Annotated in this window: 101 protein-coding genes and 2 tRNA genes (2 of these 103 running past the window's edge); 50 read left to right on the top strand and 53 right to left on the bottom strand. The window is 53.6% G+C overall.

The window, feature by feature from the left end:
• Together IPJ96_05775 and IPJ96_05770 are read left to right on the top strand one after the other, a co-directional pair.
• Positions 1 to 1,221 carry the 3' portion of an O-antigen ligase family protein gene (locus IPJ96_05775; GenBank protein MBK7909858.1) on the top strand. Its footprint begins 249 nt before the window's first position, so 1,221 of the gene's 1,470 nt are visible here — the last part of the coding sequence; its start codon lies beyond the left edge, outside the window; the stop codon is at positions 1,219 to 1,221.
• Between the two features lie 37 nt (positions 1,222 to 1,258).
• Complete coding sequence (locus tag IPJ96_05770; GenBank protein ID MBK7909857.1) at positions 1,259 to 2,038, top strand: hypothetical protein; 780 nt, start codon at positions 1,259 to 1,261, stop codon at positions 2,036 to 2,038.
• 111 nt (positions 2,039 to 2,149) lie between these two features.
• On the opposite strand, the gene IPJ96_05765 is transcribed toward IPJ96_05770, so the two are convergent.
• On the bottom strand, positions 2,150 to 3,400 hold the full coding sequence (locus tag IPJ96_05765; GenBank protein MBK7909856.1) for a PP2C family protein-serine/threonine phosphatase: 1,251 nt from the start codon (positions 3,398 to 3,400) through the stop codon (positions 2,150 to 2,152).
• Positions 3,401 to 3,402: 2 nt separating this feature from the next.
• Positions 3,403 to 4,338, bottom strand: a complete 936-nt coding sequence (locus IPJ96_05760) for a UDP-3-O-(3-hydroxymyristoyl)glucosamine N-acyltransferase (GenBank protein MBK7909855.1) — start codon at positions 4,336 to 4,338, stop codon at positions 3,403 to 3,405.
• A gap of 106 nt (positions 4,339 to 4,444) precedes the next feature.
• On the opposite strand from IPJ96_05760, the gene IPJ96_05755 reads away from it, so the two are divergent.
• The 5 genes from IPJ96_05755 (at position 4,445) to IPJ96_05735 (ending at position 12,729) form a co-directional block, all read left to right on the top strand.
• Complete coding sequence (locus IPJ96_05755) at positions 4,445 to 5,599, top strand: glycosyltransferase family 4 protein (protein MBK7909854.1); 1,155 nt, start codon at positions 4,445 to 4,447, stop codon at positions 5,597 to 5,599.
• On the top strand, positions 5,592 to 6,212 hold the full coding sequence (locus IPJ96_05750) for a ribonuclease HII (GenBank protein ID MBK7909853.1): 621 nt from the start codon (positions 5,592 to 5,594) through the stop codon (positions 6,210 to 6,212). Before IPJ96_05755 ends, IPJ96_05750 begins: the two co-directional genes overlap by 8 nt.
• Positions 6,213 to 6,276: 64 nt before the next feature.
• The gene (locus tag IPJ96_05745; protein ID MBK7909852.1) at positions 6,277 to 8,940 is read left to right on the top strand and encodes a hypothetical protein; all 2,664 of its coding nucleotides are present in this window, start codon (positions 6,277 to 6,279) and stop codon (positions 8,938 to 8,940) included.
• A 19-nt stretch (positions 8,941 to 8,959) separates the two neighbouring features.
• Positions 8,960 to 10,555, top strand: a complete 1,596-nt coding sequence (locus IPJ96_05740; protein MBK7909851.1) for a hypothetical protein — start codon at positions 8,960 to 8,962, stop codon at positions 10,553 to 10,555.
• A complete protein-coding gene (locus tag IPJ96_05735) occupies positions 10,552 to 12,729 on the top strand; it encodes an OmpA family protein (protein MBK7909850.1) in 2,178 nt (725 codons plus the stop codon). The genes IPJ96_05740 and IPJ96_05735 overlap by 4 nt, the downstream gene beginning before the upstream one ends.
• A gap of 2 nt (positions 12,730 to 12,731) precedes the next feature.
• Here the strand turns inward: IPJ96_05735 and IPJ96_05730 are convergent, their stop codons facing one another.
• The 7 genes from IPJ96_05730 to IPJ96_05700 all read right to left on the bottom strand — a co-directional run bounded on the left by IPJ96_05730 (position 12,732) and on the right by IPJ96_05700 (position 19,116).
• Complete coding sequence (locus IPJ96_05730) at positions 12,732 to 13,499, bottom strand: ABC transporter permease subunit (protein ID MBK7909849.1); 768 nt, start codon at positions 13,497 to 13,499, stop codon at positions 12,732 to 12,734.
• Positions 13,496 to 14,209 (bottom strand): ABC transporter ATP-binding protein, encoded by a 714-nt coding sequence (locus IPJ96_05725; protein ID MBK7909848.1) that lies wholly within the window; start codon positions 14,207 to 14,209, stop codon positions 13,496 to 13,498. The genes IPJ96_05730 and IPJ96_05725 overlap by 4 nt, the downstream gene beginning before the upstream one ends.
• The gene (gene nosD, locus IPJ96_05720; GenBank protein MBK7909847.1) at positions 14,202 to 15,443 is read right to left on the bottom strand and encodes a nitrous oxide reductase family maturation protein NosD; all 1,242 of its coding nucleotides are present in this window, start codon (positions 15,441 to 15,443) and stop codon (positions 14,202 to 14,204) included. Before nosD ends, IPJ96_05725 begins: the two co-directional genes overlap by 8 nt.
• Positions 15,444 to 15,450: 7 nt before the next feature.
• Positions 15,451 to 15,906, bottom strand: a complete 456-nt coding sequence (locus tag IPJ96_05715) for a nitrous oxide reductase accessory protein NosL (GenBank protein ID MBK7909846.1) — start codon at positions 15,904 to 15,906, stop codon at positions 15,451 to 15,453.
• A gap of 15 nt (positions 15,907 to 15,921) precedes the next feature.
• Positions 15,922 to 16,533, bottom strand: a complete 612-nt coding sequence (locus tag IPJ96_05710) for a hypothetical protein (protein MBK7909845.1) — start codon at positions 16,531 to 16,533, stop codon at positions 15,922 to 15,924.
• 92 nt (positions 16,534 to 16,625) lie between these two features.
• Entirely contained in the window at positions 16,626 to 18,578 is a 1,953-nt protein-coding gene (gene nosZ / locus IPJ96_05705; GenBank protein MBK7909844.1) for a Sec-dependent nitrous-oxide reductase, read from the bottom strand.
• Between the two features lie 61 nt (positions 18,579 to 18,639).
• Entirely contained in the window at positions 18,640 to 19,116 is a 477-nt protein-coding gene (locus tag IPJ96_05700; GenBank protein MBK7909843.1) for a cytochrome c, read from the bottom strand.
• 179 nt (positions 19,117 to 19,295) lie between these two features.
• Between IPJ96_05700 and IPJ96_05695 the strand changes: the two genes are divergently transcribed.
• The 9 genes from IPJ96_05695 to IPJ96_05655 all read left to right on the top strand — a co-directional run bounded on the left by IPJ96_05695 (position 19,296) and on the right by IPJ96_05655 (position 28,008).
• Positions 19,296 to 22,145, top strand: coding sequence for a PAS domain S-box protein (locus tag IPJ96_05695; protein MBK7909842.1), 2,850 nt, complete (start codon positions 19,296 to 19,298; stop codon positions 22,143 to 22,145).
• Positions 22,126 to 22,752: a response regulator transcription factor gene (locus IPJ96_05690; protein MBK7909841.1), complete on the top strand. Its 627-nt coding sequence runs from the start codon at positions 22,126 to 22,128 to the stop codon at positions 22,750 to 22,752. Before IPJ96_05695 ends, IPJ96_05690 begins: the two co-directional genes overlap by 20 nt.
• Before the next feature lie 158 nt (positions 22,753 to 22,910).
• A complete protein-coding gene (locus IPJ96_05685; protein ID MBK7909840.1) occupies positions 22,911 to 23,288 on the top strand; it encodes a response regulator in 378 nt (125 codons plus the stop codon).
• Positions 23,289 to 23,345: 57 nt separating this feature from the next.
• Positions 23,346 to 25,781 carry a PAS domain S-box protein gene (locus IPJ96_05680; protein MBK7909839.1) on the top strand — a complete coding sequence of 812 codons (2,436 nt, stop codon included), beginning with the start codon at positions 23,346 to 23,348 and terminating at the stop codon, positions 25,779 to 25,781.
• Positions 25,778 to 26,419, top strand: coding sequence for a response regulator transcription factor (locus tag IPJ96_05675; GenBank protein MBK7909838.1), 642 nt, complete (start codon positions 25,778 to 25,780; stop codon positions 26,417 to 26,419). The genes IPJ96_05680 and IPJ96_05675 overlap by 4 nt, the downstream gene beginning before the upstream one ends.
• A gap of 116 nt (positions 26,420 to 26,535) precedes the next feature.
• Positions 26,536 to 26,919, top strand: coding sequence for a response regulator transcription factor (locus tag IPJ96_05670; GenBank protein MBK7909837.1), 384 nt, complete (start codon positions 26,536 to 26,538; stop codon positions 26,917 to 26,919).
• 33 nt (positions 26,920 to 26,952) lie between these two features.
• Positions 26,953 to 27,369, top strand: a complete 417-nt coding sequence (locus IPJ96_05665; protein ID MBK7909836.1) for a response regulator — start codon at positions 26,953 to 26,955, stop codon at positions 27,367 to 27,369.
• Between the two features lie 5 nt (positions 27,370 to 27,374).
• Positions 27,375 to 27,734, top strand: coding sequence for a response regulator (locus IPJ96_05660; GenBank protein MBK7909835.1), 360 nt, complete (start codon positions 27,375 to 27,377; stop codon positions 27,732 to 27,734).
• Positions 27,735 to 27,789: 55 nt separating this feature from the next.
• Positions 27,790 to 28,008 carry a hypothetical protein gene (locus tag IPJ96_05655; protein ID MBK7909834.1) on the top strand — a complete coding sequence of 73 codons (219 nt, stop codon included), beginning with the start codon at positions 27,790 to 27,792 and terminating at the stop codon, positions 28,006 to 28,008.
• Between the two features lie 7 nt (positions 28,009 to 28,015).
• Here the strand turns inward: IPJ96_05655 and IPJ96_05650 are convergent, their stop codons facing one another.
• The 13 genes from IPJ96_05650 to IPJ96_05590 form a co-directional block, all read right to left on the bottom strand.
• Positions 28,016 to 28,381: a hypothetical protein gene (locus tag IPJ96_05650; GenBank protein ID MBK7909833.1), complete on the bottom strand. Its 366-nt coding sequence runs from the start codon at positions 28,379 to 28,381 to the stop codon at positions 28,016 to 28,018.
• An 11-nt stretch (positions 28,382 to 28,392) separates the two neighbouring features.
• The gene (locus IPJ96_05645; protein MBK7909832.1) at positions 28,393 to 29,802 is read right to left on the bottom strand and encodes an NADH-quinone oxidoreductase subunit N; all 1,410 of its coding nucleotides are present in this window, start codon (positions 29,800 to 29,802) and stop codon (positions 28,393 to 28,395) included.
• Positions 29,803 to 29,938: 136 nt separating this feature from the next.
• Positions 29,939 to 31,429, bottom strand: a complete 1,491-nt coding sequence (locus tag IPJ96_05640) for an NADH-quinone oxidoreductase subunit M (GenBank protein ID MBK7909831.1) — start codon at positions 31,427 to 31,429, stop codon at positions 29,939 to 29,941.
• A gap of 9 nt (positions 31,430 to 31,438) precedes the next feature.
• Positions 31,439 to 33,370 carry an NADH-quinone oxidoreductase subunit L gene (nuoL, locus tag IPJ96_05635; protein ID MBK7909830.1) on the bottom strand — a complete coding sequence of 644 codons (1,932 nt, stop codon included), beginning with the start codon at positions 33,368 to 33,370 and terminating at the stop codon, positions 31,439 to 31,441.
• Between the two features lie 14 nt (positions 33,371 to 33,384).
• Positions 33,385 to 33,699, bottom strand: coding sequence for an NADH-quinone oxidoreductase subunit NuoK (nuoK, locus tag IPJ96_05630; GenBank protein MBK7909829.1), 315 nt, complete (start codon positions 33,697 to 33,699; stop codon positions 33,385 to 33,387).
• The gene (locus IPJ96_05625) at positions 33,696 to 34,214 is read right to left on the bottom strand and encodes an NADH-quinone oxidoreductase subunit J (protein MBK7909828.1); all 519 of its coding nucleotides are present in this window, start codon (positions 34,212 to 34,214) and stop codon (positions 33,696 to 33,698) included. Before IPJ96_05625 ends, nuoK begins: the two co-directional genes overlap by 4 nt.
• On the bottom strand, positions 34,211 to 34,690 hold the full coding sequence (locus IPJ96_05620; GenBank protein ID MBK7909827.1) for a 4Fe-4S binding protein: 480 nt from the start codon (positions 34,688 to 34,690) through the stop codon (positions 34,211 to 34,213). Before IPJ96_05620 ends, IPJ96_05625 begins: the two co-directional genes overlap by 4 nt.
• Positions 34,691 to 35,030: 340 nt before the next feature.
• Positions 35,031 to 36,125, bottom strand: a complete 1,095-nt coding sequence (gene nuoH, locus IPJ96_05615; GenBank protein ID MBK7909826.1) for an NADH-quinone oxidoreductase subunit NuoH — start codon at positions 36,123 to 36,125, stop codon at positions 35,031 to 35,033.
• 158 nt (positions 36,126 to 36,283) lie between these two features.
• Entirely contained in the window at positions 36,284 to 37,399 is a 1,116-nt protein-coding gene (locus IPJ96_05610) for an NADH-quinone oxidoreductase subunit D (protein MBK7909825.1), read from the bottom strand.
• Between the two features lie 171 nt (positions 37,400 to 37,570).
• On the bottom strand, positions 37,571 to 37,918 hold the full coding sequence (locus IPJ96_05605; GenBank protein ID MBK7909824.1) for an NADH-quinone oxidoreductase subunit C: 348 nt from the start codon (positions 37,916 to 37,918) through the stop codon (positions 37,571 to 37,573).
• A 107-nt stretch (positions 37,919 to 38,025) separates the two neighbouring features.
• The gene (gene nuoB / locus IPJ96_05600; protein MBK7909823.1) at positions 38,026 to 38,580 is read right to left on the bottom strand and encodes an NADH-quinone oxidoreductase subunit NuoB; all 555 of its coding nucleotides are present in this window, start codon (positions 38,578 to 38,580) and stop codon (positions 38,026 to 38,028) included.
• Positions 38,571 to 38,921, bottom strand: a complete 351-nt coding sequence (locus tag IPJ96_05595; protein MBK7909822.1) for an NADH-quinone oxidoreductase subunit A — start codon at positions 38,919 to 38,921, stop codon at positions 38,571 to 38,573. The genes nuoB and IPJ96_05595 overlap by 10 nt, the downstream gene beginning before the upstream one ends.
• A 503-nt stretch (positions 38,922 to 39,424) precedes the next feature.
• A complete protein-coding gene (locus IPJ96_05590; GenBank protein MBK7909821.1) occupies positions 39,425 to 42,910 on the bottom strand; it encodes a T9SS type A sorting domain-containing protein in 3,486 nt (1,161 codons plus the stop codon).
• Positions 42,911 to 43,459: 549 nt separating this feature from the next.
• Here IPJ96_05590 and xdhA point away from each other — a divergent pair.
• The 9 genes from xdhA to IPJ96_05545 are packed head-to-tail and all read left to right on the top strand — an operon-like array spanning position 43,460 to position 53,519.
• Positions 43,460 to 44,917, top strand: a complete 1,458-nt coding sequence (gene xdhA / locus IPJ96_05585; GenBank protein ID MBK7909820.1) for a xanthine dehydrogenase small subunit — start codon at positions 43,460 to 43,462, stop codon at positions 44,915 to 44,917.
• A gap of 14 nt (positions 44,918 to 44,931) precedes the next feature.
• Positions 44,932 to 47,250, top strand: a complete 2,319-nt coding sequence (gene xdhB / locus IPJ96_05580) for a xanthine dehydrogenase molybdopterin binding subunit (GenBank protein ID MBK7909819.1) — start codon at positions 44,932 to 44,934, stop codon at positions 47,248 to 47,250.
• A 38-nt stretch (positions 47,251 to 47,288) separates the two neighbouring features.
• Positions 47,289 to 48,617, top strand: coding sequence for a urate hydroxylase PuuD (locus IPJ96_05575; protein MBK7909818.1), 1,329 nt, complete (start codon positions 47,289 to 47,291; stop codon positions 48,615 to 48,617).
• Positions 48,618 to 48,623: 6 nt separating this feature from the next.
• Complete coding sequence (allB, locus tag IPJ96_05570) at positions 48,624 to 49,976, top strand: allantoinase AllB (GenBank protein MBK7909817.1); 1,353 nt, start codon at positions 48,624 to 48,626, stop codon at positions 49,974 to 49,976.
• Positions 49,973 to 50,992, top strand: coding sequence for an allantoicase (gene alc / locus IPJ96_05565; protein ID MBK7909816.1), 1,020 nt, complete (start codon positions 49,973 to 49,975; stop codon positions 50,990 to 50,992). Before allB ends, alc begins: the two co-directional genes overlap by 4 nt.
• A 4-nt stretch (positions 50,993 to 50,996) precedes the next feature.
• Positions 50,997 to 51,500, top strand: a complete 504-nt coding sequence (uraD, locus tag IPJ96_05560) for a 2-oxo-4-hydroxy-4-carboxy-5-ureidoimidazoline decarboxylase (protein ID MBK7909815.1) — start codon at positions 50,997 to 50,999, stop codon at positions 51,498 to 51,500.
• Entirely contained in the window at positions 51,497 to 51,838 is a 342-nt protein-coding gene (gene uraH, locus IPJ96_05555) for a hydroxyisourate hydrolase (GenBank protein ID MBK7909814.1), read from the top strand. The genes uraD and uraH overlap by 4 nt, the downstream gene beginning before the upstream one ends.
• A gap of 22 nt (positions 51,839 to 51,860) precedes the next feature.
• Positions 51,861 to 52,067, top strand: coding sequence for a hypothetical protein (locus tag IPJ96_05550; protein ID MBK7909813.1), 207 nt, complete (start codon positions 51,861 to 51,863; stop codon positions 52,065 to 52,067).
• Between the two features lie 18 nt (positions 52,068 to 52,085).
• On the top strand, positions 52,086 to 53,519 hold the full coding sequence (locus IPJ96_05545; GenBank protein ID MBK7909812.1) for a phosphoenolpyruvate kinase: 1,434 nt from the start codon (positions 52,086 to 52,088) through the stop codon (positions 53,517 to 53,519).
• An 81-nt stretch (positions 53,520 to 53,600) separates the two neighbouring features.
• Here the strand turns inward: IPJ96_05545 and IPJ96_05540 are convergent, their stop codons facing one another.
• Positions 53,601 to 53,963, bottom strand: coding sequence for a four helix bundle protein (locus tag IPJ96_05540; protein ID MBK7909811.1), 363 nt, complete (start codon positions 53,961 to 53,963; stop codon positions 53,601 to 53,603).
• A gap of 273 nt (positions 53,964 to 54,236) precedes the next feature.
• A complete protein-coding gene (locus IPJ96_05535) occupies positions 54,237 to 55,028 on the bottom strand; it encodes an XdhC family protein (GenBank protein ID MBK7909810.1) in 792 nt (263 codons plus the stop codon).
• A 96-nt stretch (positions 55,029 to 55,124) separates the two neighbouring features.
• Between IPJ96_05535 and IPJ96_05530 the strand changes: the two genes are divergently transcribed.
• A complete protein-coding gene (locus IPJ96_05530) occupies positions 55,125 to 55,604 on the top strand; it encodes a nucleoside deaminase (protein MBK7909809.1) in 480 nt (159 codons plus the stop codon).
• A 21-nt stretch (positions 55,605 to 55,625) separates the two neighbouring features.
• On the top strand, positions 55,626 to 56,468 hold the full coding sequence (locus IPJ96_05525) for a neutral zinc metallopeptidase (protein ID MBK7909808.1): 843 nt from the start codon (positions 55,626 to 55,628) through the stop codon (positions 56,466 to 56,468).
• 5 nt (positions 56,469 to 56,473) lie between these two features.
• On the opposite strand, the gene moaA (IPJ96_05520) is transcribed toward IPJ96_05525, so the two are convergent.
• The 18 genes from moaA (IPJ96_05520) to IPJ96_05435 form a co-directional block, all read right to left on the bottom strand.
• Positions 56,474 to 57,442 (bottom strand): GTP 3',8-cyclase MoaA, encoded by a 969-nt coding sequence (moaA, locus tag IPJ96_05520; GenBank protein MBK7909807.1) that lies wholly within the window; start codon positions 57,440 to 57,442, stop codon positions 56,474 to 56,476.
• A 6-nt stretch (positions 57,443 to 57,448) separates the two neighbouring features.
• On the bottom strand, positions 57,449 to 58,384 hold the full coding sequence (locus tag IPJ96_05515) for a bifunctional molybdenum cofactor biosynthesis protein MoaC/MoaB (protein MBK7909806.1): 936 nt from the start codon (positions 58,382 to 58,384) through the stop codon (positions 57,449 to 57,451).
• Between the two features lie 7 nt (positions 58,385 to 58,391).
• Positions 58,392 to 58,841, bottom strand: coding sequence for a molybdenum cofactor biosynthesis protein MoaE (locus IPJ96_05510; GenBank protein MBK7909805.1), 450 nt, complete (start codon positions 58,839 to 58,841; stop codon positions 58,392 to 58,394).
• 11 nt (positions 58,842 to 58,852) lie between these two features.
• Positions 58,853 to 59,914, bottom strand: coding sequence for a HesA/MoeB/ThiF family protein (locus IPJ96_05505; protein MBK7909804.1), 1,062 nt, complete (start codon positions 59,912 to 59,914; stop codon positions 58,853 to 58,855).
• A 3-nt stretch (positions 59,915 to 59,917) separates the two neighbouring features.
• Positions 59,918 to 60,145, bottom strand: coding sequence for a MoaD/ThiS family protein (locus IPJ96_05500; protein MBK7909803.1), 228 nt, complete (start codon positions 60,143 to 60,145; stop codon positions 59,918 to 59,920).
• 4 nt (positions 60,146 to 60,149) lie between these two features.
• Positions 60,150 to 61,358, bottom strand: coding sequence for a molybdopterin molybdotransferase MoeA (locus IPJ96_05495; protein MBK7909802.1), 1,209 nt, complete (start codon positions 61,356 to 61,358; stop codon positions 60,150 to 60,152).
• Between the two features lies 1 nt (position 61,359).
• The gene (locus IPJ96_05490; GenBank protein MBK7909801.1) at positions 61,360 to 62,088 is read right to left on the bottom strand and encodes a sulfite exporter TauE/SafE family protein; all 729 of its coding nucleotides are present in this window, start codon (positions 62,086 to 62,088) and stop codon (positions 61,360 to 61,362) included.
• A gap of 196 nt (positions 62,089 to 62,284) precedes the next feature.
• A complete protein-coding gene (gene moaA, locus IPJ96_05485) occupies positions 62,285 to 63,286 on the bottom strand; it encodes a GTP 3',8-cyclase MoaA (protein ID MBK7909800.1) in 1,002 nt (333 codons plus the stop codon).
• Complete coding sequence (locus IPJ96_05480) at positions 63,255 to 63,431, bottom strand: twin-arginine translocase TatA/TatE family subunit (GenBank protein ID MBK7909799.1); 177 nt, start codon at positions 63,429 to 63,431, stop codon at positions 63,255 to 63,257. Before IPJ96_05480 ends, moaA (IPJ96_05485) begins: the two co-directional genes overlap by 32 nt.
• A gap of 8 nt (positions 63,432 to 63,439) precedes the next feature.
• Positions 63,440 to 64,033, bottom strand: a complete 594-nt coding sequence (locus tag IPJ96_05475; protein ID MBK7909798.1) for a molecular chaperone TorD family protein — start codon at positions 64,031 to 64,033, stop codon at positions 63,440 to 63,442.
• Positions 64,034 to 64,040: 7 nt separating this feature from the next.
• Positions 64,041 to 65,324, bottom strand: a complete 1,284-nt coding sequence (locus IPJ96_05470) for a c-type cytochrome (protein MBK7909797.1) — start codon at positions 65,322 to 65,324, stop codon at positions 64,041 to 64,043.
• Between the two features lie 76 nt (positions 65,325 to 65,400).
• Positions 65,401 to 66,531: a dehydrogenase gene (locus IPJ96_05465; GenBank protein MBK7909796.1), complete on the bottom strand. Its 1,131-nt coding sequence runs from the start codon at positions 66,529 to 66,531 to the stop codon at positions 65,401 to 65,403.
• Positions 66,532 to 66,561: 30 nt separating this feature from the next.
• The gene (locus tag IPJ96_05460) at positions 66,562 to 70,041 is read right to left on the bottom strand and encodes a molybdopterin-dependent oxidoreductase (GenBank protein MBK7909795.1); all 3,480 of its coding nucleotides are present in this window, start codon (positions 70,039 to 70,041) and stop codon (positions 66,562 to 66,564) included.
• Positions 70,042 to 70,063: 22 nt separating this feature from the next.
• The gene (locus tag IPJ96_05455; protein ID MBK7909794.1) at positions 70,064 to 71,416 is read right to left on the bottom strand and encodes an alginate export family protein; all 1,353 of its coding nucleotides are present in this window, start codon (positions 71,414 to 71,416) and stop codon (positions 70,064 to 70,066) included.
• A gap of 124 nt (positions 71,417 to 71,540) precedes the next feature.
• Positions 71,541 to 72,194 carry a Crp/Fnr family transcriptional regulator gene (locus tag IPJ96_05450; GenBank protein ID MBK7909793.1) on the bottom strand — a complete coding sequence of 218 codons (654 nt, stop codon included), beginning with the start codon at positions 72,192 to 72,194 and terminating at the stop codon, positions 71,541 to 71,543.
• A gap of 254 nt (positions 72,195 to 72,448) precedes the next feature.
• Positions 72,449 to 72,979: a sulfite exporter TauE/SafE family protein gene (locus IPJ96_05445; GenBank protein MBK7909792.1), complete on the bottom strand. Its 531-nt coding sequence runs from the start codon at positions 72,977 to 72,979 to the stop codon at positions 72,449 to 72,451.
• A 120-nt stretch (positions 72,980 to 73,099) separates the two neighbouring features.
• The gene (locus IPJ96_05440) at positions 73,100 to 73,294 is read right to left on the bottom strand and encodes a cold shock domain-containing protein (protein MBK7909791.1); all 195 of its coding nucleotides are present in this window, start codon (positions 73,292 to 73,294) and stop codon (positions 73,100 to 73,102) included.
• Positions 73,295 to 73,594: 300 nt separating this feature from the next.
• Positions 73,595 to 76,102 (bottom strand): T9SS type A sorting domain-containing protein, encoded by a 2,508-nt coding sequence (locus IPJ96_05435; protein MBK7909790.1) that lies wholly within the window; start codon positions 76,100 to 76,102, stop codon positions 73,595 to 73,597.
• A 7-nt stretch (positions 76,103 to 76,109) separates the two neighbouring features.
• Here IPJ96_05435 and IPJ96_05430 point away from each other — a divergent pair, with 7 nt between their 5' ends.
• Positions 76,110 to 76,337, top strand: coding sequence for a hypothetical protein (locus tag IPJ96_05430; GenBank protein MBK7909789.1), 228 nt, complete (start codon positions 76,110 to 76,112; stop codon positions 76,335 to 76,337).
• 149 nt (positions 76,338 to 76,486) lie between these two features.
• Positions 76,487 to 77,629, top strand: a complete 1,143-nt coding sequence (locus tag IPJ96_05425; protein ID MBK7909788.1) for an ATP-binding protein — start codon at positions 76,487 to 76,489, stop codon at positions 77,627 to 77,629.
• 122 nt (positions 77,630 to 77,751) lie between these two features.
• Here IPJ96_05425 and IPJ96_05420 read toward each other — a convergent pair.
• The 3 genes from IPJ96_05420 to IPJ96_05410 all read right to left on the bottom strand — a co-directional run bounded on the left by IPJ96_05420 (position 77,752) and on the right by IPJ96_05410 (position 80,305).
• Positions 77,752 to 77,827 (bottom strand) — tRNA-Glu (locus IPJ96_05420).
• Positions 77,828 to 77,893: 66 nt separating this feature from the next.
• A complete protein-coding gene (locus IPJ96_05415; protein ID MBK7909787.1) occupies positions 77,894 to 78,580 on the bottom strand; it encodes a hypothetical protein in 687 nt (228 codons plus the stop codon).
• Between the two features lie 252 nt (positions 78,581 to 78,832).
• Entirely contained in the window at positions 78,833 to 80,305 is a 1,473-nt protein-coding gene (locus tag IPJ96_05410) for a proline--tRNA ligase (GenBank protein MBK7909786.1), read from the bottom strand.
• An 80-nt stretch (positions 80,306 to 80,385) separates the two neighbouring features.
• Here IPJ96_05410 and IPJ96_05405 point away from each other — a divergent pair, with 80 nt between their 5' ends.
• Together IPJ96_05405 and IPJ96_05400 are read left to right on the top strand one after the other, a co-directional pair.
• Complete coding sequence (locus IPJ96_05405; GenBank protein MBK7909785.1) at positions 80,386 to 82,179, top strand: hypothetical protein; 1,794 nt, start codon at positions 80,386 to 80,388, stop codon at positions 82,177 to 82,179.
• A 99-nt stretch (positions 82,180 to 82,278) separates the two neighbouring features.
• A complete protein-coding gene (locus IPJ96_05400; GenBank protein ID MBK7909784.1) occupies positions 82,279 to 83,730 on the top strand; it encodes a hypothetical protein in 1,452 nt (483 codons plus the stop codon).
• 174 nt (positions 83,731 to 83,904) lie between these two features.
• Here IPJ96_05400 and IPJ96_05395 read toward each other — a convergent pair whose 3' ends face one another.
• The 3 genes from IPJ96_05395 to IPJ96_05385 form a co-directional block, all read right to left on the bottom strand.
• Complete coding sequence (locus IPJ96_05395) at positions 83,905 to 85,404, bottom strand: tetratricopeptide repeat protein (protein MBK7909783.1); 1,500 nt, start codon at positions 85,402 to 85,404, stop codon at positions 83,905 to 83,907.
• A gap of 191 nt (positions 85,405 to 85,595) precedes the next feature.
• Positions 85,596 to 86,357: a hypothetical protein gene (locus IPJ96_05390; GenBank protein MBK7909782.1), complete on the bottom strand. Its 762-nt coding sequence runs from the start codon at positions 86,355 to 86,357 to the stop codon at positions 85,596 to 85,598.
• A gap of 290 nt (positions 86,358 to 86,647) precedes the next feature.
• Positions 86,648 to 87,748: a Nif3-like dinuclear metal center hexameric protein gene (locus IPJ96_05385; protein MBK7909781.1), complete on the bottom strand. Its 1,101-nt coding sequence runs from the start codon at positions 87,746 to 87,748 to the stop codon at positions 86,648 to 86,650.
• A 134-nt stretch (positions 87,749 to 87,882) separates the two neighbouring features.
• On the opposite strand from IPJ96_05385, the gene lpxK reads away from it, so the two are divergent.
• Positions 87,883 to 88,962 carry a tetraacyldisaccharide 4'-kinase gene (gene lpxK / locus IPJ96_05380; GenBank protein MBK7909780.1) on the top strand — a complete coding sequence of 360 codons (1,080 nt, stop codon included), beginning with the start codon at positions 87,883 to 87,885 and terminating at the stop codon, positions 88,960 to 88,962.
• A 27-nt stretch (positions 88,963 to 88,989) separates the two neighbouring features.
• The gene (locus IPJ96_05375) at positions 88,990 to 90,375 is read left to right on the top strand and encodes a choice-of-anchor B family protein (protein MBK7909779.1); all 1,386 of its coding nucleotides are present in this window, start codon (positions 88,990 to 88,992) and stop codon (positions 90,373 to 90,375) included.
• Positions 90,376 to 90,423: 48 nt separating this feature from the next.
• Here the strand turns inward: IPJ96_05375 and IPJ96_05370 are convergent, their stop codons facing one another.
• A complete protein-coding gene (locus tag IPJ96_05370) occupies positions 90,424 to 92,361 on the bottom strand; it encodes a sulfatase-like hydrolase/transferase (protein ID MBK7909778.1) in 1,938 nt (645 codons plus the stop codon).
• A 111-nt stretch (positions 92,362 to 92,472) separates the two neighbouring features.
• On the opposite strand from IPJ96_05370, the gene IPJ96_05365 reads away from it, so the two are divergent.
• The 3 genes from IPJ96_05365 to IPJ96_05355 are packed head-to-tail and all read left to right on the top strand — an operon-like array spanning position 92,473 to position 97,386.
• Entirely contained in the window at positions 92,473 to 93,588 is a 1,116-nt protein-coding gene (locus IPJ96_05365; GenBank protein ID MBK7909777.1) for an AhpC/TSA family protein, read from the top strand.
• A gap of 40 nt (positions 93,589 to 93,628) precedes the next feature.
• Positions 93,629 to 96,634: a M1 family metallopeptidase gene (locus tag IPJ96_05360; GenBank protein ID MBK7909776.1), complete on the top strand. Its 3,006-nt coding sequence runs from the start codon at positions 93,629 to 93,631 to the stop codon at positions 96,632 to 96,634.
• Entirely contained in the window at positions 96,634 to 97,386 is a 753-nt protein-coding gene (locus IPJ96_05355) for a UDP-2,3-diacylglucosamine diphosphatase (protein ID MBK7909775.1), read from the top strand. The genes IPJ96_05360 and IPJ96_05355 overlap by 1 nt, the downstream gene beginning before the upstream one ends.
• A gap of 31 nt (positions 97,387 to 97,417) precedes the next feature.
• On the opposite strand, the gene IPJ96_05350 is transcribed toward IPJ96_05355, so the two are convergent.
• Positions 97,418 to 98,332, bottom strand: coding sequence for a hypothetical protein (locus tag IPJ96_05350; protein MBK7909774.1), 915 nt, complete (start codon positions 98,330 to 98,332; stop codon positions 97,418 to 97,420).
• A 21-nt stretch (positions 98,333 to 98,353) separates the two neighbouring features.
• Here IPJ96_05350 and IPJ96_05345 point away from each other — a divergent pair, with 21 nt between their 5' ends.
• Positions 98,354 to 100,882 carry a CotH kinase family protein gene (locus IPJ96_05345; GenBank protein MBK7909773.1) on the top strand — a complete coding sequence of 843 codons (2,529 nt, stop codon included), beginning with the start codon at positions 98,354 to 98,356 and terminating at the stop codon, positions 100,880 to 100,882.
• A 5-nt stretch (positions 100,883 to 100,887) separates the two neighbouring features.
• On the opposite strand, the gene IPJ96_05340 is transcribed toward IPJ96_05345, so the two are convergent.
• The gene (locus tag IPJ96_05340) at positions 100,888 to 101,514 is read right to left on the bottom strand and encodes a hypothetical protein (protein MBK7909772.1); all 627 of its coding nucleotides are present in this window, start codon (positions 101,512 to 101,514) and stop codon (positions 100,888 to 100,890) included.
• 122 nt (positions 101,515 to 101,636) lie between these two features.
• On the opposite strand from IPJ96_05340, the gene IPJ96_05335 reads away from it, so the two are divergent.
• From IPJ96_05335 to arsB, 6 genes are all read left to right on the top strand, one after another.
• Positions 101,637 to 103,682, top strand: a complete 2,046-nt coding sequence (locus IPJ96_05335) for a T9SS type A sorting domain-containing protein (protein MBK7909771.1) — start codon at positions 101,637 to 101,639, stop codon at positions 103,680 to 103,682.
• 193 nt (positions 103,683 to 103,875) lie between these two features.
• A tRNA-Asp gene (locus IPJ96_05330) sits at positions 103,876 to 103,949 on the top strand.
• Between the two features lie 383 nt (positions 103,950 to 104,332).
• Positions 104,333 to 104,662 (top strand): winged helix-turn-helix transcriptional regulator, encoded by a 330-nt coding sequence (locus IPJ96_05325; protein ID MBK7909770.1) that lies wholly within the window; start codon positions 104,333 to 104,335, stop codon positions 104,660 to 104,662.
• Positions 104,663 to 104,710: 48 nt separating this feature from the next.
• Positions 104,711 to 105,553 (top strand): arsenite methyltransferase, encoded by an 843-nt coding sequence (locus IPJ96_05320; GenBank protein ID MBK7909769.1) that lies wholly within the window; start codon positions 104,711 to 104,713, stop codon positions 105,551 to 105,553.
• A 22-nt stretch (positions 105,554 to 105,575) separates the two neighbouring features.
• A complete protein-coding gene (locus tag IPJ96_05315; GenBank protein ID MBK7909768.1) occupies positions 105,576 to 106,016 on the top strand; it encodes an arsenate reductase ArsC in 441 nt (146 codons plus the stop codon).
• Positions 106,017 to 106,063: 47 nt separating this feature from the next.
• A complete protein-coding gene (gene arsB, locus IPJ96_05310; protein ID MBK7909767.1) occupies positions 106,064 to 107,134 on the top strand; it encodes an ACR3 family arsenite efflux transporter in 1,071 nt (356 codons plus the stop codon).
• An 18-nt stretch (positions 107,135 to 107,152) separates the two neighbouring features.
• On the opposite strand, the gene IPJ96_05305 is transcribed toward arsB, so the two are convergent.
• A complete protein-coding gene (locus IPJ96_05305; GenBank protein MBK7909766.1) occupies positions 107,153 to 107,815 on the bottom strand; it encodes a WbqC family protein in 663 nt (220 codons plus the stop codon).
• A 232-nt stretch (positions 107,816 to 108,047) separates the two neighbouring features.
• Here IPJ96_05305 and IPJ96_05300 point away from each other — a divergent pair, with 232 nt between their 5' ends.
• The 7 genes from IPJ96_05300 (at position 108,048) to IPJ96_05270 (ending at position 114,652) form a co-directional block, all read left to right on the top strand.
• Positions 108,048 to 108,356 (top strand): winged helix-turn-helix transcriptional regulator, encoded by a 309-nt coding sequence (locus tag IPJ96_05300; GenBank protein ID MBK7909765.1) that lies wholly within the window; start codon positions 108,048 to 108,050, stop codon positions 108,354 to 108,356.
• Positions 108,357 to 108,365: 9 nt separating this feature from the next.
• Positions 108,366 to 109,166, top strand: a complete 801-nt coding sequence (locus IPJ96_05295; protein ID MBK7909764.1) for a sulfite exporter TauE/SafE family protein — start codon at positions 108,366 to 108,368, stop codon at positions 109,164 to 109,166.
• Positions 109,167 to 109,553: 387 nt separating this feature from the next.
• Positions 109,554 to 110,975 carry an MBL fold metallo-hydrolase gene (locus IPJ96_05290; GenBank protein MBK7909763.1) on the top strand — a complete coding sequence of 474 codons (1,422 nt, stop codon included), beginning with the start codon at positions 109,554 to 109,556 and terminating at the stop codon, positions 110,973 to 110,975.
• 66 nt (positions 110,976 to 111,041) lie between these two features.
• Positions 111,042 to 111,596: a YeeE/YedE family protein gene (locus tag IPJ96_05285; GenBank protein ID MBK7909762.1), complete on the top strand. Its 555-nt coding sequence runs from the start codon at positions 111,042 to 111,044 to the stop codon at positions 111,594 to 111,596.
• Between the two features lies 1 nt (position 111,597).
• On the top strand, positions 111,598 to 112,125 hold the full coding sequence (locus IPJ96_05280) for a YeeE/YedE family protein (GenBank protein ID MBK7909761.1): 528 nt from the start codon (positions 111,598 to 111,600) through the stop codon (positions 112,123 to 112,125).
• Between the two features lie 163 nt (positions 112,126 to 112,288).
• Positions 112,289 to 113,266 (top strand): c-type cytochrome, encoded by a 978-nt coding sequence (locus tag IPJ96_05275; GenBank protein ID MBK7909760.1) that lies wholly within the window; start codon positions 112,289 to 112,291, stop codon positions 113,264 to 113,266.
• A 3-nt stretch (positions 113,267 to 113,269) separates the two neighbouring features.
• A complete protein-coding gene (locus tag IPJ96_05270) occupies positions 113,270 to 114,652 on the top strand; it encodes a hypothetical protein (protein ID MBK7909759.1) in 1,383 nt (460 codons plus the stop codon).
• A gap of 2 nt (positions 114,653 to 114,654) precedes the next feature.
• Here the strand turns inward: IPJ96_05270 and IPJ96_05265 are convergent, their stop codons facing one another.
• Positions 114,655 to 115,343, bottom strand: the 3' portion of a protein-coding gene (locus tag IPJ96_05265; protein ID MBK7909758.1) for a DUF58 domain-containing protein. 235 nt of this gene lie beyond the right edge of the window; the window shows 689 of its 924 coding nt (coding positions 236–924); the start codon falls outside the window, past its right edge — the gene reads right to left on this strand; the stop codon is at positions 114,655 to 114,657.

Raw genomic sequence — 115,343 nt, 5'->3', positions numbered from 1 at the left:
TTCGGCATACTGCTCCTCTTTACATTCAAATTCATCTTCGAAGGCGGCTTCGACCGTCGAATCCTCTACCATCCGGTGACCGTCTCCATCGGGTTCCTGCTTCTTTGGAAATTCATCACCTCGCTGACGAGCTCCATGCCGGGTGTATCGTTCAAGCATCTGGTTTCCCAATTGTGGTTCATCGTTCCGATGTACCTGCTGGGCACCCAGTTATTCCGTGACAAGAAGAATATCAAACGGTTTATCTGGCTCTATACGATTCCATTATTGATCGTTGTCGGCTACACCATCGTACGCCACGCGCAAAACGGCTGGACGCAACAGGCGGCGCATTGGGTCATGATCCCGTTTTACAATGACCATACCGCCTACGCTGCCGCGCTGGCCATGTTCATTCCTCCGCTGATCGCCTTCACGCGCATGCAGGAAGAATCATTTTCATTGCGAACACTGGCATTCCTGGTCACCACTGCGCTGGCTGTAGCCCTGATCCTGTCCTATACGCGCGCAGCCTGGTTGAGCCTGGTCGCAGCGCTTGGACTCTTCCTGGTGTATTATTTCCGCATCCGCTTTTGGACGGTCTTCACCGGACTGACCGTCGTGCTGGCGCTTTTCTTCTCCTTTCAAAAGGACATATTCATGAAATTGGAAAAGAACCGCCAGGATTCCGCGACCGATTTCAACAAGCACCTGCAGTCGATCTCGAACATTTCTACAGACGCCTCCAACCTGGAACGCATCAACCGTTGGAACAGCGCCCTGCGCATGTTCGAGGAGCGGCCCTTCTGGGGATGGGGCCCCGGCACTTACCAGTTCAACTATGCGCCTTTCCAGAAGTCGGATGAGATGACGATCATTTCGACCAACGCGGGCAACCGGGGTAACGCGCACAGCGAATACATCGGGCCGCTGGCTGAATCGGGGGTCTTCGGACTCGTGACCGTCGCCGCGTTACTGATCGCGCTGATCTATACCGCCAGCATCAGCATCAGCCGATCACACGACCCTGTCTATCGAACCTTGCTATTGGGCGTTTTTCTCGGGCTCGTCACCTATTTCGTACACGGTGCGCTGAATAATTTTCTGGACACGGATAAGCTCTCCGTACCTGTCTGGGCCTTCATGGCGATGGTCGTGTCCATGGACGTCTATCACACACCCAAAGAAACCAAGCCGCTCAACGGCAAATCCTCGTTGTTAGGAAAAGACCTGTTGCACTAAGCAAGCGGTTGCGTATCACATTATAAAAACTAACCATATGCAACAATCCATCAAAAAATGGACATTGAGACTGATGGCAACAGGCCTGTTCATAGCAGGTCTTTTATTGAACATCGTTTTACATCCTATATTAACATACGCCAATAGAACGACTCATGACAACTTTACAATTTATCATAGCACCAAACTTGACCCGTCATTCCTTTCACATCTTGACAATGCCAGCGACCTACTTAAAACAAGTGAATTCTACAACGAGAAACTCAGGATTAACATTTGCCTGAATGACGGTTCAAAATACGCTGACCTCATGAAAGCTATTCGTGGACAAGCATTTGCCTGGGGCTTTTATGACAAAGTGGTTTTACAAGGATCAATGAACTGCAAAGAAAAACATGTTGTACTCAACGGTTACAAATGGAACTTGACGCAATTGTTAGCACACGAAATGACACATTGTTTACAGTTTGACAAATTAGGATTATGGAAATCAAACCCGGTTGCAAATATCCCGAATTGGAAATGGGAGGGCTATGCCGAATACGTTTCACGCCAGGACGCCGACCAAAAGGATCTCTCAAAAAATCTTGCACGACTATTTACAACCAATAAAAGTAATTGGGAAGTTGTACTTGCGGACAGCACTATTTCACCGAGAGAATATTATGAGAGCTGGGCCTTGGTGCAATATTGTATGGACATCAAAATGATGACCTACGAACAAATTCTTGTCGACACAACTAATGAACAAATTGTCAGGCAAGAGATGATGGATTGGTACGAGAAAAACGCAAGCGAACGCACAAGATCGCATTGACTATGGTGGCGGGGCATTTTTAAAATCAACACTTGAATTTCTGTTGATCACTTTTGCAAATTTTGAGCACACGTATTCTAAGTGCCCTACCATCGCCAAAACGAAAACCGATCATTTGAACCAGCACGTCAGCAGGGTGATGTCGTCGGTGTACGGCTTCTGCTGCTTGAACGAGGATAAATGATTGATCAGGTCGAGGTGCAGCGCCTTGATATCGGTACGGCGGATCCGCTCCATCAGGAAGGTTTTCAAGCGGTCGGTACTGAATTCTTCTCCAGCCGGATTTTCCACATCAGTCACACCGTCCGTATAAAGATGCAGGAAGGCGTTTTCAGGTATGAAGACCTTTCCGGTATGCACGAAGGGCAATTGCTCGAACATCCCCAGCGCGGTACTGCCTTCGGTCAGCAACAGTACGACCTTTTCGTGCAATAAGAGCGGCGGATTATGGCCGGCATTGACGTATTGCAGTTCGCGTGTTCTGCAATTGTAACGGCCAATGAAAAACGTAATGAACTTCTCCCCTTTCGCGTTCCGGAACACTTTTTCATTCAGCACATTGACCAACTCGACCAGGCTTGGAATGATGGGAACGTGCGCATGGAGGTTAGCCTGGAAATTGGAGCAGAGCAATGCGGCCGGAATACCTTTGCCGGATACGTCCGCCATGCAGAAGATAAACTCCTCCTCGTTGATGGGCAGGAAATCGTAGTAGTCGCCGCCAACTTCCTGATGCGGGAGATACGTCGCGCAAAGCTGGTAGCGGTTGTTGTCCGGCAAGGCGATCGGGAACAACATGCTTTGCATCTGCGCAGCAAGGTCGAGGTCGCGCCGCATGGCAGCCTGCCGTATCTTCTCACCGGCGATGTGGTGATTCTCGATGGCGACCACGATCAGGTTCGTGATGGTCTGGATGAACGGGATCAGTTCATTCCTGCGGGGAATGACGCTGTTCTCCAACCCGCCGACCAGCGCGTAGGCCAGGATCTGATCCTTATGAAAGACCGGAATGATCGTCTCGAAGGTATTGACCCAACGGTCGCGCTCCGTTTCCAGGTTTCGCAGCCGGTTGAGATCGTTCAGAATGCCCGCGACATCGATATCGCCGAACGTCTTGTCCGTACCGTAGAGCAAGGCGCATTGCCAATCCTGTTCCTTGATGAAGAGTGCCAGCTTTTCCACCTTCAACTGGCTGCTGAGGACGTGCTCGTATACATCGAGCAATTGCTTGGTTGTAAAGTCGTAGTTGATCGCTTTGGTGATCTGCAACAACCAGTGTAACTGCAGCTTCTTGGCATGCAATTCCGAGGAGATCGTCTCGGGGCTTTCCTTCTGCAGACTTGGTTTGCGGACTTCTTCCATGCTCAGCGATTCTTCAGTCGTTCCAGCAATTCGGGCAATTGCTTGATCAGTGCGAGTTCCCGCATCTTGTCACGGGCTTCCTGGGTCGGGCTCCCGAAATAGGTCTTCCCGCCTTCCAGCGACTTCGGTACGCCGGACTTGCCAAGTACGACCGCGCCTTTCCCGATGGTCAGGTCCTTTTGTACGCCGACCTGACCCCAAAGGATCACGTCGTCTTCGATCGTCACCACGCCGGCGATTCCCACCTGTGCCGCGAAGAGACAGTTGCGTCCGATCACGGTATCGTGACCCACGTGTACCATGTTGTCCATCTTGGTGCCGGCACCGATGACGGTGTCGCCGGAAACACCCTTGTCGATCGTACAGTTCGCCCCGATCTCGACCCGGTCGTGAATGATAACGCGGCCGCAGGAGTACATCTTGTCGTAACCTTCCGGCCGGCGCTTGAAATAAAACGCGTCGGCACCAATAACGGTATTGGAATGGATGATCACCTCGTCTCCTATTTCGGTATGATCGTAGATGCTCACGTTGGCGTGAATGACACAGTTATTTCCGATCCGCACGTGGTGACCGATAAAAGCGCCCGGTTGGATAACCGTTCCCGTCCCGATGACGGCCGTAGGGCTGATCGCTGCCGTACTGGGCTCGAAGGTCCTGAAGTGTCGTACGATCCGGATGTAGGCGGAAAACGGGTCTTCCGCGAACAGCAGCGCCTTCCCTTCAGGCGCATCAACTTCCTTGTTGATGATGACAAAAGTAGCAGCCGACTGCAGCGCCTTATCGTAATACTTGGGATGATCGACAAAGGTGATGTCGCCAGCCTCCACTTTGTGGATCTCGTTGATGCCCGACACCTGCCGGGACCCGTCGCCGATGACCCGGGTTCCCGTCAGTTCAGCCAGTGCTTTCAGGGCGATGGGTTGAGGAAACTTCATTGATAACAAAAATAGCGGATTCCGGCTGGGGACGGGCGGTGGTTACATTCCCGTTTTCAACATCAGGGTTTCCGCGCTCCTGCCCGAGTGCGTATCTTCGCCGACCATGAGAATCGCGGTCAACGCCCGGATGTTGCAAAAGGGGAAACTGGAAGGCATCGGGTATTTCTGCCTGGAAACCTTCCGGCGCATCACACGCGACCATCCCGAACATGAGTTCCTGTTCATCTTTGATCGTCCTTTCGATCCGGAGTTCGTCTTTGCACCCAACGTAACCCCGATCGTTGCAGGTCCTGCGGCCCGCCATCCTATCCTCTGGTATCTGTGGTATGAATGGTCCCTGCCCCGGGTTTTTAGAAAGTGGAAGCCGGATCTGTTCGTCTCCTCCGACGGCTACCTGTCACTTCGCAGCCAGGTTCCGACTCTTTCGGTAATTCATGATATCAACTTCGAACACTACCCCGGCGATTTGCCCTTTTTCAATCGGGCCTACTATCGACATTTCTTCCCCCGCTACGCCAAAGCAGCCGCCCGCATCGCCACGGTATCCTCCTTCTCGCGCGATGATATCAGTCGGCAATACGGTGTACCCACGGATAAGATCGACGTGGTGTACAATGGGGTAAATGACGGTTTTGTACCCTTACCGGATGCGGAAAACCGGAAAACACGGGAACAGCTGACCGGTGGGAAACCGTATTTCCTGTTCATCGGTTCCATTCATCAACGCAAGAATATCGTCAACCTGCTCAACGCCTACGAACAGTTCCGCACAAGTGGCGGACCGGATGTCTGTTTGGTATTCGCCGGCACGAAACGGTGGTGGACACCGGAAATGGAAACAAGCCTGCAAAGCATGCGGTACCGGCAGGATGTTCGCTTCACCGGTCGTGTAGCGGAGGCTGATCTCTTCCGGATCACCGCGGCGGCTGAGGCTTTGACGTATGTATCCACCTTCGAAGGATTCGGCATTCCGCTGCTTGAAGCGATGCGTTGCGGAGTACCCGTGCTCACCGCGAATGTGACTTCGATGCCCGAAGTCGCCGGCGACGCGGCCTTGCTGGTCGACCCGTTCTCCGTGGAGGATATCTCCAAAGGCATGCAACGCTTGAGTGTCGATGCTCAGCTCCGGCAAGAACTCTCGCAACGCGGATTGATTCGCAGTCGCGACTTCTCCTGGGATTTTACCGCAAGGGATCTTTGGAACAGCATCGGACGCACCCTGTCCGCTCTGGAAAACGATGCGAAGCGCCATGGCTAAGTTGAAGATCCGCTACCAGGAAGACTTGCTGGAAGCCGGCGTCGACGAAGCCGGTCGTGGCTGCCTGGCCGGTCCCGTTTTCGCCGCGGCCGTCATACTGCCGCCCACCTATCGTCACCCCTTACTGAACGACTCCAAACAAGTTTCGGAGAAGGACCGGTACCTGTTGCGGGACCATATCCAGGAGCACGCACTGGCATGGTCGGTAGCGGAGATCGGGCAGGCGGTAATCGACGATATCAACATTTTGCAAGCCACCTACCGGGCCATGCACCGGGCAATTGACGGACTTACGAAACGTCCGGAACTCCTGCTAATTGATGGCAACCGTTTTCTGTCATATCCCGGCGTACCCCACCAATGCATTATCGACGGCGACGCGTTGTACCGCTCCATAGCAGCGGCTTCGATTCTCGCGAAAACCTACCGGGACGACCTCATGCACCGGCTGCACGGCGAGTTTCCGATGTATGGCTGGGACCGCAACAAAGGATACGGGACCCGGGAACACCGTAATGCGATCCGGATCTTTGGCAACTCACCGTATCATCGCAAGAGCTTCCGCCTACTGCCGGAACAGGGCGAGCTTCCGTTTCAACAGGAAGGTGTCTAAAACCGCTTGGGCTTTTTCCCCGACATAGCGATGGGTTCGTCATCTTTGATCCGGGGATCAGCTTATGAGAAGGATTGTCACCGGAGCGGTCATCGCGCTGCTCGTCATCGTTTCCGCCGGGGTCGGATTTTACTACTACCAGCGCTATCGCGTCATTCTGTCCGATCCTTTCACCGCAATCCCGACCAATGCTGCGCTGATCATCGAATGTCAGTCGGGCAAGGCCGCAAATGCGGAGCTTCAATCGACACATTTTTGGGAAAACTGGGGTAGCGATCCCGACCTGATTCGGTTGCGGTCAGTCCTGAACTTCGCGGATTCGGTCAGCGGAACAAGAGCAGCCTACCAGAAGGCCTGGTCAACACAACCACTTTATCTTTCCCTACACCTGACCGGCAGTACGGGAGCGGGTTGGCTAGCCGCGCTGAACATACCGCTTGGATTTTCCTATAAGGAAGTCGCCGGGCAAGTCTGCGATTACTTTGCCGGTCTCGAATTCGAGGAGCGTGAATACGAAGACGTGATCATTTACGAGAGCGGTCATTCGCCGGCACAGGTTTGTTTCGCCATTTCCAAAGGGATCTTTATCATCAGCGAAAGCCCGGTTTTGATTGAAGATGCGATTCGGCAATCAAGAAACGGCACACCCCTTCGGAAGGTGCGCATATTCAACCAGGTTGCAGGAGCGATCAACCGGTCGACCATCCGCCTATATGTCAACAGCATTGGAACACGGGATCTGCTCAGCAGCAACTGGAACGCGGATCAGAACAATGTGCTCGAACTTGCCAGTCGTCTTGGCCGTTGGAGCGGACTTCAACTCAGGATCCTGAAAGAAGAGATCCGGTTCGAAGGCGTTTGTGGCAGCACCGATCCCTCCGACTGGATCACCGCGTTTCAGAACAGTCGACCCCAGCGTTTCGGCATGGCAGCCGTATTGCCGGACCGTACGGCTTTTCTGCTGTGGATCGGCAGCGATCAGTGGCAAGGGATCCGGAGCCGCTTCAGGCAAGACCTGAACATCTATCCGGCCGCCCGACTGATGGAATCGGAACGCGCTGCCATGACAGACGCCTTTCAACGCGACCTTGCTACCGAGTTTGACGACATGACCGGCTCAGAAGCCGGGTTGGCCATCACGGAACCTGCTGGAAGCGATTTCACCAACAACCTGCTCCTGCTTTTACGCAGCACACGACCGTCGGAAGCCGAGCGAACACTGGAGCAATGGAGTAAGATCCCGAACAGCGGCATCCGAAAAGAGCATTACCGGGGTACGACCATCCTCACTTTCCCTGACCACCGTTGGGCAATGCTGACGTTGGGCAATGTCAGCGCTTCCTGGACACAAAGCGCCATCACCTTCGTGCATGGTTATTTCGTTTGCGCGGCGCAGGCCGCAAGCCTTAAGACACTGCTGGATGACCTGGCCAACGGCAAGCGTTTGGATGCCAAGACCGGCTTTAGCCAGCACCTCCGCCGTCTCGGGAATGATCAACACCTGTTCGTTTACGCTTCTGCCAGCCGTAGTCAAACCCTGTTGTCCGCCTTCCTGAACAAGTACAGCAAGCCGATACCCACTGCACATCTGCAGGATGTATTCCTGACTGCACGGCTGCGCAGCGATCGACTGTTCCAACTGCAAGCCGCGATGACAACCGGTGGAACACCGGAACGGGAACCAGCTGTGGTCTGGAGTACCCAATTGGACACTACGCTGCACGCAGGCCCATTCCTGCTACCCGGCGATGAAAATGAAAAGTTCTACGTTGCCGCGCAAGACAAACTCGGCGGACTCTATCTGTTCAGTGAATCAGGCAAGTTACTGTGGAAAGTACTGGTGAATGATACACTGCTTGGAACACTCCACACGGTGGACTACTATCGGCAGGGAAGCTGGCAGTTATTATTCAACACAACATCCCGACTGTTCATCCTGGACCGCGAGGGCAAGAGCGTGGCGAATTACCCGATCCGGCTCCCCGCTTCAGCGACGGGCGGTTTGTGCCTGATCAATCGACCGGGCCATACCGATGCGGGTATCCTGATCCCGTGCAGCAATGGGAGTGTCTATCATTATCGTCTGAACGGCACACCTGATCCGGACTGGAATTCGGATCGTCCGTCAGGAATTTTCCCACAACCCCTCCAGGCCCTTATCGGTTCCTCCCACAACACGCTGATCGCACTATCGGATGACGGGAAATTCAGGCAGTTCGACCTGCGCGGGAAGGCGACGACAATCATTAGCGGACGGCCACCAGGAAAATTCCAGCTATGGCCTATGTCACCCACGACTGAAGCGATCGTGCAACGTACTGCCGACGGTCGTCTCGAACTCTTCGATTTTTCCGGGAAACTACTGCCGGCACCGGATTCATCCTACGTGACCGACTTCTGTCTGTTGACCGACAGCCTGAGCAGCCCATTGTTGATCATCCGGAACGACAGTCTTTTCGGCTACGCCGGCGACGGTTCAAGGTTGTACAGCGGCGTCTCACCAGCCTCCGGCCTTTCTTGCAGTTCAGGACCTGATTCAGCCCTTTTCGCACTCTATTCCCATGCTGCAAAGAAAACCTGGATTTATCGCAGCTCCGGTCTTGTATCGGGCGGCTATCCGGTGAATGGAATTCCGGGCAAAGAAGTGAACGGATTTCAGCTGTTCCATGATGATAAAATGGTACTGACAGACGGAGAAGCGCTGCTCTATCTCTATACCTTGGAATAGCGACTCCGACACCACTACCATGAAAAAGATTGTTGCCGCGTTTATTCTCTTTTCATTCACCATCTCCGCCTGTATCAAGAAGGATGATTTCAATTTTGATGACCCTTCCTATTCGATCTGGCAACCTGAAATCGCGCTGCCCCTGGTAAATTCCGTGTTGACCATGGACGATCTTCTGGGAAGAGCCGATTCCGGCACTTTGGAGATCGACTCGGCTACGGATCGCGTCATCCTGATCTACGATGGTAACGTGTATTCCGTCAACGGGGAGGATTTTCTACCCTTACTGGACCAACAGGACCTTGGTGAATTCCGGCTGAACACCCCGGACAGCGCGCAACTGCTCAATTCCGGAACCCTTGTTCAACAAGTGTCGCGAGATTTTTCCTTCTCGGTTGCCAACGGCGAAGAACTGGACAGCGTCGTACTGAAATACGGAATGCTCAACGTGTCACTGACCAATACGGTACCCCATGGCGGCACATTTTCCGTCAGGATACCAGCCGCCAGGAAGAACGGCTTGGTGTTCGACCAGGAAGTCGCGTTCACACCTGCCAATGGCTCATCCACCACGGCAAACGGCAGCTTCGATCTCAGCGGCTATTCAATCGACTTCACGGCAGGTTCCTCGGCGAATCGTCTTGACATTGTGTATGAAGCCGACTGGACCAACAGCGGACTCAACCAGGCCTGCACCGATCGACCACTCTCCTTTTCGATCGATTATGACCAGTTGAGGTTATCCGCTGCCTATGGCGATTTCCGGCAACGCAGCCTGAGCATTTCGGTCGACTCAAGCGAGTTGACTATTTTCCAGAACACCCTGGGTGGTACCATTCACTTCGACGAACCGAAATTCGTATTCAACATCCGAAACAGTTTCGGCATGCCGGTCAGGGCCGTGTTGCAGAACCTTGTTTCCATTCCGAGAACGGGGCCGACAATCCCTGTTACCGGCGCAATTCCCAATCCGTTGCCAGTAGGCGTCCCCGGCGCTCCGGGCCTTGTCGCCGCGACCTCGTTCACCTTGGATAAGAACAACAGCAACGTTCAAACAGTGGTCAACGCGGAACCCGAATACGTCAGTTACGATGTCGACGCGACCACCAACGTACCCTCCGGCACCCGGAATTTCCTGCTCGACACCAGCAGATTCAGCGTCGACTTGCGCGTCGAACTCCCGTTGGTGGGTTACGCAAGCGGCTTGAGTGTGCAGGATACCGCCGACTTCGAACTGGAAAACGTCGAAGAGCTCCAATCGGCCATTTTCCGACTCTATACATCCAACGGATTCCCGGCCCAGTCGTGGACACAAGTGTATTTCACCGACTCCCTCTACCAACCGCTTGACTCGCTTCTGTTCGATCCGCAAGACGGACTGGTGCCAGCTGCACTGACAAACGCGCAGGGCATCGTGACCAGCCCGACGGTCAAAACCCACGACGAACCCTTTGACCGAAGTCGGCTCGAACGCATCTTCCAGGCGAAAAAACTCCTTATCCACGGCCTGATCGATACACGCAACGCTCCCTTACAAAGTGTGGAGATCCACTCCAACAATTCCTTGCTGATCAAAATCGGTGTTCGGGCCAGCCTTAAAATCGATTTTCAATGAGATCCTTGTTTCGATTGGTTTGGAGTATGGCCATGTCGTGCATGCTGACGTCGAACGTCTATGGGCAAAGCGACCTTACCCTGTACCACTTTTCCGCGATCGGGCAATCGAACGAAATCAATCCGGCCGAATTTCCCAGACAAAAGGTTTTTATTTCGTTACCCGTACTGAACATCCACACGCTGTTCATGCATAACGGGTTCACGTGGCGGGACCTTCACAGTGTTCGGAACGGTTCGGCCTATTGGGATTTCGATCAGGTAGTTGGAGGGATTCGAAAAAATCAACTCCTTTCCTTTGACCATCGGCTCGATTGGCTACGATTCGGATTCCGCGTCAACAAGAACTTCTTCAGCGCCAGTGTGAGCGAAGTCATTCATGCGGACTTTGCCTACCCACGGGAGTTCGTCAATCTGCTGTATTACGGCAATGCCGCTTACATTGGAGAAACCGTGAGTCTTAAGAAAATGGGCCTCCAGGCCAGTCACTATCGGGAATATGCCCTCGGCTACTCACGGGAAATTACCGATCGCTGGAACGCCGGAATCCGTTTGAAATACCTGTATGGGATGGAAAACATCCGGACAGAACCGGCCGACTTGTCCATTTATACTGACGCGACCGACTATTCCCTCGTCCTGAATACGGATTATGTGGTCAACACTTCGTTGCTGGCAAACGACGATCCCGGCTATGACCGGTTTGATACCACCGGTTCCGAGCGGCGTCGTCTCCTTCGGGATTATTTCTGGCGACAACAAAATCATGGTTTCGGATTCAACGCGGGCGTACAATTCAGAATGGACGATCAATGGCGATTCAACTTGTCGGTGGTTGACATAGGTTTTATCACTTGGAGTTCCAATGTCAGGAACTACAAGGCAACCCGTGGCACCTATTCCTTCTCCGGAATCGACCTGGATCGATTCATCAACGATAGCGATGCCACTTTTCAGGAGGTACTCGATTCGCTCGGGCAATCGTTCGAACCAGTAGAATCACGTAATGCCTATACATCACCCCTGGCCGGTCGGGTCATGCTATCCGCGGTCTATCAGCTGAATCCCGGTACACAGTTCAGCGCTTTGGTCCAAGGCAGACGGTTGTACCATCGGACACTTCCGTCCGCTACGCTTGGCATCCAACGGCAAATGACAAGGAATCTGTGGCTGACCGGCACGTATTCCATGCACAACAACCGATTCGACAATATCGGTGCCGGAATCGCGGTGAACGGAGGCGCCTTTCAATTCTATGCCCTCTGCGATAATCTGATCGGCACGATCGACCCGCTGGGGCATCATTTCACTCAGCTACAAGCAGGATTCAATCTGATCTGGGGCCGTCCCGGGAAAGACAAGGACACGGACCGCGACGGCATTGCCGATAAAGCCGACCGCTGCCCTGAACTGGCAGGGCTTCGCGCGTTCTCCGGATGTCCGGATCAGGACCTCGACAGCGTTCCCGACATTGATGACCGATGCCCTACGCTGGCCGGATCAGCCCGATTGAAAGGCTGTCCGGATTCCGACCATGACGGCATTGTGGACGTCGATGATGCCTGTCCGGAAGCCTATGGGCTCTATCGTTTGAAAGGATGTCCCGATTCGGACAATGACGGTATCCGTGACCAGGACGACACTTGTCCCGATCTGGCAGGCGTTGCGTTTTACAAAGGTTGTCCGGATACCGACGGGGATAGCATTCCCGATCCGGACGATCGGTGTCCGAAAATTCCCGGACCACTGGCAAACAGAGGATGCCCCGTCGAAGAAGCTCCACCAAAGCCCAAGAGTCCGGTGAAAGTGACGTTGGCCAAAGAAGAACAGGAAATCCTCAATACGGTTTTTTCGAATCTCGAATTTGAAACCGGCAAAGCGGTCATACGCGTGAGCAGTTTCCGCGCCCTGGATGAGTTGGTCGAACTGTTGCGCAAGCGACCGAATTACAAACTTACGATCGACGGTCACACCGATGCTACCGGGCCTGTGGCGCTGAATGACAAATTATCCAAGGATCGAGCCGAGTCGGTGAAACAATATCTGACCGTGAAGGGCATAGACCCTTTGCGCATTACCGCGACCGGCTATGGCAGCAGAAAGCCGATCGCCAGTAATAAAACAGTCGAGGGACGCCAACAGAACCGACGGGTGGAGTTTACAGTCTTCGAATGATCTCAGAGGTCCTTCCTCTTGAATGCACGCAAGGCGAAGCCCAGCGGCACTATCCACCACAAGATCAGCAAGCCGAACGACCAGGCTACCCCCAGCAAGGAGCCGAAGAATTTCTGATACAGGGCACCGGTATAACCCATCAAGGCCGAGGTGTCGAGCTTGAGTAATACGAGGATACGCGAAAGGTCCACCGGATTCAGCGCGGTCAGCGCAAGCACGGGTTTTTCCAACGGATAGTCCGAAAAATAAAAAAGTACCAGCAGGATCAACCCGTCGTAGAGGATGGAAAAGTAAAACCAAAGCATCAGGGCCAACCCGATCCCGCGTGCTTTATCGCGTGAGCGAACAGAAGCCAGGAATGCCAGGCCGGTAAAAATGAACGTCTCCAGCACCGCTACCGATAACAACAGGAACGATGGCAAACTGGGGTCCAGGAGCATGACAGGCAATCCCAAACCGAGTCCGAGTGCCCCGGCTAGCGAAATGGATAAGCCCGCGTAGTGCCCCAGGAAGATCGCGTTCCTCCTGATCGGCTGAGCGAGTAAGAGCTCAATGAACTCCCGCGAATTGTAGAAATGGATAGTCCCGAACACAATGCTGATCAATGGGACGACAAAAAGCACCAGGTGCAGCAGACTCACCACGGCCTGCGCGGAATCATCACTGAAAGAATAGATCGCGCCGCACAACAAGAGCATGAGCGCCGCGTACGCAACGACCATCTTGCTGCGCAGAACGTCGTAGATTACATACTTCATCACTTTCATCACGGTCGACCTCCTTCCATCAACAACGCGAGAGCTTTCCCAAGGCGTTGTTCGCCCGTTAGTTCCCGGATCTCTCTTACCGTATGGGAAAAGCGCAAGTTGCCATCAACAAGGAAAACGACACGGTCGGCGAGTTCTTCCACTTCACTCATGTTATGGGAGGTGATCAAGGTCAATGTCCCGCGCTCCCGCTCCGTCCTGAGTTTATCTTTCAGGATTTCAGAAGATACGGGATCCAAACCGGCCGTAGGTTCATCGAGCACGACCAGGTCCGGTCGGAAGAGAAATGCCAGGGCCGCACTGACCTTCTGGCGGGTACCGCCCGAGAGGTTCCCCATGCGTTTCTCCTGCAAAGCCTCGAGCCCGAATCGCAGATACAACTCCTCGTCGGATGAAGTGCTGACATTCCGAATATCCCGCATCATGCTGAACACCTGGCGGATCCGCATCTGCTCCGGATACCGCCCGATCTGGGGCATGTAGCCGATACGTTCCCGGTAACTCCAGGATCCCGCAACAAGTTGTTCACCCGCCACGCGGATGGAACCACTGTCCGGTAATACATGCCCGAGCAGACATTTGATCAAGGTCGTCTTCCCCGAGCCGTTGGGACCGATCAGGCAAACGATCTGACCGGCCTGGAGATCAAGGTTCAGGGACCGCAGTACCTGCAGGGAACCGAACGACTTTTTCAGCTCTCGGATTTCAATCATGGACAGTGGGGTGCAAGACCGGGTTGGCGTCGTTGAACGCGGCCGGCGTAATGGTCGGAACAATCTTTTCCGCCTGCTCGAAAATATCCAGCAGGAAGCTATGCAACAACATGAGCGCGTAGGGTGCCTGTTCGGCGATCCGGGAGAACAGGCTAACCGGATGATACGGTACATCTCCTACCCCGTTCTTGTCGAGATCATAACCGCGGTACTTGTCCCAGTAGTTACCATGGAAGTAGTTCATATTACGTTCTGCATTCGTGGCGACATCGAACGAGTTCGACTGAAAGGTATTCGCGCGAACCGTATCCTCGAAGCAATCTCCCAGTATACGCAATGCCCAACCGTTCCTGCTAAAGAAATTCCGTTCGGCGACCAGGTCGCTGGAGCCTTCCAGGTAAAGCCCGGTGGTGTTGCCATAAAACCGGTTGTCGAGGAGGCTGCTGTGGGAGATCTCCTTTAGCAACAAGCCGTACGCGGCACCGCCCCAATTGTCCGAGAAATCATTATGGCGCATATCGACGTGGTGGGAATACATGACAGCGACACCTGAACCGTTTTGCCGGAACGTATTGTAGAAGTAACCATCGTGGTCGGAAAACATGAAGTGGATTCCGTACCGCAGGTGATGGGTACTCAGGTTGCGGTACACTTTGCTGTCCGTCACAAATTCAAAGTAGATCCCGTCCCGATGGCGGTCGATGATATTATTGTCAATGAAAACATGGTGCGATTTCCAAACATGGATCCCGTTTCCGGAACCGGATTCCGTACGTGCCTGACCATAGATCCGGTTATTCCGAACTGTGCAGTAGGACGCGTTGGCCAGGTAGATCCCGAAGAACCCGTTCTCGATCGTATTGTTTTCAAGAGTGGCCGACACGGTGTTCTCTACCCGGATAGCCGAGAGCTCCTTCAGGTCACTTCGACCGACATTACGGAAATGAAGTCCGGAAACATGAATACCCGGAGCGCGTAACACCAACAAGCCTGTTTTCGATTCGCCATCCAGTATCGCTCCCGCTTGGCCGAGAATGGTCAACCGTTTGTTGACAACCACCTCCCCTTCCGCGTACCGGCCGGACCCGACCAGCAAGGTGTCACCTGCTATTGCACGAGCGACACCTGCTGCGATCGTCGGACAGGTGCCCCCCGGCACGACGCGAACAATCGCGCAGCGTCCCGGGAGAGCCCACGACAGCAGGACCGTCAGTATGATAAAACGTACCGGCACGAAACGTTTATCGCTTAGTGAAACGAAGATACACTTCCTTCCAATCCAGCATTTCGCCGTCGTAACGGCTATGAAAAGCCCGGAGACTGTCCTGTGAACGGAAAGCGCTCAGACCAGCACCCATCGGACTTGGCAGTTGCTGGCTGATCAGGTAGTAAGCCGAGCGGGCATCCACCAGATTCCCCGGAGCACTGCGATCAGTCACAAGCAGGTGCCGCGCCTGGTCAGCCGGAAACGGTTGTCCGGGCAGGAACTGGAGCAGGCATTCGCCCGAGTCGAATCGATATATTTTCCCCTTGGGCGAAACGATCTCGGCGCCGTAGCCACGATCTTCGATCTGCATACGGCAATTATCGCAAACGTCCTTCCCATAATTGATGGGGACGGGATCATAGGAACATCCGGAGAGGGCTATGGACAGCCACAACAGGATGGAAAATGAACGTAAATAATACCGGCGCATGGGGAGGGGATTTGACTAATTCAAAGGCGCAGCCTGCGGTCGCATCGCAACGGAGACTTTGCCTGACTTGTTATAGAAGATTTCAAAGAGAAACACCAGGAAGCAAAGCGTACCCGCCGACATGATCAGCAATCCACCCGTAGCCGGGAAGGAGCAAGCATTGAAATTGAGGAGCTGCTTGCAGCCGATCAACGGAGGCTGATAGGTCATGCCGGGAATCTTAATGGCAGCGGTAGGGCTGAGATTGTGTCCGTAATCATACTCCCATTGCCAGAAATCGTAGATGCCGACAGCCGCTATTCCCAGGAACAGAACAAACCAGATGAAGAATACCGGCCGCTTCTTCAACAATGCCACCAAAACGCCGGAGACGATGACCCCGATAACGAGTTGGCGCATGAAAGAAAATTCCGGGAACATCTCTTCACTGATCTCTTTCATACCAATGTAGTGGTTCAATCCGCTGATGGTCGAGACATCCCCGCCGAGTTTGCTCAGCCAGATTTCCATGTGAAGGCCTTCCGGATACTGAGGCGCATCGAGGAAGATATCCCACAGCGGCAGGAACAAAGCCGGAACCATCAGGAGACAGGCAAGCAGGAGGGTGATGACACTTAGCTTTTTCATTTTACGGGAGCACTATGATAGGAATTTCATTTAACAACCGGCCGAAAAGCAAGAGGGGGGAATCGCTTCCCCCCTCGTCGCCCTCTCTCTCCTTATTTGCCGGTGGAATAAGTGAGGGGTACGTTGGAACCAGGGGAGGATACCCGGAGATAACCCTGCATTTCCTGGTGCAATGCGGAACAGAAGTCCGTACAGTAATACGGATAGATATCAGGCGTCTTCGCTACGAACTTGATGGTTTGCGTCTCGCCCGGCATGATGAGCGACTCGGAAGAGGTCGAACCCTTGATGGCGAATCCGTGCGGCGTATCCCAATCCTGTTCGAGGTTGGTTACGTGGAAATAGACCGTATCGCCGACAAATACACCTTCGATGTTATCCGGAGCGAAGTGGGAACGAATGGAGGTCATATAAACATGGACCGCCTTCCCTTTACGCTCGACGCGCGACTCTTTCTCGCTCTTCGCGACATACGGATGCTGATTGTCTTCCAGCTTGAACACCTTGACCTGGTGCTTCATCACCTTATCGGCTTCGATACCCTGGGCATAGTGCGGTTCGCCTACCGTCGGGAAATCGTAGAGGATCTTCATCTTATCTCCCGTGAGGTCGATCAGCTGTGCGCTTTGGTTCAATTCCGGACCCGTAAGCAGGTAACGATCCTTGGTGATCTTGTTCATGGCAATGAGGTACTTCGGAGAAGGCGACTTGGTATCGCCACCGGGAATTGAAAGGTGACCGATGGAATAGTAAGTCGGAATGCGATCAACCACTTCCCATGTGCCGAGTTTCCATTTCACCACTTCGGAAGATACGAAGTGAGAAGTATAGGCAAATCCTTTTCCGTCGAATTCAGTATGCAACGGACCAAGGCCGGGCTTCTGGACTTCTCCGCCGATCACTTCCTCGTACTTCAGGACCGGGATACCATCCACTTCACCGGCGTAAGCCTTGTTGGCGATCGCCTTCTGGATCTTGGAGAATGCGAAGACCGGGATAACCGTGGCAAGTTTGCCACCACCGACGATGTATTCTCCACTCGGATCCACGTCAGCTCCGTGCGGGGATTTCGGGCACGGCATGAGGTAAACCATATCCGTACACTCTTTCGGATCGAGCATGATCGTCTTGTTCAGGATCTCGGATTTAACCGTATGCGTCTTTTCGTCAAGCTTGTTATGATAATAGGCCGAGTTCATCTCTTTACCCTTACCAGCCTTTGCATATTCTTCAGCTTTTTTCCAGTTCAGCGCAACCATGAAATCCTTGTCGTTCTGGCTGGCATTGGCTTCCAGGAGGGTGTGTGCTCTTTCCGTATTGTAGCAGGAGAAGAAGAACCAACCCTCGGATGGTCCGCGTCCACAGTGACTGAGATCAAAGTCGAAACCAGGCATGAGAATCTGGAAAGCGATACTCATATCGCCCTCCGGCGCCACCTTGATGAAGGAAATTGAACCCTGAAAGTTTTCCTTATAGGTGCTGATCGGCACGTCCTTGTTCCCAGTGATCGGAACCGAGAAGCGCGTAGCGGCGACTACATACTCGGTGTTCTCCGTAGCGAATGGGGAGGCGTGGTTACCGCCGCTGTTGGGGATCTCGAGCATTTCCACCGTGCGGAAGGTCGAGAGGTCGATGCGGGCAACACGCGGGGTGTTGTTGGAATTGATAAAGAGCCAGCGACCGTCGGTCTCACCATTGGTCTTCGACAATTCCGGGTGATGCGAATCATCCCAGGGAACGAATCCGTGGGTCGAATTCAACATCGCCTTGCTTTCCTCGGTGAAACCGTAGCCGTTCTCAGCATTCACGGCAAATACCGGAATCACTTTCAACAGACGGCAGGATGGCAGTCCGTAAACACCGACCTGCCCGCTGAAACCGCCCGACATGAACTCGTAATATTCATCGAGTTTACCCGGAGCGACATACACCTTTGAAGGCGCGTCACCGGCTGCGACAGATTTTTTCTCTTTTGGCCCGCCGCAGCTCATGAGCGCGAGGGCGAACAGTGCCGGCAATACGACCGGCCAACGATTGAATTTCATGGTTATCCTCCTGATGAATTTGTGTGGGTGAATGAATGGAACGATCGATCCTGGGTGGGGATCAGCCGTCGATCTTACGAAGATATTCAAGCATCTTCCTGGCATCTTCCTGTGTGACGTTCTGGTTCGTCATCTGTGTCAGGTGAGTGGCAAGCAACTCCTTGGCTGTCGGATCCTTCTGCGTCATCTCGGTCGGGTTCAGGATCATGTTCATGATCCATTCCGGCTTGCGGCGCTGCGTCACGCCTTTCAAACCAGGACCGACGTATTTCTCATCGGTTACCTTATGGCAGGCTGTACACTTCGCTTCGAAGAGCTTCTCCCCTTCCGATGCCATGGCAGCATCGACGGCAGCCCCAACTTCTACACTGGTAACGGGTCCGATTCCCTTGCCGTCGTCCTTCATATTCTCGGCATCAGCCATCAGGTTACCATTTGAGGCGGCTTCGGTACTCTCGGAAGCAGTACTCTCTTTTGTTTCTCCGCCGGAACAGGCCTGAAGCGCTCCAAGTGACAGGAGCAGACCTACAAAGAACATCCACCGGCATGGGATGCTACAGGCTCGATCAAGGAAATTTGACATAGTTGTGCGTTTTGATTACGATCCAAAAGTAGCATTCAACCCATATGAATAGCCTGACCGTATCCGAAGAATGAAGGTGACTTTCGTCAGGAAAATATCTACATTTAAGCCTGTAACCCCAAAAAATCAATGTTTTGAGAGCCTGGAATGTTAATAACGCCTTGATCGCGATCGTCGTTATCGTCTGTGGCGGGACCTTGCTCGCCCTGATCAACTTTTATTATGGGGCCGAATCCATCTTATTTCAGACGGACAAATCAAACCGGGCTGTCCGAAGCGAACAATTGGTTTTCAGACTTCAAAGCTGCTTTAACCAACTGGAGTCGTACAATTCAAGGACCACCCTTGACAGCCACAGGAAAGACCCATTCCCACTGGACTCAGTTGATCAAATGGTCAACAACACGATCCGGGAACTCAAGAACAATGAAGCTGCCAACCTCGCCGCGACCGATGTCATCCAGGAGCTGGAATCAGCGACCAGAAGATACCTAACCCGTATTCACGAAAACCCTGATCATGTAGACGAAAACAAGCCGGCTATAAAAGCGACACTCGATGGGGACCTGGTCTTTCTCCGTTCCTTGTTGAATTACCTCGAACGAACTGCAAATTCTGAACTCGCCACATCCCGTGCGGAATTGATACGGGAAGAAAAAGGCACCAAGAATCGAATCCTGGCGTTCTCCGGCCTCATCACCTTGCTCGTAATCATCTTGACCGGAGTCATCCGAAATACGGTCAGAAAAAAAGTGGCCGCGGAACAACGGTTGAAATCAGCACGTGAACAAAATATCGAACTGTACGAAAACTCACCTTGCGGATACCTGGTATTCGATGAGAAAGGGCTGATTCTCCAGATCAATGCCACTGAATTGAACCGCCTGGGGAAAGCACGGGAGCAAGTGGTGCAACGACTGAATATCTTCGATCTCATTCATCCCGACTACCACGAGAAAGCCCGATCCTTGTTCGAACAATTGAACAAAACCGGCAAGTTGAGCGATATCAGTGTCCCACTCGTGAACAACGATGGATCCACGTACTGGGTTCGCACCAACGCTACATCGGAAAAGGCCGCTAACGGTCAATGGCTGCACAAAGTCAATACGGTCGAGATAACGGAAGGCCGCCACAATCTGGAAAAGGTCCGCTTCCAGTCCAAGCTACTGGAGGAATGCAATGATGCGATCATATCGGTAGACCTCGAGACCCGGGTGACCAGTTGGAACAAAGGGGCGGAACGCATGTATGGTTATCAGGAATCGGAAGCGCTGGGAATAAAGGTCAACGATCTCGTGGGGCTCGACAAACCATTTTCTGCGACTGAGCTGGAGGCGATGATCACAGCCCTACTTTCGAACAAACGTTTGATAGGAGAACGAACCCATCATAATAAAGCCGGGGAAAAGATCAATGTACTTTATTCAATTTCTCCCTTGATGAATGAGAGGGGCGAGATAATCGGTGCCGTTTCGGTTTTTCAGGACATCTCGCTTCGTAAGCGCTTCGAAGAGCAGCTTATGGATTTCAACATTTCCCTGGAACAGAAAGTCAGGGAAAACACGGAAGAGTTCAAACAGCTTGTTACCGGAATCTCTGATGCATTTATCGCCTTGGACCACCAGTTACGTGTCAAATTCCTCAACATGAAAGCTGCCGAGTTGCTTGAAGGGCAACCTGGGGATTTTCTCGGACATTACCTGACCAAGTCCACATCGATACCGAATGCGTCCGTCTGGATAGAATTCCTTCAACGAGTACTGCTATCAAAACAACCGGAGACCTTCGAATTAAAATGCTCTGAATCCGTCACAAGTTACATGTGTCGGGCTTACCCGACCGAATCCGGGATAACACTGCTGATTGAAAACAGTACGGAACGACTTCGTGCACAACAATTACTGCAGGAATCGGAAGAAAAGTACCGCTTGTTCTTCGAAAACAGCCCGCTGCCACTCTACATTTTCGAACTGACCAACCTTCAGGTGGTCGACGCGAACATGGCTGCATGCCGACAATATGGCTATGACAAGGAGCAATTGATCGGCATCTCCGCACTCGACATGGTGCAGAGCCATGATCAGCAATCCGTTCGCGAACATTTACAAGCGATCAGCGAGGGCAAGCGATTTGAAGGCACTTGCATACACCAACGCAAGGACCGTACGCCCATCCAGGTGGAGATGTTCTCCGAAACCATTCATCGAAATGGTAAGGAATACAGACTGGTACTGGCTTACGACATCAGTGCCCGTGTTGCCGCTGAAGAAGAACTAAAGCGTTCCCGCGACGAATTCCGAAAACTCAACCAGCATCTTGAAAATATCCGGGAGGAAGAACGTACAAAGATCGCCCGCGAATTACACGATGAGATCGGCCAACAGATGACGGTCATGAAAATGGACCTTGCACTCCTCCTCCGAAAAGCCACCCGGGATGAATCAAGGGTCACCTTGAACGGCATGATCGCGCTTGCCGACACGACCATTGCCACCATTCGACGGATCAGCTCCAGCTTACGGCCCGGCATATTGGATGACCTTGGCTTGCTTTCCGCCATCCAATGGCATTGCAAGGAGATGAGCAGTCACGCCAAGATTCCCATTCGCGTGATCAGCGACGGTACGGATTACGATTTCGACCCCGAAACCAATACGGCGATCTTTCGCATTGTACAGGAGAGCCTCACCAACATCCTGCGTCACGCCAAAGCCAGCTACATTGAAATCGATGTTCATACTGCCGACGATTGCTGGATGATCACGGTTCGTGACAATGGAATCGGCTTCGACGAAGATCCGGCCCTCCATGGCCTTGGGTTGCTAGGAATGCGCGAACGCGCACGTGCGCTGAACGCGAAACTGGACCTTACTTCCCGACCCGGGTTCGGAACGGAACTTCGCCTGAGTTTGCCTTTAGCCTGCCCGATGGGAACGGTCGACCAACCTATTCACCAACTCGATGCGTATACTGCTGATTGACGACCACGCGATTGTCCGCAAAGGCCTCCGGCAAATCCTGACCGAAGAATGGCCGGACGCCCGCTACGGCGAAGCCGGAAGTTTTCATGATGGTCAACTAGCCGCCACTGGTGAAGAATGGGACGTCATCATCAGCGACGTCAGTCTGCCCGACAAATCCGGTATTGAGTTGGTCAAAGCCATTGTATCGCAAGGCATACAAACTCCGATCCTGATCCTGTCCATTCACCCGGAAGAATTGTATGCCAGCAAGGCGCTTCGTGCCGGCGCCTGTGGATATCTGCCGAAGGAAACGGCCCCCAATGACCTGATCGTAGCGGTCAAGACCATCCTGGCCGGAAACCGCTTTCTGACGGAAAGTATGCGGCGTTCCCTGAGCGCTTCCATCGAGCGGGAAAAAGAACAACCGGCCCACGAACTATTGTCCGAACGGGAATTCCAGGTGATGATCCTGTTGTCAAGCGGTAAAAACCTTACAACAATCGCCGACAACCTGAATTTGAGTATCAATACGGTCAGCACCTACCGGACCCGGATTCTTGAAAAGTTGAAAGTGGATAGTACCGCTGCGCTCATGCACTACGCGATCAGTCACCGGCTCGTCTAAACAATCAACATTTTTCTGGTGGTATACCCCCAAAAGTGGGCACCTGCTTGTAGTACAAAAAACCACAAGCATTCATCCGTTTTTCTGATTCTTACATAGGATGGAACCTGACATGCTGTTTTTCGTTTCTTTAAGAGGGAATTCGCTTTCCCGGTTTGATGAAATTGAAAGTTCTCATAGCTGATGATTCCGACGACATTGTCAGACGCCTGCGCAACATGGTGCTGGACTTGGATTATGTCAGCGGTATCGGTCATGCGCGCAACGGTGATGAAGCACTGGTCGTTACGAATTTCATGCAGCCGTCCGTTGTGATATTGGATATCCGAATGCCCGGACGCTCGGGGATTGAAACGCTCAAAGAGATCAAACAAAACCTTCCGCAGACCACCGTGATCATCCTGACCAATCATTCCGAAGAAGAATGGAGGTCACATTGCCTGGATGCCGGTGCTGATCATTTTTTAGACAAATCGAAGGAGTTTGACAAGATACCTTCGATCCTGGGAGCCATCGCCGGGAATCCAGTGAACTGATTCCGTATTGGGATCACCTTTTCTGAGTAATTTCCTACTTTTAGATTTACTTTCAATATGAAGAAGCCGGGATTCAAATACCTGCTGATGGTTATTGTCTTTTTACTCACCATTGGCTACTTCGTAACCTCCAGTATCCGCCACTCGCGCTTAACCGATGAAACGGCACAACGGGTAAAGTTGGTCCTGGATCGCATGATCGTTTATGAGAACATTTACGATGACATGCAGGATTTCGAAACAGGTTATCGGGGATACGTAATCACACGCGATTCCGACTACCTGGAACCGATTGACCGGCATACAAGGGAGATCCCGCTTGACATCACCAAATTACGCAGCCTGACAAACCAGGAAGGGATCAGCGCTGCTGAAGCTTCCGACATCCATAACCTGGACTCCCTGGTACAGAAGAAAATAGAACATGGAAAGGTTGTCATTCAACTGGTTCATGACGGGAAACAGGACGAGGCGTTTCAGCGTGTCAGTTCCGGCTATGGCAAGGACCTGATGGAAAAAATCCGGACGGTAATTTCATCACTCGAAAGTTCCGGGCGATATCAGTTGCAGGTAGCCAATACGCGGAGCTCGGAGGCCGCGGCAAGAACAAGGAACGATTACCTCTTATCCGGCGTCATCGGCTTTTCATTGATCGGGCTTTTGCTCTACTTTCTCTACCTCGAAGAAAAGCGTAGAATCCGACTGGGGCGGGAAGCTGCTCACTTCGCCGCGATGGTGGACCAGTCGCAGGAAGCGATTTTCTCCGTAGGAACGGATAGCCGCATTCTCAGTTGGAACAAAGGCGCGGAAATGATGTACAGGATTCCTGAACAAGATGCGGTCAACAAACGGTTCCTGGATGTGGTTCGCCCGGTCATGAGCCAGGAAGAATTATTAGCAATCAGTCAACATCTCAAAACTTCCAGCCACTGGGAAGGCGAACAGATCCATCTTCGTCAGGATGGCATTCCCATCCGGGTCATCTCCTCCACCAACGTGTTGTTGGACGACGAAGGGATCAAAGTCGGGTACGTCGCCCATACGAAGGACATTACCCGCATCAAGGAACTCGAAGAAGAACTCCAGCAGATCAACAGCAACCTGGCCGGCCAGGTCGCAGAAAAGACCCGGGAAATACGGGAGATCTTCGAGCGGGTGACGGACGGTTTTCTGGCGGTCGATTCGAAGTGGAACATCACCTTTATCAGCGACAATGGCGCTGTTCTGCTGAAACTGGAAAAAGCTTCCGCGCTTCAGCGGAATTTCTGGGACCTAATTCCGATGAAATATTCCGGTGAATTCGTCCAGGGCTGCGAGGAAGCCCTGCTCAGGCAGCGCCCGGTCGAACTGGAAGCCTACTATGATCCTGCCGGATCCTGGTTTCAGTACCGAATCCATCCGTCTGCCAATGGCTTGTCGGTCTTCTTCCGGGATGTCACAGTCGAAAAACGGGTAATGGAAGAACTCCACCGAAGCGAACAGCGCTTTCGTGTATTGGTCGAAAATTCCCGTAACCTCATCGCCCAATTCAACGAGCACCAGCAACTCACGTATATCAACCCCGCCGGCGCGTTCATCCTGGGTATCCCCTCTCCCGAAAAGCCGCAGATCCCGTTCATCATCCAACAGCAACTCGATGCGGTCATCCGGAAAGTGCTGCAGGATGGCGCCCCCAACGAACAGTTGGTGAGCTGGAAAAAGGAAGAGCACTCCTGCCACCTGCTGGTGCGGGTAGCGATGGTCCAACCCGACGAACAAGGTAGTAAGATGGCGATCCTGGTAGGCCAGGATATCACCCAGGAAATCGAACATGCCAACCAATTGCGTGCTTCACGCGATGAACTCCGGAAACTGACCAATTACCTGGAGCAAGTCCGTGAAGAAGAGCGAACGCGCATAGCCCGAGACATACACGATCAGTTGGGACAACAACTGACAGGTCTTAAACTCGACCTCAACTGGATCCGAAAAAAAATGAACGGGACCGATCCGGTTCTCAACGACAAAATACTGGAGATCAACCGCCATCTCGACGACACCGTACGAACCGTACGGAATATCTCCGCGGAATTAAGACCTTTACTGTTGGACGATCTCGGATTGATTCCAGCAATCGAACACTACTGCGAAGAGTTTCACACACGCACAGGCATCCAGGCTACATTCAGCTTTGAAGGCCCGTTCCCTGCCCTGACTGACGCGGTGAACAGCAATCTTTTCAGAATACTTCAGGAATCCCTCACGAACGTGATACGACATTCCAATGCTCGTTCTGTAATCATTCAGCTTACTTCTTCAGAAGCGAATTTATTTCTGACCATTCGGGACGACGGCGATGGCTTTGAAACGGATCGTAAGAGCGAAACACTTGGCTTGATAGGCATGAAAGAACGCGCAATCGCTCTTGGCGGACATTTGGTCATTCGTAGTTCTCCCGGCAAGGGTACAGTCATCGAAGTCGACGTCCCCCTGTCAACTCCCCTCGTCGCATGAATGCACCTCCAAGCTTCCTGATTGCCGACGACCACCTGGTGGTGCGAAAGGGCCTGACCCAGATCCTACGCGACGAATTTCCCGAATCCCACATCCGGGAAGTGGCCGATGCCACGGAACTCCTGCAAACCATTCGGGAATTTCATCCCAGTCTGCTCATCACCGACCTGAACATGCCGGGGAAACCACCGCTGGAAATGATCCAACAGGCAAGGATGCTGTTGCCCGGCGTACCGATCCTCGTATTGAGCATCCATCCGGAAGACGTGTATGCCTTGCGCGTGTTGAAAGCGGGCGCCTCCGGATACCTCACGAAGGATAGCGCCAGTGACGAACTGATCCGGGCCGTGCGTACGCTGCTCAAGGGAAAACGCTTTCTCTCCGACAACCTGGCGGATCGACTGGCCAACAAACTGGGTGGAAACGAACCAGCCGAAACACCTTTGCATGCGCTGTCTGACCGCGAACTGGAAGTCCTGCGGGGTATCGGTAAGGGAAAATCGCTCAAGGAGATCGCCTCCGAATTGTCGGTCAGCATCAATACGGTCAGCACCTACCGGGCCCGATTGCTGGAAAAGCTGGGCTTTAGCAGCAATGCGGAATTGGTTCGGTTCTCGGACGAGCACGGCATAGGCTAAGCTCTTACACGTTCCCGCTTGTAGTACATTCACTACAACTTTTCAGAGAACTTACGACCCATTATAGGCGGATTAACCGATTGCCGGATACCGGCTGCTACCTGTTTATTTGTAGCATGACCGAAGCCCCCCTCTCAAACAAATCGGTGCTGATCGTTGACGATTCCGAAATAGTACGGAATTCATTGAGCGACCTGCTCCATAGCCTATTCCCGCTTGATGGCATTTACATGGCCAATGACGGCGACGAAGCCATTTCAAAGGTCCGCACCCACCAGCCTTCGCTCGTGATCATGGATATCCGCATGCGTCCCGTCAATGGCGTAATGGCGTTGCTGACCCTGCGAAAGCAGCAGCCCGATCTGCCGGTAGTGATCTATACGAATTACGCCTACGACAACTTTCGGACGATGTGTCAGCGTTTCGGAGCGAACGAATTCATCGATAAAAGCGGAGATGTCAACTTACTGCTGGAAGCGATCCGCGCCCATCTGAACTAACGATTTTATAAACTTCTCACCCAACTACAACCAATGGGCTATTATAAAGCGCTCATCATCGACGATTCCGAGATCGACCGATTCATCACCTCCAAGATCATGGAGCAATGTCGGTTTGCAGACCAGGTAGTTTGCGCGGCATCGGGCGAAGAGGGATTTACCATTTTGCTGGAAACATTTCTGGACAAGGCTGAACCACCGGCGTTCATTTTCCTGGACATCAATATGCCCGGCATGGATGGATTCGAGTTCTTGGAGATTTACCAGTCGCTGCCGGAAGAACTTCGCTCGCATATACGGCTGGTGGTACTTTCCTCATCTACGAATCCCAGGGATATAGAGCGAGCATATGATAATCCTGTGGTCGATCAATACCTGAACAAGCCCCTGCAGCAAGAGGATTTGATTGCATTGGCACAACCATGGGCCCGGCGGGCGCAAGCGTCCTGAAGGAAATGACCAAATCGCTGCTCATCGTCCGCGAAAGCGGAATGGACGATCAACTCATCCATTCCATGATCGATCCTGCTGCTAGCGTATGTCACGTTCATTCCTGCTTTGGACTCGAAGAGTCCCTGATTTTCCTGAAATCAACTTCCCGGGAGCGAAAACAGCTTCCGGACCTCATCGTGATCGACCTGGACCTGCCCGATCGGGGCGGGATCGAACTCCTGAAGGAGCTTCAAAATTTCATCCGGGAATGCAATTTCATGCCCCGGGTCATCGTTATCGGTTCCAAACTCGATGAACAGGATACCGAAGCCGCCATGGTCTACCCATGTGTACGTTCGGTAGTCCGTAAACCGGTTCATTGAGCGTTCCGAACCAGTACGGATCACTATGAACTTGTCTACTTCAATGCGATGGGGAATGGCCGGCCTTCTTACAGGCGGTCTCTTTGTTCTCTGCGGCACCTTGCTGACGCTGTTGGAAGAACACTGGACCCTGGATGCGCATCACATCCTCTTAGCCCAGACAACCCGATTACACCAACTGCTGATCAATTTTTTGCCCCCGCTCCTACTCGGACTTGGTTACTACATGGGTGAAAAAGCTGAACGCTGTAAAAAGACCGGCACCCAAGCCTAAGCCGGTATCACTTCCCTTGAAAATACGGGGTGCTGTCGTCGGACACCGGCGTACGTTGCTTCCAGTAATCCATCGTGACCACCCGGCCCTCTGGCGTAGCCAATAAGCGTCCAAAGATCGCGTTGGTGACGTTGAAGGCCACGTCCGTAACGCCCACGGTAAACGTTTCAGGTACCGATTGCGCCGGAGCGTCACCTTCGGCTGGAGCAGCAGCCGCCTTCGGGGGTGGACTGGCCACCACTTTGACTTCGTAACCATTGTACTCCAGGAGCGGTCGGAGAAAGCTCAGACGCTCCGGGCTGACCGCCTTTTCAACGATCGCGCAACGGATGCCGTCCAGTTCTTCAAAGGGGTGGTTCTGGTTAATCGCCATCGCAGGTTGGATCAGATGCCGTTCGCGGCGTGATAGAAGTAGTTGTAAACCGGACTGGCAACGCCAGCCAGGAGAATCATCAGCAGACAGATGGCCAATGCCAAATGGGAACTGCCGGGAGAGGCAATTGCACCCAACGGCCGATCAGTACGTTCCATGAACATCGCGCGTACGACCCGCAGGTAATAATAGAGCGACACGATCATGTTAAGCGATGCCAGGGTAATGATGAGGTAGTTCCCCTTGGCGGCACCGGCCGTCAAGAGAAAGAACTTGCCAAAGAAACCAGCCGTGGGCGGGATACCTGCCAGGGAAAACAACGCGATCGCCAGCGACCAGGCCAGGAAAGGATGCGTACGGGAAAATCCGCGCAGATCCGAGATCCGCTCGCAACCAGTCGAACCGGAAACCAATCCCAGCACTCCGAAAGCGGCGAGATTTGAAAACAGGTAGACCAGCAAGAAGTAAAGAACGGAAGCATCGCCGGCAGCGGAACTGGCACTCACACCGATCAGCAGATAACCAACCTGCGCCATCGAGGAGAAAGCAAGAAATCGCTTGAGCTGGTCCTGTCGGATGGCCATCAGGTTACCGACCGTCATGGTCAGGATCGCTCCCCAGGTGATCAGCTCGTACCAAACCGGTGAGAACGACTGAAAGGCAGTATTCAATTGACTACCCAACACGAAGACCATTGCACCTTTCGATACCACGGAGAGGTAGGCCGTCACAGGAATCGGCGCTCCTTCATAGACATCCGGCGTCCAAAACTGGAACGGCACCACCGAAAGTTTAAAGAAGAAACCGGAAAGGAAAAACAGGAATCCCATTGTCAGGATCGGCTCTGATGCTCCACCCTGATAAGCCTCACTGATCGACAATGTGCCCGTAGCCCCGTAGATCAAGCTGACGCCAAACAACAGTAGTCCGGACGCCAGCGCCGAAGACAGCACCATTTTCATTGCAGCCTCGGACGAAATTCGTTTACCCAGATCGAAATTTACCATAGCAGCCAGCGGAATCGTTGCCAATTCGAGCGACAGATAAAACATCAACAGGTTCCGGCTGGAGATCATCCAGAACATGCCCAACAGGGTCGACAACAACAAGAGATAAAATTCCGGTAAGTGACGGTGGCGCTCCAACCAGGTGGTTGAAAGTGAAACGATCACCAACGTAGCGAGCAAGAGGAGATTTTTCTGCAAAACCAGCGAGGGGTCGGTGACATACATGTCGCCGAACAGATTGCCGGAAACATTCCCGATCCAGCCTCCGATAAGGTTTGCCAAGAGTAAAAACTGCATCCAGCCGTTCCACTTGTTGTTGGACGACGGCATTCCGGCCAGTTTCAGCACCAGTACCAACAGCAGCGTGCCTGTTAAGAGCAGCTCCTGCTTCATGATGGCCAATAGCTCGTTCATTTACGTTCGTTCAATTCCGGGATCAGCTCCCATTTTATCAGATGAACTAACAACTCCTCAGTTTAACGTTCAAGGTTCCTTGAACTTCTCCCTGATACATACGCGCAATATCAACTCCCGCGCCTCGCAACTCCTGTCACATCCAGCGCCCCAACTGCTCGGTGATGATCGTTGTGGCGGGTCCAATGAGGTCGTTCAACCAGAACGGCGCCAAACCGACGATCAGTATTCCTGCCATCAGCAAAACAGCGGCAAAGCGCTCGGAAGATCCGGCATCCGAAAGCTCAGCATAATCCGCCTTCTTCAACGGACCCATGATCGATGAACCAATGGCACGCAGGATGTAAACGGCGGTAACAACAATCGACATACAACTCAGGACTGTCGCGATGCGATAGAAGGTATCGGGTCGTTCCCAGGATCCCGCAAACACGGTCATCTCCGCCACGAATCCGCTCAGTCCCGGCAATCCAAGAGAACACAAGCCGGCAAGAAAGAACAAGGTGCCCACGAACGGCATCGCCTTCATCAGGCCGCCCAGTTCTTCGACCTTTCGTGTATGGGTGCGTTCATACAACATCCCGATCGCGGCGAAGAAGAGTGCCGTCATCAGGCCGTGCGACACCATTTGCAACACTGCTCCCCGGATGGCCGTCGGAGTCAACATGCCGATTCCCAACAACACGAATCCACAATGGCTGACCGACGAATACGCGTTGATGTACTTCAGGTCCTTCTGCATGAGCGTAGCGAACGCTCCATACAGGATGGCGATCGTGGCGAGTATGACGATGTAAGGAGAGTAAATCCGCGCGGCTTCCGGCATCAGGTAAGCCGCCACCCGCAAACATCCATAGCCACCCAGCTTCATGGAGATCCCGGCGAGAAACATGGATGCGGCCGTAGGCGCCGATGAGTGTCCGTCCGGCACCCAGGTATGGAACGGAAACAAGGCCGTAAAAACGCCAAAGCCCACGAAGAGGAACGGAAAGAAAAACAACTGCTTGTCCAGCGGCATCCGCAATGCAGCGGCATTCATCCAGTCAAAGGACGGAGCAAGATTGCCCGACGCATAGGCTACTCCCAGCAGGCCGACAAACACCAGCGCAGAACCGCCCATGAGCAGCAACACCAATTTATTGGCGCTGTATTCTTTCCGTCCGCTCCCCCAGATGCCGATCAACAGATACTTAGGAACCACGGCCATCTCCAGGAAGAAGAACAACAGGAACAGATCGGTTGCGATGAAAAATCCATAAGCCCCGGCGCTCAGCAGCATCAGGAGAAAGAAAAATTCCTTCGGCCGTTCCTTGATATTCACGGAAACCAGGCTGCCGGCCAAAACCACAACCGCAGTCAGCAGGATCATCGCGATCCCGATACCATCCACGCCGACCGAAAAACGAATTCCGAATGCGGGAAACCAATCGAAGGACTGCTGAAAGCGGAACGTCCCGTCGGCAGGTCCTGCGGCTGGGTCGAGATAAGCTGCCAGCAGGATCCCGGAAAGAATCAACTGAAACAGACTCCCGGCAACTGCCACGGCGCGTGCCTGTGACCCTGTTCGGGTAAAGAGGACCGCAAGTGAAGCGATGAGCGGAACGATCAGCAACAACAAGAGATTCATCTGCGGGTCTTATTTCAGGTAATAGAAGGTGATGAGCAACAACACGAACACACCGGCAACCATCCAGGCTCCATACGTCTGAAGCCGTCCGTTCTGCAATTCACTGAGCGATTCGGAGCCGGTCTCCGCGGCAACACCCATGGTATTGACCGCCCCGTCAACGATCGAGCGATCAATCCAGGCTGCGGGAGCTCCGATGAACTGAAAGATGATCTTCTTCGTCACGAACCCGTAGAGTTCATCGAGGAAGAACTTACTCCGCGCGGCGCGATAGAAGCCTGCAAAGAACGCGGCAGCACGGTCCGACCGTTCGTTCTGCTTCAGATACATCCAGGTGGCAATCAGAATTCCGCCAATGGATAATGTGAGCGGCAATACCGAAAACGCCCAATCGGTATGCAATGCAAACACACGTCCGTCGGAACTGACATATTCGCCAATGGGTATCAACCCGGCGAATACAGCGCCGGCAGCCAGAATGACCAATGGTAAATACTCCGTCACTCCTCCGCCATGCGGATGCAGGTGAGGATCGGCAGGCCGATTCCAGAATATCCTATAGTATAACCTGAACATGTAGAAAGCTGTCAAGCCCGCTGTTCCTAATCCCAGCCAATAAATGGCAGGATGCGTAGCATGCGCGGCGTGCAGGATGGCTTCCTTACTGAAGAATCCTGAAAAAGGAGGAATACCGGCAATGGCCAGACAGCCGATCAGGAACGCTGCATTGGCAAAGGGCATGGCCTTTCGAAGTCCGCCCATTCCGCTCATCTCATTGGTATGAACCGCATGGATCACTACACCGGCTACCAGGAAGAGCAAGGCCTTGAAGAGCGCATGCGTAAACAAGTGGAATTGCGAAGCAACGAAACCGGCGCCTTCTTCCCCACCATAACCCGATACGCCCAGCGAGAACAACATATAGCCGATCTGCGACATGGTCGAGTAAGCCAGGACGCGCTTGATGTCGGTCTGTGTACAGGCTACAACCGCGGCGAACAAGGAGGACAGGGCACCGGTCCAGGCAACAACTTCCAAGGCGGCCGGACAAGAGATGGCAAACACCGGGAATAAGCGCGCGACCAGAAAAACACCGGCCACGACCATGGTGGCGGCATGGATCAGGGCGCTGACCGGCGTGGGACCTTCCATCGCATCCGGAAGCCAGATGTGCAACGGAAACATGGCGGATTTACCGGCTCCGCCCATAAACACCAGTAAGAGCCCCCAGGTCAAGGCTGACAAGCCTAGGAAGGAGGCCGTAATAGCAGAGGACAGGTAAGGCGACGAGGTATCCGTCAGCCGCGCGATCAACTCGCGGAAATCATAGGTGCCGGCATGATAAGCCAGCACCAGAATACCGATCAGGAATCCCAGATCGGCGAATCGGGTAACAATGAACGCCTTCTTGGCAGCCGCGACCGCGCTCGGGCGATCGTAGTAGAATCCGATCAACAGGAAGGAGGACACACCAACCAGCTCCCAGAAGATGTAGATCTGAAAGATATTCCCGGAGAGCACCAATCCGAGCATCGAGAAGGTGAACAAGCCCAGATAACCGAAATAGGTCGCGTACCGGTTCTCCCCTTTCAAATAGCCGATGCTGAACAGGTGCACCATCAACGACACCAAGGTGACGACCACCAGCATCATCGCGGAGATCGGGTCCAGATAAAGGATCAACCGGATCCATCCGGAATTGCCGAGGTTCAGCCAATCGAGGCTGAAGGGCAGTTGGGCAGTAAAGGCTTCGCCCGACTTTCCATTAACAAAGAAATAACCCGATGCCACCTGAAATGCCAGCAAACAGGAAACGGCTACGAACAAAGTGCTCATCCACCCGCCGATCGCCGCCGGCATTCTCCGTCCCATCAAACCGGAAATGACGATTCCGGCGAAGGGCAACAGCAGGATGAGGAGTAATTGCGCGGTAAGACTCATGCGGTTGGTCGATGTCAGTTACGTAATCCGGTGGCATCGTCCACATCGATGGAACGATATTGCCGGTATAAGTTAATGATGATCGCGATCGCCACTGCCGCTTCGGCTGCCGCGATCGCGATGATGAACAAGGCATAAAACAAACCATCCAGCTTCCCCGGCCAGAGGTAATGGTTGAAGGCGACGAAGTTGATGTTTACGGCATTGAGGATCAACTCCACCGACATGAGGATCGTCACCAGATTCCGGCGCGTCAGGAAACCGTAGACGCCGATGAAGAACAAGAGCGTGCTCAGGACGAGGAAATGATAGATACCGATCTCGTTCATGGTGCTTCGGTGGTCGGTTTCAGGGCTATGACGATACAACCTACCATAGCGGCAAGCAGGAGAATACTGATGACTTCAAACGGCAAGGCATATCCGGACGCCCCGGTATTCAGCATCTGAGATCCGATCGCAGCCATGTCGTCGTTCATACCCGAACCGGCTTGCCCGGTCGGCATGAAACGCAACAACTGGCACAAGACAAAGCCGGCACCCGCTGCCGTTGCAAGGCCCGAAAACAACATCCGGCGACGTCCGCAACACGGCAGGGTCGTCCCGGCTTGCTGGGTGAGAAAGATCGAGAAAATGATCAACACCACGATGCCGCCGACATAGACGATGATCTGGACGGCTGCGAGAAATTCCTGACCTATCCAGAAATACAACCCGGCAACACCCATCAGGGAAAACAACAGGAAGATCGCCGAACGGAAGATCTGCCTGCTGGTCACCGAGAGCACAGCGCCGGTCAGCACCAGGACGGCAAGGGCATAAAAAACAAATGCCGATACGCTCATTCCACGCCCTCCATCAGTTTGGAACCCGGACGGTTCAATTTCTTGGTAAGTTCCCGGCGATCATACACGCTGTGTTCGAACGACTGCGCCATTTTGATCGCATTCGTAGGACAAGCTTCAATGCACAGGTTACACATGGTACACAATTCAAGGTGATAGACAAAGGTGTCCAGCGCTTTCTTCTTCTTGCCCTCCGCGTTTACCTCGAACTTGGTCACGATCTTGATCGTCCCGTTCGGACAAGCCAGCTCACAGGCGGTACATCCCGTACAACGGTGTTCATTCTGCTCACTGTGCGTCATCACGACCTCGCCGCGAAAACGCTCGGGCAAGATCAGTTCGTGCCGGTTGTCCGGATACGACTGCGTGATAATCTCCTTATGATGCGTAAAATAATAACCCGTCCTGCGCATGCCCTTCAGCAGCGAAACCACCGAAGAAAAAACCGTGCGTATATAGTTGACGAGAAAGGACATTGTGGGTTCCGGGTTTCGTGTTTCGAGTTTCCTGTCTATACTAAGAATATTTCAGGCAGTCCGCTTGCGTTTTGATTTGAAAGGTTTTCTGCTTCTTACTTCCGGCTTGCCAATTCCAAACTCAACTCAACAATGACTATCTTGTATGGTCTATCTAATATATTCGCTATTCGCTATTCGCTATTCGCTATTCGCTATTCGCTATTCACTATTCACTATTCACTCCCGCCTACGCTAAAGCTTCGGCGGGCAAGATTCACTTTTTACTGTTTACTGTTCACTGTTCACTTTTTACTATTCGCTATTCGCTATTCACTATTCACTGTTCACTGTTCACTGTTCACTGTTCACTCCCCCCTAAAAATACCACCCCCAAAATCGCCACCAATGTCACCAACAGCAAATTGAACAAGCTGATCGGCAACAGGTACTTCCACTCCAGGTTCAATAGCTGATCGATCCGGAGACGAGGGAAGGTCCAGCGGAACCACATGATGAGGAAGATGAGGAAGAAGGTCTTTCCCGTGAACCAGAGGCTCGACGGAATGTAATCCATGATTCGGTTGAAGGCATCCCAATGTCCGATATGAAACGGCATCCAGCCGCCCAGAAAGAGCGTAGCGCCGATCGCGCAGACAATGAAGATATTCACGTATTCCGCGAGGAAAAAGAGCGCGAACTTCATTCCCGAATACTCGGTATGGAATCCGGCCGTCAGCTCCGACTCCGCCTCCGCCAGGTCGAAGGGAGCGCGATTGGTTTCCGCTGTCACGGCGATGATGAAGATCACAAACGCGATGATCGCCGGGATATGCCCTTTGAAGATCCACCAGCCGTCGGCCTGGCTGGCAATGATGTCGGAAATACGCAGACTACCGGTCAGCACCACGATCGTGAGGATCGCCAGACCGGCTGAAAGTTCATAGCTGACGATCTGTGCCCCGCTGCGCATTGCGCCCAGCAGGGAGTATTTATTGTTGCTGGACCAGCCGGCCATCAGGATCCCGATCACCCCGATCGACGAAACTGCAGTCACATACAAAACACCGATGTTGAGGTCCCAGATCTGCACGTTGCGGGCGAAGGCGATCGGCGCCATCAGCAACATCGAAGCGATCATCACCAGGAAAGGCGCGAAGTTGAAGAGGAATTTATCTGCACCGTCCGGCGTCAGGCCTTCCTTCACCAGCAATTTCAAGGTGTCGGCCAGGGTCTGCAGACTTCCTCGATACCCCACCCGATTGGGCCCGACCCGCACCTGCATATAGGCCGAAACTTTCCGCTCCATGAATACCAATACCAACCCCAGCACGGCGAAGAGCCCGATCATCAGCAAGCCGACAATCGCGAACTCCAATACCAAAGCCACCGCAGCCGGAAAGACCCGGTTCAGTCCTTCCTCTACCCAAACGGTAATGCCTTCAACGGATAACATAACGGAGCAAGTTTCGCGTTTCGAGTTTCGAGTTTCGGGTTTCGGGTTTCGGGTTTCCCGCCTTCGCAAAAGCTTCGGCAGGCACTATTCACTATTCGCTATTCACTATTCACTATTCACTGTTCACTGTTTACTGTTCACTATTCACTGCCAACTCCTCACCGATCAATATCCGGTATCACCAAATCCAACGTCCCCATGATCGCCACCATATCCCCGATCTTCGATCCGCGGGCCATATGATCCAAGGCCGACAAATTCGAAAATCCCGGCGAACGGAACTTGATACGATACGGGGTCATGCCGCCCTCGCTGATGATATAGACCCCAAATTCACCACGCGCCGTCTCTACGGTCGAATAATACTCGCCTTTCGGCAACTTCAACACCGCCTTGGTTTTGGCCTGGAAGTCACCGTCCGGTATGTTATCGATCAACTGTTCGAGAATGCGAACCGATTGCTTCATCTCGCCCATGCGGACCAGATAGCGGGCAAAACAATCGCCGTCTGTTTCCAGCACTTCGTCGAATTGCACCTTTGAGTAGCAATCGTACGGGTAAAGTTTCCGGATATCGGAAGAGACACCGGAGGCACGTGCCACCGGACCGGTACAACCGAAGGAGATCGCGTCGGCTTTCGACAATACGCCCACTCCCTTCATCCGCGACTGGAAAATCACGTTATGCGTGACCAACTCGTCGTACTCGTCGAACTTTGATTCAAAGAATCGGAGAAACTCCCTGACTTTCCGCTGGAAATTCGGATGGAGATCGAACATCACACCGCCCGGCACCATGTAATTCATGGTCAAGCGTGCGCCGCAGGTCTCTTCCATGATGTCGTTGATCATCTCCCGCTCCCGGAAGGCGTGGAAGAACGGCGTGATCGCCCCCACGTCCATCGCCATGGCGCCCCACCACAACTGGTGCGATGCCAGACGCGTCAACTCGTCCATGATCACCCGGATCACCTGCGCCCGCTCCGGAATTTCAATACCCAACCCCTGCTCTACCGCCAGCGCACATCCGTGATTGTTGATGTGCGACGACAGATAATCCATCCGCGAGGTCGAGTAGATGAACTGCCGGAAACTCAGGCTCTCACACATCTTCTCGATCGACCGGTGGATGTAACCCAAATGCGGTTCGATCTTCCGGATCGTCTCCCCATTCAGCGTAATGACCAGATGCAACACCCCGTGCGTAGAAGGATGCTGCGGCCCCACATTGATAATGAGGTCCCCCTGATCAGTCGTGCCTACTTCTTCAAGCATACAAGTGGGTTCCGGGTTCTGAGTTTCGTGTTTCGAGTTTCGTGTTTCAAGATTCCTGTCTTCCCTAAAACATCAGCAGGCAGAATTCACTATTCACTATTCACTATTTACTGTTCACTGTTCACTGTTCACTATTCACTATTCGCTATTCGCTATTCGCTATCCCCCACCCTACAGCTTAATCATATTCACCTCATCCACATAATCCTTCCGCAACGGCCATCCCTTCCAGTCATCTGTCATGAAAAGCCGCCGCAGATCGGGATGACCCACAAAGCGGATCCCGAAGAGATCATAGGCTTCCCGCTCGTGAAACTCCGCTGTTCGCCACAGATTCCACACGGACAACAACTCCGGATGTTCCCGGTCTTCCAACTTCACTTTCACAACCAGCGTATGCCCTAACTCCGTCGAGCGGAGATGGTATACGACAGACAAATGCGTCTTCCAGTCCACGCAGGTCAGACAAAACAGGAAATCCAGTCGCAGCGCCGGGTCGTTTTTCAAATGCGGGGCCATCGCCGACCACTGTTCAGGTGAGAGCTGCACGTGCAACCACCCACCCACTTGCTCGGTTACTAGTCCGGGCAACAGCCCTTCCAGATGTTGTTGAAATTCCTCGTTCGTCACAGGCGTTCCATGGGTTTAGGAATGTCCGCGATATCAATACGCTCCCGCTTGCCGCCGGCTTTAACTTTGGCCTGCAAGGTGATCAAGGCGTGCAACAGCGCTTCCGGTCGCGGCGGACAACCGGCCACGTACACGTCGACCGGGATCACATGATCCGCACCCTTCACCACGCTGTAGGTATTATAAAAGAACGGCCCGCCCGATGTCGCGCAGGCGCCCATGGCAATCACGTATTTCGGCTCGGGCATCTGGTCGTACAGGCGCTTCAACACCGGAGCCATCTTATTCACGATCGTACCGGCAATGATGATCACATCCGCCTGCCGCGGCGTGGCCCGCGCCACTTCGAACCCGAAACGCGACCAGTCGTATTTCGCCGAAGCGGTCGACATCATCTCGATCGCGCAACAACTCGTCCCGAAGACCAACGGCCAAAGACTGTTCGATCGCGCCCAGTTGATCACATCGTCGAGCTTGCTCAGCAATACGCCACCCGAAGGAGTCGGATGAACTGCTCCCGGAAACGGATCCATCGGACGCTTCACATCCATTTCAACGCCCCTTTCTTATGCGCGTACAGGAAACCGAGAAACAAGATGAACAGGAAGATCACCACCTGAATCAAGGCCAGCCAGCCTTCCGCCTTCGCCACAACCGCCCACGGATACAGGAAAACCAACTCCACATCGAAGATCAGGAACAACAGGGCGAACAAGTAGTACCCGACATTGAATTGGATCCACGAACGACCCTGCGTCGGAACACCACATTCATAGGTCTCGCCTTTCTGCGGATTGTGCACAGCCTTCGCCAGCACCTTCGACAACAAAATACCGCCCCCTGCGAATGCAACACCGCAGATGGCCAGCAGAATCATGGAAAATGGACCCATACCTGAATCGCCGGATTAATCAGCTACCGCTCAAACCTACGAGGAATCTGCCAAAATTCAAATGATTCAGGCCTTTCCCGAAGCTCCGCTAAGGCTTAGGCTTTCAACGATCTGCGTGTAAGTTGTTAATAATTAGGAGCACCGCGGGCAGCCGCTCCTCACCTCCAGTCCCGTCTTCCCTCGGCACAGGAACCGACAAATCCTGCTCCCAGCTGTTACCAGCCTCCCTCAGCCGGGGCTAACCCACAACAGCGGTGACGCGGAGTTGGAAGGCAGGGAAAGGTGATTGGTGATGAGTGATTAATAATTACCAGTTATTAGTTACTAGTTACTAGTTACTAGTAACTAGTTACCAATTACTAATTACGAATTACAAATTACGAATCCCCCCCTCACCACGCACCTCGCATCCCGCTCCTCGCCCCTCGTCCCTCGTCCCTCGCCCCTAAAAAAAACGGCCCACCCTTCCGGGCAGGCCGCTAACATCAACAGGAACAAAGTACTTAACGTGCGATAATGAAGCGCTCGTTGCCTACCGCGCCGTCTTGCTCAACGCGCAGGAAATAAACACCCGGCGCAAAAGCATTACCGTCGATCTGCAACTGCTGCGATCCTGCATCAAGCGTTTGCTCCGCACGGTAGAGCTCCTTACCACTCAGATCGACTACAGTCACCCGAACCGTTCCGGCGTTACCTTCCGGTACTGCCACCATGAAGAGACCCGCCGAAGGATTTGGGAACACCTGCAATTCCAGACTAGCGGTGACGTTCGCGAACGGACTCAGCAAACGATCATCGTCGCCATGATGCCCGTCACCATCATCATCGTCATCATGGTCGTCATCGTCATCATGGCCGCCGCCATTGCAGTCACGTACGTGGATCCACAAGGACCGGCTGCGCACATCCCCGCAGGCATTGGTGACTTCAACGCGAAGCACCACCCAGTTGAGTGTGCAACTGCTGAAGTTGATCGTCACGTTGTTGCCGCTGACCGTCATACCGGCATTTCCGCCGATTGTCCAGTTATACGAAACGGCACCCGCCACTTGCGGAATGTAATAGGTGACCGAACTATCCGTCCGGCAAACTTCCTGCGGACCCCGGATCCTGCGTGTATACAGTCCGCCGACCAGAATCGTGCGACACAAAGGATCGCTGCTGCCGCAGGCATTGACGGCTGTAACACAGATATCACCCGTTTGGGCGCCGGCCGGGAAATCCACCGTGATCGAGTTCCCGTTGTCAGCTACGATCACTGCTCCCGTCGGCACTGACCACACATACGAGCTTGCAGCCGTATCCGTCGGAACCGAATACACGATCCCGGTCTGACCGCACGATATGATCCGAGGGCCAATCAGGTAACGGGGTTTGCTTGGCGGAGCAGTACACCCGCCGCCTCCATTGTTGCAATCCTGAACCGCGATCGAGGTGCTGGCCGATGCGGAACATCCGTTAGCATCGGTATAACTGTATGCGATAACGGAATTCCCAACCCCGGCCACTGCCGGATCAAAGGAGCCGCTACTCACGCCGGTACCGCTGTAAGTTCCTCCAACTGGTGAGCCTCCGCTTAAAGCGAACACAGCGGCCGTATCGCACACAGGCGCGAGACCGGTTAAACCAACGACGGGAAGCGGATTGATGGTAACCGATGTAGGATCGGAAGTACCGGAACAACCGTTTCCATCGGTTACCGTGACACTATAATTACCGCTTGAACCCGGCTGGATATCCTGCGTTGTCTCCCCGCCCGGACTCCACAGATAACTGGCCCCGCTCGACGCGCTCAGACTCAGGGGGTCGCCGGCGCACACCGTGGTAGCACCACTGGCGGTGATGGTCACGACCGGATTCGGATTCACGGTAACAACTGCCGGGTCAGACACACCCGAGCATCCACCGGTTACACTTACTACATAACTGCCAGCAGCACTCACGGTGATGCTCTGCGTGGTCTCTCCACCCGGACTCCAGGAATAGGAGTTACCCGATGAAGCGGTCAAAACAACCGAACCGCCGTCACAAATGGCCAACGAGCCGCTGGCCGTAATCGTGGCGACGCCGGTCGTGGAAACGGTAACGACTTCAGGACTGGAAGAAGCGGAACACCCCGCAGCATTGGTAACCGTAACGCTATAAGACCCCGCCGAACCGACGGTAATGCTCTGCGTGGTTTCACCACCCGGACTCCAGAGATAACTTGTTCCGGCACTTGCCGTCAGCGTCACACTTCCGCCCTGACAGAAGGTCGTTGGACCATTCGCTGTTATTGCGGCTGTCGGTGCGCCATTTACCGTTACAGCCGTACCATTGGATACAGCAGTACAACCCGACGCATTCGTCGCGGTGACCGAGTAATTGCCGGAAGCGGTTACGGTAATGCTATTGGTAGTTGCTCCACCCGGACTCCATACATAACTGGTACCGCCACTGGCAGATAGTACGACCTGGTCGCCCTGACAGAAGGTGGTCGGACCACCGGCACTCACCGTGGGAACTGGCAGCGCGTTGACCGTTACGGTCGTCGGACTGGAGGTGCCTGTACAACCGCCGGTACCGGTCACGGTCACGCTGTAGGACCCTGCATTGGATACGCTGATACTCGGCGTGGTTTCACCACCCGGACTCCAGAGGTAGGACGTGCCGGAAGACGCGTTCAAGGTAACCGATCCTCCCTGACAGAAGGTGGTGGGGCCACTGGCAGTGATGGATGCGGTTCCCTGCTGGGTAACCGAAACAGTTGTCGCCGCAGAGGTCGCCGAGCAGCCGGAGGCATTCGTAACGGTTACTGCATAACTGCCTGCAGCGCTGACTGTGATGCTTTGGCTTGTTTGACCAGCGGGACTCCAGAGATAGCTGCTGCCTGCTGAAGCAGTCAGTGTAACGCTTCCTCCCTGACAAAAGGTCGTTGGTCCGCCCGCGGTGATCGTGGCTGTCGGAGCGGAATTTACCGTCACGGTGGTGGCCGAAGAGGAGGCCGTGCAACCACCGGCATTCGTTACCGTCACACGGTACGTCCCGGCCGATGTCACCGTGATACTTTGCGTGGTTTGACCACCCGGACTCCAACTGTAGCCGCTCGCCGCTGAAGAAGTTAGTGTCACACTACCGCCCTGGCAAAAGGTGGTCGATCCGCTGGTGGAGATGGTGGGCGTCGTAGCCGTGCTGATGACCACTCCCACGGCACTCGACGGACTAGTACCACACGCGTTCACCGCAGCCACCGCCACCGTTCCGGATGTGCTGCCTGCGGTTACGGTGATGCTGTTCGTGGTTGAACTACCCGACCAGCCGCCCGGCAAGCTCCAGGAGTACGAAGTCGCACCGCTGACGCTGGCCACGCTATACGTAACCGACGCGCCGGCACACGGTGCTGCATTGCCGGAAATCGCTCCCGGCTGCGAAGGCGAAGTACAACTAGCCTCCGTCACCGTCAGGGTGCTGGTCTTGACATAATCACCTCCTTCGCCTCCGTCTCCATCGCCCAACAGGAAACCGCCATAGAATGTTACCGAACCGGTGCCCGCTGCCGGAGCCGTCCAGTTGAAGGACCAGGACCGGCTACCACTACCACTGATGCTGGCGCTGGTATGGGTCACATACTTCGAGCTTACGAGTTTTGTATCGGTTGTATTGGTGATTAGCGGCGTTCCGACCAACGCTCCTGCGGCGCCAAGTGGCGCTACTTCGAAACCGTAGACCGGAAATCCTGCTCCGGTTGCCGTCGCGGTAATGGTGTAGGTTGCTCCGGGTGTGTACCCGGCAGCCGGAACAGTGGACGTGATCCAACCATTGACGGATGCAACCGAATAGTCGCTGTGGCAGTTGTCGCAGGTCCGACCACTGTAATCGCTTGCGCAACCGGTATATCCGGCCGGTGCGCCATTTTCCTTGGATTGAACTTCATTCCTGCTGGCATCCAGGAGCAGCAGCCCGAGAAATGAGGTGAAGATCAATCCGATCAATAAACGCCGTGTTGTCATAGTGATGGTGTTATGGGTTAGTATAGGGTAAGACAACTTCAGCGACAGGAAAACAGCCTGTCGTGCGCAGCGCGGGGGTAAATTGCAGAGATGACCACTGCTCGGAAGAAACCCATTCGGGGGTGGAAAATGACGGCGCGTTGGTGGCGGCCGGAACAGTAATCGTCGCAGTTACAGCTGTTCCGGACCGGGATCAGTAAAACCGATCACGCGTCGCGTTCCTTCTCGTTCAGTATTCGTCAACGAAAGAAACACGCAATCTTGTATGATCCATGAAAGGAGAAGAAGGATGGATGATACTATTCAGGGATAATACCGGAAGTTCGCTACTATCAGTCGTTTGCAAGGATATACTGGAGCACTGATTAGTATCAACAGCTGTTCATTTCATGTAACGAACAATTTTCCGATGGTGGATTTTGAAAACGCCTGCATCTGAATGTCCAAGCGAGACGCTTTTTAAAAACAACTGCACGCTAAGCGCAACCTGGATAGCAGTAAAAGTTTGACCGAATACCTTAAATTTACTGCCTATACCTGTCATCAACATTGAGGAACATCATTCGCTTCTTTTTTCAAAACAACACGGTCGAGATCGATCTGAACAGGGAAAACCTGTCTCCCACTACCACCGTCCTGCAGTGGCTCCGTTCCAGGCCGGATACGAAAGGCACCAAGGAGGGCTGCGCGGAAGGTGACTGTGGCGCGTGTACCGTTGTGATCGGCGAACTGTCCGACGATGATACGATCCGATACACGGCTATCGACTCCTGCCTGGTCTTCCTGCCCATGCTGGACGGCAAACAACTGATCACCGTCGAATGCCTCTCCAACCATCCGCAGACGAAGGATGACTTACATCCGGTGCAGCAAGCCATGGTCGATACAGACGGAAGCCAATGCGGCTACTGTACTCCCGGCTTCATCATGTCCTTGTTTGCGCTGTACAAGCAAGGCGCCAACCCGGATCGTACGGAAACCTGCGATGCGCTGACCGGCAACCTATGCCGCTGTACCGGATACCGCCCGATCGCTGAAGCAGCGGCGCGCTCCTGTGCCGCACCGGCAGCCGATACGATTGCTTCGCAAGAACCAGCTACCATCGCGGCCTTGCGTGAACTGGCTGCCTCAGCGAATCCACTGCTCATCCAGACGTCCACCCAACGGTACCTGCGACCCATGAGCCTCGAAGCGGCGCTGGCATCCATCGCGGAAGACGCGTCGCTCCTTCCGTTCAATGGCGCTACCGACCTCGCGCTTCGTGTCACCAAACTTCACGAGGTGTTGCCGGCCTTGCTGGATCTTTCCGGAATCAATGCGCTTCGCCGTATCGAAATCCTCCCCGACAACATCCGAATCGGCGCGGGCTGTTCGCTCGAATCCATTCGCCGGACCGTGCGGGATCAGCTTCCGGCACTCGCAGCTATCCTCGATGTATTCGGCTCTCGCCAGATCCGCAGCCTCGCCACCATCGGCGGCAACCTCGGTTCTGCTTCGCCCATCGGTGACACATTACCCTTGTTATTCGCCTACGGAGCTTCCATTCACCTGGCCAGCACACAGGGTGAACGCGACATCCCCATGGACCGTTACATCACCGGTTACCGGCAAACCGTTCGCCGACCCGACGAACTCATCACTGCACTCACCATCCCCTTGCCCGGACCCGACGACCTTGTTCGTGCCTATAAAGTTTCCAAACGGAAAGACCTCGACATTGCTACAGTGAGCGGCGCTTTTCGGCTTCGCATCGTCGGCGATACGGTGCAGGAAGCCGTCATCGCCTTCGGCGGTATGGCCGCATCCACGCAGCGGGTTTTCCCCGCGGAAGATCTGCTGATCGGTAAACCCTGGTCCAGAACGAATGCGCAAGCTGCCGCCGAAGTCGTCTACCACCATTTCACGCCCTTGTCCGACGCGCGCTCAGGCGCTGAATTCCGTCGGCTCGCGGCTCGTAACCTCCTCCTGAAATTCTGGTCCGAAACTGCGGCGCAGTTTGTACAATGAACACCGACAGCCGAATGAACCCATACTCCGTTCACCACGATAGCGCCGTTCGCCATGTCTCAGGAAAGAGTGTATACATCGACGACATAGCGGTTCCGGAAAATGTCCTGCACGGACGTGTCGTGTACAGTCGCTACGCGCATGCTCGCATCCGTTCCATCGACACCACGGAAGCTCGACAATTGGAGGGCGTACACGCTGTCCTGACCTGGAACGACATTCCCGGTGAAAACCAGATGGGGCCTGTCATTCACGACGAGCCCTGCCTTGCAAACGGGGAAGTGGTCTGCATCGGACAAGCGATCGCGCTCATCGCGGCCGAATCGGAAGCGATCGCCCGGGCAGCCGAACAACGCATTCGCATCGACTACGAACCACTGGAAGCGGTCCTTGACCTGCCTACCGCTATCGCCCGCAAGACACTGCTCGCACCCGAACGGATCATGCACCGCGGCGATATCCAAAAAGGCCTCGAACAGTCGCCACTACGGCTGGAAGGATCGCTGACTACCGGCGCCCAGGAACACTGGTACCTCGAAACACAATCCGCGCTCTGCATCCCGGGTGAAGGAAAAGAGATGACGGTCTACTCCTCTACACAACACCCTTCCGAAACGCAGGCGGTTGTAGCGGAAGTGCTCGGTCTCCCGAAACACGAGGTGGTCGTGGAGGTGCGCAGGATGGGAGGAGCTTTTGGCGGCAAGGAAACGCAAGCCAACCACACCGCCGCCTGGACGGCTCTGCTCGCCAATCACACCAAACGCCCGGTGAAAATCCGCCTCTTCCGCGACGACGACCAGAAGATCACCGGCAAGCGGCACCCATTTCTTTTCCACTACAAAGTCGGCTTCAACTCCGAAGGACAACTGCTGGCACTCGATGTAGAACAACATTCCGACGCCGGATGCGCGACCGACCTGAGCATGGCCATCCTCGAGCGTGCGATGCTGCATGCCGACAACGCCTATTACATCCCCGACATGCGCGTAACCGGACGCGCCTATCGTACTAACCTGCCTTCCAACACCGCATTCAGGGGATTCGGCGGTCCGCAGGGGATGGCCTGCATGGAGGCGATCATCGACCGCATCGCCCGTCACCTCGGCATGGATCCGCTCGACGTTCGAAAGAAGAATTTTTACGGGGAGGACTTCCGCAACATCACCCACTTCGGCCAGCAGGTTGAACTCAACCGTATCCATGTCATCTGCGAACAGCTCGAACGTTCATCGGATTATAAGATAAGAAGGGAGTCGATCCATGCCTTCAACGAACGCAACGAGTTCCTGAAACGAGGCATCGCCATGACCCCGGTCAAATTCGGCATCTCGTTCACCACCACCTTCCTCAACCAGGCCGGAGCACTCGTCAACATCTACACCGACGGCACCCTGTTGGTCAACCACGGCGGAACGGAGATGGGCCAGGGCCTCAACACCAAGATCGCCCAGATCGCCGCGGCCGAACTGGGCGTGAGCATGGAGCGGGTAAAAGTTAACGCGACAAACACATCGAAAGTACCCAACACGTCGGCTACCGCCGCCTCGGCCGGCACCGACCTGAACGGTATGGCGGTAAAGCACGCGGTCGACCAACTCAAACAACGGCTCTGCAAATTCGCCGCGGAAGAGTTTACCCGCAGAAACCCGGACCTGCCCGTTTCCGCTGCCAACGTGCGCATCGAGGCGGATATCGTTTTCGATGAACGCTATCCCGAAAAACACCGCATGATTTTTTCGGAAACGACCGGCCTTGCCCACCTTCACCAGGTTGGCCTCTCCTCGACCGGTTTCTACCGCACCCCGGATATCGGTTGGGATAAGCAAAAAGGTTGGGGGAAGCCGTTCAATTACTTCGCCTTCGGCATGGCCGTCAGCGAAGTGGAAGTCGATACCCTGACTGGATACGTGCGCCACCTTCGTACTGATATTCTACACGACGTCGGTGAATCGATCAACCCGCGCATCGACATCGGCCAGGTGGAAGGCGCCTACATCCAGGGCCTCGGCTGGTGTACGACGGAGGAAGTCAAGCACGACGCAAACGGCAATCTGCTCAACCACTCCCCCGACACTTACAAGATCCCGGCGTTCGGCGATATGCCGGAAGATTTTCGGGTGCAGTTGCTGCAAGGCTATCCAAACCCCCGTGCCATCCGACGTAGCAAAGCGGTGGCCGAACCTCCGTTCATGCTGGCCTTTGCAACCTGGCTGGCGATCAAAGACGCCGTCTCGTCGGTCGGGCATCATCGCCAGGAACCGGAATTCAGCTTACCGGCGACCAACGAGGTTATCCTGCTATCCATTGAAAAACTTCGGTCGGCAGGGCGGTAAGCCGTATAGACGGGAAGCGTAACTTTCGGCTGCAGATTATGCAACAGACCGAAACACCCGATCCGCGTAAAGACGAACTGGAAGAGGACCTGAACACGATCCGCTCCTGGCGAAATGTGCTGGTCGGAGCAGCCATCCTCCTGCCGCTGGGATACCTGCTGTGGCAAGGTGCCGGCACACTGGGCTGGCAACCCCATCTCCTCGACTGGCTGCACCTCATCGTTCGCTGGGCACACGTAGTACTCGGAGTAGCCTGGATCGGCGCCAGCTTCTATTTCATCTTCCTCGAAAACAGTCTCAACCGCACGAAGGACTTGCGCGATGAACTCGCCGGCAACCTCTGGGCCATTCACGGTGGGGGATTCTACTATGTAGAGAAGTATAAAAACGCCCCCAAAAAACTGCCGGAAAAACTCCACTGGTTCAAGTATGAAGCCTATTTCACCTGGCTGACCGGTATGCTGCTGCTGACGATCGTGTACTACTTCAACGCCAAGGCATTCATGGTCGACCCTGCGGTACGCGACATCAGTCCCCTGCAAGCAATCGGCATAGGAATTGGATCCCTCTTTGCAGGCTGGTTCATTTACGACGCGCTGTGCAAGTCACCTTTACTGGAAAGAAAGAGCTTGTTTGCAGTAATCGGCTTCATGATCGTGGTCTTACTGGCCTGGCTCTTGTCCCGCTACCTGAGCGGACGAGCAGCCTTTATGCACATCGGCGCGCTGCTGGGCACCATCATGGCCGGCAATGTCTTCTTCGTGATCATTCCTGCCCAGAAAGCGCTGGTAGCCGCGGCGCGTCGCGGACAAACACCCGACCCGACGCTGGGAAAATTTGCGGGCCTTCGCTCGCTGCATAACAACTACATCACCTTGCCGGTCATCTATGTGATGATCAGCAACCACTTCCCCGTCACCTACGGAGGCGCCTGGAACTGGGCAATCCTTGCGGGTCTGACCCTGGGAAGCGTGGCGGTTCGTCACTACATCAATCTGCATGAAAAAGGAATCCATGCAGCCAGCATGTTACCACTTGCCGCCATCGCCTTATTCGCGCTGATTGTCGTAACCGCCCCGAAGCCTTCAACAACCGGCGGTAAGCCTGTATCCTTCTCTCAGGTCGCTCCCATCTTTCAAGAGCGTTGTATATCCTGTCATTCCGCGAAGCCGACCGACGACGTACAGAAAATCGCGCCGAATGGCGTCATGTTCGACACCCCGGATCAGATCAAAAAAATGGCCGACCGGATTCTCGTACGTGCCGTGCAAACGCACACCATGCCCCAGGCGAATAAGACCGGCATGACGGAGGCGGAACGCCAACTCATTGGAGACTGGATCAACCAGGGAGCCTCCTTACAATAAGAAAACATGGAAGCCGAAAAAGCCATTCACAGTAAACGGGTGCTCCTGCCCGACGGTATCCGGGACGTGACCTTACTCATCGGGAATGGAACCATCCTGTCGATCGAACCCGGGAAATGGTCCGCACCGAAAGGCTTCCCGTTCATCGAAGCCGGCGAATCCCTCATCATGCCCGGACTCATCGATTCGCACGTACACATCAACGAGCCGGGTCGAACCGACTGGGAAGGCTTTGAGTCCATGACCAAAGCCGCTGCAGCCGGCGGTATCACCACACTGGTGGATATGCCGCTGAACTCCTCACCCGTCACCACCAACACCAAAGCGCTACAAGCCAAGCTCGATGCCGCACAGGGAAAACTGATGGTGAACCTCGGATGCTACGGCGGCATTGTACCCGGCAATTCCGATCAACTCGAAGCGCTCGCCAAGGCCGGTGTGCTTGGTTTCAAGGTATTCCTCACACATTCCGGGATCGATGAATTTCCGGAAACCTCGATGAAGGAACTCGACCGCGTCGCGCCGATCCTGGCTAAACTCGGCCTGCCCTTGTTGGCCCATGCGGAACTCGACAACTCCCATCCGGGTCAGGCGGAATTGGAGGACGACCACTACTCCTATAATGCCTACTTGCATTCACGACCCAACACCTGGGAGGATGAAGCGGTACGACAGTTGATCGCCTTATGTGAAAAACACAAAGTTCGGACGCACATCGTCCACCTTTCTTCCGCCTCGGCTTTACCGATGATCCGCGAGGCGCGCGCCAAAGGCTTGCCGCTCACTGCAGAAACTTGTCCGCACTACGTCTACTTCTCCTCGGAAAAAATCCCCGACGCCGACACGCGCTTCAAATGCGCGCCACCGATCCGCGATGCCGCGAACAACCAGCTGTTGTGGGATGCCTTGACGGATCACACACTCGACTTCATCGTCACCGATCACTCACCCGCTCCTCCGGAAACCAAAGAGCTCGACTCCGGCGATCTGAAAGCGGCCTGGGGCGGCATTGCCTCCATCCAGTTCTCCTTACCGGTCGTTTGGACGCTGGCCAAACAACGCAAGAACACCCTGGAAGAGGTCGCCGCCTGGATGAGTACACGGGTAGCCGATTTTTTAGGCTTGCCTAAAAAAGGTCGCATCCAGGTCGGAGCCGATGCGGACCTGGTCATCTGGAGCCCGGATAAGAAAATGAAGATCAACCGGAACAACATCCAGTTCCGTCACAAAGTCACCCCCTACGAAGGCGAGATGGTTTTCGGCGTGGTTGAGCAAACCTGGGTTAATGGCGAACTGGCATACGACCGTGGCGGGTTCGTATCTTCGCCACCCGGAAAAATTCTTCTACACCAGGCATGAACCAGCACGACGCACCGGCCTTTACCAGACTGATCAACCTGGCCGCCGCCCAATTGGGCGCCGAAGCGCTATTGTGTACCGACGACTTTTTCGCCGAGAAGGAAAATCTGGTGAAATCGGGACGCGGCATCTTCATCCCCGACAAATACACCGACCGCGGCAAGTGGATGGACGGTTGGGAGTCGCGCAGGAAACGTGTTCCCGGCCACGACTGGTGCATCGTCCGCTTAGGCGCGCCGGGCATCGTACGCGGCTTCGACATCGACACCAACCACTTCCTGGGCAACCATCCACCACACGCTTCCATCGAAGCCTGCTATCGCCCCGACTTCCCCGATGCCGCTGTTCTTGATTCCGCCGCCGTGGAATGGAAAGAGATCTTACCCAAGTCCCCGCTTCAACCGGGCAGTCAGAATTTTTACGCCTGCGATCACCAACAGTTGGTAACGCACGTCAAGTTGCACATCTATCCCGATGGCGGAGTCGCCCGACTCAAAGTGTACGGGGAGGTGAAAAAGGACTGGAGCAAAGTCGGCAGTAATGATCGCGTCGACCTGGCTTCCGCCCTGAACGGCGCCAAGGCGATCCTGTGCAACGACATGTTCTTCTCCCACATGGACAACCTCCTCATGCCCGGCCGCGGGGTGAACATGGGAGACGGATGGGAAACCAAACGCAACCGAACACCCAACAACCGCGATTGGGTCATCATCCGACTGGCACATCCCGGAACGATTGATGAAATTCTGGTGGACACCTGCCACTTCAAAGGAAACTACCCCGATGGCTGTTCGCTGGAAGGCTGCTATCTGCCGGAGGGCAAGGACCCCGATTTAGCTGACGACAAGATCCAGTGGACCGAATTGCTCCCACGACAAAAGCTACAGGCGGATCACGAACATACCTACAAGTCGGAAATTAAACAGCACCAGCGGATCTCGCACGTCCACCTGTATATCTATCCGGACGGAGGTGTAAGCCGTCTGCGACTCTTCGGAACTATTGGGAAGCCCTGATCACATGTCGCTCGAAGCCCTCAATAGTTTGCCGGAAAATGAAGCCCGCCAGACGCTGCACAATTGCTGTGGCGCGCAGCGCTGGGTGTCGCTCATGCTGGCTGCCCGCCCATTCCGCGACACAGCCAGTTGTTTGCAGGTTGCGGAGCAGGCATGGTCCACCACAACGGCATCCGACTGGCTGGAAGCGTTCTCGCATCATCCGAAAATCGGCGACCTGGATAGCCTGACAAAAAAGTTCGCATCCACCAGCCACCTCGCCGGAAAAGAACAAGCTGCTGTCGGCAACGCATCACAGTCAACGCTCGAAGCGCTGGCCAAAGGAAATGACGAGTACGAAAAGAAGTTCGGCTTCATTTTCATCGTCTGCGCTAACGGTAAAAGTGCTGATGAAATGCTTGACCTGTTGCAGCAACGGCTAGCGAACGACCGAACAACCGAACTGAACATCGCCGCGGGAGAACAACTCAAGATCACCTTGCTTCGACTCCAAAAACTAATCGCATGAGTCAGATCACCACCCACGTACTCGATACCGCGACCGGCAAGCCGGCTTCCGGCATCCCAGTCATGCTCGAGGCACGTACCGGACCCGATCATTGGGAACGCGTCGCGCAGGGAGAAACCGACAACGACGGCCGTATCCCGGGATTCGTACTACCCGACCGTGTCCTCCCGCCCGGAACGTATCGGATGCGCTTTGAAACCGCGACCTATTTCCAACGAACCAATGTACAAGGCTTCTATCCATGGGTGGAGGTCGTATTCGATCTACGGGATAGTTCACACTATCACGTTCCCCTCCTGCTCAGTCCTTACGGATATTCTACCTATCGCGGAAGCTGACCATCATCCTGCACATCATAACATGAGCGAACGGCACAAAACGGTTCATGATCCCTGGAAATGGGGCTGGTGCTATCACAACCGCGAAGATCCGCGCGTGTGGGCACCGAAAAAAAATTCTGCAGCCGGATTCACCCTGAATTTCGCACACCGGCAGGCCTATGCGATCCTGGTGCTCCTGCTGATAGCCCCAATAATGATCGTGCTGCTCATCGAACTGCTCAAGTAATCCCATCCTCCCGCTCGTATGAAAACCACCCTTGATACCAATACGCGAAACGCTATTCTCGACGAACTTCGGCAGGCTAACCTGGCTTTTCAAAAGGTGTACCCCGGCGACCGACCCGACCGTCAACCGGTTCATACCGTCTATGGCGGCGCCAACCTGTTCCGCTACGACTCTGCACGCCGCATGGGCGAGATCGCACTGCGCAGCCTGAGAACCTATGCACCCGATTTCACCGTGCTCGCACGTGTCCTCGGTCTTACCGGTCACGAATCACTCCCGACCGACGCAACCAGCATTGCAACGCTCAGTAAACAGCTGGGCGAAATGGCGCCTGCAGATCGAAAGAAACACCCCGCCTGGCTACCCTACACGGTCTATGAAAAGGTGATTGCCAAACTCGAACGGGAAGCCCTCGAAGATTTCCGCATCGACTTCGAAGACGGCTTCGGTAATCGCCCGGACGAAGAAGAAGACCAAACGGCCATCCAGGCTGCCGCGGAAGTGGCTAAAGGGATGCGCGAAAATTCCTTGCCGCCCTTCATCGGCATCCGCATCAAACCGTTCACCGAAGACCTCAAAGCGCGGGGTGTACGCACCCTCGACCTGTTCCTCACCGCACTCCTCACGGAAACCAACGGTAAACTGCCCGACAACTTTGTCGTCATGCTCCCGAAGGTGACCATCCCGGAACAGATCCGCGCCCTGGTGGCATGCTTCAAACTCATCGAAGCACAATTCCGGATGCAGGAAGGCAGCCTCAAGATGGAAATGATGGTGGAGGCGACGCAGGCAATCATGGACAAAGACGGCCGCAACCCCTTGCGCGGACTCATCATGGCCGGAGAAGGACGTTGTATCGCCGCCCACTTCGGCACCTACGACTACACCGCTTCCTGCAACATCACCGCACGTTATCAGACAATGGACCATCCGGTTTGCGATTTCGCGCATCACATGACGAAAGTCGCCCTCACCGGCACCGGCATCTTTCTCTCTGATGGAGCCACGAATGTCATGCCGATCGGCCCGCACAAAGGAGATAATCTGACGCCCGAACAGCACGAAGAGAATACCCGCGTTGTGCACCGCGCCTGGAAGCTCTGCTTTGGTCACTCCACCCATTCATTGGTGAATGGCTTTTACCAGGGATGGGACCTCAACCCCGCACAACTCCCGATGCGCTACGCCGCCGTTTACACCTTCTTCCTCGAAAGCTACGAAGACGCTGCCATCCGGCTTCGGCACTTCGTCGAAAAGGCGGCTCAAGCCACCCTGTCCGGCGACATCTTCGACGATGCAGCAACCGGACAAGGCCTGCTCAACTACTTCCTGCGTGCCCTGAACTCCGGCGCCATCAGCGAAGAAGAAGCCCTCGTCACCGGCCTAACCCTCGAAGAAATCCGCAGCCGCTCGTTCTATCGGATCTTGCAAGGGAGGAGGGGTAGGCAGTAGGCAGTAGGCGGTGGGCGGTGGGCGGTGCGTGGGGCCGCCGTTCGTTTGGTTGATGCTTGGGTTGAATCAATTTTCCAGAACTCATCTTCTGAATTCGTCGATATGATTGATCATGTAGCCAATCAATCTGCCTATGGCTTCATTATCACGAATTAATGCCTGATACTTTTCCTGGTTCAGATATCCGCAAGCCATTGCGAAATCCAACCAAACACCGGTTTCAGAGTTCTCCATGTCAGCATCAGTAAGCTTTGACATAAAGTGCGCCCTATAAGTTCTTTTTCTGTACCCTTCCGACAAATTTGCGCAGACAGATCTTGAAGAGTTCCTGATTTGACTCGTTAAAGCAAAAACCTCTTCTTTCGGAAATGATTTAGTTAAGCGAAATATTTCCATGGCCAACTCGAATCCCTTTTGAAAGGCTAAAAGTTTTTTATGACTCATCAAAGCAAAATGACGACACCTTCCAAGAATGCACAACCAATAAAATAGGGACATTTGATAATAACCAACGAAAAGCGCAGGCCCCATTTTCAAAAAGCTGCCCTCCCATCCAAAAAGCAACAATTTCAACTTCACAATTCCAAATGCCAACTGCCTACTGCCCACTGCCTACCGCCTACCGCCTACCGCCCCTCCTAAACGCAACAATTTCAATTTCACAATTCCAAAAGCCAAAAGCCAACCGCCTACTGCCTACCGCCTACCGCCTACCGCCTACCGCCTACCGCCCCCCCCACTCCTCCTCACCCCGACCATCCTCCCCAACACACTCACCGCGATCTCATCCGGTGTCTCGGCTCCGATATCGAGTCCCATCGGCATATCGACACGGTCGAGTAGTTCGGGTGATGCAATACGCCCTTCTGCGAACAACTTCCTGGTCATTTCCACCTTGCGCTCGCTGCCGATCATCCCGAGGTAGGCAAACGGTTGCTTCACACAATATGACAACAGGTCCCGGTCGATCGGATGACTATACGTCATGATCGCGATGTACGTATGGGCGTCGAATGGCAGACTGGGAAGTACCGCACTGAAGTCGGCCTGCAGCTTGTTCACTCCCGGAACATGGATCTGATCCAGGTACTCCTTCCGGTCATCGATTACAAAGACTTCGAAGTCCAGGCTGACCGCATGTCGCGCCAGCGCGTGGCCGGTATGGCCGGCGCCGAGAATGTAAAGTCGTTCCTTTGGCATGATGGGTTCAATGTAGAGGTCGACACTCCCGCCGCAACACATATTGTGCTGGTGCAGAAGATCGTGACGACGAAAATGAGGGCGGCGAGTTTCGAGGCATCGCAACGCGTCGGCGATCACTTGCTTCTCCAACTCTCCGCCACCGATACTGCCCTCAACAACTCCGTTCGCATAGACCAGCATCTTGGCCCCTGCGGCTCGCGGCGTAGAGCCATGCACTTGCACCACGACACACAGCGCGACCGCTTCGGCCCGCTGGCGGGCAGCATGCAATTGTTCCAGGACGTCCATGACGAAGATCGTTGGCATAAAAATAGGCAACACAGTCGAGCTGGCGGGATGCTTCTGCCAGGGAAATCGTATTTTCACGGCGCCGGCGACTAGTTCCACCGGCTTTTCCTGACTATGCCTGAACAGCAGCACAACCCATTCATGAAGGAAGCGATCGCGCTCTCCCGGAACGGTTCTTCCACCAACCAGGGTGGGCCTTTCGGTTGTGTGATCGTCAAGGACGGAAAGATCGTCGGCCGTGGCTCCAACAGCGTGACCTCGACCAACGACCCTACCGCCCACGCCGAAGTGGTCGCCATTCGCGATGCCTGCCGCAGCCTGGGCACCTTCCAACTCACCGGCTGTGACATCTACACCAGCTGCGAACCCTGCCCCATGTGCCTTGGCGCCATCTACTGGGCGCGACCCGACCGGGTCTTTTATGCGAACACCCGCCACGAAGCCGCGGAAGCGGGTTTCGACGACGCGTTCATTTACGAAGAGATCAACGTGCTACCCACCGAACGCAAGATCACAATGATCCATACGCCCGATCCCGACGCCATGCAGGTGTTTCGCGATTGGATCATCAAACCCGATAAGACTCCATATTAAACCATCTAATCAGCTACCACCATGAAATGGCTCGGAAGAAGGGAAAGCGGAAACGTTGAAGACCGTCGCGGCATGGCCGGACCGGTCGCCGTGGGCGGCGGACTCATCGGACTGGTGATCCTGCTGATCAACGCCTTCATGGGCGGTGACACGGGAGAACTGCTCAACCAATTGCAACAACAGGCTGCTCCGACCGAACAACGCGCCACCAGCCCGGAGGAAGATCAACTCGCGAAATTCGCTTCAGTGGTCCTCGCGGATAACGAGGATGTCTGGACGAAAATCTTCCGGGAAAACGGCGCTACCTACGACGCGCCGAAGATGGTGCTGTTCTCCAACGCGACACAATCAGGTTGCGGCAACGCGAGTTCATCCGTAGGCCCTTTCTATTGCCCGGCCGACAATAAGGTTTACCTCGATCTCGCGTTCTTCGAGGAATTGAAAAACCGCCTCGGTGCCGGCGGCGACTTCGCAATGGCCTATGTGATCGCACACGAAGTAGGTCATCATGTCCAAAACCTGATGGGCACTTCCGATAAGGTTCGGCAACTCCAATCCAGGACCGACGAAAAAGGCGCTAACCGCCTCTCCGTTGCCCTCGAATTGCAAGCCGATTTCTACGCTGGCCTGTGGACGCACTACAACCAGCAGATGAACAACGTACTTGAACCAGGCGATATCGAAGAAGCATTGGGTGCCGCTTCCGCCGTAGGCGACGACCGGCTGCAGAAGCGGGCACAAGGCTATATCGTTCCTGATGCGTTCACCCATGGAACTTCCGAGCAACGGATGTACTGGTTTAAACGCGGCTATGAGTCCGGCGACCTGAAAGCTGGTAATACATTCGAAGAAGTTCTTAATTGATTATTTCAACCACCGATCGATACCATCGGTCGGTTTTGCGTCGGTCCGTACAGGTCCTGTCCGCCCCATTGCGCGGCTTTTCCCGAGAGGTTTTCACGGATCAACACTTCGACCGGTGTTCCATTTCGTAAAGCGGAAAGCAGATCGGTCTCCCCTTTCGAGAAAAGACAGTTCTTCATTTTACCGTCGGCGGTCAGCCGCAGCCGGTTACAATCCCCGCAAAACGGCGTACTCATCGTACTGATGAAGGCAAAAGTGCCGCTGTAGCCCATGACTTTGAAAGCACGGGATGTATCGTGGGCATTACGTTCCAGGGGCTCCACGGAATAGAACTGCGAAACACGTTCCAGTAACTCCTTGCTGCTGATCAGTCGCCGGTCGGTCCAGCGATTCCCCTCAAACGGCATGTACTCAATGAAGCGCACATGCAACGGGTAATCCCGGGTCATGGTAACGAAGTCCACGACCTCATCGTCATTCACACCGTTCATGACAACCACATTCACTTTCACACGAAAGCTGCGATCAAGAAGCAAATGGATGTTCGACAACACGCGATGAAAATCATCCCGACGGGTGATTTCCCTGAATCGCTCCGGCATCAGGGTGTCCAGACTGACATTCACCGAACGCATACCGGCATTCTCCAATTCGTCTACCACTTCGTGTAGGCGAATGCCGTTCGTTGTCATCGTCAGTTCTTCCAGACCTGCCGGCCGCAGCAAAGCAAGGCCCCGGAGAATGGCACTGAGATCCGGACGCACCAACGGCTCTCCTCCGGTCAGTCGGATCTTGCGGACACCTAATCGGACAAAGCAGGATGCCAACTCGATGATCTCATCTGAACGCATCAAATGCTCCCGCGCGGCGAACACGGCATGCTCCGGCATACAATACGTGCAACGGATGTTGCAGGCATCGGTCAGCGAGATGCGCAGATAGTCGTGTTTGCGGTTATGCGTATCGGTCAGCATCGCGGCTCAGGACTTGGCTCTAACCTGTTCAGGCTCGTGGGACAATGCTTCGAGTACTCGGAAGATATGCAACACATGCGGAAACAAAGCATCCATACTTTCCTCCGCTCCCCGCGTTGATCCGGGCAATGCCAACACCAGCGTACGGCCGATCAAACCGGCCAGACTGCGCGACAACATCGCGTACGGCATGCGCTCCTGACCGTGCGTTCGCATCGCCTCGGCGATTCCGGGGATCGTCCGGTCGAGGATCGGCTGCAAGGCTTCCGGGGTGACGTCGCGCGGGGACAAGCCGGTGCCGCCGGTCAACACGACCAAATCGTTCCCATCACCGGCCAAACGTTTCACCAACGCCCTGATCGATTCCACTTCATCGGGGATAATGTGATAACCGGTTACCGGAACCTGCAGCTGCTCCAACCGACGCAGTACAGCCTTACCGGCTTCGTCCTCTTTCCGGCCCGCGGAAACGGAATCGGAACAAACAACGACGGCCGAAGTCAACGACTTCCGGTAGGCTTCCTTGAACTCGGTCTTACCGCCCCGCTTCTCAAGCAACCTGACCTGTGCGATCTCGATTCCCTTATCCAGCGGCTTCAGCATATCATAGGCAGTCAGCGCGGCAACCGATGCTCCATGCATCGCTTCCACCTCCACGCCGGTCTTGTAAATCGTCTTCACTTCCACGATAATCGTGAGCTCCAATTCGGAATATTCAAACCGGACATCCGCGAATTCAACCGGTAACGGATGACAATCGGGAATGACATCACTTGTCCTTTTAATCGCCAACAAGGCTGCCGCCTTGGCGGTTGCCGGCACGTCGCCTTTGGGCACTTTCCCTTCGCGAATTGCCTGCAGCGTCGCGGGGTCGCTCGCGCGCACCACGGCCTGTGCCCGGGCATAGCGTAGCGTATTACTCTTATGGGTGATATCGATCATGCTCGTTTCAGGTATTGACTTTCCACTCCCCGGCTGCAGAAGAAAGGACTTCCTTCCCCCAGACGGGCAGCTCTTTCTTGATCCATTCGACCAGTTCGCGGCAGGCATCCATGGCCGCAACACGACGTTCAGCGGAAACGAAAACGAAGAGGTTCAACTCTCCTGCACGCACCCGCCCAAGCGAATGGTAAACATGCATACAGGTGATGGAATGACGCGCGAACAACTGCTCCCGAAACTCCTGATAAGCCGTGTCGGCCATCTCACGATAAGCGCTGAACTCGATCGCCTCCACCGTTTTCGTTCCCCTTTTGTCCGCACGGATCTGCCCAAGGAAGATTTCATGCGCCCCGATACCGGTCTTCGCCTGATGCTTCGCGATTGAAGCAGCGATGAATTCGGGATGGATGGGACCTTCCAAGAATAAACTCACCTTCTTCTTTTCCGACGGATTCATGATGGGACAGATTAGACACGATGGTGGCTTTGCAGTTCTGCGAGACCGCCCTTAAGACTGAAAACACGTTCAAAGCCTTTACTGCGCAACCAAGCGGTTACGGCCCGACTGCGCAGTCCGCTCTCACACACCACCAACCAGGTCGTGGCAGGATCCAACTGCCGGTAACCTTCGTCCAGATCGGAATATGGCAGGCTCACCGCATTCGCTTCAATCATCTGCTCATTCGATTCGCGTACGTCGAGTAAGGTGAACGAACCGGCGGGCAATTCCTCGATTGAAACGTCAAACAAATGTGGCAGGGCTTGCTGTAAACCGTGCGCGGGAGAAATTTCCGGCCTTGAATAACCGGATAACTCCAGCAGATTGGTTGTATAATGCCGAAGATCCAATAGGAGGACTTTACCGGCAAGAACATCACCCATACCGCAGATGATCTTGATGGCTTGCTCCGCTTGAATGGTACCGATCACTCCGGCGACCGTTCCCAGAATGCCATCCTGTTCGCAACTGGTCACTGCAGACGGGTCCGGAACCGACGGAACCAATTCCCGGTAATCAAAGCGCATTCCGCGTTCATCGGAACAATGAAAAACCGAAACCTGTCCCTGGTAGCGATGCAAAGCGCCGTAAACCAGGGGCATCTGAAGTTCGCGGCAAACATCATTGATCACAAAACGCGTCGCGAAATCGTCCGTACAATCCAAGACGATTTCATACTCCTGGATAAGGGATTTCGCGTTACCGGCATGCAACGGCTCCGGGATCGCTTCGTATTGAAGCGTGCTATTGATCTGTCGAAGCTGCTGAACCGCAACTTCCGCTTTGTTCCTGCCAAGATCCGCTTCCCGGTACAATATCTGCCGGGGCAAATTGCTCGCTGCCACCTGATCGTGATCCACGACCCCGATACGCCCAAACCCTGCACCGGCGAGGTAAAGCAAAGCCGGACAACCCAGTCCGCCTGCTCCAACAACCAGAACACTGGCCCGTGCAAGTCGCGACTGCCCCGCCTTGCCGATCTCCGGCAAGGCTTCCTGCCGCGCATAACGATCCTTGTACAGCTGCTCCATGACTCAACCTCCTGAGAATGGTGGCAACGCGGCCACCTCCTGATCTTCGCTGACTTGTACGCTTTCCAATGCAAGGCGTCGGTCGACGGCGATACGAAACGGAACCTGGTGAAACACCGGATGAAAGTCGAGCAACGCCTTGCGTATATCTGCCACGGTTCCCGAACTGTTCACCGTAACAGTTTCAACTTCCAACGCTTCTGCAAACATTCCGAATAATCGAACCCGCATGGTCTCACGAATTAGATGCAACAATCTCCTGTTGCGGCAGCAAGTGCACGATCACTTGCTCTCCGGCACTTAACCGGGACACACCGGCCGGTACAAACACCAGGGTATTGCTCTCCGCGAAGCTACGCAGGTTATCCGAATCCTGCGCCGTAAAAACCTCCACATGCCCATGCACAACACGAGCCCGGAGAAACTGGTCACGGTCCGCCTTCAGGGATAATTCCGAAGCCAACGGCAACCCGACCTGCACAAGGCCCCGATGCGGCTTCATTTGCATCCCATCCAACGTTGGCAGGACATATTCGTACAGGCAAACCAAGGCGGATGCTGGATTGCCGGGTAGTGCAAACACGATCTTCCTCCCCAAACTTCCAGCATAGAGCGGCTTTCCGGGCTTTTGGGCGACTTTGTAGAATAATTGCTTCACCCCAAGGCGTCCGAGGACCGGCAATACGAAATCGAAATCCCCCACCGAGATCCCACCGGAAAAAAGCACCACATCACACACTTTCATCAGGCGCTTTGCCTGTCGCTCAACCTCCGCCATGCGGTCACGGGCAAATGCCAATTGCTTTACGGAATAACCACACGACTCCAGGGCAGCGATGAGGGTCGAAGAGTTGGACTCGTAGATCTCCCCTTCCCGCAAGACTGTTCCCGCCTTTCGCAACTCGCTGCCGGTCACAAGCAATCCAATCACCGGCTTGCGATAGACGCGCACAGTCTGCTTTCCCAGCGACGCCAGTAACCCGATGGCGGCGGCATTCAACAGCGCGGGCCGTTGCAGCACGACCGCCCCTTTCTTGAAATGACCACCCTTCTTTCGAATGTGTGAACCCTGCACGATACGATCCGCTGGAACGTCTAACCGTTCACCGGTAGTCTGCACATGCTCCTGCATCACGACGCCGTAGGCCCGTGGCGGAACAGCAGCACCGGTAAAGATGCGATAGGCCTGCCCGGACTGAATCGTCTTTGGCGGAATATCTCCTGCGCGAATCATCCCCACGACCCGGTAACTTCCATCCGGCAAACGCCTTGATGATAAGACATAACCATCCACCGCCGACTGATCGAACAACGGCATCGGGAGGGGTGCGCGTATATCAGCCGCTAAGACACGACCGATAGCGTTCCGCAGACTGACAACTTCAGCCGGCATCGACCGAACGATCGTTAGTAACAACTGCCTGGCCTCTTCTACGCGGATCATCTCAGGGAAGGAACAATTTACCGGCGGCAACAGACAATACTACCACCAACACCCAGCGCAAGGCCGGCACCGGCAATTTCCGGCTGCCGCTCCAGGCTCCCAACAGTCCGCCGGTCATGGCAGCGATCAACCAGAAGGGCTCGGGAAATACACTCAATTTATCACTGAGGAATAATCCGCTCAGCCCGGCAAGGGAATTCACGAAAATGAACGGCGCCGATAGCGCAGCGGTCTCCTTGATGGTCGACCAGCGGCCAAGCAACAACACCGGCGACAACAGTATCCCGCCGCCTATGCCGACCATTCCCGACACAAGACCGATCAAGCCTCCGATGATGCACGCAAGCCAGGTTGGTAACAGACGCGTCGCGTTGTGCTCACTATGCCCCATCGGTATCGCGATCCGGACGACCGAGATCAACAGACAGCAACCCAGCAATACTTTGTAGATCCGATCGGGTAACACGGTCAGCGAACCGAGATAAGCCATCGGAACCGATAAGAGGATGAGCGATAGAAAAAGGCGCTTTCGAAAATATCCCGCTCTAAAGAAATGCCAGGTTGCAAGTGCCGACACCAACAGGTTCAACTCCAACGCGACCGGCCGGATGATAACTTGCGCAAAGCCCGCGAGCACCATCAAAGCCGTATACCCGCTGGCGCCGCCATGCCCCACCGCCGCGTTCATCCAGGCGATAACTAAAAATGCGATTATCAGAACAAACTCCACGCGGGAAGAATTAAATAATTGGAATCGCTACTTGCTGTTATTCGATTCATTTCATTTATGAGACAAAAATAGTGATTCTCCCATTGAATAAGTAATGCTGCGTAATCACAAAGTTATCCAATTCACTTCAGACTCCTTTCAGACAATCCTCGGACTACACCGAAAAATCGATTACTAGATGCCTGTTGAAAAGAGATTAACCTCCAATCATTACCATCTGTCTGTTCACCAATAAATCGGTGCTTATTTTACTCATATCGGTGGATAATTGCCCTCCGGTCTGATGGGCCTTGTTCAGTACGGCATTCTGAATCAAGGGAACAATGTCCACCCCATTCCGCATTGCGGAAAGCAGATCAACTTCACTCGCAGAATACAAGCAGTTTTTCAACCTTCCGTCCGCAGTCAAACGCAACCTGTTACAAGTTCCGCAAAATGGATTACTCAACGTGCCTATCAAGGCAATGGTCCCGCAAAAGCCGGGAATTTGATATTTACGGGTAGTATCATTCAGTCCATCAGGAATTTTCTTGATTGGATACTTGGTGCCAACTTGCTCCAAGATTTCCTCGCTTCGGACAACTTTATTACTGCTCCAGGAATTCCCGGCAAACGGCATAAACTCAATGAATCGAATATGAATCGGCAAATGTCGGGTTAGTTCAACAAAATCACTTATTTCATCATCGTTAACACCTCTCATGACAACAACATTCAATTTTACATTAACTTGATGTTTGAGCAGTAAACCAATATTCCTCCAAACAAGCGCAAAGTAATCGCGTCCCGTAAGTAGTTTGAACCGCTCGCTTTTTAAGGAATCAAGGCTAACATTGAGGGAACGAATTCCAGCTGACAAGAGAACTTCAAGGTATTTATCAATAAAAAAACCATTCGTTGTCAGCGATAACTCTGAGCAAATTCCGGAAAGATCCTGGACGATAGTACCGACATCCGCTCTGAACAAGGGTTCCCCACCGGTTAGTCTTATTTTCTTTACCCCGAGCTGCACAAAGGTTCTGGCAAATGTCAGAATATCATCGCGAGTCATAGTTGTCGGACGGATCTTACACCCCTGCTTCCCGGCAGGCATACAATAGACACACCGAAAATTGCATGCATCGGTCAGGGAGATTCGAAGGTAGTCATGTACCCTTCCGAACCTGTCAATGAGCCTTGGAGTCGGGTTGGTCGTCATCACCATCTTTAGCCTTTTTGAACTCGGAAATCCCTCGCCCTAACCCTTTCATCAATTCCGGCAGTTTTTTACCTCCGAATAATAGCAGAATACCCGCAAGAATAAGCAAGAGTTCAGGTCCTTGTGGCAAGCCCCATATTAACATTGAACAGTTCATTGGGTGACAGAATTATATAGTAGGGAATCAGCTTCAACAAAAGCGAGAATCGACTCAGTCAGTGTCTTGTAATAAGGCAATGCATCTCCATTTTGCATCATTTCATTGAATTTTCCAGCAAATTCAGTGAGGTGACCGGTTAGAAATCCAGAAAATATCTCTCGCGTAACGGATGCCGATTCCTTGTCTCGAGCCAGAGACTCCTTCAACTTTAATACCGCAGCGAACTCAAGTTGGTACATTAGCGAGTCCGGGGTTTCACCAGACTTTGGACTGAGTCCGAATGCGGCATAGAAGGCAGACACCTCGCTTACCGCATTATATCTTGAAAGGACATGACTCTCGGTAATCGCCAATCCCCCTTGAATAAAGACCCTCGAATATTCTGTCTGCAGAGTAGTCGCATCCGGGTGCAGAAGCCTTAATTTTCGCACAATATCTGTCCATTTTCGATCAGGCAGGTCTACCGAATCTAATGATAGTAGCATTTCACGCACTCGTTCATGACGCTCAGCGTCCGGGTAGGCAATCGCTTGACTCAAGAGTCGATACATGTCCGATGCGACAACATTCTTATCTTCATTTTCCATATCTAGATTACTTAAGAGTGAGGTCCACCCAAGAACTGTAATGTTTACGACCGCCAATATTTTGCTTCGAGCCGTTCCATACAGCAAAGGACACTTTAGTAATTTCAGTAAATTTGGCCTTATTGATATTTCCGGTATTTACAGGAATCACCAAACAAACTGTCCATTGGTTATTTTCCCATTTACCCCAACCTTTTGCCTGCTGAGTCTCTTGCGTTGCTAAAGTACCGAAACCAGTCGCATTTGCTTCTTCTACCGGTTCTTTTCGCATGATCGACGATACTGGATTTTTCGAGTATGTTCCTGGGAGATTATTAAAACTTTGACTTTCTACAATATGCTCGGCAGTGATATCCTTTGCATAAATCCTCTTGCTTCTGTCTAATTCGCCCTCCTGAAATGGATAAACATCCACCCACAAATTCGGATGAGCATCTAACACGTCCCGAAAACCTCGTTCACAATCCTCCTGCCAGATACCCTTCCAGTGAATGATATGCACCTTGCCCCCGGAATTTCCCATCATGTAGCTTGGAATGCTACTCCCATCTACAGGCAGCTGAACCGCCAACTGATCACAGAAAAGATCAGCATCTACAAATACATCTCGGGTAGAATCCGCCCACGTTATCAGGAACGCCACCCAATTACCAAAGTACAAGCTTTTAACCTTCAAGTCACTTATTGACGCAACCGGTAGATTAGGATAGGTAATTTGCTGTGGTGAAACCGGCACAACTACTGCTTCGGCTTGTTCCCATGAAACAGCGCTGATATCCTTCGCCTGAATGGGGCCATCCATCTTCTTTGAGTGGATGACGATCGAAGAAGTATCCCATGCCGTAACCCGTTTGACAGCATCTTGCTTTACTCCGGTAGATTTTGGCTTATTGACCGTCACCGGATTCACCGTCTTCCCGGCAATCTTGGAAGTTCCGGAACTAGTGGCGGGTTTAGACTTTGACTTAATATATGTCAACACTGATTTAATCTCAATATCCGAAAGGGCTTGATCAGGCATCGGGATTTTATTGAACTCATTGAAGAGCTTTACAGCGACCGCGTCACCATTTTTAACCATCGCTTGTGAAGAGCGGATGAATCTGATCAGCCATGATTGACTACGTCGTTCGCCAACATTCACGAGGTCCGGCCCTACCACCTTTCCTTTGCCTATCGAATGGCACGCAACACAGGTAGTTGTGAATATTTGCTCTCCACTTTTTTGAGCGGTACTAGCTAATGCTTGGAGGAGGAGCAGGATAAGTAAGTGAAAGACTCTGTTTTTCATAAGCATTATTAATTATCTTTTCAGGTAAATAGAAACATGAAGCACCGGGCAGGCGATTCGAATCCTATCTGCCGCATCAGGGCGTATTGTGCCGGTAAGTCCCTATTTTTTCGTCATAATAAGCTCTTACATGTACTGGTTCAGTGTACGGGACACGAACAACCTCATCACCGAGTTCATTGTAACCAACGGCAAAATGTTCCTCGGCCCTATAGCTGTGAATAATCTTCGTGGTATTTCCAAATAGCAGAAATGCCGCCAATAACTCCCGGTCATCATGTATATTTCGATAAGTCTCCACTGCTTGTTTTACTGATGGGCCGAACATCTGAAGTAGAAAATCTCCTGGAACATGAATCGGCGGCACGTAATAAACATTCGGCTGCGTACCATATTGGGGATAGAGCGGCAAAGCGACCTTCCGGATATTTACAATCATGTCGATCGGGTTATCTTTTCTGGGCTCCTTTGCAGCCTCCATGAAGCCTTGCATTCTGATCTTTCCGATACAGGTGGTTACACATCTTGGCTGTTCGCCCTTTTCAATCAGAGGATAACAACCAATGCACTTCTCAGAAACACGTGTTACCATATTATAAAAAGTCTTTTTGTATGGGCACGCTTTCACGCATTCCTTATATCCTCTGCATCGTGATTGGTCAATCAATACGATGCCGTCCTCCTCCCGTTTGTAGATCGCTTTTCTCGGGCAAGCAGCAAGACAGGCTGGATATGAACAATGATTACAGATTCTGGCCAGATAAAACATCCATGATCCATGCATTCCGTTGAAGAAAGCTCCTTTTTCAAGCATTCCAACAACCTCATCCTCCCCGATATTGGGGTAAGCATAATCCCGCTCGGCTGGTCGCCATCCCCGTACGCGTTCTCCGGGAGCCGTCTGCTCAAATATTGTAGAACCTTCGTACGATCCGTCTGCCGACCACCGCTGATTTTTAAGCTCTCGCAGCAGATTCACATCCCAACGCAAAGGGTATCCGCCATATGGCTTAGTCTCCACATTATTGAAAAAAATCGTCTCCTCCCCTCTGCCAGCCGTCCAAGTGGTTTTACACGCTACTGTACACGTCTGACAGGCGATACACTTATTGGTATCGAACACATAAGCAATTTGCCTCCTCGGTTTGGCCTCCTCGTATGGATATTCCATTTTTCGCTTTAACTGCGAATTGTTCACTTGCGCCATAACTCATGTTTTATATATGAATGATCATGCTTACTTAATAAAATCCCCTTTCAGGAAAGTCAGGAAGTCGGAATCCTCATAGCTAGGCCGCATTCCTTTCTCTGCCCCTTCCCAAAGCCCCTGACCACCTAAACCTCCACGCTCGGCGAGCGATATTCTGACAAACGACTCCCGCGGGTTACCGGTAGCCCCGTGTACATCAATTTCGAATCCCTTCCCAATCCCCTGTCCAAGATTATTTTTTCTTACAAGTGAATCGGTCAGTAGAGTAGGCTTCAGCCAGGCTCGCGTACAACTCTGATGGGAGCCTCGGCGGAAAAGGGCTTGATACCCAGTTGTTTCATTTTTTGCCAATCCTGTCGGATTGTCCTTATTTCCCTTCACAGAACCGTACGTCGCACCGTATGCGTTGTGCCACATTCGTGTTACACCTCTGGGAGTACCTGGATAATATCGTGCACGCGCCATTAATCGCGCTAACTCATATGCCTCTCCATTTTTCTGCAATTGCCACCCCCTGAATGGCCGATCACTCGGATCCGCGTCAATCCAAACATAATCGCCATCTTCGACGCCAAGAGATTGAGCATCGGCCGGATTGATATCAATATACAACTCGGTAACAAACGGCTTCCGTTTGTCCCTTCGATGCATATCACCAAATGGCCCGAACCAGACTGCAATGATATCGGTATCAACCGGGGTAGTATGCGCTCCGTGCCTGAACTTCGGAGTATGGAAGACAAATCGAAAATCTTTATCTACCGTCTGCAAAGGGTGATGCGTCAACTTTAACTCGCTCCAGGGCTTCCTGATATTCCTCGCTTGCCTCGTATCAGTTGAAATATCCTTTGGATCAACTCCATATTTCTGGGGTTCGTCTGGCATAATGCAAGGATGTTCCTTTCCTAAAATCACATTAGGCTCAAAGAAAGTCGAATCAATTGGTTCGCGGAATACCACCATGTTCTCGCCGGCTTCGATAAATTCTGGTTCATCTCGATAAAATTCCAATCGGCCGGATTTGGTGTACCATTGCTTCTCTTCCTGAGACTGCTCCATCCCAACATACTTTGGATAGGTCCGTGTCATCAGGAGGGCCGGAATCCCCTTCATGGCCTGCTGTTCCAACTCCTCAAATCGGTAACCTTTCGTGCCCTGACTGTTATCCAGTATTCGTTGCAGATACACCTCTGGCTTATTCTCATGAACGAAGCGGAAATAATCGGCGAAGCGGCCATCACCCGTCAGATCCCCCATCGCTTTCGCAACGCCCGCCAACACTTCAATGTCTCCCTTAGTATCAAATATCCTCTTGAATGGAGTTCGAGGAAACACATATAAAAAGGGGTTCGTAACGGACATGGTAATATCCGGGTACTTGAACTCTGCCCAACTGTCCACTGGGAAAACGATATCCGAATATTCACATGAACCCGTCCACCACCACTCCAACACACTGATGAACTCGATCTTCGGATAGGTATTTACGACATTCTCATAATGACCCTTAGCATTCGCGAGCAGCGAGTTACCATTCGAGACCATGATTGATTTCGTCGGAACCGGCATATGAGTCTTGCCGGTCATATTCTTCTTCCCCATACGGAGTATGCGGTCCCCATTGTTGAAAAAGTGCGCCGATTCATAATGAAAATACTTTTTCACCTTGGATGGCTTCATAGGATCCAACTGGATATTGAAGGGGTCTTCCGCTATGTAATATGGCAATCCGGTAAAGTATGCACCCCGGTAATTACCGGCAAACGAACCTACGTTCCCCCCCGGCTTACCGATATTTCCGGTGAGAGATGCCAGGAAAAATATCGCTCGATCCTTCAGGTCATTATTGAAAAACTGGTTCGGCCCCATACCATTTGCAATCAGTGTTGTCCCGTTGTTCCGGGCAATTTCACGCGCAATGGTTCGTATACCTTCCTGAGGCGCCCAGGTAAGCTCCTCAACCGTTACGGGGTCAAAATTCTCCAACACATATTCCTTCATCAGGTCAAACACGGGGCGAACTTCTATCTCATCCCCATCCAGGAGCTTCACCTTGTATCGGCCTTCCAGGGCAGGCCGTAAGCCCTTTTCCAGCATAAATTTCCCGTAATCATCGCGGGTAACTACTGCAGTCTTTTGTTTCTCCTCATCCCAAATGACAAAATCACCCCACTCTCTTGCAAGCTCCTCGCTCACAAATGGAACTCCCTGTTTCAAGGTATGCTTTGGCTTTTCGCCAGACTTGAGTACTTCCATATAACGGGAGGCGTTGACACTCTCGTAGTTGGCGAGAAAATCTCCAGGCTTTAGTATCTTCTGATTGTCCTGCCGTATCAGAAATGGAAGATCGGTAAACCGGGTTATGAAGTCCTTGTCGTATAATTTCTCGTTAATGATCACATGTGCAAAGCCCAAAGCTAATGCTGGCGTTACGCCAGGTCGTACCACCAGTAAATAATCCGCTTTATTAGCAGTTGCACTGTACTCACAAGCAATCACCGTCACCTTGGCTCCCTTTAAGCGGGCCTCTGTCAACCAATGCGCATCAGGCATTTTGGTGGTAATCCAATTCATTCCCCATACCACAATATGCTTGGCATATTCTGTACATGCCAGGTCGAAATCGACTGTTTGCGCGCCGGTGACCATCGGATGCCCAGGAGGCAAATCTGTATGCCAGGCATAGCTATCCCATGTGCGGGCTGCATGCGAACCTTCCGCACCTTTCTTGTTGAAATAATCATCGAGCAAGGCAAACGAATTCGCAAGCCGGTTCATGCCGAATATCCTGGTCACTCCCAACGGAGCCATCCCACCCCTGAATTTCAACACTTCCACGCCGTGCCCTTCGGTGGCTTCTACCATCAATGGATCATAACCCTGCATCTGCAACTTCTTCTGACCCGACTTTCCATTGTATGTCTCTGCGATATTGGCAAGCGCCATTGCAGCATATTTAAATGCGTCATCCCAACTAATCCTGACAAACGCCTCTTTACCCCGGTTGATTAAGTACTCCGGAGGGATAGTCCCATCTTTCCCGCGCGGCATCCCTCTGGTAATCCACTTCAGATACCCCTCTCGGATAAGCGGATACTTTGCACGCCGGTCACCATAGAATCTTCTGGCAAGAGCCAAGCCCTTTTGGCAACAACGCGGCTCCCACCGTGCCGAAGCCTGATTGCCTTGCAAATCCTTCGCCTCTGAAAAACCGTAACTTGGAGCGATTCTGATAAGTGAACCGTTTTTTACATGCGCTTTTAAAAGACAATTATGTGTATCATTCGGTGCACACAAAAAGGTAAACTCATCATCATAATTCCACAGATCACGATAGGTTTTCTCCCAGTCGCGTGAGGGATATCGTGCAAGCGGATTATCAATGTCAAGTGGATCGAAAAAAGTAAATGCCTCCGAAAAGCCGCTGAAAGGCATTTGGGACAACATCACCGTGCCCAGCCCTGAAAGCAGGGATTTTTTTAGAAATTTTCTCCTGTTAGTGTCCATAATGTATGTGCCGTTTTCGATATTACATTCTCAATCCGGTGAACTTAACTTTATTACCCGGCCGTATCAGCATCATGATATAAGCCCAGTAATTTGAAGTCGAAGCCTTTATATCACCAGTCAGGGCCTTCATTGTTTCCTCAGCAAGGAAAATTGAACATCCCCCTTGAAGAGAAAATTGGTCGTTAATAATAAAACCGAGAGTTAAGTCGCTCTCCATTCCCAGGTAGCGATCCATTTTTTCATCCATATGACCTGCCTGCGGATTTCGCACATCTTCCGCAGCTAAAAATCGATGTACGGATAGCCCGACAAATCCCGATGGGCTGTATTCAAAAACCCCCTTCAAGTAGGAATCCCACAGTCCGACAGAGTTCACATGCCTTCCACCCACATAGAAGTAATCCATATATCCATTGAACTTGTGATTGGTCCCGAACAGTGGATTGTAGGCATTGGATCGGTGCTGCTTTGTGCTGAATTGACTATTGCCCGATAGAATCTCCGAACCCAAAATGAATCTAAACTTACGTGGCTCCTTGCCGATCCGCTCCTGCTTCAATTGATATACAATCTCACCTCCCAGGTCAAATGCTTCCAGAGCCTTGTCATTTGCTGTCTTTCCTGTTTGCCAATAAGCAAAACCTGAAACATTCCAAGCACCAACACTGTAGCCTAATATCGGCAATCCCAACGTTTGTGAATACAGCACCTTTTCATGTCGTGTACTGTCATTGTCAATGCTCAGGAATTGCTCGCCATCATTCCAAAACAGAAATCCGAATTTTAATCGATTGACTGAACGATTCAACCATAAGTACTGAGCGATTTTGTACTGCCCAGTAATACTATAGAAATTACCTTGCAATTGATTCTGCTTCTCCTGATTGAATGCAAAGCCACCATGAAGTGCAAATCCTTCTTTCGAATACTGAAAGGCCGCAAGATCGTGTGCCCTTGCCTGTAATGCCCAATCAGCATTGCCAAGAAATCGCCCATCATCATAGTTAAGTTCCTGTCTGCCAAATTTCAATTTTAATCGATCTCCAATGCTTAACTCAGTCCACGCCTCATGAACAGACAAGAAACCGTCCGATAATTTATTTGGCGTCGAACTTCCCCAAGTTCGAATGTCCTGAAGCGCAACATAAAACCTCAAACGTTCCGATTGGTAATTGAATTTCAATCGGGCTCGCTGTCCTATAAATGCTGCATACTCCGCATTACTACCGGCTGGTTTACCATAACCGTTTAGAAACTCCCCACGCTGAATAAACTCTGCTTGAACCCCGATGCCGCCCTCCGCCAACGCGACATCATGCGTGATTAAATTTATTACTACTATAATGAATGAGGAAAGTTTTCTGAAGTACATTGCCAGGAGCTCCCTTCGGCAATACCCAAAGTACTTTCTTTGAATAATCACAAGCATGCCGACAAACGTAACGGCAGCCTTTTCACTAAAAAAACACCGGCATCACAAGAAAATGTGATTCTGGTCACACATTAGGCGGGAACTCCGATCGAGCAATCCGGTGTAATTTCGCAGAATCTACAATGGCAATCTCCTTGCCGAAAATCCGAACAAATCCTTCTTTATTAAATTCAGACAATACACGGGTAGCTGTCTCCCTGGAAAGTCCCGCCAAACTCGCTATCTCCTCACGGCTGAGCCTCACCTTAATCTTCTGTTGCGGAGCTTCAACACCAAAAATCTGTTGTAATCGTAATAACGCATCGGCTAACCTTTCTCTGGCAGATCGCTGAAAAGCATTTGCATTCGAATGTTCAGCCTCCCTTAGGTCTTTCGCCAGTACTTTCATCAGGCGAAATGCGATGTCCGGGTTATGTGAAATTAGTGAAATCAATGCTTGCTTGGGGAGATAGCAAAGAACCACTTCATCGATCGCAGTAGCCGTAGCGCTATACAGTTCTTCCGATAAGAATGACCGATATCCTAACAATGCACCCTCTTGGCCCAAGCGCACAATTTTTTCCTTCCCATCAGGTGTTGACTTGAATATCTTGACCTTGCCGGTAAAAACCACAAACAATCCGGTTGGCGCAAGATTTTCCTTGAAAATTAACTCCCCTGGCCCGTAAGATAACAGCACCTTGTTTGCATTGAATATTTGCAACTCCGAAGGTCCCATATTGCAAAAAACTGAAGCATTCCTAACACAACAGTGCTGACAATCAATTTTCAAATCACGTTTGACTCTTCGATACATTGGCTAGACCTCCAATTGGATGGCACGATAAAAGTACGAATTTACGAATTGCATGAATGCAAATGGCACTTCTCTCTATACCACCACACGACTTGTCTGTTCCCCGGCTGCTAGTCAGAAGGCACCAGCCTGCATTTCTTCACTTTGATATTCTACTCAATGAAATCACCTCAAACTCAGATCCAGATTCCGTGAAACTTGACAGCAACCGTAGTTTGTGCCGAACAACCCACGGCAACTCGTCTTGCAAAAAAAATTCTTGCAGTGTCCAGGAATCCGGATTTGATCGGTGCTAGAAGGGTCCCTCCGATGATGCACGCAAGCCAGGTTGGTAACAGACGCGTCGCGTTGTGCTCACTATGCCCCATCGGTATCGCGATCCGGACGACCGAGATCAACAGACAGCAACCCAGCAATACTTTGTAGATCCGATCGGGTAACACGGTCAGCGAACCGAGATAAGCCATCGGAACCGATAAGAGGATGAGCGATAGAAAAAGGCGCTTTCGAAAATATCCCGCTCTAAAGAAATGCCAGGTTGCAAGTGCCGACACCAACAGGTTCAATTCCAACGCGACCGGCCGGATGATAACTTGCGCAAAGCCCGCGAGCACCATCAAAGCCGTATACCCGCTGGCGCCGCCATGCCCCACCGCCGCGTTCATCCAGGCGATCAATCCAAAGCAGGCAATGACCCACAACTCCATTTCACGAATTTAGCGAATCGGCAAGAAAACATCGGAACCCTTCCTTGCTTATCCGCTGGCAGGGGTAAAAAAAATCCGCCCCTGTCTGGGGGCGGACTAGTTTAACAGAAGAGAAATATGTTACTGAGCGATCTGCACTTCGATCGCGTTCATACCTTTTTTTCCTTGCGTTAATTCAAACGTCACAACATCGCCTTCATAGATGTCGGCCCGTAATCCCGTGGCGTGAACGAAGATGTCTTCGCCCGTCTTCTCGTCACAGATGAAACCGAATCCTTTGGCACTGTTGTAAAACTTTACTTTACCTTTTTCCATTGTACTACTGTTTAATTATGAATTGATTAGCCGCAAGGTCGTCATAATAAACCGGCTAACCTAATGAGGGCAAGGGATGCGCTTCCCCAGACGCTACATTCATGGATAATCTGACTGAATTCCCCCTTTATCCGTAATTATTTATTTTAAGCGAGCAGGTATAAAACTGCCGGATCAGGTCATTGCGCATCAATTCAGTTCCGGTTGCACAGGGGCGACAACGGCTTTCCGTTCAATTCAAAACACCTACAATCAGCTACGGAAAATTATCAATTCCTGTATAGCAGACATACAAATCCCCTATCGAGCAACCAGGAGTCTTTTCACAGTATGCATTCCTCCTGCAACGATCTCCACTGAATAAGTACCGGTTACAAGGTTCCGCAGATCCACCACCGCGCTCGACCCTTCGCTTTGGACGTCGAGGCAAATTCTTCCGAACAGGTCCAGCACCCGCAAGGAAAAACCGCCGGACGATTGTCCGAGGTCGATGGTAGCGGTTTGTTCCGCCGGATTTGGATACACTCGGATGCTACCCGCCGACGACTGCCCGATAACGCTCGTCAGGATAAAATTGAAATCCGCCGAGATGGCTTCACACCCCAACGAATCCGTCGCGATCACATGATAGTCACCGTTCACGACCGGCAGGTAAAACGGATCCGTTCCACTGGCCAACAGGGTATCGTTCCGGTACCAGGAATAAGTAGCGGCACCGGCAGTGGCGAGCAGACTGTCGCCCGCTTGAACGAGACTCGCCGAGAACCCGGGGCTGACTGTCACCTCCGCCGTTGCAGCAGCGGTACACCCTTGCTCGTCCGTCACCTGAACCGTGTAGGTGGTCACAGAGAGCGGGACGACCGTGGGATTGGCCACCGTATCGCTGCTAAGTCCAGTTGCGGGAGTCCACAGATAGAACAAGGCGCCAATGCCCTCGCTGCCGGTCGGCGCTCCGCCCAGCTCAAGGGTATCGCCTGCACACGATACCTGCGCAAGCCCGGCATCAGCCAGCAAGGGCAAGTGCGGAATCACCAGTACGGTATCGGAATAATTATCACAGGTTTTCGATTCGAAATGTTGCGATGGAGCTATCAGCGTGGTCATCACATAATACTCGCCCGCGCTGTCCGCCCGGTAGGTCATGCCGGTGGCACCGGGTATCGGCACACTGTTCCAATACCACTGCGTTGTCAGACCGGCGCCATTGTACAACTCAAGCGTGCGCAGGGTGTCGCAAACAGTGGCGGGTTGCTGCAACGACATATCGATGACGGGTGAGAGCGAATACTGCAAAGTATCGGTCTGCCCGTTCGCATCGGTCACCACAAGGGTGTAAGCCTGATAAGCCCTCACGGTTATCACGGGATCCAGGATGGTGTCGTTCGAGAGACCGTTCGAAGGTGTCCAGCGCACCGAATAAGGTGCACAGCCACCAGCCAGCGTGATGTGCGGCTGATAGGTCTCGTTGTAACACAACGGCACATCGTACTCCCAGATCGGAGCGACCAGCATCGGCCGGTTACGCGGACTCCGCTCGGCGATGGTGTATATGTCCTCATCGTTGGTCATCGTCCACCGGTGATAATGCTGAGAAGCCTGGAATCCGTCCGGCTCGATGTTGTACGTGAACTCACTACCGCATGGATTCGTACAGCCGCCGGTGGACTCGATATACGAATAGTGATTGAGTGTATCGTAAGTATAATCGGTCACCACCGGACGATCGACCGCAAACCAGGTCGAGTCGCCGGAGATCACCTCCAGCGCGTAATCGCCCTCGGCAGAATGGATCAGCAACAACTCACCACGCAGATAACCGGAGTCGAAATCCTTGATGTAAGCCGTCGGAAAGAATGAACCCGACAAATTGAAATCCGTCCAGGCGAAGGAGTGAAAGTAGACCGTTTGCTCCAGCGTATCCACATACCACGTCACGCTGTCCAGGGTCTGGATACCGGACACCACATTATCATCGTACCGCTTTCGTTCAGCGCACCACTCATCCGTCTGGAAGAGGTAGGGTGTCAGCGACTGGAATACCCAGTTGGAAGCTCCGGAATCCCAGGTACTGTAAGCAAGACCGGTACGGATCGTTCCCGAGTAACTGAACTGATACAACGAGTCATTCACCCAGTTGCCCAGGTCGCCATGCTGGTAGGTACGGTCGTTCGGATGCCCGTCGATGTAGGTCACCAACTCGCGCGTGCGCGGCACCCGACTGCTGCCACTGAAATCGTAAACGGCTGTTTCCGTAACCTGACCAGATCCATTGACGATCCGGTCGGTTACTTCGACAGAGTCCCAGGCCGAACCATTCCATTGCAACTTCGCCTCGAATACCAACTGGTTGTAAACGGGATGATAGGAGCGAATCGTCTGGCGGTCATTCACCCAACCGGTCGTAGATCCGGTCAGCGTCAGTAACAAAACCACACGGCCGGAGCCGTCGAACGTGGTATCGGTGCGCGACCAATAGCCGGTATTACAATTCGGTGGCGAGGGAGGAAAGTCGAGTTGCGTACAGGTCTCCACGATCCCCGAGTCCAGATCATAGGTCGCGGTGGAAACGGCATAGGTATAATTGCCCATTGCCTGGTTCAGGCCATACACCCAGGTAACGACCACCGAGTCGTTGCCACACCCGGCTTGCGCCATTGCCCGAAACGAGCATGAATGCAACAGCAATAAAAAACTGAGAGAAAGTAAGCGGAGCATCATGTGGAGATGATAAGACAAAGCAAGATGGTCAAATCCCGACGCTTCGACAAAACCCTTCAACGCTGCTGCCCTGCTTTTATACCAACGCATAGTATGCATGGGTGAAGGAATTGATCAGGAGCGGTACGCCCTGCCCAGATCACCCGCGGTCCCGCTCTCGGCCCGCCGCCGCATCAACGCTGCCGACCCGCTTGAACCATCGATCTCCATTCACCACTACCCGCTCCGAAGTTCCGGCATGGCGGCGGACCTCCATCGGGGCTATGGCACAGCACTTTTTCTTCACCTCAACCTCGCTCCGGATTGTAGTTTAGCCACAACTTGAGAAATGTAGGATATTCGTCAAAAAAATCAAATTTTACGCCCTCTATCCTTCTATTCACCAAATATACTATATCTTTGGTGAACGTATTCACCAAATATAGTATGCTTTTGGTGAACATAATCACCAAAAACATACTATATTTGGTGATTATGATTTCCAGAACACTTTCGGCCAAACTCCCGCATACGTTCTTCCGGGGTAAAGCGCTGATCCTGCTCGGCCCTCGCCAGGTCGGAAAGACCACCCTCATCAGGCATCTGCTGCTAAAGGAGGCCCATCTTTTCCTCAACGGCGACGACCCCGCGATCCGGAACCTGCTGAGTGGTGTAAGTGAATCGCGCCTTAAAACCATCATCGGCCGCTACCATTTTGTTTACATCGACGAAGCCCAGCGCATTCCCGATATCGGACTTACGCTAAAACTGATCACCGACCGGTTCAAGGCCGTACAACTGCTCGTCAGTGGTTCCTCGGCATTGGAAATCAACCAGACCACGCAGGAACCCCTCACCGGTCGTAAGATCGAATACCGCCTCTTCCCGCTCAGTTGGGAAGAACTTGAATCAAGCCTCGGATATCTCGAAGCGGAACAGCAATTGGAAGAACGACTCGTATTCGGAATGTATCCGGAAGTGGTCACGAAGCGCGATAACGCGCGCGAAGTCCTGCAGGAACTGTGCACCAGCTACCTCTACAAAGACGTGCTCGCGATCTCGGGCATCCGAAAGCCGGAGATACTGGAAAAGCTCCTGCGCGCGCTGGCCCTGCAACTCGGACAGGAAGTATCGTACAACGAACTATCCGGCCTCATCGGCATCGACAAGAACACGGTCGCCCGTTACATCGAACTGCTGGAAAAAACGTTCATCGTCTTTCGCCTGAACAGTTTCAGCAGGAACCTGCGCAACGAGATCCGCGAAAACCGGAAGATCTACTTCTACGACAACGGCATCCGCAATGCCATCATCCAAAACCTGAACCCGCTTTCCCTCCGCAACGACAAGGGCGCGCTCTGGGAGAACTTCCTCGTCACCGAACGCATGAAGTACCGCGAATACCACCGGCTTCCCGCCAACCGCTTCTTCTGGCGCACCATTCAACAGCAGGAAATCGACCTGATCGAAGAAACGGGCGGACAACTCTACGCCTACGAGTTCGCCTGGAATCATAACGGCCGTAAGCGCATCCCGAAATCCTTCCTCGAACACTACTCCGCCGAAGGCCGCATCATCGACCGCTCCAACTTCCGAGAGTTTGTGATGCCGGGTACTATGAGAGCATCAGCAGAGTAATTCCCGGGTGCCCATCGGCAATGGCTGCATTTGGAAAATTACGCTGGCACCAAAGCCAGATAGTGCAGATAATACAGAGGAGCCAAGCTTAAAAAAGAAAAACCGCTCAAAAAGAGCGGTTTTGGTAGCCCGTATGGGAATCGAACCCATGTTTCATCCGTGAAAGGGACGCGTCCTGGACCCCTAGACGAACGGGCCGTGATTGGGGAGTGCAAAAGTAGGGATTTTCCGGTATTTCCAAACCGGATGCACAATTTTTTCGCCTTAGATGGCTCCTGAATCAGTCTGAAAACGAAAGCCCAAGCGCTTTCCGGTGGCGATCTTCGCCTGGACTTCGGTCTCCTGGATCTCACCAACCGTTACCTGGATAACCTGGTCGTAGGGCGGTGTGAACGGGTCAAAATCGAGACTGTACAGGATCGCCGATTCGAGCAGCTTGCGTACCGCCTCTTCGTTGAATTCCAGGCTGCTGAAATCGTTGTACAAAAAGCCCAACTGCCGCTTCCCTTCCACGAAGTAGTGGTTCTCCTTGTTGATGAAGATCCGCGCGATCAGGTAGCCCAGATCATTCGGACGGTTGTACGTCATCGACTCCGTGAGGAAATTATACACCAGGATCTTCCCGACGAAGGAGCGGCTCGCATCGTCGCGCACATAGGATGTCTTCCATACTTCGTGACTCCCTTCAAACGTGAATACGTTCGTGTGCAACTGAAAAACGAGGTAATCATCCCCCAACGTAAAGTCGACACGGTAATCGCCGCGGTCCTTGTACTCCAGCGGAATGTTCTTTCCGATCCGCTTGACTTCCCCCTGCAGGTCACTGAACAAATCCCGCAGCATCCGCTTCAACAAAACAAATCCCTCCTCCGTACGCTCCGCTACCGTCTGCTTCAGCGCAACCTTTTCCTTCATCAACTTCACGATCAACTCGCGTGGACTGGGATCCATGGGGTACAGGGTTTGGGGGTTGGGGTGTCTAGTTTCTAGTTTCGGGTTTCTAGTTTCGGGTTGGGTTGGAGTCAGGGAAGAATCAGCAGCGGTAACTGGAAATTAGTAATTAGTAATTGGTAATTAGTGATTGGTGAAAGGCCTTCAGCACTTATCCAACCCGGAGCGCGAAACCCACCTGCCTGCCGAAGCATTAGCGTAGGCAGAGAACATCAAACTACTCGTCCCTCGTCCCTCGCTCCTCGCACCTCCTCAGTACGCCCTGGCAAACAACACCCGCTGCTTCGACGGCTTGCCTGTCAGGATGCATTTACCTTCCTCTGTTTTATTATTCAGCGGAATGCAACGGATCGTCGCCTTGGTCTTGTCTTTGATCGCCTGTTCGGTCTCCGGTGTTCCGTCCCAATGCGCGTAAAGAAAACCGCCGGCATCCAGTTTTGTTTCGAACTCCTCCCAGCTATCGACCCGGTAGGTGCGTTCTTCCTGCTGCGTCAACGCCTTGCGGTAGAGGTTGTCCTGGATCTGCTCAAGCAGGTGTTCCACCTTCAGGGTCAGATCGGTGATCTGCATGGAGCTCTTCTCCTTCGTATCGCGCCGGGCGACTTCCGCGGTACCGTTCTCCAGGTCACGGGGACCAATCGCGATGCGGACCGGCACGCCCTTGAATTCGTACTCGTTGAACTTCCAACCGGGCTTGTGCGTGTCGCGATCGTCATACTTGACGCGGATACCCTTAGCCTTGAACTCGGCCGCCAGTTGGTCGGCAACCGCGGAGATCGCTTTCAACTGCTCGTCCGTCTTATAGATCGGCACGATCACCACCTGGACCGGCGCCAGCTTGGGTGGCAAGACCAGTCCGTCATCGTCCGAATGCGCCATGATCAACGCGCCCATCAGACGGGTGGAAACACCCCAGCTTGTGGCCCAGACATAATCTTGTTTACCTTCCTTGTTGGTGAACTTCACCTCAAAGGCCTTGGCGAAGTTCTGTCCGAGGAAATGCGAGGTGCCGGCCTGAAGCGCCTTACCATCCTGCATCATCGCTTCGATGCAATAAGTCTCCAACGCCCCGGCGAAACGCTCGTTCGGGGTCTTGACTCCCTTGATGACCGGTAACGCGAGGTATTGCTCGGCAAACTCGGCGTAGACGTCAAGCATCTTTTCGGTTTCGATAATGGCCTCTTCGGCCGTCGCGTGCGCGGTATGACCTTCCTGCCACAGGAACTCAGCCGTTCGCAGGAACAGGCGTGTACGCATCTCCCAACGCACCACGTTAGCCCACTGGTTCACCAGGATAGGCAGATCGCGGTACGACTGGATCCATCCCCGGTAGGTATTCCAGATGATGGTCTCGGAGGTAGGCCGCACGATCAGTTCCTCTTCCAATCGCGCTTCCGGATCCACCACCACGCCGCTTCCATCTTCCGCGTTCTTGAGCCGGTAATGGGTGACCACGGCACACTCTTTGGCAAAGCCTTCCACATGGGAAGCTTCTTTGGAAAAGAACGATTTCGGAATGAACAAGGGGAAATAAGCGTTCACGTGGCCGGTATCCTTGAACATCTGGTCCAGCACTGCCTGCATCTTCTCCCAGATCGCGTACCCGTAAGGCTTGATGACCATACAGCCCCGAACGGCCGAATTTTCGGCCAGGTCGGCTTTGATGACCAGATCCTGGTACCACTGCGAATAATTCTCTGCCCGGGTGGGGAATTCGTGACTCATAGTTAAACTTCGAACTGTTGGTCCGTTTTGGTACGGTGTTTGTAAAATTCAAACAAAAGTAACCAATTTTACCCTCACTCGTGGCCGGCACCTTCGCCGGTGAAAGGAGCAAAGCGATGAAAACGATTCGATTCCGGTACATCCTCCCAGTGATCGCCTTGATCACTTCGTGCAGCTCGACCTACTACCCCGGCAGCACTCCAGCCGACGATGTGTACTATTCGCCGCGCAACAACCCGGCGTCCGCTCCTGTTGCAACCGCTCCCGCGCCGGCACCCAACACGTACTCCAACAACAACTCGAACTACGAGCCGGCTCCCGCAACAAACTACGACAACACCGCTCCGGATTACAGTTCGACCAATCGTCAGTACGACGACCAGGGCAACACGTATGTGACCAATAACTACTACTACGATCAGGATGACTATTACGACTATGCCTACTCGGCCAACATCCGTCGTTTCTATTCTCCGGTCGTCGGGTACAGCTACTACGATCCGTTCTATACCAACCTCTACTGGTACGATTATAACCCCGTCCATTGGGGAACGTCCATTTACCTGGGCTACAACTGGTGGGCGCCGTCAACCTTCTACTATCAGCCCTTCTGTTACAGCGGTATCTCCATCGGCATCGGCTGGAACAACTGGGGCTGGGGTGGCTGGGGCTGGAACCGCCCCTGGGCATACGACCCCTGGTACGGTCCTTCCTGGGGCTGGAACAACTGGGGCTGGGGCGGTGGCTGGAATAACGGCTACTGGAACGGCTACAACAACGGTTACTGGAATGGCTATTACGACGGCCTTTACGCCGGAACCTATGGCAACCCGTACTACTACAACAGCTATGACAACAATAGTTGGTATTACGGACCCCGCGGTGCTGCCAGCACCAACAGTCCCGGTGGCAACGCGCCTCGTCCCTACTCCGCCTCGATCGGACAGAAATACGAACAGGCCGTAACGGAAGGTCGCGTAACACCTGAACTTCCGTCGCGCGGTTCGCAAGGCGGCTTCGGCAACGGCGCAAGCCGCCCTGACCCTGCCGGTCTTGCCCCTTCGAAGCAACCCGTGAGCGGAACACCGAACGATCTTGGCCGACCTTCAGCCAAACCCACGCAAACGCCGAACCCCGGCTTCAGCAGACCTACGCAAGGCATCATCTCCGATAAGAACCAAAACGGTTCGCAACCTTCCAAGGGATCGACTGAACCTGCGCGTCCGGCTCAACAAGGCAACGACTTCGGTACGCGTCCTGGCACCAACCCGACCAAAGGCGAGACACAGGGGCGTTCGACAACTCCGTCGAACAACAACCTCGGTACGCGCCCCGGCAACGAAGAGCCTTCGAAAGGCAATGGTCAGGCACAACCGACCAATCCTTCCAACAACGGATTCGGTACGCGTCCTTCACAAGAGCAAAACGCGCCTTCCAAGAATCCGACCGGTACGCGTCCGAACGATTTCAGCATCCCGTCTGCGGAACCGCAGAAGCAGCCGAACAATCCCGGCTTCCAGCCTGCACCTTCGCAGCCAAAGCGTAATGAAATGAAGGGCGAACGTCGCGACAACTCCTTCAGCCAGCCTTCCGGTCCGCGCATGGAATCGCGCCCCGAGCCTGAGCCGAGAAACGTAACGCCGAAGAATTCGCCGTCAGGCAAGAACCGCTTCTTCGACTTCCGCAGCAACAGCAGTGGCCGTGATGACCGCGGCGGTGTTCAAGAGTCCCGCCCTCGCCAGGAGAAGAGTTCCCCGACCTTCCAGCCGAGGAACGAACCGAAGCAGTTCTCGCAACCCAGTCCGTCTCCGCGTAGCAGCCCTTCGCCCTCGCGTCCTTCCAACAACAGTGGTGGCAACAACAAGCGCCGCTGATACATCGAGTAATCAATCTTCATCTGTTCCCCATGCCCGCACGGCAACCCGAGAGAACCTTCGCCGTGCGGGCTTTTTTCATCCAGTAAGTCCACGACTATGAATCGTCTGCTCTTCCTCCTTGCAATGCTCTGCACCCTGGGTGCAAATGCCCAAACCGACCTCGACGCGTTCCGTTACAGCCAGTACAGCCTGACCGGCACGGCCCGATTCACGTCGATGGGTGGCGCGTTCACCGCTGTCGGCGGCGACTTCAGCAGCCTGTCACAGAACCCCGCGGGAATGGCGATCTATCGTCGCTCGGAGCTGACCTTTACTCCTTCGATCTACGCGGGTAAAACATCTTCCACCTTCCTGGGCAACACTGCCGACGACAGTCGTTACAACTTCAACATCGCCAACGCCGGCTTCGTCTTCACGCAACCGCTGACCAAGAACGACGAAGGTGAGGGCTGGAAAAGCTGGAACTTCGGTATCGGGCTGAACCGGATCAACAACTTCCACAGCCGTTCCTTCTACGAAGGCTTCAACCTCGACAACTCCTTCACCGATTATCTCGCCCAGCAGGCGCAGGGCGTCGGCTACGAGAACCTCGATGGGTATTACGAATACCTTGGCTACTATACGTATCTCATCAACCCCGACTCACTGAATAATTACACCAGCGCCGTTCCGTTCGGACACGTAACACAGCGCCGCTCTTCTGAAAAGCGTGGCGCCATCACGGAAACAGCGTTTTCGGTCAGTGGCAACTACAGCAACAAGCTCTTCCTCGGCGCCACGCTCGGTTTCAATTCGCTCCGGTACACCGAGGAATCCACCTACGAAGAACTGGATGAGCAGAACCTCGTCGACAGCCTCAAACTGTTCCAATTCGATCAAAGCCTTACCACCCGCGGTGTTGGCGTCAACCTGAAATTCGGTATGATCTATTGGATCAACGAATACGTCCGCTTTGGCGCCGCAGTCCATACACCTACCTGGTACAACATGAACGACTCGTACCAGAACACCATGCAGTCGCGCTTCGACGGTGGCTACACCGCGCGGAAGCAATCTCCCTCCGGAACGTTCGATTATTACATGACCACTCCTTTCCGTGCGATGGGCGGTCTCGCCTTCGTCTTCAACCAATATGGCCTCGTAAGCGCCGATTACGAGTTCAACGATATCTCCACCGCGCGCATCTCGGCGACCGGTTTTAGCTTCGCCGACGTGAACAATGAGATTCGGCGGAAGTACACGGCGACGAACACGGTACGCATCGGTACCGAATGGCGTATCAACAATTTCACGATACGTGCCGGCGGCGGTCTCACTTCCAGTCCGATGAACAGCAAGTATGCCGTAAGCGGAGCGGACTTTTCGCAGAAGTCGCTCACTGCCGGATTCGGTGTTCGGGATAAGAATGTATTCCTCGACTTCGGTTACGCCTACACCGAAACGAAAGGTTATCTGCAGCCCTACACGCTTAACTTCCTCGAAGTAGCCGGCGTACGGGAAACAATGGTACGGTCGAACTTCACCATGACGTTTGGGGTGAAGTTCTAAGGGTAACTAGTTCCGGGTTTCGAGTTCCGGGTTTGATAGAGGTACGTAGGACGTGGGACGAAAACACTTTTAATAGGAAGCCGGGATCAATAAAGTACTCAGCACTTTCAACCAAAAACTTTCAACTTTCAACCAACCCGAAACCCGGAACCCGAAACCCGGAACTAAAAAACCCTATTGCTTCTCCAGCGCCTCCGCGATCCGATCCAGCCCTGCCTGGGCTTTTTGATCAATGCTGTTTTGGTACTCGTGGTGATCCAGGGCGAGGCAACGCTGATAATAAGTTAGGGCGCGCTGCAGGTCACCTTTCTCTTCGTAGAGATTACCGAGCGAAAGCGCGCTGTTCGCGGCAAAATAATAACGAGCCGAAGCACCGTTCTTGAGCGTGGTCTCGTAATACTCGATCGCTTTTGCTTCTTGTCCCTGTCGTTGTAAGATACGAGCCAGACGATACGTCACTTCCAACTGGTCACGATACCGCGGGAAACTATCGATCGGCTTACCGGCAATCACGTCTTGCGCCTCGTCATAATAACCGCCGTCGAAGAGCAGGCGGGCACGGAGCAACAACTTGTTGGGCGGGTCTCCGCCGAGCGCCTCACTGAAGGCTTCTTTATCTTCATCTACCAACTGGTCGCCCGTGGTTCTGCAGGTTTGGATCACCTGCCGATAACCGTCCGGATCTCCTTTGAGCAACTGTATCCAAGCCAGCTTCTGCCAGGCGGCGCGAACGTAGTTCATGCCTTTGTACTGGTTCAGAAAAGCACGGAAATCGGATTCTGCTCCCAGGTCAAGTTTGCGCAAGCGGGCCAGGCCTCGCTTATAGGTCAGAAACGGGAACGCATAGGTAAAGGTGTCAGGATAATGTCGGGTAAGCAATTGCAGCGCGTCATCGTTCCTTCCGGCGCGCATGCGGATGCTTACGGTAGAATAGCGCAGCAGCGGGCTCCAGAACACATAGGGATCCAATTGACTGAGCAATCCTTCATCCGGATCGTTGCCCGAATAAAACGACAGGCGGATGTTCCCCAGGTAGAAGAGGATCTCCTCCCGGTATGGTTCCAGTTCCGATCCCTGCAGCATGCGCAGCAGGGTATTCAGCTCTTCCACGCCTTGCGGAATGGTGCCTTCCATTCCGGCCAGGTCGACCAGCCAGTGATATTCTTTCGGTACGGCACCGACCACCGTATGCAGAAAACCGGAAAGTTTGCGGTTGAGAACGAAAGTCGGATAGAGCGCTTCGTTACGCTCGATCAGTTTCCAGGCCTTTCGCATCTGATTGGCAGCGGTAACATGCTCCCGAAACTTCACACGCAAAAGGGCTTCCTGTACGATGATCTCCGCCTTGGCATACAAGTACCAGGGCGATTGCTCGCCGGAAGAGGATTCATCGAGCTGTTTTAAGCGTTGCGTGCTCCTTTTCTTGAGCTCAAGAAAGGCGATCTCATTCTCCGAAATGAACGCTTTCAGAAAGTCGATGTAATTCTCATACAGGATAACGATACGGTTTCCGGGATGCCGGAATTTTTCGTCGCGCAGCAGTTGCTGACCCTGATCGAGGCGCAACCGGATGATGGAAGTATACGCTTCGCTGACCTTTTCATTGAACTCAAAGTTGGCCCTGGCCGAAAATCCGGTGAGCAGCAAGAGGATGGCGAGCAGCGAACGACGCATCGGTATGCAAAGTAAGAAAGACGTTTGAACGTTGAAACGTTCTAACGTTTGAACGTTACAACGTTTGAACGTTTGAACGTTAAAACGTTACAACGTTCAAACGGTTAAACGGTTAAACGAGAAGTTCACAAGTGCCTACAAATACAAAAGCCGGTCTTGGGAACCGGCTTTCGTGATAAGTTGACCTGGAATCACTCCGCGACTACGTCGTCGCCGGAAATGCGGGGATCAACGAGGATACGACCGCAGTGTTCGCACACGATCACCTTCTTGTGCTGGCGAATATCGAGTTGGCGTTGCGGCGGGATCTTGTTGAAACAACCGCCGCAGGCGTCGCGCTGGATGCTGACAACCGCCAGGCCGCTGCGCGTATTGTTACGAAGACGGTTATAGCCGGCCAGCAATCGCTCGTCGACGATCGTGCGGGCCTTTTCGGAAATCTTACGGAGTTGCTCTTCTTCCTTCTGCGTCTCCTCGACGATGCTGTCGAGTTCGGCCTTCTTCAGGTTGAGAATGGCCTGCTTTTCGTTCAGGATCGCAATGGTTTGTTCGTGCAGTGCCGCCTTGGCAACCACATCTACTGCGAATTCCTTCACACGCTTTTCGGAAAGCTGGATCTCGAGGTTCTGGTATTCGATCTCTTTGTTGAGCGAGTCGAATTCGCGGTTATTCTTCACCTTCGACTGCTGGGCCTCGTACTTCTTGATGAGTTCCTTCGCGTCCTTGGCAGCCTGCTTCTTGCGGTTGACCTGATCATTGAGCGAATTCACTTCTTCCTGGATGTGCTCGGCCCGGGTGGTCAGACCGGCGAGTTCATCTTCCAGGTCGGCCACTTCCATCGGGAGTTCCCCGCGGATGGTCCGGATCTTATCGATGTTCGAGTCGATCTCCTGAAGGACATACAGCGCCTTCAGTTTTTCTTCGACGGTGAACTCCTTGTGATCACGGCTCATGATCTCTTCGAGTTTGCGCTCCAGGCGCGACACATCGATGATCTTCTCGATCTTACGGGGCTGCAGGGTGGCTGCCTTGGTCTTGATCTTGGCTTTAGCGATTCGGGAAAGACTCACGTCGTTCTAGATTTTAGTTAGCGCTGATTGACAACGAGCACAGGGAAAAACATGAAAATCCCCCTACACTCGCCCGCTCACCCGGTTCGTGATCGTAACTACTTCAAACAGCAGTAGTAGCAAATCCCTGAACCGATTTTCCGAAATGCTTCCGCGGTTTTCCTGCTGGTACTTTAGAGGTAATAAACCGGATTCGTCCGCACTTCCGTCAAGCGGACGGCAAAGGTAGTAAAATTCTTCAGAATCAGGTCCCGAAACAGCTCCCCGGTAAACTGTTCGCTTTCGTAATGGCCAATGTCGGCAATGATTATATCTCCTTCAGCATCAAAGAATTGGTGGTATTTGAAGTCGGCTGTCACCAGCACATCCGCACCCTGCCGACGGGCATCATTCAACAAAAAACTACCGGAACCACCGCAAACGGCTATTTTTTGGACTTTTCGATCCAAAAGCTGCGTATGCCGGACAACCTCCGCTCCCATCCTTTTTTTCAAATCCAGAAGAAAATTGCGGCCATCCATGGGTTCCGGAAGACGGCCAATAAGCCCTGACCCAACTTCATTATAATGATTTTCAAGCGAATAAATGTCGTAAGCGACTTCCTCGTACGGATGCGCTGAGAAGAGTGCTTTTAAAATCGCTGATTCCCGGTATGCGGGAAAGATGAGCTCAATCCGTGTTTCGGGCTCGCGGTGGTTTTCACCAGGCTTTCCAACCGCCGGATTGGTCCCCGCTCCGCCCCGAAAGGTGCCTGTGCCTTCCACATTGAAACTGCAGTTATCGTATTCTCCAATGTGCCCGGCGCCGGCCTGAAACATTGCCTCGCGAACATGATCTGCCTGTGCATGGGGAACGAAGGTGACCAGCTTCCTGAGTAAACCCTTCTTTGGTGAGAGGATCCGGGTATCGAGCAAACCGATCCGTGCGGCAATCCGTGCGTTCACGCCATCCTGCACATTATCGAGGTTGGTATGCGCAGCATAGATCGCGATGTTGTTCCGGATCGCGCCCATTACGACTCGTTCGATGTAGGACGCGCCGGTAAATCGTTTCAAGCCGGAGAAGACAATCGGGTGATGTGCAATGATCAGATTACATCCGTGCCGGATCGCTTCCTCCAGAACAGCCTCGGTACTATCGAGGCAAATCAAGACGCCATTGACGGGCTGGTTCCGATCACCAACCAGTAATCCGGCATTGTCGTAACTTTCCTGATACCGCAGCGGGGCGAAGGATTCCAGGCATTGCGCAACATCTCCGATCGTAACGGCCATAGTTTCTCGAGAACTTGAAGGTTCAAACTTACGAAATGCGCCGGCTTGGGACGATCAGCAACTCCTGACACGAGCCTGACCCGACCAAGGCTATAAGCTATACACCTCGCTCTAATTTGCGTAATTTGCCCGGCATGTCCGGCTGGAGAACTCTTTTACTACCATTCTCGCTCTTGTACGGCCTGGTGACGATCGTTCGAAACTGGCTCTACGACAAGCGGCTCCTGCCATCGTATTCCTCGACCTTGCCGACGATCGGCGTGGGTAATCTGACCACCGGCGGAACCGGGAAGACGCCACACATCGAATACCTCGTCCGTCTGCTGCGGCCACACTACCGCGTCGCCACGCTCAGCCGGGGCTATGGCCGGAAGACGAAAGGATTCATGATCGTATCCAATCCGTCCGGAACCGACATGATCGGTGACGAGCCGATGCAGTATTATTCCAAGTTCTCCGACATCCTTGTTTCCGTCGGCGAAGACCGCGCGGCTGCGCTTCAACGTTTAGAACGCCACCACCCCAAGCCGCAGGTCGTGTTACTCGATGACGTGTTCCAGCATCGGGCCGTACGACCGGGTCACCAGATCCTGTTAATAGAATACGACCGGATCATGCAGACCGAACTCCTGTTGCCGGCCGGAGATCTGCGCGAAGTGAAATCCGGTCAACGACGGGCCGACACCATTATCATCACCAAGTCACCGGCCATCCTGGTACCGATCGAACGGAAAAGGATCCTGGAACATTTGCAACCACTGGAGCACCAGCAAGTCTTTTTCACTTATTACCGTTACGGTGATTTCACCCGCTTGCACGCCAAGCCCGGCGGCATGATGATGGGTTCGCAGTATTACCTCGAAAAGCGCTTTACCATCCTGATGGTAACCGGCATTGCCCACCCGGCGACATTGATCGAGCACCTCCGGCGACAGTCGGATAAACTGGAGATGATGCTCTTTCCGGACCATCACGAATTCACCGAAAAGGATATCCGCCGCATCCAGGAAACCTTCGACCAGATCGCGAATCCGAACAAGATCCTGGTCACCACGGAAAAAGACGCCATGCGTTTCCGCAACCCAAGAATTGACGCGCTCACGCGGAACATGCCCATCTTTTACATCCCGATCGAAGTCGCCTTCCATCAGGATGGTGAAAAATTCGACCAGACCATTACCCGATACGTCACTGCAGCCAGAAAACCCTCCTGATTCCAAAAGCATCAACTCCTCCAAATCATGAAATACATCCTGACATTTCTCTGCGCGCTGGCGCTGAATGGCACCAGTGCCCAGTTCAGCTTTCAGAACATCAACCTGCTCAGCAACTTCGACGACCCGGCAGTGCCAGCCGAGCCCGTCTACGGGATCCGATACCAGAGTTGTTGGGGTTGGGCCGATCCGCTGACCGACCGGGAATACGGCATCATCGGATCTTCCGAAGGCACCTACATCATTGAAGTTACCGATCCTGGCAATCCGGTTCAGCGCGACTACATTCCCGGTCGTTCGAACCAGCGCATTTGGCACGAATACAAGACGGTCGGAAATTATCTCTACATCATCAGCGACGGCGGCGGCAACAGTCTGCAGATCGTGGACCTGACCACGCTCCCCGACTCCGGACATGTCGTGTACGACGGCACGAACATCTTCGACAGCGGCCACACGCTGTATGTCGATGGCACCCATTTGTATGTGGCATCGGTCAGTCAGATAGGCGGAAGTTATTCCAGCATGAACGTATACGACGTTTCGTCTCCGGCGACTCCCGTGCTCCTGCGCCGACTCGACCAAGACTATCCCTCCATCAGCCAGGTGCATGACATGTTTGTCATCAACGACACCATCTTCGCCTCCTGCGGTTACCAGGGACTGTACATTTTCACTTACGACGAATCCACGAACCGTTTTACCCAACGCGGAAGCCTCACCAACTATACCCCGGGAGGAAGCTACAACCACAGCAGCTTCATTTCCAACGACCGGACCACCCTGTACATGATGGATGAAGTACCCGACGGATTGCCCTGCAAAGTGGTCGACGTTTCCGATCTGAGTAATCCGTTCGTCGTGGACACATTCTATTCGAATGCGGGTTGTACACCGCACAACCCGTATGTGAAAGGCAATTTACTGGTCAATGCCAATTACCAGGACGGCGTTTGGATCTACGACATCAGCAACCCGCAAGTGCCTGTTTTCGCCGGATATTTCGACACGCACCCGCAAAACAGTCCGGGCACGTATCCCAACCCGCCCTATGCAGGCTGCTGGGCCGCTTACACCGATCTCCCCAGCGGAACGCTGCTGGCGAGCGACATGCAACTTGGATTATTCTGTCTCGACATTGGGACCATCACCGGGCTGAGTACGCGGCCTTCGCTAAATCCCGTGCGACTTTTCCCCAACCCGGCGCAGGATCGACTTACCATCGCCTTATCCGAATCAAGCAACGGCGGAACGTACCTGCTGACCGATCTTCAGGGAAGGGAATTGATGAATGGCGAATTGAATGCGGCTACGACTACGCTCGACATCAGTCGGCTGAACCCGGGTTTTTATCTCGTAAAAATCCAACTTGGCGATCAGGTTCGCAGCTCGCGAATACAAATCACCCGTTAAGCGATTCAATTACATTAACAGAAGAAAGCGGCCATCATGGTCGCTTTCTTATTTTCCAGGATAGCCTGCGAGACGATGCTCCAGGACCCAATCGGTCATCTGGAGCGCGTCGTGTGCATAGGCAGCCATACTGTCGGCCAGGGAAAGCGACTGCTCCAACCGGTTGGTTTTACTCCGATCGTCCAACGCGTACAAAAAGCGGCTGCCGTATTTATTCTCGATGTACAACTGATCTTTACCGACCACAGCCAATTGATGATCCTGTGAGAAATATGCGTAGGGTCGTGGTTCGCGAAACACATCGGCCCCGGGTGTTGTATTCAGATAGGGCTGCTGCAGGATGCCCATGATGGTGGGGAACAGATCGATTTGCATCACCGGCTGATCAATCGGTGCGCGTAGACTATCACCCATTCCCGGGGTACGGATCAGCAACAACACATGATTGAAGGCCAGGGGAGCCGGATAGTCTTCCACAAACGGTCGGCCATGATCACCGACGAGGACGAAAACCGTGGAATCGTACCACGGGCGCGTAGCGGCCGTTTCAAAGAAGCGTCCGACGCACCAATCGGTATAATCGTAAGCCTGCTCAAACGGAGTCTGGAATCCGCTACGGTACTTCGTATTCCCGGGCGGAGCAGCCGGTTCATGGGTACTGATCGTTTGGATCAGGGTGAAAAACGGAGTTCCAAGTGCGGCGCTGGAGTCCATGGAAGCGATTGCCCGCTCGAACAGGAATTCATCCGACACACCCCATTCATTGCTCATAGCCTCCGGAGGAAAAGCATGCCGGTCAATGATCCGGTCGAACCCGTTCGCAGGAATAAACGTGGAGAGGTTATCGAAAGCGGCGGCGTGTGAGCAGAAGAATTCGGTCCGGTAACCCAGTCGTTTCAGGGTACCCGGCAGTCCGGAGAACGTCTGACTCGCCGCGCGAACGGTCGACATCGGGTGCTCCTGCATCATGGCCGGGAAGCCGTAGAGGGAGGAGAATACACCGTTACAGGTATGAATACCGGCCGACCATGCATTGGAAAAATACCACGACCTGGAACCAATGCTATCGATGCGATGGACGATATCCGGAAAAAGGCCGGGATGCAACCGGGCACTGACCGCTTCGCTCATACTCTCCAGCAGGATCAAGACAACATGAAAGCGTTTGGGCGATCCGGGCGGCTGGACCTGCCTGGCGAAAGGATGGCCAGGGTCATGACTTCCCAGCCGAGCCTGGACGCGTGCCATAGCCAATTCATCGTCCGAGAACTGCAGCCGAAATGCCGTCAGGCTGTTGATGTAGGAAAATGCCGGACTGACGGGTAACTGATTCAGGAAAGGGTCGCCGGCAAGAAATGCTTCTTTCATCTGAATGGTCCGGTAGATGCGTCCTCCGCGCATTCCCCAGAACAACAGCAGCCCCCAGAACAGGAAGATGACGATGCGATTTCCGGTCGGGATCAAGATCGGCGCGTTGTCTTTCTGCTTTCGCATCAGTGAGCGGATGAGTCTGTAAAGCAAGAAGGCACTCAGCAGGAAAGCGATCAGGTAGGGATAATAGATCGGCTGCAGGAAGATGATCTTGACCATTTCCAGCGGACTTCCGATCCACAGGTGAACGGATCGAGTGATGCGCTCGCGGAAGAACGCATAGTACGGAAGGTCGGCGATCAGTAAAACGATCAGGAACGAGAAGACCAGGAAATAGTAACCAAGCAGCCAGTTTCGCCAGCGATCCAGTGACCTGCCGGCAATCCATCCAACCGACCAGAAAATGAAAACCGGGACACTGAGGTACGACGCGATGAACAGATCGTAATGAAGGGACAACCCAAATGTGCTGAAGAAAGCGTTGGAAACACCTTGCGTTGCGGAAGACCGGTTGATCCAAAGAAACAGGAAATAGAAAAATATCTGTACCGTCATGGCGAGCAGAAAGAACCACACTTGCAGGCGCAGGTAACGGGAGGCGAAGAGGGATCTCATCCGGAATTGACCGGCCAAAGGTAAGCCGGAGGAAGTTGCGGTCACAATGGCCGGACACGACCTCCGGCAGGGAATCCGTACCTTTGCAGGAACCTACCGCGTTCCTGACAAATGACGACACGTCGCTTCCTTCTCCTGCTGATCACCGGCTTCCTTTCCGTCTTGTTTGCCTGCTCCTCCGATACCGGTGGTCCGGTAATCAGGGGGCAGTTGGGTCATGCCCCGAACACGACACTACTTTTTCAGCGTATCGGGGAATCGGGAGAAGTGACCCTGGATTCCGTGACGACCGATGCCGACGGGAAGTTCAGCTTTCGCAATCCGGTGACCGAGCTGGACTATTACATCCTGCGCGCGAATCCGACCAACCTGTTGTTTCTCATTCTTAGAGGCGGTGAAACGGTGGAGATCAACGGTGACGCCCAGCGACTTGACGAGACCTACTCGGTCAAAGGTTCCGAGGATTCGGAGAGCATCCGGAAACTGCGGGAGTACGAACGCAAGCTCACCGACTCACTCAATTCGATCTACGCGAAGGCGCGCAATGAAAATCCTCTTGGAAAAGATTCCGTGGGCTTGAAATTGCAGGCCGCCTATTCCCGCAGCATGGAGCATTTCGCGCAGGATTTCATCCGGCAGCACAACAATTCGATCGCCTCGCTATCGGCAACGAAATACCTCAACCAGCAGCAATCCCTGCCCCTGATGAGCGAACTGGAAGAGAATTTACGCAAGGCCTATCCGGACAACAAGTACGCCCGCGATTTTTCCGCCCTCGTACAGGATCTTCGCAAACTCCCACCCGGCAGCCTGGCGCCGGAAATCAAACTTCCCGGAATCGACGGTCAACCCCTTGCACTTTCTTCCCTTCGCGGGAAAGTGGTGTTGGTTGATTTCTGGGCAAGCTGGTGCCAGCCGTGCAGGATGGAAAACCCCAACCTGGTGCGCATTTATAAAAAGTACCGGGGCGACAAGTTTGAGATCCTTGGCGTATCCCTGGACCGGGATGCCGCAGCCTGGAAAGCGGCCGTCGTGAAAGACAGCCTGAGCTGGCCGCAGATCAGTGAATTGAAGATGTGGGAGAGCGGCTTCGTGAAGGATTACAACATTGACGCGATACCATTCAGTGTTTTGCTGGACGCCAATGGCAAGATCATCGCCAAGGGACTACGGGGCGAGGACCTTGAACTCAAAATACGGGAGCAGTTAGGGAAAACTTCTTCGTAAAGCCGCACGCTCATCCTGTCCGGCTTACTACATTTCCCGCGTGAATCGATTACATCACACGTTCCTCTGTTTTTTCGGGCTTGCATGCCTAGCCGCTTCAGCGACACGTCCCTATTTCCAGCAGGCGCTTACCTACCGCATTCAGGTTAAACTGGATGACCGGGAGCACATGCTGCGCGGGCAGGTTGCGATCGATTACACCAACCGCTCCGACAGCTCACTGGACGAATTGTATCTACATGTTTGGCCGAACGCTTACCGGGAGGACCGTTCCGGGCTGGCGCGGGAACTTTACGGAAACCAGGATCCCGTATTCGCATTGACCCGACCGGAAGAGCGCGGTTTCATGGACTCGCTGGACTTCCGGTGTGATGGTCAGGATGTACAATGGACCTTCTTTTCAGGAGCTGCCGACATCATTCGAATCAAGTTACAGCAACCGCTGGCGCCAGGTACGAGCATGACCCTTGCCACTCCCTTCCGGGTGAAACTGCCCGACGCAGCAATTTCGAGACTGGGACATGCCGACGGTCGTTATTACCTGACGCAATGGTATCCCAAGCCGGCTGTCTACGACCGAAATGGCTGGAACGCCCTGACGTATCAGAGCTGGGGAGAATTTTACGGAGAATATGCCCGGTATGAAGTCGAGCTGACATTACCGGAGAGTTACTGGGTCGCCGCTACCGGTGTACTCAAGGATCAGGCGGAACATACGCGACGGTTGCTGGCGGACTCCGTTACCCGTGCCGGTGGAGTTGTAGCGAATGCCGGACTTCGGCCGGAAGCAACCAGCGCGGGGATGACCTTGCACTTCGAAGCCGACAGTGTACACGATTTCGCGCTTTTCGCGGCCAAGGACTATCAGGTACTTGCGGACCGGGCTCCGGGGAAACCAGAAATCTGGAGTTTCTATCTGCAGCAGCACGAACAAAACTGGAAACTATCCAACGCCGTACTGCGCCAGGCACTGGACAGTCTGACAAATTGGATCGGTCCGTACCCGTATGCACAACTGAGCGTGGTTGATGTGGATGACATCGCGGGGCGGGACATGGAGTACCCGACCATCGTGGCCATCGGAGCATGCAGCGCCAATCAATTCCTGCAGACGCTTTACCATGAAGCCGCACACCAATGGTTCTATGGAATGCTGGGCAGCAACGAACGTCGGCATCCCTGGATGGATGAAGGCTGGACCACTTACCTGGAGAACCGATTGTATTTGAATACACAGCGACTGGTCAGCTCGCCCAAAGAGTCGAAGTTCTCACAGTGGCTGCGATTGAGCGACGAACCTGAGGATTTCCTGCCGCACCTTCGTCTTCATTATCTGAAAGGCGCAAGCCGGAACTCCGATCCACTTACCGGAGCAGCAGCGCTCTTCTATGATGAAAGCGACTACTATACGGCAGCCTATTCAAAACCGACCTTGGGCATTGTATGGCTGGAAGACGCCTTGGGCCGGGATGTCTTCGACCTTTCGATGCGCAATTACTACCGGGAATGGGCGTTCCGGCATCCACAGCCGGAGGATCTGCAAACCGTTTTCGAACGCGTTTCCGGAAAAAAACTGGATTGGTATTTCGACGATTGGTCGTTCACCAATGCAAAGGCTGATTTTGCGTTGGAAGTAAAAACCGGAAAAGGCGGTATATCACGCGTTACGGTAATGAACAAAGGAGAAGTCAACGGCCCTGTTTCACTTGCCGCATATCGTGACAGCCAATTATTGGAAAAGCGACAGATCAGTACTGCAACGTTCAACCATGCATTTGATTGGAAAACGGATGGCGCTGATTCTTTCGTTCTTGATCCTGAAAACCGTGTACCGGAAGTGAACCGGCGTAACAACTTCAGTCGAGCGCAGGGCATACTCCGAAAAACCGAACCCATCCGGTTCCAGTTCTTCATCGGGCACGAAGTGGACCGTCGCACGACGATCGGCCTGTTTCCGGCAGTGGGCTGGAACACCAATAACGGTTTGCTGCTCGGAGGCGGCTTGCACAACCTGAACTTTGAAGAGAAACCATTCGAAGTGCTGGCGATGCCACTCTACGGAACGGAAGACAAGGAATTGAATTTCGGTGGATTCGTACGCTATCATTTCTATCCTAAAGCTGGCAACCTGCGCCGGATCCGTTTGCAATCCGGCTGGAGCCGATATGCCTACGCGACGGACAGTTACCAGGACACCAGCGGTCGTGTATTAGCCGATGGCGCATTGCACTATTTGAAAGCGGACCATTCCCTGCAATTGAAGTTCATGCATGGGAGCCGGGAAAAAGTGGAATCTCAACTCCGGTTCCATGCCATTCAAATACGAAAAGACCTGCCCTATGCCTACCACTATTCCAAAACGACGCGTGACGATCTTTTCCTGACGGGTTCCTACGAACGGGTAACAGCCTTTCCGGACGCCAGTCATCTCAACGTAGAGGCACAGTGGCATCCGGATATGTACAAAGTCACGCTGACCGAGCAACTGCTGCTTCCCTATCGGAACCCGAAGAAAGGGCTTCGGTTAAGGTTGTTCGGAGGCTACGTTTCGATCAACAACACCTCGGTTGCTGGGCAGGATTTCCGACTACGGCTCAGTGGTTTCGAGGGCGGCGACGATTATCTGTTTCGCGACGTCTTCCCGGGTCGGAATGAAGCAGACGGCGTTTTCAGTCATCAGTTCGTACTCACCGAAGGCGGGTTTACGACACCGATCAGTTACTTTGGAAAGTCCTCCGGCTGGATGCTAACCGCCAGAGCCAGCACGACACTTCCCGGCAAATTGCCGTTCCGGCTGTACCTGGCCGGCGGGAGTTTCGAAGACATCAACGATTTCCGACCGGAATTCGGCAAAGTCAGTTTTGAAGGTGGTGTTGAATTACCGATCCTGGGCGATATTTTTGTCGTCTATTTGCCGGCAGTCTATAGCAAAGACATTCGCGACGCTCTTGACCGTTTAGAGCTCTCCACCGCTGAGACGATCCGCTTCGAATTGCGACTGCGCGAACTTAACCCGATTGAACTTGCCCGAAAATACCTCCAGTGATGTCCGCCGGTAAGAACATTTATTTCGCGTCCGATTTTCACCTCGGCATTCCCGACCGGGCCCGCAGCCTGGAACGTGAACGGCGCATCGTGCGCTGGCTCGAGCAGATTCGTCCGGACACCCGGGAGCTGTATCTCATGGGCGATGTGTTTGATTTCTGGTTCGAGTACAAGACCGTAGTACCACGAGGATACGTGCGCTTGTTGGCAGCCATCGCCGCCTTCACGGATGCCGGTATTCCGGTACACTACTTCACCGGCAATCACGACATGTGGACGTTCGGCTACCTGGAACAAGAACTTGGCGTCCGGCTTTACCGCAAACCGATCGAAGCCGAATACGACGGTAAAAAGTTCTACATCGGACACGGAGATGGTCTGGGACCGGGTGACCACGGATACAAATTCATCAAGAAAGTATTTGCCAGTCCGCTTTGTCAGTGGCTGTTCGCGCGCCTGCATCCGAATTTCGGGATCGGCGTGGCCGATTACTTCTCACGCAAGAGCCGCGTCGCTACCGGTACCGCCGAGGACCGCTACCTCGGAGACGAGCAGGAATGGCTCGTTCAATACTGCAAGGACCTCCAGCAAAACAAGCGATACGACTACATGGTCTTCGGTCATCGTCACCTCCCGCTCGATATGATCGTCGATGGCAAAGGCCGGTACATCAACCTGGGTGATTGGATCCGGTACAACACCTATGCGGTATTCGACGGAAAGGATCTGCAATTGAAAAAGTTCGAAGGCTGAGTCCTGGCGACAACCGCATCGAACGTCATTTTCAGTCGAATCGTTTACGGAGCGAAAGACCAAAGCGTACGTACCATCCGTCTTCCGCGGGTAGTTCAGCGCCGCGCGTATCGACCTTACCGGCACGAAATTGCCGGAAGAGCGAGTGCCCGCCTTCCAGATTGATAGCGATGGAACGAAACGGGTAGAAATCGACAAACGCGCCAAGTTGGGTTTCATTGATGCGCAGGTAGCGCTCACCGGGTATCCGGTAAGAGGTCGTCAGGGCCCGATAGCTCAAACCATGATACCACTTTCGCGACAGTTTTCGCTCCCAGGTAAGCGATCCGGGCAGTATCCCGAAAACCCGGCTTCCATTCTTCCAGGTCCAATCCACCCCTAATAGTGGAAGCACCCACCAGCCGAAGTATTCACGGTTGGCGTAAATTCCGTACCGGAGTCGAAGCTTATCCGAGTACTTCCGGCCGATCAGCAAGGCTGCACCGTATTGCGAAGGGTCGCGCAGGCTTGCCTCATAAGCATTCCAGCGAAAGACGACGGAACCCAGCAAGTCCCATCGGGCTGAGTCAAGCGCGAATAGAAAATTGACCGGTAGTCCGTAGCCGCGCAGGCTCACCGCGGTATCTGATGACCGAACGGTCCATCGGTCAAGGTACGGTGCCACTATGATCGTCCGTTGCGGCGACCGCTTCACTTGCAGCGGCGCTTGTAATTGGACAAAGGAATATTCAGACCGCAACTTCGCGCCACCCGGACTCCCCAGCTCACCGGGACCGGCAAGGTGCCTTGCGCTGAAGAGGTCGAAGTAAGGCTGGCCGCTTCCGGGTAGTGAACCCGACAGGAAAGCCGTTAAAACCAGCAGGAAAAATGGACACCGAATCCGCACGGGCGAAAAATAACGCTTTCCTGACATGACATAGCCATTCAGGGTCGAGTCATCCCGCATATTTCAATAACTTGGGGCAACATGTCACGCCTTCTTCTGCCCGGGCTGTTAGTGGTTTCCCAACTACTCGCTCACTCCTCTTCCACCACTGCGCAGGTCGTCATCAACGAATACTCCGCCTCCAACCTGAACCAGTTTGTTGATGACCATTCCGACTATGAAGACTGGATCGAACTCTACAACAATGATCCTTCGCCTTTTCCGATCGGTGGCTATCACCTGAGCGATGATTCCCTACAACCGACCAAGTACATGATACCGGCCGGCGCAATCATTCCGGGCAACGGCTTTCTTCGCTTCTTTTGTTCTGGCCGGGACCTGACGAACGGCAGTTATTATCATACGAATTTTCGCCTGACGCAGACGAAAAACAACAAGGAGGATATCGTATTCACCGACCCTTCGGGAGTAATTCTTGACGGGTTGCGTTTGGACGTGACGCAATTGGGACACTCCCGTGGCCGGAAGCCGGATGGCGCTACGGACTGGTACGTCTTTACCAATCCAACCCCGTTGACTTCTAACAATGCCGCTTCTGCCTATTTGCGCTATGCGGAGAAGCCCGACTTTTCTCGTTTCCCGGGATTTTACACGACGCCTGACTCCATCACGATCGTCACCCCGGAACCGAACAGTGTCATCCGCTATACCACGAATGGCAATCTCCCGACGGCCAGCAGCACGGTCTACACCGGCCCGATCCCGTTCAACGCAACCATGGTATTGAAAGCCCTGGTCATCAGCGGCGATCCCGCCATCCTGCCGAGCCTGATCGAATTCTCGACTTACTTCATGAACGTCAGTCATACCTTTCCGGTGATCTCGGTTTCCGGATCGCAACTGACCAGCCTTGCCAACGGAAACGGCTCCCTGGAACCCAAAGGAAGTTTCGAATACTTCGATCTTTCAGGCGCTCGTGCGGCAAAGACGTATGGAGAGTTCAACCGGCACGGTCAGGACTCCTGGGTACACAGTCAGCGGAGCCTTGATTTCATCTCGCGCGACGAGATGGGATACAATCACAGCATTGAGCAACGGCTCTTTCAATATTCCTTGCGCCGCAATTTCCAGCGCGTGATCCTCCGCGCCGCGGGCGACGATAACTTTCCGGCCGATTACAATCCCGACAACGCGGGCAGCGCGCACGTTCGCGACGCTTATGTCCACATGCTGGCCAAAAAAGGCGGGATGGATCTCGATGTCCGCAACGCGGAAAAAGTGATCGTATATCTTAACGGACAGTACTGGGGCGTTTACGACATCCGCGAAAATCCCGATGAGCACGACTATACGGAGTACTATTACGGTCAGGACAAGTACCATATCCAGTACATCCTGACCTGGGGAGCGACCTGGGCGGAGTACGGCGGTCAGCAAGCGCTCGACGACTGGGCCGATCTCTACAGTTACATCATGACCCACGACATGAGCGATCCGGTGCATTTCGATTCCGTCATGGCGCAGCTCGACGGGAAGAGCCTGGTCGATTATGTGCTGACCAATGCCATCAGCGTCTGTTCCGACTGGCTCAACTACAACACCGGCTGGTGGCGGGGTCTCGATACGAGCGGAACGCACCGCAAGTGGGGTTACATCCTCTGGGACAACGACGCCACCTTCGGGCACTACATCAATTACACCGGCATTCCGGATATCACCGCCTATGCCGCGCCCTGCGATCCGGAATCGCTCAACGGGCCGTCGGATCCGGAGGGTCACATCCAGGTACTCAACCGGCTCCGGAACAATCCCGTATTCGAGCAGTTCTATATCGCGCGCATGACGGATTTGTGGAACACTGTATTCAGTTGCGGCAACATGATCTCCCAACTGGACAGCATCACGATGATACTGACACCCGAGATGCCGGCCCATTGCAACCGCTGGAGCGGCGACATCGCCGACTGGCAGACCAACATCGCGGCACTGCGCAGTTACATCCTTACGCGCTGCAACAACATGGCGGGCGGCATCCGGGATTGTTACTCACTCAACGGACCGTACATTATTACGCTCGATGCTGACCCGATTGGTGCGGGTTCGGTTCGGTTGAATTCCCTGGTGCATACCGATCTGCCGTGGAGTGGACAATATTTCGGCGGCATGGAGAACATACTTGAGGCAAGCGCGATTTCTCCTTATCAATTCGTGAACTGGACCTCGCCTGCCCAGGTGTTTGCTCCGAACGACAGTGCCGTGCTGACAAGCGTGAACTTTACGTCCAGCGACAGTATCGTCGCGCACTTCAGTTTTGCGACGAATGCCTTCGAGCTGAAGGGCGAGTCGTTGACGGGTTCGGTCTATCCGATTCCCGCTCATGATCGGGCGATACTGGAGTTCAGGCTCCCTGAATCGGGACCGGTGCGTATCCGCGTCTTCAACAGCCAGGGTGCGCTTGTCGCTTCCCCGGGAGACGCGCAACAGCTAGCAGCGGGGTTTCATTCCGTGCAACTGGATCTTGCCAACGCTTCGCTGGCGAATGGGTTGTACTTCGTTGTACTGGACACTCCATCCGGAACCGGCACGTATCGATTGCCTGTGGAACGCTGATTCGACTACTCGCCGGACTGCAGCAGCAGTTCCGGACTGGTGGCGAGTTTTAATCGTCGCTTTGGCAAACTACTGCCGGCCTGTATGCACGCGGCGCCGCCTGGCGTGTTCGCTCCTTCGAAGCGGACAGAGATCCTGTAGATGCCGGCCGGCAACCTGCCGAATTGTACTTGCATCCATGCCATACCGGAGGTATTGCCGTTAACGGAATCAAGTGGTGAATGGAGGTCCCGATCCTTTCCGGAACTGTCGGGCGACGAAGTAAGATTCAGACTTACAGCATTGAAGTTACAGGTCGATTTACACGATTCGCTGTAGTCTTCCGTCACTGCATCGCCACGACCGGGCATCGTTTGCGCCGACAAGCAGGTCACGACCCGAAGACCCAGCGCATCGATCGGTTCAGGCACCCACAGGTAGTAGGACTGTTCCACCTGCTGGTTAACCGTTTCGTGAATGTCGATGCAATCATAAACAGAGACTTCCGACTGAAAAGCTTTGCGCTCCAACGAGTGATTTTGCAGCGGAGCCATCGGAGAAAGCCGTTGTGCCATTGCCCGGTGCTGAGACAGGAAACACGACAACACGAACACGACAATTGCTAAAAGACTGGCGCGTACCCGAACCGGCATACCCCTAATTTACTAAGATTTTCCTGCATCCGTCTAATCGCCTGAGGGTCAATTTTAATTTCCATTTCTCGGACGAGCCTAGCACATTTCACCTACATTTAAACCCATTAACCACACTCCACATGTTTAAAAAAGTACTACAATTCTGCGCCTTGCTCGCATGTTTCTCTTTCGCGATCGAAGCCAAATCACAAGTAGCAGCGATCCCCTTCACTGCAGCGCTTGACACCTTTGCACCCATCTCGGGAACAACCGTAGATGCACCCAACGCGGACGATGTCAGTTACCAGGCATTGCCCATCGGGTTCACCTTCAATCTGGGCGGGCACTCGAGTGATGTCATGTCCGTGAACACCAACGGGTACATCGAACTCGATTCAACCGGCGGCAACAACTTCACGAGCATCCTGAGTGGAAGCCGTAACAACATCGTGGCCGCCTTCGGCGCCGACCTGCGGCACATGCTGGGCACGGCCAGCTTGCAATACGGGACCTATGGAACGGCCCCGAACCGAGTTTGCATCATCCAATGGCTGCACTACTCGTATTTCAACAACGTCGGCGACATCAGCTTTCAGATCCACTTGTATGAAGGGACCAATTGTGTGCGGTTCATCTACGACTCCAATACGCTGAACGGTTCGCCGATGAATACCCAGATCGGTATGCGCGGAACAACCAACCTCGATTATCTTGTATTGGGCGACACCACCTGCAGCTGGGCCAACGCTTATCCATTCCCACTGATCACGACGCTGTTTCCGGTCAGTACCTCCTGTAGCATGCCGTCAGGCTTTGCATTCCACTTCGGCCCCTGCAGCGGCACGGCAATCATGAGCCTGGGCTTTCTTACCGGGACGGTGTACGACGACGTGAATGGTAACGGTGTACAAGACGTTTCGGAAGCAGGCATCCCGCATCATGTGCTGAACATCCAACCGGGCAACCACTATGTTGCCACGGATGCCGCGGGGAACTATTCCTTCTTCTATTTCGACTCGACGATCACCTATACGATCACGGCGCAGCCGATCACCTACTGGAACCAAACCGCTCCGACGGGACCGATTACCTGTCAGCCTTCCACGCAAAGCACGAGCGGACTGGATTTCGCCTTTACGATGATCCCCGGCATCCATGAAGTTTCCATCACTTGTCCGAGCTGGCCTGCACGTCCGGGTCAGGCGGAACCGATGCCGATCTGGTACGAGAACAACGGCACCGCGATCGAAAGCGATACGATCACCTTCGTGATGGATTCAATGTACAGTTACATCAGCGCTACGCCTGCGCCGGATGCGATCAACGGACAAACACTGCTGTGGTACTATTCGAACCTGGCACCCGGACAACGCGGCCATATTCAACTCAGCCTGATGCCCTCGTTAGCCTTGCTTCTGGGTGATTCACTCCATTCGAGCCTCACCATCGGACCGCTGAACGATACGATCCCGGGCAACAACGTGCTGGCGCTCGATCAGCTCGTCTCGCTGGCCTGGGACCCGAACGACAAACTCGCCGAACCGCGCAACGTCATCACCGACGGCGGCCTGCTGCGCTACACGATCCGTTTCCAGAACACGGGCAATGCCGTAGCGTATAACGTAGTCGTGCGCGATACGCTGGATGCCAACCTCGATCCGATGAGCTTCCACCTGATCGGCGCGACGCATCCGATGAATTTCAGCCTCGAGCAGGGTGTGCTCACCTTCACCTTCTATAACATCATGCTCCCCGACAGCGGGACGGATATGGCCGGCAGCAACGGATCTGTTTCCTTTACGATCCGCACCCGCACCGGACTGGCTCCGCTCACCGACATCACCAACACGGCGGGCATTTATTTCGACCACAATCCGGCGGTGATCACCAACACGACCGTCAATACGATTGAGATGCTGACCGCTGTGGCCGGCGTAAGTGCCGGCAACCTGGAGGTGACGGTATCTCCGAATCCGGCAGGAGAACGGGTTCGTCTCCTGTTCGGCAAGAGCCAGCACGAGCAGGGCAACCTCTCGGTACTGACCCTCGACGGTCGCATCGTCATGAGCAAAACCGGACTTCGTTCGGGTGAGTGGGTGGATGTATCGGGACTGGCCACGGGCACCTACCTGTTCAACCTGAGCAGTGAAAGCGGAGTAGCCACGCTGCGCGTAATCCGTCAGTAACAACCTAAAACACTGAAGAGAAGGGAGCTCCACAAGGGGCTCCCTTCTTCGTTTCGGCCCTTCCAACTAAGTAGTTAAAAATCAATGGATAGAAAATTCGACCGAAATTGTCCGTATTGAAATTTTAGCTATTTTTGCACCACTCAAAAACGGACAGCAGATCGTCCTGCTTTTGGGTAAGGTTTTACGACCCGGTTCGGTAGTTCAGCTGGTTAGAATACATGCCTGTCACGCATGGGGTCGCGGGTTCGAGTCCCGTCCGGACCGCTAAGGAGCCATCAGGAAACTGATGGCTCTTTGCTTTTTAGGCCATCGAAGATGGCAGCACAATTAAATAAGTAGTTCAGCTGGTTAGTCCCGATAGCTATCGGGAACATGCCTGTCATCTCGTCATTGATGACGAGACGGGTTCGAGTCCCGTCCGGACCGCCAGAATAAAAGGAAGTCAAGTTTGACTTCCTTTTTCTTTTTCATCCGTTAGCGTAGCCCCGAGTCAGGCTAGGTCCATCTCGTTCATTCGAATTTTCTTTTTGGAGTTCGGGATCCAGACGCAATTTCCGGTTCGTTTTCAGGCTTACATCGAAAAGTATGTTAAAGTCCTTGACAACCGACCATCATTAATCGTAATATTGCGATTAATAGTTAACGCCATGGGCCTCGCCAAGATCGATGAATTCACCCTGCTGGAGAACCGCATCGCGAAATACGCGAAAGCGCTGGGGCATCCTGCCCGGGTGGCGATCCTGCGTTTGCTGTTGAAGCGGCAAGCCTGTGTCTGCGGGGATATCGTGGACGAGCTGCCGCTTTCCCAGTCGACGGTTTCGCAACACCTGAAAGAACTCAAGAACGCCGGACTCATCAAAGGCGAGATCGAAGGGGTGCGCACCTGTTACTGCATCGACGAAGCCGAATGGGATAAGGCCAAAAAATGCCTGGTTGAACTGATGCAGACGCCGCTGACCAATATCCGTTGCTGCTAAAAAAAATTGCCCTAATTAATCGTAATAATACGATATAAAACAACCACTATGGAAACTGCCGATCAACTCAAAAAACTGGTGAAAGAGCAATACACCGAGATCGCCGAACAGGACAAAGCTTCCAACCAGTCCTCCTGCTGCGGTTCGGGCTGCTGCTCGGACGAGGTCTATAACATCATGTCGGAAGACTACGCCGGACTGAAGGGCTATAACCCGGACGCGGATCTCGGACTGGGCTGTGGTCTGCCGACGCAATTCGCCAGGATCCGGAAAGGCGATACCGTCCTGGACCTGGGTTCCGGCGCGGGCAACGATTGTTTCATCGCGCGCGCGGAAACGGGCGATACCGGCAAGGTGATCGGCGTTGACATGACCGAGGCCATGATCGCCAAGGCACGAGCGAACGCCGAAAAGCTGGGCCTGAACAATGTCGAGTTCCGCCTGGGCGAGATCGAAGCGCTGCCAGTAGGCGTGGGCACGATCGATGTGGTGGTCAGCAACTGCGTGCTCAACCTGGTGCCCGACAAGAAAAAAGCCTTTTCGGAAATCAACCGGGTGCTGAAGCCCGGCGGACATTTTTCCATCTCCGACATTGTCCTCGTGGGCGAGCTCCCGGATTCGATCCTCAAGACCGCCGAGCTGTATGCAGGCTGCGTGGCCGGCGCCATCCAGAAAGACGCGTACCTCGGCATGGTGCGGGAAGCCGGATTCGAAAACATCACCCTCCAAAAAGAAAAGGCGATCTCCATCCCCGACGATATCCTCGCGCACTACCTGAGCCCGGAGCAACTGGAGGAATTCAAGCACAGCGGCACCGGCATCTACAGCATCACCGTGTATGCTGAAAAGAAAAAAGACGCCTGTTGTGACAAAGACACCTGTTGTAAATAACCGCCCGCTCATCCCCTTCACCATGAACCCGATCAACGTCCTCTTCCTTTGTATTCACAACTCCGCCCGCAGCCAGATGGCGGAAGCCTATCTGAAAAAATTCGGAGGCGATGCCTACCACGTAGAAAGCGCCGGATTGGAGGCCGGCCGACTCAATCCCCTGGCCGTAGCGGTCATGCAGGAAGACGGGATCGACATCTCACACAACAAGACGAAAGACGTTTTCGAGTTCTTCCAGGAGGGTCGTCGGTACGACTATGTGATCACGGTCTGCGATGAAGCCAGCGCTTCGCGTTGCCCGATCTTTCCGGGCATGCATACGAAGATCCATTGGGGATTCGACGATCCTTCCTCTTTCACCGGTGAAGAACACGAGCGACTGGCCCGCACACGAGCGGTGCGCGATACGATCCGGACAGCCGTGGAAGAATTCGTTCGCAACACGCGGTCAAAAGCCCGGTGAGTTTCCTGCCGTCCAACCAGTCTTCGTTCAACAACTTCCTTTATCACATGTCAGCTGACAACTGTGCTCCCGCCCATCAACGCAAGCGTCTTGGATTCCTTGACCGTTACCTGACCCTCTGGATCTTCCTGGCCATGGTAGTCGGCATCGGACTTGGCCATTTTGTTCCGGCCTTGCCTGCCAGCATCCACGCGCTTTCTTCGGGCAGCGTCAACCTGCCGCTGGCGGTCGGGCTGATCCTCATGATGTATCCGCCCTTTACCAAAGTGCAATACGAAAAGCTACCGTCGGTCTTCAACCGGCCGAAGGTGTTGGGCGCTTCCCTCCTCCTCAACTGGGTGATCGGCCCGGTGTTGATGTTCCTGCTCGCGATCCTCTTCCTGCCGGACAAACCCGCGTACATGACCGGCCTGATCCTGATCGGCCTGGCACGTTGCATCGCGATGGTGATCGTCTGGAACGAACTGGCGGAAGGGAACCGGGAATACGCGGCCGGCCTGGTCGCGTTGAACAGCATTTTCCAGGTCGTGTTCTTCAGCGTGTACGCCTGGTTGTTCATCTCCGTCCTGCCCCCCTTCTTCGGCTTAGCGGGAGCAGCGATCGACATCTCCATCGCAGAAATCGGAAAGAGCGTATTGATCTACCTCGGTCTTCCCTTCGCGGCCGGTTATCTGACCCGCCGCGTCCTGCTCGCGGCTAAAGGAGCAGACTGGTACCAGGAAAAATTCATTCCACGCATCTCGCCCCTTACCCTGATCGTACTCTTGTTTACCATCGTGGTGATGTTCAGTCTTAAGGGCGATACCATTGTGCAGATCCCGCTCGACGTGCTGCGGGTGGCGATCCCCTTGAGCATTTACTTCGCCTTGATGTTCCTCATCAGTTTCCTGATCGGCAAAAAGCTCGGGGCGGATTATTCCGTGAGTACCTCCATCGCCTTCACGGCCGCAGGCAACAATTTCGAACTGGCGATCGCGGTGGCCATTGCCGTATTCGGTATCCATAGCGGACAGGCCTTTGCCGGTGTGATCGGTCCGCTGGTGGAAGTACCCGCGCTGATCGCGTTGGTGAACGTGGCGTTCTGGATCCGGAAGCGGTATTACCCGACCAAATCCTGAGCGCGGCGGGATCGGTGTTCAGATAAACCTATAGGTGGTATCGATCGCCGTCCGGATATCTTCCGGCGCCTTTGTGGCCAGCAAATCGAGCATGCTCTCGTAACCGAGCTTGTAGTCGGTGAGAATGTGCAGCTCGATGCCCGCGCCGCGAAATACCTCGGGCTGGTAAAGCGTCACACCGCCGGGGACGTTGACATAGTCCGTCGCGTTCAGTTGTCGGCAAATTTCCAGGATACGGTCCTGGCCTTTCAGCGATTCCGGAATGTTGAGAGAAGACGAGCGAATGATCCGCGCAGGTAAACCGAGCAGGTCCCTTGTCGCGATGAGTTGGCGTTCGAGATAATCGGTCAGGTCGAGATCGCGCACTTCGAACAGACAATTCAAGGAAGGAAACCTTTCGATCGCCGTGGCAAAGGACGGGAAAGCCTGAGCGCGCGAACGCAATTCCGATTCCCATTCAGTGACGAACCTCACGTAATCGATACGATCGTGAAAGCCGGGCTTTTCGATGGGCAGGGTGAACCAGTCGTACTGACCGTTCCGGTTCAGCAGCTCATTCCGGTGAATGCGACCACGGCGGATGAACTGCACACAATCGTAGATGACGAACACCTGCGCCTTCAGCAGCCGGTAGTAGCCTGCATACGGTAGCAGGTAAGGTTGCATGATGCTGACGGTCATGGGGTGGGCAGGATCTTGAAACAGCCTTTTTCAACGGAAATTCCGAGAAAAAGTATACTCCCAAGGCCTGATTTATTTAGTGGCAATTGTCGTCCGGGGATTAGAAAACAACCTTCTTCCGGGTGTCGACTAAAATCTATTTAGCTGATATACAAAAATATAGGAAATAGATACGTTAACATTGTCACATAGTTATATAACTATATGTATCTTTGTGCCCAAGTTCAACACCATGAAAACGCTCGAAGAACGGGTGAATCCCGAAAAACTCAATAAAGCGGCAGAGATGCTTCGGGTTGCCGCTCACCCACAACGATTGGCCATTCTGGATTTGTTGCGGAGCGGCAAGCACTACAACAACTCCGAATTGCAGGAGCTGCTCGGCATTGAACAACCGATCCTGTCGCAGCACCTTACGTTGATGCGTGACAAGGGATTGCTGAACTGTACCAAAGAAGGAAAGTTCGCCCATTACTCCATCCGCTACGAGGATTTCCATTTCATCATCGACTGCATCGAAAACTGCTGCACAAAACTCTGACCTACGCTTATGACGCTTGAATTACTGGGTTATGCAGGAGCGATCCTGATGGGACTATCCCTCGGCTTGATCGGCGGCGGTGGCTCCATACTCACGGTCCCGATCCTGGTTTATCTCTTCTCGGTCGATGCCGTACTCGCGACCGCCTACTCGCTCTTTGTCGTGGGACTGACGAGCCTGATCGGCTCTTTCAGTCACATGCGGCTTGGGAACATCCACTGGCGCACCGCTATCGTATTCGGAATTCCTTCGATCATCAGCGTTTACCTGACGCGCGCCTATGTCGTACCGGCCATCCCGGACCCCGTCTTTCATCTGGGCAACGCGGCAGTCAGTAAAGCACATGCGATCCTGCTCTTGTTTGCCGTCATCATGCTGCTCGCCTCGTATTCGATGATCCGCAAGCGGGTGGTCATGGAAAACGAAGAAGCGGAACCCCGCTACAATTATCCCCTGATCCTGCTGGAAGGCATCGTGGTCGGCGCGGTGACCGGTCTGGTCGGTGCGGGTGGCGGTTTCCTCATCATCCCGGCCCTCGTACTCCTTGCGAAATTGCCCATGAAACAAGCCGTTGGCACCTCGCTCATCATTATTGCTGCAAAATCACTGATCGGTTTCACCGGCGACCTCAAAGGCAATCAGGTAATCGATTGGCGATTTTTACTTATCTTCTCACTCATTGCCATGGTCGGCATCATCGCCGGCAGTATGTTGTCCCGAAACATCAGCAACGAAAAACTCAAGCCGGCATTCGGCTGGTTCGTGCTGGTGATGGGGGTTTATATTATTGCGAAGGAGATGATGGGGTGAGGAGTGAATAGTGAATAGTGAATAGCGAATAGCGAATAGCGAATAGCGAATAGTAAATGGTGAATCTTGAACGCCGGAGCTTTAGCGTAGACGGGAGTGAATCCTGCCCGCCGGAGCTTTAGCGTAGGCGGGAGTGAATCTTGCCCGCCGAAGCTTTAGCGTAGGAGGGAGTGAATCCTGCCCGCCGGAGATTTAGCGTAGACGGGAGTGAATCATGCCCGCCGGAGCTTTAGCGTAGGCGGGAGTGAACAGTGAATAGTAAAAAAATGAAGCGGTTCCTTTCTCTTTCTTCTGAAGCTTGAGAACACGGAACACGCCTGCCTGCCGAAGCTTTAGCGTAGGCAGGGAACTCGAAACTCGAAACAATAAACAACAATACCCCTCCTCATGATCATCGAACAGATCTACACCGGTTGTCTCGCGCAGGGCGCGTATTACATTGAGAGCGATGGCGAAGCGGCCATCATTGATCCGTTGCGGGAAGTGCATCCTTACTTACAGCGGGCCGAGAAAAACGGCGCGGCGATCAAGTACATCTTTGAAACGCACTTCCATGCCGACTTTGTTTCGGGTCACCTCGACCTGAGTCGTAAGACCGGTGCTCCGATCATTTATGGTCCGAACGCGAACCCCGAGTTCGATGCTATCATTGCGAGTGACAGCCAGGAATTCCAATTGGGCCGCATCCGCATCAAGGTGCTGCATACGCCCGGCCACACGATGGAAAGTAGTTGCTACCTCCTCTTCGACGAGAGTGGCAAGCCGCACAGTATCTTCACCGGCGACACCTTGTTCCTCGGCGATGTCGGACGTCCTGACCTAGCGCAGAAAGCCGCCGATATGACTCAGGAGCAGCTTGCAGGCATGCTCTATGATTCCCTGTATTCCAAAATCCTTCCCTTGCCGGATGATCTGACGGTCTATCCCGCACACGGAGCCGGCAGCGCCTGCGGCAAGAACATGATGAAGGAGACGGTGGACTCGCTCGGCAACCAGAAGAAGATGAACTACGCGCTCAACCAACCGAGTCGCGAAGCGTTCATCGCAGCCGTTACCGACGGTTTGCTGCCCCCGCCTGCTTACTTCCCGATGAATGTCGCCTTGAACAAGAAAGGTTATCAATCGGTAGAAGGCGTCATCAACCGCGGCATGCAGGCGTTGAGCGTAGCCGAATTCGAACACCTCGCGGCAGGTGGCGATGTCTTGTTACTCGACACCCGTACTTCTGGAAATTTCGCATCAGCTTTCATCCCGCGCTCGATCAACATCGCACTGGACGGGCAATTCGCTCCCTGGGTAGGCGCACTCATTCAGGACGTGGACCAGGCCATTCTGTTGATCACCGATCCGGGTAAGGAAGAGGAATCGGTCATCCGGCTCGCGCGCGTCGGTTTCGATAACGTACTCGGCCACCTGGGCGGAGGTATTGACAGTTGGATCAAAGCGGGGAAAGAAGTCGACAAGGTTCATCGGATCAGCCCGGCAGAATTCGCCGCCGAAGTAAAAATCGGCAAGGACGTCGTTATTGACGTCCGTCGCGAAGGAGAATACCGTGCCGAGCATCTGGAAGAAGCTTACAACAAACCGTTGGACTTCATCAACGACTGGTTCCGTGACATTGCCGAGCAAGGACATTTCTTCCTGCACTGCCAGGGAGGCTACCGCAGCATGACCGCAGCCAGCATCCTGAAGTCACGTGGCATCCACGACTTCACTGAAGTAGGCGGTGGATTTGCCGCGATCGCGAGCACCACTTCCCTGCCGCGCACGGACTATGTCTGTCAGTCGAAGCTCCAACCTGTAAAATAATCCAACCACAACCCATGATTCAGCCTCCCCGATCCGGGGAGGCCGGGGTTACCCTTGACTAAACTCATGCAATTCCTCTCCCAACCCTGGCCGTGGTACGTAGCGGGGCCGATCATCGGACTGATCGTGCCTACCCTGCTGCTGATCGGCAATAAAACTTTCGGCATCTCCTCCTCCTTGCGCCACGTCTGCGCAGCGTGTATGCCGGCCAACATTCCTTTTTTCAAATACGACTGGAAAAAGGAGGTCTGGAATCTGTTCTTTGTAGCCGGCATTGCTCTCGGCGGATTGCTCGCTGTTCAGTTACTTTCTTCCGACCAGCCGGTCCGGATCGCGGATGCAACAGCGAACCATCTCGCATCCTTCGGTATCGGAACAAGCAACAGCCTGGTGCCCTCCGAACTCTTCAACTGGTCGGCACTCTTCACCCTCCGAGGTTTCATCCTCATGGTGATCGGCGGATTCCTGGTCGGTTTCGGAACACGATACGCGGGTGGCTGCACCAGCGGACACGCGATCATGGGATTGAGCAATCTGCAGTGGCCGTCACTTGTCGCGACAATCGCTTTCATGGTCGGGGGAATCCTCATGACCTGGTTCATCCTGCCTAACATCCTCTGAAATGTCACCGCTCACTTCCACTTCCTTCCAATCCGGCGCCATTGCCGAGCAGCAGGATTTCGCCAACCGCTCACTCGACGCGATCTGCGTCAATGAATCGCACCTACGGCATCCCTGGTGGTACAACCTGAAATATGCTGTTGTCGGAATCGTCTTCGGAATCGTTTTCGTCAAGGCGGAGATCATCAGTTGGTTCCGCATTCAGGAGATGTTCCGGTTTGAATCCTTCCATATGTATGGTATCATCGGTAGCGCCGTCATCACCGGCCTGTTGTCGGTTCTGATCATCAAGCGCTTCCGTTTGAAGACCATCTATGGTGAACCGGTGGAGATTCATCCGAAGACCTTCAACAAAGGTCAGATCTACGGCGGATTGCTCTTCGGACTCGGTTGGGCCATGACCGGCGCCTGCCCGGGACCGCTCTTTGCGCAGATCGGCAGCGGTGCCACCGTCATATTGGTCACGTTCCTTTCTGCAGTGGCCGGCACCTGGGTTTACGGGTACTTCCGCGAGAAACTTCCACACTGAAAATTCATTCATCATGACCCTTTTCGCTCTTCTACTTGTCAGCGGACTCCTGCTCTACATCGTCCGTGTACTGGAGAAAGCTCACGGGGCGCTCGCGCACGCGAAGGGGATCCCGCACCAACCGCTACCGGCCTTCTTCTATCCGGTCGCTATCAGCCTGGTCATGATCGCTGCCTGGTGGTCAACGCTCGACCAACCGGAGTCATCGTCGGATAAAGAAACAACCGGGACGGCCATGTTGGAAGAAAAGAAAGACAGCCTTTGGCATGCACCCGATACTGCGGACTGGCAGCAACTGAGCAATGTGGAACAACTGCGCTACGGACGCGACCTGATCGCAAACACCTCGCATTACCTCGGTCCAAAAGGAACGGTCGCCGCCATTACCAACGGAATGAATTGTCAGAATTGTCATCTGGAAGCCGGCACAAAGCCATTTGGCAACAATTACAGCGCCGTGTACTCCACGTATCCGAAATTCCGGGAGCGGTCGGGGGCAATCGAGTCCATTCCCAAGCGCGTCAACGATTGTCTGGAACGCAGTCTCAACGGCAAAGCGATCGACACCAGCAGCACGGAAATGCAAGCGATCGTCGCTTATATCCGTTGGCTGGGAACTGGCGTTGAACCGCAGGTGAAGCCAAAAGGATCCGGTCTGCAGGAGCTTGCCTTCCTGGACCGTGCGGCCGATCCGGCTAAAGGCGCGCTCGCCTATTCCGCAAAGTGTCAATCGTGTCACGGAAGTGAAGGGAAAGGCGTTCTGAACGCAGCTGCCAGCGGCTATACCTATCCGCCCTTGTGGGGTGATCACAGCTATAATTCCGGCGCCGGCCATTTCCGGCTTTCCCGCTTTGCGGGTTATATACACGCCAACATGCCACTTGGAGCGACTCACAACAATCCGCAGTTGAGCGAAGAGGAAGCCTGGGATCTGGCGGCGTTCATCAATTCACAACCACGACCGAAGAAAGATCTCCGTAAGGACTGGCCAAATCCGGCTGGTAAACCGATCGATCATCCCTTCGGCCCCTATAGCGACGGATTTTCCGAGGAGCAACACAAATACGGGCCGTTCGGACCAATCAAGAAAGCGCGCAGTACACAACAAGCCGCTAAAGGGAAAACGTTGGCCAGCCGGTAATCGATGCGGAAATACCTTCTCCTTTTCTTCAGCATTTTCTCTGTATTGTTCTCGCAACAGGTAAGCGCCGGCAATACGTCAGATTCGACCGGTTTGCGTTCGGCATTCCTGCGGGGAAAAACCGAGGGCTCGCTGCGTTCATTCTATATGCAGACGATCAATCACCAGCAGCTGCGCGATTATTACGCGCTTGGAACAGCCATTGCCCTGCGGTATGAAACCAGTTCCTTCAAGGGATTCCAATTGACAATCGGCGGTAGTTATTCCTACAACCTCTTGTCGAATGACCTGACCTTAGCGGATCCGATCAGTCGCACATCCAGTCGCTACGAAGTTGGCCTGTTCGATCTGGATAATCCGAAAACGAGAACAGACCTGGCCAGACTGGAAGAACTCAACCTGCGCTATCAGCTTGGATCCTGGAGCCTCACCTGGGGCATGCAAAAAGTCCAGACACCTTTTCTCAATGCACAGGATGGTCGCCTCCGCCCCAACTTCGCCGATGGGGTTTGGTTGCGCTACGGAAAAGCCGAACGAATTCAAGTAGAAGCAGCCTGGTTGTACCGGATGGCTCCGCGCTCCACGACACAGTGGTACACTACCGGACGCAGTTTTGGCATCTATCCCTCCGGACTCAACATCCATGGGAAACCCTCCGCCTATCGTTACGCGGTGAAGACCGACGGGCTGCTGCTCCTCGCAGTGAAGGGAAATGCGAGTCGACGGCTCCGTTGGCAACTCTGGGATTATTATGTACCGAACGTCTTTCACATTTTGCTGGGACAGGCAGACTATCGCACCCGCAAGGCCGCTGGAAAGAACTACGGGTTCGGGGCGCAGCTAACCAGGCAAGACGCTGTGGGCGACGGCGGAAATGCGGATTCCTCGAAGGCATACATCGAAACTGGAAGTGGCACCTGGATACTCAGCGGAAAGGCGGGTATCCTCCGCGACCAATGGCAGGTATGGATCAACTACACCCGCATTGCCGCCGAAAGCCGATTCCTCCTTCCACGCGAATGGGGCCGCGATCCCTTCTACACCTTTCTTCCACGCGAACGCAACGAAGGTCTCGGCGACGTTCATGCCCTGATGGCACAATGGAACTACGGAAAAGAGCAGGCCACAAACCGATTCTTCGTCGCCGCGGGTTATTATCTCCTCCCCGATGCCAATGATGCAGCCCTGAACAAATACGGAATGCCGTCGTATGTACAGGTGAACCTGGAATACCGACGCCACTTCAGCGGCACATTCGAAGGGCTCGATCTGCAGGCGTTGGTCGTGCACAAGTTCAACCAGGGAGAACTGTTCGGAAAGGAAGCCTACCGTTTCAACAAGACGGATATGAGCAACCTCAACCTGGTGCTCACCTATAGCTTCTGAACTCAGAACATCCGCTCGCGCTTGAGCAGGAAGGGCAGCAGCACCTGTTCGAAGCCTTGCCGGATGTCGGCTTCGACGAAATCGATGCGGTATTGACCGCAGCGGAGTTTCAATTCACGTTTGTAATCCGCCATAGCCTGTACATAGGAGGCCCGTACTTCATTGCTGTGCACCTTGATCTCCTGTCCTGATTCCACATCCACGAACCGATAAGGCCGGTTCTCGAACATGAATTCTTCTTCCAGGCGCTTGTCGACCACGTGAAACAGCACCACTTCATGCTTGTTGTACCGCAAGTGCTGCAGGGCCGAAAACAGCTCCTCGGATGAGGCCCGCGAATCCATCATATCGCTGAAGATGATGACGAGCGAACGACGATGAATGGTCTCCGCGATCTCGTGCAGCGCGGATGCCGCGACCGTTTTCTTCGCAAGCTCAAGACCCTTATGACGTAACAGGTCTTCGAATTGGGAGAATAAAAGCTTATGATGCACAGAACTCGAACGGGGCGGTGTGTTCATCTCCATCGTGTCGGAGAAGACGCTGAGTCCGACCGCGTCGCGTTGCATTCGCAGCAGATACGCCAGTGCAGCGGCGGCATGCACCGAGAAATCGATCTTGTTCGGGATCTTCGATTGCCCGGGTTCCGGGAAGTGCATCGAGGAAGAATTGTCGATGACCAACTGACAAC

The organism is Bacteroidota bacterium, assembly GCA_016713765.1.
Classification (GTDB): Bacteria; Bacteroidota; Bacteroidia; order AKYH767-A; family 2013-40CM-41-45; genus Pollutiaquabacter; species Pollutiaquabacter aromativorans.
This window is presented reverse-complemented; position numbering and strand designations above follow the sequence as displayed.

Coding starts and splice junctions, on each gene's coding strand:
- IPJ96_05770 (MBK7909857.1), top strand. CDS start 1,259: ATGCAACAATCCATCAAAAAATGGACATTGAGACTGATGGCAACAGGC.
- IPJ96_05765 (MBK7909856.1), bottom strand. CDS start 3,400: ATGGAAGAAGTCCGCAAACCAAGTCTGCAGAAGGAAAGCCCCGAGACG.
- IPJ96_05760 (MBK7909855.1), bottom strand. CDS start 4,338: ATGAAGTTTCCTCAACCCATCGCCCTGAAAGCACTGGCTGAACTGACG.
- IPJ96_05755 (MBK7909854.1), top strand. CDS start 4,445: ATGAGAATCGCGGTCAACGCCCGGATGTTGCAAAAGGGGAAACTGGAA.
- IPJ96_05750 (MBK7909853.1), top strand. CDS start 5,592: ATGGCTAAGTTGAAGATCCGCTACCAGGAAGACTTGCTGGAAGCCGGC.
- IPJ96_05745 (MBK7909852.1), top strand. CDS start 6,277: ATGAGAAGGATTGTCACCGGAGCGGTCATCGCGCTGCTCGTCATCGTT.
- IPJ96_05740 (MBK7909851.1), top strand. CDS start 8,960: ATGAAAAAGATTGTTGCCGCGTTTATTCTCTTTTCATTCACCATCTCC.
- IPJ96_05735 (MBK7909850.1), top strand. CDS start 10,552: ATGAGATCCTTGTTTCGATTGGTTTGGAGTATGGCCATGTCGTGCATG.
- IPJ96_05725 (MBK7909848.1), bottom strand. CDS start 14,209: ATGATTGAAATCCGAGAGCTGAAAAAGTCGTTCGGTTCCCTGCAGGTA.
- IPJ96_05715 (MBK7909846.1), bottom strand. CDS start 15,906: ATGCGCCGGTATTATTTACGTTCATTTTCCATCCTGTTGTGGCTGTCC.
- IPJ96_05710 (MBK7909845.1), bottom strand. CDS start 16,533: ATGAAAAAGCTAAGTGTCATCACCCTCCTGCTTGCCTGTCTCCTGATG.
- nosZ (MBK7909844.1), bottom strand. CDS start 18,578: ATGAAATTCAATCGTTGGCCGGTCGTATTGCCGGCACTGTTCGCCCTC.
- IPJ96_05700 (MBK7909843.1), bottom strand. CDS start 19,116: ATGTTCTTTGTAGGTCTGCTCCTGTCACTTGGAGCGCTTCAGGCCTGT.
- IPJ96_05690 (MBK7909841.1), top strand. CDS start 22,126: ATGCGTATACTGCTGATTGACGACCACGCGATTGTCCGCAAAGGCCTC.
- IPJ96_05685 (MBK7909840.1), top strand. CDS start 22,911: ATGAAATTGAAAGTTCTCATAGCTGATGATTCCGACGACATTGTCAGA.
- IPJ96_05680 (MBK7909839.1), top strand. CDS start 23,346: ATGAAGAAGCCGGGATTCAAATACCTGCTGATGGTTATTGTCTTTTTA.
- IPJ96_05675 (MBK7909838.1), top strand. CDS start 25,778: ATGAATGCACCTCCAAGCTTCCTGATTGCCGACGACCACCTGGTGGTG.
- IPJ96_05670 (MBK7909837.1), top strand. CDS start 26,536: ATGACCGAAGCCCCCCTCTCAAACAAATCGGTGCTGATCGTTGACGAT.
- IPJ96_05665 (MBK7909836.1), top strand. CDS start 26,953: ATGGGCTATTATAAAGCGCTCATCATCGACGATTCCGAGATCGACCGA.
- IPJ96_05660 (MBK7909835.1), top strand. CDS start 27,375: ATGACCAAATCGCTGCTCATCGTCCGCGAAAGCGGAATGGACGATCAA.
- IPJ96_05655 (MBK7909834.1), top strand. CDS start 27,790: ATGGCCGGCCTTCTTACAGGCGGTCTCTTTGTTCTCTGCGGCACCTTG.
- IPJ96_05650 (MBK7909833.1), bottom strand. CDS start 28,381: ATGGCGATTAACCAGAACCACCCCTTTGAAGAACTGGACGGCATCCGT.
- IPJ96_05645 (MBK7909832.1), bottom strand. CDS start 29,802: ATGAACGAGCTATTGGCCATCATGAAGCAGGAGCTGCTCTTAACAGGC.
- IPJ96_05640 (MBK7909831.1), bottom strand. CDS start 31,429: ATGAATCTCTTGTTGTTGCTGATCGTTCCGCTCATCGCTTCACTTGCG.
- nuoL (MBK7909830.1), bottom strand. CDS start 33,370: ATGAGTCTTACCGCGCAATTACTCCTCATCCTGCTGTTGCCCTTCGCC.
- nuoK (MBK7909829.1), bottom strand. CDS start 33,699: ATGAACGAGATCGGTATCTATCATTTCCTCGTCCTGAGCACGCTCTTG.
- IPJ96_05625 (MBK7909828.1), bottom strand. CDS start 34,214: ATGAGCGTATCGGCATTTGTTTTTTATGCCCTTGCCGTCCTGGTGCTG.
- IPJ96_05620 (MBK7909827.1), bottom strand. CDS start 34,690: ATGTCCTTTCTCGTCAACTATATACGCACGGTTTTTTCTTCGGTGGTT.
- nuoH (MBK7909826.1), bottom strand. CDS start 36,125: ATGTTATCCGTTGAAGGCATTACCGTTTGGGTAGAGGAAGGACTGAAC.
- IPJ96_05610 (MBK7909825.1), bottom strand. CDS start 37,399: ATGCTTGAAGAAGTAGGCACGACTGATCAGGGGGACCTCATTATCAAT.
- IPJ96_05605 (MBK7909824.1), bottom strand. CDS start 37,918: ATGGCCCCGCATTTGAAAAACGACCCGGCGCTGCGACTGGATTTCCTG.
- nuoB (MBK7909823.1), bottom strand. CDS start 38,580: ATGGATGTGAAGCGTCCGATGGATCCGTTTCCGGGAGCAGTTCATCCG.
- IPJ96_05595 (MBK7909822.1), bottom strand. CDS start 38,921: ATGGGTCCATTTTCCATGATTCTGCTGGCCATCTGCGGTGTTGCATTC.
- IPJ96_05590 (MBK7909821.1), bottom strand. CDS start 42,910: ATGACAACACGGCGTTTATTGATCGGATTGATCTTCACCTCATTTCTC.
- xdhB (MBK7909819.1), top strand. CDS start 44,932: ATGAACCCATACTCCGTTCACCACGATAGCGCCGTTCGCCATGTCTCA.
- IPJ96_05575 (MBK7909818.1), top strand. CDS start 47,289: ATGCAACAGACCGAAACACCCGATCCGCGTAAAGACGAACTGGAAGAG.
- allB (MBK7909817.1), top strand. CDS start 48,624: ATGGAAGCCGAAAAAGCCATTCACAGTAAACGGGTGCTCCTGCCCGAC.
- alc (MBK7909816.1), top strand. CDS start 49,973: ATGAACCAGCACGACGCACCGGCCTTTACCAGACTGATCAACCTGGCC.
- uraD (MBK7909815.1), top strand. CDS start 50,997: ATGTCGCTCGAAGCCCTCAATAGTTTGCCGGAAAATGAAGCCCGCCAG.
- uraH (MBK7909814.1), top strand. CDS start 51,497: ATGAGTCAGATCACCACCCACGTACTCGATACCGCGACCGGCAAGCCG.
- IPJ96_05550 (MBK7909813.1), top strand. CDS start 51,861: ATGAGCGAACGGCACAAAACGGTTCATGATCCCTGGAAATGGGGCTGG.
- IPJ96_05545 (MBK7909812.1), top strand. CDS start 52,086: ATGAAAACCACCCTTGATACCAATACGCGAAACGCTATTCTCGACGAA.
- IPJ96_05540 (MBK7909811.1), bottom strand. CDS start 53,963: ATGAGTCATAAAAAACTTTTAGCCTTTCAAAAGGGATTCGAGTTGGCC.
- IPJ96_05535 (MBK7909810.1), bottom strand. CDS start 55,028: ATGCCAACGATCTTCGTCATGGACGTCCTGGAACAATTGCATGCTGCC.
- IPJ96_05530 (MBK7909809.1), top strand. CDS start 55,125: ATGCCTGAACAGCAGCACAACCCATTCATGAAGGAAGCGATCGCGCTC.
- IPJ96_05525 (MBK7909808.1), top strand. CDS start 55,626: ATGAAATGGCTCGGAAGAAGGGAAAGCGGAAACGTTGAAGACCGTCGC.
- moaA (MBK7909807.1), bottom strand. CDS start 57,442: ATGCTGACCGATACGCATAACCGCAAACACGACTATCTGCGCATCTCG.
- IPJ96_05515 (MBK7909806.1), bottom strand. CDS start 58,384: ATGATCGATATCACCCATAAGAGTAATACGCTACGCTATGCCCGGGCA.
- IPJ96_05510 (MBK7909805.1), bottom strand. CDS start 58,841: ATGAATCCGTCGGAAAAGAAGAAGGTGAGTTTATTCTTGGAAGGTCCC.
- IPJ96_05505 (MBK7909804.1), bottom strand. CDS start 59,914: ATGGAGCAGCTGTACAAGGATCGTTATGCGCGGCAGGAAGCCTTGCCG.
- IPJ96_05500 (MBK7909803.1), bottom strand. CDS start 60,145: ATGCGGGTTCGATTATTCGGAATGTTTGCAGAAGCGTTGGAAGTTGAA.
- IPJ96_05495 (MBK7909802.1), bottom strand. CDS start 61,358: ATGATCCGCGTAGAAGAGGCCAGGCAGTTGTTACTAACGATCGTTCGG.
- moaA (MBK7909800.1), bottom strand. CDS start 63,286: ATGACGACCAACCCGACTCCAAGGCTCATTGACAGGTTCGGAAGGGTA.
- IPJ96_05480 (MBK7909799.1), bottom strand. CDS start 63,431: ATGTTAATATGGGGCTTGCCACAAGGACCTGAACTCTTGCTTATTCTT.
- IPJ96_05475 (MBK7909798.1), bottom strand. CDS start 64,033: ATGGAAAATGAAGATAAGAATGTTGTCGCATCGGACATGTATCGACTC.
- IPJ96_05470 (MBK7909797.1), bottom strand. CDS start 65,324: ATGAAAAACAGAGTCTTTCACTTACTTATCCTGCTCCTCCTCCAAGCA.
- IPJ96_05465 (MBK7909796.1), bottom strand. CDS start 66,531: ATGGCGCAAGTGAACAATTCGCAGTTAAAGCGAAAAATGGAATATCCA.
- IPJ96_05460 (MBK7909795.1), bottom strand. CDS start 70,041: ATGGACACTAACAGGAGAAAATTTCTAAAAAAATCCCTGCTTTCAGGG.
- IPJ96_05455 (MBK7909794.1), bottom strand. CDS start 71,416: ATGTACTTCAGAAAACTTTCCTCATTCATTATAGTAGTAATAAATTTA.
- IPJ96_05450 (MBK7909793.1), bottom strand. CDS start 72,194: ATGGGACCTTCGGAGTTGCAAATATTCAATGCAAACAAGGTGCTGTTA.
- IPJ96_05445 (MBK7909792.1), bottom strand. CDS start 72,979: ATGGAGTTGTGGGTCATTGCCTGCTTTGGATTGATCGCCTGGATGAAC.
- IPJ96_05440 (MBK7909791.1), bottom strand. CDS start 73,294: ATGGAAAAAGGTAAAGTAAAGTTTTACAACAGTGCCAAAGGATTCGGT.
- IPJ96_05435 (MBK7909790.1), bottom strand. CDS start 76,102: ATGCGTTGGTATAAAAGCAGGGCAGCAGCGTTGAAGGGTTTTGTCGAA.
- IPJ96_05430 (MBK7909789.1), top strand. CDS start 76,110: ATGGGTGAAGGAATTGATCAGGAGCGGTACGCCCTGCCCAGATCACCC.
- IPJ96_05425 (MBK7909788.1), top strand. CDS start 76,487: ATGATTTCCAGAACACTTTCGGCCAAACTCCCGCATACGTTCTTCCGG.
- IPJ96_05415 (MBK7909787.1), bottom strand. CDS start 78,580: ATGGATCCCAGTCCACGCGAGTTGATCGTGAAGTTGATGAAGGAAAAG.
- IPJ96_05410 (MBK7909786.1), bottom strand. CDS start 80,305: ATGAGTCACGAATTCCCCACCCGGGCAGAGAATTATTCGCAGTGGTAC.
- IPJ96_05400 (MBK7909784.1), top strand. CDS start 82,279: ATGAATCGTCTGCTCTTCCTCCTTGCAATGCTCTGCACCCTGGGTGCA.
- IPJ96_05395 (MBK7909783.1), bottom strand. CDS start 85,404: ATGCGTCGTTCGCTGCTCGCCATCCTCTTGCTGCTCACCGGATTTTCG.
- IPJ96_05390 (MBK7909782.1), bottom strand. CDS start 86,357: ATGAGCCGTGATCACAAGGAGTTCACCGTCGAAGAAAAACTGAAGGCG.
- IPJ96_05385 (MBK7909781.1), bottom strand. CDS start 87,748: ATGGCCGTTACGATCGGAGATGTTGCGCAATGCCTGGAATCCTTCGCC.
- lpxK (MBK7909780.1), top strand. CDS start 87,883: ATGTCCGGCTGGAGAACTCTTTTACTACCATTCTCGCTCTTGTACGGC.
- IPJ96_05375 (MBK7909779.1), top strand. CDS start 88,990: ATGAAATACATCCTGACATTTCTCTGCGCGCTGGCGCTGAATGGCACC.
- IPJ96_05370 (MBK7909778.1), bottom strand. CDS start 92,361: ATGAGATCCCTCTTCGCCTCCCGTTACCTGCGCCTGCAAGTGTGGTTC.
- IPJ96_05365 (MBK7909777.1), top strand. CDS start 92,473: ATGACGACACGTCGCTTCCTTCTCCTGCTGATCACCGGCTTCCTTTCC.
- IPJ96_05355 (MBK7909775.1), top strand. CDS start 96,634: ATGTCCGCCGGTAAGAACATTTATTTCGCGTCCGATTTTCACCTCGGC.
- IPJ96_05350 (MBK7909774.1), bottom strand. CDS start 98,332: ATGCGGGATGACTCGACCCTGAATGGCTATGTCATGTCAGGAAAGCGT.
- IPJ96_05345 (MBK7909773.1), top strand. CDS start 98,354: ATGTCACGCCTTCTTCTGCCCGGGCTGTTAGTGGTTTCCCAACTACTC.
- IPJ96_05340 (MBK7909772.1), bottom strand. CDS start 101,514: ATGCCGGTTCGGGTACGCGCCAGTCTTTTAGCAATTGTCGTGTTCGTG.
- IPJ96_05335 (MBK7909771.1), top strand. CDS start 101,637: ATGTTTAAAAAAGTACTACAATTCTGCGCCTTGCTCGCATGTTTCTCT.
- IPJ96_05325 (MBK7909770.1), top strand. CDS start 104,333: ATGGGCCTCGCCAAGATCGATGAATTCACCCTGCTGGAGAACCGCATC.
- IPJ96_05320 (MBK7909769.1), top strand. CDS start 104,711: ATGGAAACTGCCGATCAACTCAAAAAACTGGTGAAAGAGCAATACACC.
- IPJ96_05315 (MBK7909768.1), top strand. CDS start 105,576: ATGAACCCGATCAACGTCCTCTTCCTTTGTATTCACAACTCCGCCCGC.
- arsB (MBK7909767.1), top strand. CDS start 106,064: ATGTCAGCTGACAACTGTGCTCCCGCCCATCAACGCAAGCGTCTTGGA.
- IPJ96_05305 (MBK7909766.1), bottom strand. CDS start 107,815: ATGACCGTCAGCATCATGCAACCTTACCTGCTACCGTATGCAGGCTAC.
- IPJ96_05300 (MBK7909765.1), top strand. CDS start 108,048: ATGAAAACGCTCGAAGAACGGGTGAATCCCGAAAAACTCAATAAAGCG.
- IPJ96_05295 (MBK7909764.1), top strand. CDS start 108,366: ATGACGCTTGAATTACTGGGTTATGCAGGAGCGATCCTGATGGGACTA.
- IPJ96_05290 (MBK7909763.1), top strand. CDS start 109,554: ATGATCATCGAACAGATCTACACCGGTTGTCTCGCGCAGGGCGCGTAT.
- IPJ96_05285 (MBK7909762.1), top strand. CDS start 111,042: ATGCAATTCCTCTCCCAACCCTGGCCGTGGTACGTAGCGGGGCCGATC.
- IPJ96_05280 (MBK7909761.1), top strand. CDS start 111,598: ATGTCACCGCTCACTTCCACTTCCTTCCAATCCGGCGCCATTGCCGAG.
- IPJ96_05275 (MBK7909760.1), top strand. CDS start 112,289: ATGATCGCTGCCTGGTGGTCAACGCTCGACCAACCGGAGTCATCGTCG.
- IPJ96_05270 (MBK7909759.1), top strand. CDS start 113,270: ATGCGGAAATACCTTCTCCTTTTCTTCAGCATTTTCTCTGTATTGTTC.